Below are 93,907 nucleotides of genomic sequence, written 5' to 3'. Positions count from 1 at the left end.
CTCGATGCACACACTCTCGGCAGCCGTGGAGCACCCGGCAATCAGCTGTCGTGCTCATTGCCTTCTGGGGCGAATCGGCCGATTGTGGGAACGGCGTGCATAGCCCGCACCAGATCCGGGCTAGCGAAGCGGGGAAGCCGTCAGATTCCAATCCATGCCGAGCAAGGTGCTCGCCACCAATCCCCTGTGGAGTTGGACCAAGCTTGAAGTGAGCACACAAAACCACATGCTCTGTAATCGCAGCAAAGAGTTCTGACTGATACACCTTGACCAGATTTGGGCCAAGCCATGGGCGACCTGACCAAGGAGCAGGAACAAGCCATCGCGCGGTCAACGATGTATCTGGTCGCAGCACTACTCACCATCCTGATGGTGTTCATCGCCGGACTGTTCCTTTCTGCGGAACTCGACCAGCAAGCCCTGCAGAAAGCCGCAACAGCACAGCAGCTCGCACATCAACCGGAGATCGCTCCTCAAGCCCAGCGGCCATGGACTCCGTGGAGAAGGCACGCTGATCAGCAAACCTAGAGATTCAGCGGTAAAAACCAACCCTCACCGCTAAGTCGAGCCCCGGCCCGCTTCGAGGACCTCTGTTGGGCCGAATGACCAGTGAGGATGGGACTCCAGTCGTCTGGGACTGCCGTTGTCTTGCGTCTCATCCCTGCCGCCCCTGCGTTTGGCTGTGGTCGGCCATGTCGAGTGGGTGGAATTTCTGGCGGTGGATCAGTTGCCCCATCCCGGGACCATTGGCCACGCCCTGCGAACCTTGCAGGAACCTGCTGGTGGTGGTGCCGTCGTTGCTGTGCAGATGGCACGGTTGCAGCAGCAACCTGTCCATTTCTTTACGGCCTTAGGCCGCGATTCGGTCGGCGAAGCCTGCGTCAAGCGGCTTGAAGACCTGGGCCTTGTGGTTCATGTCGCCTGGAGACAGGCGCCAACCCGGCGTGGCATCAGCTTGGTTGATGGGGAGGGGGACCGAGCAATCACCGTGATCGGCGAGCGGCTGACGCCATCACTGGACGATGCGTTGCCCTGGGAGGCCCTCGGCGACTGCGACGGTCTCTTCGTTACTGCAGCTGATGTTCCTTTATTGAAAGCCTGTCGCGCTGCTGCAGTCCTGGCCGCGACTCCGCGGGTGCGTTTGCCTGTGCTTCAAGAGGCCAAGGTTTCCCTCGATGCCCTGATTGGCAGTGGCCTTGATCCCGGTGAGCGGGTGGAGCCGGAGCAGTTGAACCCAGCTCCCCACATGCTGATTCGCACGGAAGGTGCCGCAGGTGGTCTCAGTCTTCCGGGCGGGCGCTATGACCCTTCACCCCTCCCGGGACCATTGGTAGAGAGCTATGGCTGCGGTGACAGCTTTGCGGCGGGGGTGCTCACCGGCCTAGCTGCGCGTTGGACCTTGGCGAAAGCCATCGCCTTGGGTGCCCAGTGTGGTGCCGCCTGTGCGACGCGCTTTGGACCCTATGGCTAGATCATTAGAAAACTGACGGGTTTGAACGTCAAATTCCAGGAGGCCCTGGCGCACGGCAGGAGTTCCAGCCCGCTGAGATGCTTGGAACCATCTACGTCTATGGCGTTTATCTGGCAGAAGAAGATGGGTTGGACTCCTGAAGCTGGCCAGGGGGGCAGATGTTCCTGGCGAACAAGGATGCTCTCTCTTAAAACCGGTGGGCTAACCCAGCAACGTGCATGAATTCCAAAATTGAAAAGGGCCTGATCGGAGCCGCTGTACTTGGAGCTCTTTTTTTGCTGGCGCCTATGGCCAAGCAATCCAAGGAGTTTGTGAACTGCGTCAAGAACTCTGAGGAAGCGATCGTCAAGCTGACTGGAGTTGAGTTCCTCGACAAAGATGGCAAGCCCGGCTTCCTAGAGCGCCCTGTTGCTGTCCATTACTGCAACGGTGGCGACATCACCAACTTCCTGACCTTGTCACACATGACCCATGGCGTTCCGGCAGAGTGAAGAACGCATAATTCTTTTGCTCTAACCAATTGGGTAGTTCAGAACAGATATGGCCTCCGACTACCAAGCGGGGGCTTTTTGAATGCAACTAACCCACCCGAAAGGGCTGGCTATTTTGTTCCCGCAGGCTTCTGATCCTTGCGGACCATTTTGGGGATGCCGCTGATGAAATACTCCAAAACTCTCAGAGAAGCCTCAGAACAAATCCGATGAATGCCATTTAACTGGCTGGGCTGCGAGGCAACACACAGCACCAGACCCAGGAGCCCTTCTCTTCCCTCCTGGGTTTTTTATTGCTTGAGCAATGGGAGGAACACTCAAGCCAATCACGTCTGACCCATGATCCGCTCCACCCGAGTGGATGAAGGAGATGGGCTGGGCTTCTGGGGATGGCTAAGCCGCTATGTCCTGATCGACATAGTCCAGAAAATGAATCACTTTTCTCTCCTTCTTCTCTTGCAAAGCTTCTTTGGCAAGAGTCAGGAGCTGGTTCTCTCTCGCTTTGATGGCAGTTCTCCACCTTTTGGGTTTGGGATTAGTCACATGGAAGGGGGCTGAGAGAGGAGAAGTCCTGAACGGCACATGTCTTTTCAAGCCGCAAGACGCTACTGGGCACATCTAAAAACCTCCCAGATGCGTGATAGTTGTTGATGCAGGTTCGCTAGGATACCGTTTATGTGTATCAATCTGAACTCGTCATTGGCCTGCGCGAGCTAGAAAATTGCCTCAAATGAGAAAAAATTTGTCGGCCATTGATGAATAAACCTTGTCTGCTGTCTTCCAACTGTCAGGGGGACAGAGAAGTCGTGCGCAAAAAGGATTGCGGTTAGGTGGCTATAGGCACGTTTTGCGCGCAAGAGCTCATCAGCAATAAAAAACCGCCCCTTGAGGGACGGCTCTAATACCAGCTGGGGACTGGTTTCTGATCGCATCGGGGAGACAGGATTCGAACCTGCGGCATCTTGCTCCCAAAGCAGCATGGTCCTGTAGTGGTGGACTGAGTTTTTCCAGTCGTAGCCTCAGTTCTAGCAGTGTTTTTGCGTCATGTGCTGTCAGCAGATGTCAGTAGATGCTTGACGCTCACCACACGCTCACCACACAATATTGATAGCAACATGCCTCCAGTCGATTGGCGGTACTTCGCCATACAGAGCCCTGGGTTAAGCCCTTCCGCGACCAAGTACGTGCCTCAACCGCACCTGACTGGTGGGTGCTGAATAACCGTGGACGGATGCGCCTTCAGGTCAAAGGACTGGGCAGCGTTTCCCTGCCTTACTCCTGGACCCTTGAGGGTTCCACGCAAGCCCTGCCCCGTATCCAGCAGATCTTCAAGCGTTGGGCTGGTGGTCAAGTCACCCTTGCCGCTGCTGCACAAAACGCTGACACCAGCAGCAGTCACCAAAAGCTGGACTTCAACGCGTTGTTCGAGAAATATCGGGCGTTTGTTCCCAATGCTGGTGACACCACCTGGAAGACGTTTTATCTGCCAGTCCTGCGCAACTGCGCCAAGGCATTCGACAACCGACCACCAGTTGACGGTGAAGCGTTGGCGATGGTCTGCCTTGCGCAATGGGAACAGGGCTCACGAATGCGCCAGACCTCGCGTCAGAAGCTCTACGGCTTCCTCAACTGGGCGGTGCAACGTGGACACCTCAAGCCCATCTACAGCCCCCCTGCAGCGCTTCCTGAGGTGCTGAAGGCCAAGCGCATTGGATACCCCCTCAGCGACACGCAAATCCTCCAGCTTCTGGACAACCTGCCCGAAGGTGAAACGCATGACCGCTGGCGCTTCGCCATTCAGTTGTGCAGCGTTTACGGGTTAAGACCTGAAGAATTGCGCTACCTCGTCATCAAAGATGGTGTGAGCGGGACAGAACTCTGGACCACCTACCAAAAATCAATGGGTGGCACCAAAGGTCTGAAGACTCCGCCCCGCAGGCTGCACCCGCTTCTGCTGCGTGATGCTGATGGCTCCGCCATCGATTGGAACTTGCAGGCACGGTTGCAGGTAGGCGAACAACTGCCACCGTTGAATCGTGATGGTGATGGCGGGCAAGCCCTCAACCAATACCTGCGCCGCCGTGCCGTGTGGATGGCATTACGGGACGACGCCAAGCAACAGGGCGAACAGCTCACCCCCTATTCCTTCAGGCATCGCTACGCCAAAGGGATGCACGCCGCCAATATCCCCATCGCCAACATCAGCGAGGCAATGGGTCACACCATCGAGGTGCACCTGAAGAGCTACGCCAGGTTCAAGCCCAATGCGACGGCAGACCTTGTGGCAGCCGTCAACGTCTGACTGATTAGCCAGACTCCAGCCCATGCCGAACAAGGACCGCGCCACCAATCCCCCGCCGGAAAAACCGGGTGGTGAGGGCTGGCTGGTGAGTCCTGAACAACAGCTGCTTTGTCAGTTCAAACCCGACTCAGCCACGGTTCATGCGCAGTGGGTTGCAGTGCGCACCTATCGCTGGGTGCCACCACGCCCACCAGTCCCGCAAGCCCGTAGGCGAATGCTTCGCCAAAACGCCATTAAGGCGTGGGACAAGATGCTCAGAACAGGCTAGAGGCGCTGCCCCCCGCCTGTGCGGTAACCAGCAAGCTCACCCAGATCAGAGCTGCTTCTCGTAGGTAACGCCTCGGTAGGTGAGGCTTACAACTTTGTTGATGGCCATTTGAGCTTGCAGTCGGTTGAGGATGTACTCCCCCCCCCCCCTGTACTGCATGAGGTGGATACGCTCAGAACTTTCCGCGACCAACGCACACCACCGGGGAAGCGTGATGAGAGCACTAATTTGCCCGATGAAATCTGTAGCTGGGCAGGAGCTTCAGCGAGGCAACGGAATCGTGCCGGCCTCGGCTGCGAAGTCGCGGGTTCTCATCCCAATGGTCATCGTCCGATAGCGGTGCAAGCTTTAGGCTCCAACATGGCAATGGATACCCGCTGCTTTGCTGGATCGCTCTAATTCCAAAAGAAGTATGAATGGCGCCGAACCAGGCGATAGGGGACCTTCAGCTAACTGAATGTGATCTATATTGGCGTTAACTTGTGAAATTAAGGTGAGCAAGACTAGGTCTAGTATTGTTACATATACCTGCAATGCTGGTCATTACGATCTACCCATGAATGGGGCTTATCAAGTTAAGAGCGCCTCGACGTTTGAAGACGAAAGGCTTAATGCTAGGGCTACAAAAATTCTAAGCCATCTTTATTTTCCAGATGCTGAATGGACTATATGGTGCGATTCAAACCTAAAGTTACTGATAGAACCCGAGGAGCTTTTGGAGTTCTTTGATTACCCTGAAGTAGGAGTTTATGGTCACTTCAAAAGAAATTCTATAAATGATGAAATTGATGCCTGTAAGGCCTCCAAAAAAGATCTTTCGCGCAAGCTTGAATTGCATCGAGATATGCCTGGTAGATTAGCGCTTACTTTTATCGTGATTCGGCGTAATTCTCCTAAAGTTGCAGCTGCTAATAATGCGTGGTGGGCTGAAGTTACAACCAAGAGCCGTAGGGACCAGCTCAGCTTCCCCTACACCTTGGGCCCACTGGCTACGTATCGGGACATTCCGTGCAAGTCGATTCATGCTGCGAGAAGATCTTTTTTAAGTAATCACTTTTTTCGAGTTCCTCACAAGCAGGAATTCGTGGAAGCAGTCAAGATTCATGGCTTAATTGATGGGCAAAGTATCGCAGACAATGAACTAGCGAAGATTCTAAACCGAATGCATGAAAAGCAAAAATTAGGCATACAAGGGATTGAAGTCCCTCAAGTCAATGGTAAATTATTCCAAGAATAGTTTCGCTCGATCATAAGGTCCTTGATAGCATTAAGGGAAAAGCCCAATGCAGTAGCATTCTCTTAAGTCATTCGATAAGAATCAATCCCAGAAAATCTGCATTGTCGCAAGAGCTAATTAAAATCCATGAAATAGTAAGTACTTCAGGTGTCTTTTTATTCGCTGGTAAGTTCACCTCTGTCAAGGCACTTCAGCTCAGTGGATTTACCGCCACCGATTAATCAAGAGCAACTAGCTCTTTGGTAGCCAGGGTCTCGCCTGAAGCGGGGAACACTCAAGGCAGTCACGTTTGACCCATGCCTCAAGACACCCTCATTGCCCTGTTCCTTATGGGGGAGCTAGTGGCAGCACTACGCGCCAATGACCCTGTTGCCTTCAGGCAATGGCTGTCTGGTGGGGTGCAAGAGCCAGTCCAGCAGCAGCTCCTCTACCTCTGACACTCCAAGCTCCTGCGTGCCGTCTGCCAACAAACCTCTGAAGGCATCAGGGTCATTGGCGCGTAGGGCTGCAACCTCAGGCAGAAGCAGCTGCAGCGATTCAGCACCTAAAGAAGCGCTGCAAGCTCTGGGCACCGACGTGGAAGAAGGAAGTGGGCAGTGCTCCCGAGGCTGGATAAAGGACTGTGTGACGAACTAAGCCAGATCGTGAGGACCCTCACAATTCTCTTGTTACGAGTAAAGCAGTATTTGAAAATAAAATTACTGACCAATATATTCACTCGCAAGAGCTGCCACTCTAGTGGGATCCTTTGACACAAAGCAAGTCACCCGAATATCATAGTGAGGATCAAAGAAAAGAGGCCGATTTTCCCCGAAAAACTTAAATTGACGATACCAAGATAAGACAACACTGTAGTCAGCACTATTGTCAACGGCTCTATCTCGGGGGTAAAAACTTAGGGTTTTGCTAGGCGCTGGAAATCGATAGTCACTTCTTTCTCTAAATCGAATTGCACTGTTTCGATGAGGCTGTAACTCATGCTTGGGATCCCGAATTAGATGGTCAAACCTATCGGCAATCATTCTTTCCTCAGCGGCTTTGCATTCTGTTACTGCATCATCTGCAAGTTGTCTATTCTTTTTGATCCAATCATTCTGCTTTGCTATTTCCCCAATAAGGCTTGAATAAATCCTTGCTCCAGATACCAAAATAATATTGAATCCAATCAAGCCGAGAACTGGCAGAAGGAAGATAAATATGAAGAGCATAAAGCAGCTTTTTAAGCAGCCAGGCTTCTGTTGCTCCATAAGAAATGCGTCAACTGTCTCAGTTCTTTTATGATGACAGTTTTTTCAAGTTTTGCTCATATAAGAGCGTTTTGAACTTGAGCAGAGGGGGAACACTCAAGGCAGTCACGCCTGACCTGTACCCGCGGCGCCGAATGACAGAAGCGGATGGAGTGGATTCCTAAGGCTTTATGGGAGTGAGCGATGGTGCGTAGGCAAAAAGCAGTTCTACGAGGTGAGGTTTGTGCTGGTGAGGTCAGTCATAGCCGTGAAAACAAGCATTTGTCAGACTGAAGCATGGAGACTGAGTTGGAACATGCGCTTTGCACGTTGGCAAAAAATTAGAAGTTGGTGCCGACCACTGTTGCGCTTAATGCGCTATGAGCTATGGCCACCCAATGCATGGAAAACCATGGGATTCACATGGCTTTGGCTTGCTTGGTGTGCAGTACCAGGAATTACAACCATCAACCACATGATGAAACCTGGAGACCATATAACTGCCTTGATGACTGGCGGTGGACTTCTTTTGTTTTATGGAGCAGTCCGTAGTCTCGTTGAAGCCAATAACCTCTGCCGTCAGGGAGCCTGGGAAGGCGGCGAATTCTTTTTACTCCTTTTCGTAGGTCTACCACCTTTATTGATTGGTGGCTTGTTTGGTTTTACAGGTAGTGCGGTGATGGTACAAAAACTATTTGGCTTGTCGCTATAAGCCTGGCAGGAGGGTTCACGTATGGTTAAAACCTGCAAAGGCAATGAGGTGGTCCCATGACCCGCGACACCCGCATTGCCCTGTTCCTGATGGGGGAGCTGGTTGCAGCGTTACGCGCCAATGACCCTGATGCCTAGTCTCAAGGGCTGAAAGCAATACAAGACCCGCAAGGGAAAAGCAGGGGGCGCTGATGTTGTCGCTATCCATCTCCCGACAAAACCACACAACTACTAATCCAAAAAAGAATGACTTACAAACTGATTGAAATGGATGGCGAACACGACAACGTCATTCTTGAAACCAACGACCTGGAGCAAGCAAAGGCAAAGTACACAGAAGTGACTACTGCCTGCAAAGCGGGAACCTACGACTTCTGGTGTGCCTTTGACGAACTTGAAGATGGCCTAACCATCGTTTTAGAAGATGAGGATGAAGAGGCAGTCATGGAAGAGACCTTCTACTGACACTCTCCCGACAAAACCTTACACAAAACACCCCGTCAGCAATGGCGGGTTTTTGTTGCGTGGCAACACCAATAAACCAAGCATTAACAGCCGGAGCACTCACAAACACGTGAGATGGTTGCTCAGCGGCTCCACAGCGTGCCTGTTGGGTGTGGGGGGTACTTTCAGTGTGTGCAGCAATTGCCATACCACGCATCGGAAGCTAGTAATGCATATGAACGCAGTAAGAGATGACAAGCCAAAACAATCAAGCAATCGAATTAGACCCAAGCTTTAGAGGGCCCTTGAATCTGCTGATTCAAAAATTTTTATCATTTAATTGGTGCAAAGAAAATCTGATCACTCCTTTTGGGTTTAAAAAAACAGTTCCAACAACGAGGCTTGCGTATTGATTGCGATATCAAGCTTTAGCGATCTTTCAAAGATAGGCAAAGATGTTAAATTTGCAATAGCGAAAGCTGGCTTTGATTGCCTTTTCATAGAGGAGAGTTCTTTAACAATATTGTCTATAATTGAAGAGTTAGAGGCAAATTTCTAAAGAACGGAGTCACAGCAGATCAAGAGGCAGGGCAAATTTACCGCAACGTGGACGCTCAACAAATAGCTGACTAGCATGAAGGCACTGCCTTCTGCTTAGTCGTCAGGTAATGAGTGGAATCAACGCTTCGGAAATTCGCGAACTGATAGACAAACATTTTTCTCTTCAGTGGTGTCGAGAGAATATAGTAACGCCTCTGAGGATTATAAATACGAGAGATACAGATGGCGAATGCATGCTGGTAGCAATCGGCAATTATTCATTTCTTGGGACGATAGGTGATTTCATTAAATTTAGACTTGCTAATGCAGGTCTTACTTGCCAGTTCATCGAGAAGCCGCCGGAGGAAATCCAGAGAATTCTTGATGACGCCTCTAATCAGAGATTAATGGCAGAAAGCAACAGAGATGTGACAATCTCCGATGAGTCAATTCTTGACGCCCTTAAAGACGCAGATGAATCTGGATATGTTGATGAATACGAGTTTGACTTTGACGATAATGATGAGGAGCTTATCGAAGACAATGCAACAGACTTATCGATTGAACTGGAAGGAACAAAAATTCAGGAGGCTGCAGCTAAATTGCTAATTCAAGCAGCAAGATCTGGTGCATCAGATATTCATTTAGAGCCGCGAAAGGATGACTATAAGATTCGAGTTCGCCGTGATGGAGTAATGCAGAACTATGTGACCATGCCTCGCTCTGCAGGCATAAAAATTACTGCTTGCTTTAAAAATATGGCCAGCATGGATATAGCCGAAAGGCGTGAAGGTCAAGACGGGAAGATCCGTAGATTGTTTGAAGGGAATACTATGGAATTCCGTTGTGCAACAGCTCCAGGGAAATATGGTGAAATGATGGTCATGAGACTCTTGAATAGTGATACAAATATGCTTGACCTAGATATACTAATTAGCAATGATAATATTAGGCAAGATTTCCGAGATTTAATTCATTTAGCAAATGGAATTATTGTTTTGTCAGGTCCAACAGGCTCTGGTAAATCCACCACGCTAGCCTCAGCACTTCGCGAAATAGATAGTGGTGAGTTAAAAATCGTCACGGCAGAAGATCCAATCGAGTATGACCTTGGGGGCAATATTCAACAGTTCCCCGTTATCAGAGCAAAAGGACAAACATTTACAAAACTCTTGAGGATTTTCCTACGCCAAGACCCTGATGTGGTTTTGATTGGTGAAACACGTGATCCAGTTACTGCAGAAGCATCAATGGATGCTGCTGAAACAGGTCACCTTATTTTCACCACACTTCACGCCAATAGCGCAGCTAGGTCCGTAAGCCGTTTGATGGATATGGGTATACCCAGCTACAAGCTCAATGGCTCCTTAAGAGGCGTGCTGGCACAGCGGCTTTTGCGCCGAGTCTGCCCAGAATGCAGTATTGAACGATCAATTAATGAAGCAGAAAGCTATTTCACTGGTTTACCCCCAGGAACACCAGTTCGTTTCGCAAGCGTCCTGAGTGCTGAAGAAAGGCAGCAAGGCAAGAAAGAAGGAACTCTTTGCGCTAATTGCGGTGGCAGCGGCTACAAGGGACGTGTCGGTGCCTATGAGCTAATGACTATCAACAGCAGTATCCGTGAATCAATCAAGAAAAACAAAACAACCCTTGAAATAGAGCAAGAAGCCGTTAACTCAGGCATGCTAACGCTGAAGCGCTATGGAGTAGAACTCATTAGACAAAAGCTGACAACTACTTCTGAATTGCAAAAAATGTGCAATTCAGAAAATTAGCCATAACAGAAAAAGTTTTTAGAATGGAAACCTGATAACAAGTGTTGGAGTCTGTGAAAATTTGAGAGGGGCCTCCCGACAAAATAATTCACGCCGTCAGCAATGGCAGGTTTTTCATTGCCATCTAACTGCCTTCCAGCAGCCTGGTCAGCTGTGCCTGAAGCTTCAAGGCACCCACCGCATTTGAATGCTGCTTGGAGTCGATGCTGGCCTGAATGATTTTGTCGAGCAGAGCAAGGCGTGTGCCAAGAAAGTCAGAGCGTTCGACTGAGTAGTCAGCCTTGATGATCTCCCTTGCGCGCTGCACATAGGTCTCGGCTTGTCGTTTCTGTACCCCCCATTCCTCCGTGCAAAATCGCAGGATGTAGCTGTTTGTTTTTGCCGAAGACAGCAGTTTGACGACGATATGAATGCGCCGATCAATTTCCGCGCTGGCTGACTTCTTCCCCATACCATTCATTCTGCCAGAAAGTAATTAAACGGCCAGATGTGAATTAGATGATCTCGTCATCGTGGCTACACCATTAGCGGTGATTGGAAGGGGCCGCCAAAGGATCTGAATCAAGCCCACGCGCGCGTATAAACACAACAATCGTCTTTATCGTCTTTATCGTTTTTTTGACTGGTTGTCTTGGAAAAGGACGAAATGGACGGAATAGACGATTCCAGTTGGTGAAGACCAAAAAACTGGAGAGCTGAAGCGGTTGGCCGCCAAAGCGCTTTCCGTCTGCCGGTTCCTTTCCGTTCTTTCTCGCCGTCCTGTTCCACCAAACGGACCTTGCGGAGCTTGTCGATGGTCTCCCTGGCGCGAGCTTCGGGGTTGGAACCGTCAATGCCGAGAGCATCAGCAACCGCACTGGCGGTCATCCCTGCACCAGTGTGTTGCCAGTGTTCGACCAAGTCCTCCAGGGCATCTCGCTGACGTGGTTCCAGCCCATCGATCAAGTCTTCGATGATCCGTTGCTTAGCGACGTCTTCGGCATCGCCGTGGCTGATCCAGTTGTAACCATCGTCAACCTGTTCAATCAGCAGCTCCAGCGGGCTGCCACCCCGCCCTTCGGATTTGAGTGTGATGCGCTTCTCCTGAGGCGCTAGGGGGTTGGTTGACAGCCGACGAGACAGGCCCACGTTCCAGCTGGATTGCGATGGCAGTGCGGTGGTGCCTCGTGATGCCAGAGAAGCCTCTTCATTGGCTGCAGCTTTGCCGCTGTGGTGAATCACCACCAACGTCGCCTTATGTGGCGCGATGGCTTCCTGCAGGTCGACCAAGGGACCAGCAAAGTCAGCATCCCGTTCTTTCAGACCCAGCTGGCTGGTGCAGGAGAAATAGGAATCAACCAGGATCAATACCCCAGGCTGTTTGGCTGCCAGATCAGCAATGGTCTCGATCCCCTGGTCATCGAGGTGCAACGGGCACCCCTTGTCGTACAGGGCAACGATGCGCGAATTCAACGTGTCGTTGTTGTCGAGCAAGCCCGCGAGGTGAAGGCATTCAGCCCAGTCACCTTCGTCTTGGTCGCTGCCGATGATTGCAACAGGCGGGCAAGGCCCAGTCAGCTTGCGACCGAGGAATTCAGAGTCGCCACGTATCAACCGTGCGATGAACTGACAGAGCAACCTCGTCTTGCCGACCTTTGGCAGTGAGATGAAAAGGGTGGTTGCTTCCTTCATCACGACGCCTTCCCAGAAAAAAGGAGCCTTGCGACGAGAGAGCTTGCTGCCACCTTTGTGCGGGGTGCTTGTGCCGTGTATTGCGCGACGGGCAGACCAAAGCGCTTGTTTTAGCTCCAGGTAGGTGAAGCCAGTGTCGAGTTTTTCTGCGAATGAGCGCAGATGAATCAACCGGTGCATTGATTCGATCTGTTGGTCCTGAAGGATCCTTTTGGCTTCGGTCTTCAGTGAATTGAGGTCTTTGGTTGCTGAACAGAAGCCCTTAGTTCCGCCGTTGGGCTCAGTTTCGGACTTCCATGTTGTTGAAACGATGCCAGCAGCGATTGTCTGGGCGTCAGGTTTGGATCGCTCCAGCCAGTCCTCAACACCAAGACCGCCCTCCTTCGGCGGGTTCCGCCAGTTCATCCCTTTCAAGGGAGGCATCAAATGACTTGCCTGAGGCAGCTGGTTGCTTAGTTCGCGATACCAGTGATCAAGATCAGCTAGGTCGCAATCGGGAGCCAGCACAACCTGCGACTGCATTCGTCGCAGTTCAAAGACCAACCGCTCAGTTGGATCAAGGATGCTGATGGAGGCAAAGCCTGCAGCGGCTAGTTGTTCCGCCTTCAGCTCTCCCTTGACGACGAAGAGCAGCTCACCAGCAGCACGTTTTTGTTCGGTCTCGTGCCAATGAAAAGGGGCGATCTCCGCCTGACGGCGACCTTCGGGAAACGTGGTTTCCCAGCCAACCCATTTCTCTTTTCCGGGGGTGTCAGTCCTCTTGCGACGAACAGGGAAGTCGGTGCCATCCCAGCAGCGATAAACCCAGAATCGTTCCCGGGGCTTTCGCGGAGCTTTCTTGGACGGATCGTCGAGGTGCTCAGGCAACCACTTGCCGAAACCCTGTGCCTCATCAGATTCACCGCAATAGATGAAGGGTCGGTCAGGGTGTTGAAGCCCTTTGGGGACCACGCCATCACGGACGGTGTGGCACAGAACCATCCCGTTGTCCGCGATACGGCAATCACCGTCTTTCGTCCTGCCGCAAATTGGGCAGGGGTTGTTTCTTCGAGAGGAACGCATGACTCATTCCTCCTCTTTTTTGAGGTGGTCTTCTTCGCTATAGGTTTCGATCAGCTCTAGGCGTCGCTCCAGTTCATCTTTCCGTCGAGAGTCCTTTCCCTTCACTGCCGCGATGGTTCGCTCGGCAAGTGTTTTTCTGATGGCGTCAATGCGATATACCACCGGGCCACCCGCGGTGCCAGTGGCAAAGATGTAGTGATCGCCAGGCGTCAGCCTGCCGTCACGCCGCATTGTGCGGATGGTGCTGTTTTTAATCGCCAGAAGCTTTGCCGCCTCTGACTCAGGCACCCATACGGGCGAATCCATTTAGGGGGTTCAGATAAGCCCCTTTGCTCTCAGCACGTCACCAAGCAACCCGCTGTGGTTTTTGAATTGATGCCAGCCCTCGCCAGGTGCATATTCACCTGCACGAATCGCGGCGTCATATTCATCGACCATCTTTGAGATCCGTTGGACCTCATCGGCACCAGTCAGCTGCCCATTTTTCCCGCCACGATTTTTCTTCGGGCGGATTGTCTGACCGTTGACCATGAAGGCGTGGTTGTTCCTTGATTTCCGTGCCACTGCACAAAGGGGAAGGACAAAGAACCGCCGTCATGTCGTTAGAGACCTAGAGGGTCAATCGATCAGGAGCCGCCAGAAATAGTTGGCGTTACAGGTCGGGGTCTGGACGTCTTACGCCTGCGGGAAAACCCGCACCTGCGCCAGCCGCAACCTGATTTCGGAATGAATTCATTGTTGATAGTGCGCGTGTACCTGTCAACAGGTGGCAGGAAAGTTGTGTGGTGAGCGCTGCGTGGCTCTGCCTTCTCACCACACCGTGACCACACACACTTGAGCAAGCAATAAAAAATCGCCCCTTGCGGAGCGGTGAAGATGTCAGCTGGGGACTGGCTTTTTGAGGCATCGGGGAGACAGGATTCGAACCTGCGGCATCTTGCTCCCAAAGCAAGCGCGCTACCAAACTGCGCCACTCCCCGGCGCACTTAGAGATTAGCGGTCAGCGTGCAGCTGTTCAGCGAGGTTGACGCCGCTGAGGATCGCTCCCTCTGCTCTGCCAAAGCCAGGCCCTTCGATCCAGTCACCACAGAACCCCACTGCGCTGGTGGGGCACCACTGCAGCTCCTTCGGCAGAGGGTGGTCGAGGGGCCGAGAAGCGCCCCAGCGCATCACCCCCAACGGCGTCGCTTGGTCCAACGCAGCTGAAACAACCGGCAGGCCTTGCAGCAACTCGGGCAACAGCTCCACCAGACGTTGGTGCTCCTGAGCCAGCAGGCGACCCTGGCTTTCGGGCGTGATCGCTTCCCCGGTATCCAAGCCATGCACCACCAGCCCCCAGCGAGCATCGCTTTGCGGCTGCAGCACGAGGCGTTCCACCTTCCAGCGCTCTTTGGCAGCGTCTTTCAACCAGATCTGAGCCGGAAGCTGTTCACCGTTGAGCGCGAGCACGCCCAGGTCCACCATCAAGTTCCAGCGCACCTCGGCTTGGCTGTGTTGCAGCAGGCTCAGTGCCGCATCGAGGCCGACGTCTTCCCCCTCTTCAACGGCTGAGCGCAGGGGGACGTCGTTCCAGGCCAGCATCTTCAGCGAGCGGGGATGGGCCAGCAAGGTTCCACTGAGCACAAGGCGCTTGGCCTTGAGGCACCAGCTTCGATCCTCGTTTTTCAGCAGCCAATGATCCTGGCGTCGCTCCAACCAGCGCACGCGGGTCTCGAATTGACGACTCAGTTGCATGGAGCCAGGAGCATCGAGCAGCACCTCGCAGATGCTGGCCATGCAGGGAATCCCATGCCACCAGCCCCCGTCTGGACAGGCTTCAGGGCAGTTGGCTGGCGATAAACCTGCTTGGGCGTCGAGCGCAAGCACAGCTCGCTCGTCACGCTGAAGAACACCCGCGGAGCGCAACGGCACTAGCAGTGCCTCCATGCTCTCCGGAATGGAATCACTGAGGGCAAAGCCCGGTGCTCCATGGTTAAGCAGCCAGCCGCCTTGTTCGCGTCTTCTGCGGGTGGCCGCACGGCCACCTGGTCCCCGGCCGGCCTCTATCAAGGCGATGTTGAGATCAGATCCCAGCTGCTGGAGTCGGCCAATCAGGCTGCAACCAGACAGCCCCGCACCAATAACGGCGAGATCAACCTCAGTCACAAGCGCTGAAGTCTCCGCCGTCGATCACATCCAGTAGCGCTCTGCGGCGACTCGAGAAAACAAACCACCCAGCAATGCCAGAAGAATCGTGACGCCAAAGAACGCGAAATACGCCATCTGAACTGTTGGCTTGATCAGAGATTCACGGCTTTCTAACAGCCGCAGGGGTGTCGGCTCGCTTGAGTTACGAGACGAAATCAAAGCGCTGGTATGGGTCGCCTGAGATTCGAACTCAGGACCAGCCGGTTAAAAGCCGGATGCTCTACCGCTGAGCTAGCGACCCGTGCCCGCTTGGGCATGCCATTTCGGCACCAAATGAGGTTATCACTCAGGTCGCCGGGGAGACTGGTGGCTTCTGAACCATGGCCATGACTGGCTCTAAGCCCTGGCCCGATCCCCAAATCGATGCTGCCGCCTGGGTTGCTGAATCCGCCGTCGTGATCGGCAATGTGCGGATGGCAGCAGGCAGCAGCCTCTGGCCCACAGCTGTTGCGCGCGGCGATCTCGAGCAGATCAGCATCGGAGCGGGCAGCAATGTTCAAGACGGTGCCGTGCTCCATGGCGATCCGGAGCAGCCGGTGCGACTCGGTGCCGACGTCACCGTTGGCCATCGGGCCGTGATCCACGGCGCCACGCTCGAGGATGGATGCCTGGTGGGGATTGGCGCCATCGTTCTCAATGGCGTCACCGTCGGTGCCGGCGCCTTGGTGGCTGCTGGTTCTGTTGTCACCAAGGATGTGCCTCCCGGAACCTTGGTGATGGGCACGCCTGCGGTGGTGAAGCGGGAGTTGTCTCCTGAGGCGATTGCTGAACAGCGCTGTCATGCCCAGCGCTACGCGCAATTGGCGGCATCCCACGCCCAGATCAGGCCTTGAACGCAACCGCCTGATTGCTGCGAATTCGATCAGCTTTCAGAGAAGGTCGTGGGATCAACGGAGAAGTCCGTAAGATCGGCGACACAGATTTCCGTTTTCAAGAATGGTCCGAGTTGCCATCGGTCTGGTCCTCATCCTTGTGATCGTCGGTTACTCGGCCTTCAGCGTGATTACCACAGGCCAAGTTCTGGGTATTGACGCCCGCCTGTTCCTGGTGGTTGCCCCGATCCTGGCCGCTGTCAGCTGGGCTGCTTTCAACATCGGCCGTGCGGCTGTGGGCCAGCTTCAGCTGATGCTCAAGCGCAGCCGCGCCTGATCCAGGCAAGCGAGATTCGTAGGCTGAAGGCTGCTTGATGCAGCCGGTTGTCTCAATCCCCCCATGTCACCGTTCTTGGTGCCGGTCTGGCCGGCACTGAGGCTGCTTGGCAGATCGCCCGTGCAGGGGTTGCGGTCACCCTGGTGGAGATGCGTCCGATTCGACGCTCCCCGGCTCACCACAGCAGTGATTTTGCTGAACTGGTGTGCAGTAATAGTTTCGGTGCCCTGAGCAGTGACCGTGCTGCGGGCTTGCTGCAGGAGGAGCTACGCCGGCTCGGCTCGTTGGTGATCGGCACGGCTGACACCCATGCTGTTCCAGCAGGTGGTGCATTGGCGGTTGATCGCGGTCGCTACAGCGCTGCCCTCACCGAAGCCCTCGACCAGCATCCTCTGGTCACGATTGAACGGCGCGAGCAGCAGGCCCTGCCACCGCAGGATGCGATCACCGTTCTGGCGACGGGGCCGCTCACGAGTGAACCGTTGGCAGAGGATCTACGCCAGTTCACCGGTCGTGCCGACTGCCATTTCTTCGATGCGGCCAGCCCGATTGTGCATGGCGAGAGCATCGATCTTTCGGTGGCCTTCCGCGCCAGCCGTTACGACAAGGGCGATGCGGACTACATCAATTGTCCGATGGACAAGGAGCAGTACCTGGCGTTCCGTCAGGCCCTGGTGGAGGCTGAACAGGCTGAACTCAAAGACTTCGACAAGAACGACGCCACCTTCTTTGAAGGCTGTCTGCCGATCGAGGAGTTGGCGCGTCGTGGCGAAGACACCATGCGTTACGGCCCCCTGAAGCCGATCGGGCTCTGGGATCCCCGTTGGGGTGATGTGAATGATCGCGATGTGCGCCGGGCCAAGCGCGCTTATGCCGTGGTGCAGCTGCGGCAGGAAGACAAGGACGGTCGCCTCTGGAATCTGGTGGGTTTCCAGACGAACCTCAAATGGGGTGAGCAGAAGCGAGTTCTGCAGATGATTCCAGGGCTGGGTCAGGCGGAATTCGTGCGCTTTGGGGTGATGCACCGCAACACCTTTCTCGAATCGCCACAGCTGCTGCAGCCCACCCTGCAGTTCCGCCAGCGCCCAAACCTCCTGGCGGCAGGCCAGATCACCGGCACCGAGGGCTATGCCGCCGCCGTGGCCGGTGGCTGGTTGGCCGGCACCAATGCGGCCCGTTTGGCCCGTGGCCTGGAGCCCATTGATCTGCCGGCCACCTGCATGAGTGGAGCCCTCACCCATTTCGTCAGCGAGGCACCAACGGCCAAGTTCCAGCCGATGCCCCCTAATTTCGGTCTCTTGCCAAATTTGCCGGAACGCATTCGCGACAAACGGGCCCGCTATGGCGCCTACCGCGATCGTGCACTCCAAGATCTGGAGCCGATGCGCGCCCTCCAACCCGAGACCGTGACGGCATGAACACCCCTGCGGAGGCTCGCCGGATCGAACAGCGCTCCTTGCGCTTCGGGGTCGGAGCCAACGCAGTGATGGCATTGGCTGGTTTTTCCGCCCATGTGCTCACCGGATCTTCGGCCCTTCTCTTGGATGGCCTTTATTCCGCCGTGTTAGTGGGCTCGTCTTTGATTGCCAGTCGCATCAGCTGCAATGTGGTGCGGCCGCCGGATCGAGCCTGGCCCTACGGCTACGAAGGCCAGGAAACTTTGTATGTGCTGTTTCGCTCCCTGGTGCTGCTCGGGGTGATCGGCTTTGGCGTCGGCAGCGCCTGCTCCACCTTGATCGACTGGTGGCGGGGGAACAGCATCGCGGCGCTGCATCTGGAGCCGGTGGCGCTCTACACCGCTTTGATGACAGCGCTCTGCGGCCTGCTGGCCTGGCGGCACCGCCGCGATTGGCGCCGCACGGGGCGGGTGTCGCTGCTGCTGCTCACAGAGGCCCGCAATGCCCGGATTGATGCCGTGATCACCCTGGCTACTGGCCTGGCCCTGTTGGCGTCTCCCCTATTGCTGGCAACGCCTTTGTCTGCCCTGGCGCCGATCACCGATGCCCTGCTGGTGCTGGCGGTGAGCCTGGCCTTGCTGCGCGAACCGCTGGCGGCCCTGCGGGATGCCATGGCCCAGGCCGCCGGTTGTGCTGCCGACCCGGATGTGCTGCAGCGCACACGGCTGGTGTTGATGCAGGAGCTGGTGGGGCTTCAGCTGCAGATGATGGACTTCACGGTGCAGCAGCTGGGCCGCACGGCCTTTGTCGTGGTTTACATCAATCCGCTGCAGCCTTTGGAAAGTCGGGTGATTGATGGGCTGCGCCATCACATCGATGCCCGCTGCAGTGCCGAACTTGCACGTCCCGTGCGCTCTGAGGTGATCCTCACGGTGATGCCCCCGATTCACCGCCAGGATCAAAGGCCGCAGACGGCCCCTTAGCGTCACCCCCAAAGAAGCGATGCCATGAGCGAGAACCAGCAGTGGGATGCCGTTGTGATCGGTTCCGGCATCGGTGGTTTGGTCACCGCCAGCCAGTTGGCGGCCAAGGGAGCCAAGACCCTCGTCTTGGAGCGGTATCTGATCCCTGGCGGTAGTGGCGGTGCCTTCAAGCGCGAGGGCTACACCTTCGATGTGGGGGCCTCGATGATCTTTGGCTTCGGCAAGAAGGGTTTCACCAACCTGCTCACCAGGGCCTTGGCCGATGTGGGGGAGCACTGCGACACCATCCCCGACCGAGCCCAGCTTGAGTACCACATGCCCGGTGGGCTGCGCATCGCGGTGGATCGTGACTACGAGCAGTTCATCGCCGACCTCACGGCGCGGTTTCCCCATGAGGCTGAGGGGATCCGCCGCTTCTACGACACCTGCTGGCAGGTGTTCAATTGCCTCGATGCCATGCCGCTTCTCTCGCTGGAGGATCCGGCCTACCTCACCAAGGTGTTCTTCAAAGCACCTCTGGCCTGCCTGGGGCTGGCGCGCTGGTTGCCCTTCAATGTCGGTGCGGTTGCCCGCCAGCACATCAAGGATGAGCAGCTGCTCAAGTTCATTGACATCGAGTGCTTCTGCTGGTCGGTGATGCCGGCGGATCGAACCCCGATGATCAACGCAGGCATGGTGTTTTCCGATCGGCATGCGGGAGGGATCAACTACCCCAAGGGAGGCGTCGGCGTGATTGCCGAAAAACTGGTGCAGGGATTGGAACGCCATGGCGGCGCCATTCGCTACAAGGCCCGGGTCACCGAGGTGTTGATCGAGAACGATCAGGCGGTTGGTGTGAAGCTGGCCGATGGCGAGGTCATCCGTGCCAAGCGTGTGATCTCCAATGCCACCCGCTGGGACACCTTTTCGGGAGTGGCTGACGAGCAGCACCGCTCTGGCCAAGCCCTGGTGGATGCCGCCCACACCCCTGGCAAGGAGCAGTTCTGGCGAAAGCGTTATGTGCCGTCCCCCTCCTTCCTGTCGCTGCATCTGGGGGTTCGAGCTGATTTGATCCCGGCCGGCACCCACTGCCATCACCTCCTGCTCGAAGACTGGAACCGGATGGAGGACGAGCAGGGGGTGATCTTCGTGTCGATGCCCTCTCTGCTGGATCCGGATCTGGCGCCGGCTGGGCATCACATCGTCCACACCTTCACGCCGTCATCGATGGAGGCGTGGCAAGGACTGACCCCCAGCCAGTACCGCGAGAAAAAGGAGGCGGATGCGGCACGGTTGATCCAGCGCCTGGAGGCGATCCTGCCGGGCCTCGCCGATGCCATCACCCACAAGGAGATCGGCACGCCACGCAGCCACCGGCGTTTTCTGGGTCGCTTTCAGGGCAGCTACGGCCCCATCCCTGCGATGCAGCTCCCGGGTCTGCTGCCGATGCCGTTCAACCGCACCGGTCTGAAGAACCTGTACTGCGTGGGTGACTCCTGTTTCCCCGGCCAGGGCCTCAACGCCGTTGCCTTCAGTGGGTTTGCCTGTGCCCATCGGGTTGGTGCTGACCTCGGCCTGAACCCTTGGGCACTGCCAGCCTGATCTTCTGCCTAGCGTGATTTGAAGTAGGAGTTGGGATGCCGCCTGAGTTTCAGCCGTCTTCGGAAGATCTGGCCCGCTACCTCGAGCAGAGGGGTGAGCTGACCAAGCCTTGGAATCTGCAGATGCTCCGGCTTAAAAAGCTCAAGGAAGCCAAGGACTCGATGGATCCTCAGCTGTATCTCGAGAAGGTGCAGGAGGCCCATGCCGATCTGATGCGTCTCGGCCAGTTCTGGAAAGGCCGTGAACAGCAGGTGTTTGGTGGCACTTACCAACCGTCTGAACTGATTGAACCGTTGCCGGGTTCTCCGGACGACCGATGACCGGCATCGAACGCTTCGGCCTTTCTCCGTTGATCCGCTTCACCCTGCTCAGCCTGTACGGGGCCTTGGTGTTGCCCTTGCCGTTATTGGCTCCTGCGGAGTCGCGTTGGCTGATGGTGGCCGGGCTGCTGCTGGGCCTGGTGTTGGTGATCGGTCTGTTGAGTGAACGGGTGGAGACCGATGCCGAGGGAATTCAGGTGCGTTACCCCGCCTGGATCCGTTGGTTGCTGCGGCGCGGCTGGACCATGCGTTGGCAGGACATTCGGGCCTTGGTTCCCGTTGGCACCAGTCAGGGCGGAACGGTGTACTACGTGAAGGCGGCCGATCTACGCCACCAGCTCTTGCCGCAACGCATTGAGCGCTTCGATCGATTTCTGGAGCTTCTTGCGGCGAACACAAGTGTCTCGACCAAGGGCATCGGGCGTCTGACGCCTCCCTGGACCTATCAACTGTTGGCAGGATTGGCTGTTGTGATGATTGCCGGCGAGTTGCTGATGTCGCTGGCGCTGGCTCAGGGATGGATCAGTTTGCCAGCGGGTTATCCAGGCTGAAGAAAGCTGATCTACCGGTTTAGCGAAGACTTTTAGTCAAAGCATCCTGGGTTTGCTCGCTTTACGGTTGAGATCACGCCTGGTGCGACATCAATATTCAGGAACTCGTCTGCATCGTATTGATTAAACATCTTCTAATACTTGTCTTTTGTCTCCTCCGATATTTCGTTGTTCGCCCTTAAAAAGCGAATGAGAGATAAGTTTGTTGTCTGACTGATGACGGCGCTCAGCAAGTCACATGCCATTTCCTGTTTGACGCTGGATCGGCAGAAGCTCATCACATCTTTAACGGAGTCGAATGGCTTTTCAGCAGTTGCTGATGCTTTCAAAGGGTGTCTTGAGTTGGTCTCTTGTGCTTTTGATAAAAGCGGAGTCATGGCAATGGCCGAAGCCATTAGCCGATGGTGACTTAGGGAAGCATGAATCAAGTATCAATGTTTTGATGATGCCCGCTGCTGCACCAATGTGCTCTTGGCTGATGCATGAATGTGTGGGGTTCGCTCGAGAGATAGATGACAAGAACCATGACTATTTGAGGCTTGTTTGCGATCGATCTTGTCGTGCTCTCGCCCAAAAACAATTTTGCTAGCCAATGGCAAGATCAACCGCCCTGGAAAGGGTGAGACCAAAAACGTCTAGAACAACAAATCCATTCAAAAGTCTTACCGCTTTGGATGGTCCAGTCTTGCATGAATCTTGCGAGTAATCAAAACAAACTTCGGCAGCAAAAAAGAAATATTCTATGGCACCAGGCGCGTCATGGACAATAATGGCAGGAGGTAGAGTTCTGATCGAACGCCCTTCGTTGATGCGCCAATACCACCACGAAAAACAAATCAAAATTATGGGTATAAATAGAAGAAGTTCTACAATTAAAAGGACTGGGCTTTTGATCGGGGCAACAAGAAGTAAATTCATTATAATAAGCTCTACAAACCAGCATATTGATAGAAATATTGCCAATATGTCGACGCCTTTTCTTGTGCCTTTGTTCGTCCAGTTCAAGGCGATAAGGATAAATGTGTAGCCAAAAAATATGGCACCAATTGGCTGCATATGGTTGGTAAGTGCGTCTAGAAAAGTATGTGCTACTTCAAGGAAGTTTTTTATTGCTCCTTCTTCTACTGCTTCGAGGTTCAGGTTTCGATCGAATTGTTCAGTAAAAATAAATGTAGCGAGTAGTACGTAGATTTCTGCTGGTTTTTTGATTCGCTGAAGAAATGTCATTTCTCTAAAGCCGTCTTCAGGATCTTACTAACAAATTCTGAAGTGTCTCCAGTTGCCTTGGAGAATGCTGTGCCCAACAGCAGGTGTTTGTACGGAGAGGGCTCACCCAGCAGATGGAAGTGCTGTCTCACGGCCATGAATCGTTCGTCCCCAACTCCCCTGCCATCAGGCAGCTGTTTCCCGATTCAGACCGGTATTGCTGCCTCGATCTCCCAGCCTTCGTTCGCCAGCTCTTCGCTCTTTTGGGGGGCGTCTTCAGACGCAACATCGATGAGGAGAAATCTCTCTCCTTGGTTGCAATACAGCCTGGTTAATCCGATCACGGCGGGGGCTCCCGGGTGTCGACAGTGCCATCTTGACCGGCTTGCGCTGATCAAGCAATGAAGATGGTCCTTCGAACAACTCTTGATTTTGTCCAGATGTTTGGCGTTGCCATCTGTCGTTCAGGCGTTGGAATCGTTCCAGTTGCTCCGATGGGATGACAACCGAACTCACCAACCTCCCCTGCGGGACGGTTCAGCTCAAAGTCTGCTCGAATCACCTTTGTGAATTGGGTTGGGTGTCTTCACACCATCTGGTCCCGCCCAAAGAAGAGCAACTGAAGAAGGCCCTTCGTCACCACAAGACCAATTAAGGCCTCTTCAAAGGGCTCGAGGCAATGGGTTGGTTCGGGGTGGAGTTGATTGGCACCAACCCCAAAATTCCAGTCTCTGACTGGAATTAATTCACTTGCCTTAACTGGCTGGCAGGTTGTCGAGGCTGAAGCGGTAGCCCCGCTGACGCACGGTGGTGATACCACCGCCCTCGCCAAGACCGGCCTGCTCCAACTTGCGGCGCAGAGTCAGCACCTGGGTGTCCACGGAACGGGGCCCACCGCTGAAGGGAGGCCAGGCCATCCGCAGCAGTTCCTGACGGCTGCGGACAAGCCCGGGCGGCATCAACAAGGCACAAAGCAGTGCAAATTCTCGGGGGCTGAGCTCCACCGGCTGATCCCGCAGCGTCACCTGGCGCAGCAGCAGATGAACCTCCAGCGGACCAACGGTGACCCGTTCCTGCAGGCCGCTGTGGCCCCGCTTCAGCAGGGTGCGGCATCGAGCGGCCAATTCCTCCAGGCCAAAGGGCTTGCGCAGTACATCGTCGGCACCGTCATCCAGTAGGCCCACCACCGGCTCTGCACCGGCACGTGCGGTGAGCACAATCACGGGGCAACGCAGCTGCTCAGCCAATCGCAGGGCAGAGCTGCGCTCCAGCAGTTCTGCACTCACCAGCAGATCCGGTGACTGTTCTTGACAGACCTCCAATGCTTCGGCGGCACTGGCCACTGCAGCGGTGAGATGACCGTCCTGCCGCAGCCGTTGCACCAGCACCGTGCGAAGGGTGGGGTGTGGCTCGACCACCAGCACCCGCGAAGGTTCCTGACCGGTGTTTGCGCTTGGCATCACCACCGGATCGCTGCTGGCTGCAGATGCTTCCGCCTTGAGGTCGTGGGGAGTGGAGGTCACTGGATCGGCCGAGGCGCGCCTACGCTAAGCCGAAATTCCTGGCAGGCTGGTAGCAGGGGCTGCTGTTGCATCTCATGACATCACTCGACGACCCTGAATCCATCCGTCATTTCCAGTCGCTCTGCGATGCCTGCCAGGAGCTGACCACGAGATATCACACCCCTTCGGAGTTGCGGTTGTATTCCGACGGTTACCTTCATGCGTTACGAAAGTCAGGATCGCTTGATCCCCGCTCTCAGCATCGCCTCGAGCAATTGATCGATCGCTGGATCATGGATCCCTCCAGCTTCATTGGCCCTGACGGGGATGTGAGCACTTTGTACATGCGTCATCCCCAGGGTTATTGAGTTAGCTGGCGAGTGCGATTTCCAGCTTTTCGCGAAGTTCTCCGGAGTTGTACATCTCGATCAGGATGTCTGATCCGCCCATGAATTCACCTTTGACATACACCTGCGGAATGGTGGGCCAGCTGGAAAACTCTTTGATTCCCTGACGGATTTCAGGATCGGAAAGCACGTCGAATGTCTCGAATGCCACACCGAGGGAGTGCAGGATTTGCACCACATTGTTTGAGAATCCGCACTGGGGCATCAGCTTGGAGCCCTTCATGAACACGAAGATTGGGCTGGAAGCGACCAGCGTTTCGATGCGAGCTTTGGTGGAGGTATCCATCGTTGAGCGTGGGTAAAGCGTTAAGCGGACGCAGCGTCCGAGGGGGTTGAGGTGTTGAGGGCGAGGGCATGAATCGCCTCGCTGGCCAATTGCTGCTGCAGCGCGCCGTACACCATTTGATGTTGACGGATGCGTGAAAGGCCAGCAAAGGCGGCCGACACCACTGTCACCTGGAGGTGATCACCGCCACCGGTGAGGTCTTCAACGGTGACGTTGGCGTCGGGAATGACCTGTTGGATCGCTGCTTCAACGGCATCCGGCTGCACCATGGCGGTGGTTGCGCGAGGGGGTACTGGCTCAGATGTTGACAGACCGGCTCATTGGCCGACTGCTGATGCGCCCCGGAATTCAGTTTCAACGAAGCCCAGTTCCAGCAGGCTCTGATAGGCCTTTTGTCCCTGGGGTTTGGCGGGTGTCATCAGCTTGACCACCTCGACAAGCACTGGAACAGCCACTTCGGGCTGGTTCTGACGGCGGAACAGGGCGGCCAGTCGGAGGTTGGTTTCCGCCAACAGTTCCAGAGCTTCACGGCCCTTGGTGTCCATCTCACGAGGAATCCGAGCATCCAGCCCGCGGAAGGCACCACTCAGGTCGCGGTAGAAGGCCAGCAGTTGCTTGGAGGCTTTGCGGGCTTTGTCGTAATCGGCCCGTGCCTCGGCCAGATCTCCCCGGCTGGCGGCTGCATCTCCTGCGGCAAGCATCGAACGGACGGCCGCTGGATTGAATCCACCCTGGGTCTGAGCCAGAACACGGTTCTCGGCTGATGTTTGGGCGATGCCAGGAGCGGCGGTGACGCCCAGGGTTGCCACCAGTGCAGCAGTCGTCAGCAATGCGCGACAACCCATGAGACCAGAAGAAAACGTGGGCGGACTTTAGAAGCTTTGTAGGGGTCGGCCAACGGCAGCACGGGCCGCTTGTTCAGCCGTATGCATCGCAGCAGCAAGTTGGCTGTTGAACTGCCGCGTCGCCTCGCGATCTCCCTTGGCTGGCACGGTGAGCGGTGCTCCGAAACAGAGGGCTGCCCGGCTGAAAGGCCGTGGTGGGGCCTGGCTGTAGCCCAAGCCAACGGGAACCACAGGAACGGAAACGCCGCGGCTCTGGGCCAGTTGGGCCAGACGCACCAGGCCGGGCCGCAGCGCAATCGCTTCGTCCTGCCGGTGGATCCTGCCTTCGGGGAACATCACCACCTGTTGTCCGCCGGCTAACAGGTCGATGGCAAGACGAAGAGTGGTCATCGAGGGTCGTCCCTGGTCCACAGGGAAGCAGCCCAGCCGTTGCAGAAACCAGCCCTGCAGTCCCCGCATTTCGGTGGTGGTCACCATGAAGCGGCAGTCGCGACCACTGACCCGCCGGCCGGCGGCCATCGGCAGCATCAGGGCATCCCAGCGGGCGCGGTGCGTCGGTGCCAACAGCACCGGTCCCTGATGGGGGAGATGCTCCGGATTCAGCACCAGCCGCTCACGAAATTGAAACCGCAGCGCCAGATCCTGGGTGGTGAACATCGCCAGGGGGGCCCAGAAGCTGTCGATTCCGACTCGCAGGCTGTTTTCTCGTGTCGCCAGGGCCGCTTGCAACGGGCTGATCGAATTCGGTGCCTGAGAACCTAAATCCCCCAGGCAAAGCTGCATAGGATCCGGCCAACGACTGCCCCGTCATGGCCAGCCTCGGCGTCAATATCGACCACATCGCCAACATCCGTGAAGCTCGGCGAACCGTTGAGCCGGACCCGGTGTCGATGGCACTCCTGGCTGAACTCGGTGGGGCCGATGGGATCACCGTGCACCTGAGGGAAGACCGGCGTCACATCCAGGATCGGGATGTGGAGTTGCTGCGCCAAACCGTGCGCTCCCGCCTAAACCTTGAAATGGCGGCCACCGAGGAGATGGTGGCGATTGCGCTGCGGATCAAGCCCGACATGGTCACCCTGGTGCCGGAACGGCGCGAGGAGGTCACCACGGAGGGGGGCCTGGATGTGGCTGCACAAGAAGCCTCCCTGGAGTCCATGGTGCAAACCCTTCAGGCCGCCAAGATTCCGGTGAGCCTGTTTGTGGATCCGGAGGCCACCCAGCTCCAGGCCTGCAAAAACACGGGGGCCTGCTGGGTGGAATTGCACACGGGTCGCTACGCCGATGCCGACTGGAGCACCCAGCCGCAGGAGCTGGCGCGGTTGCAGGAGGGCACAGCCATCGCCCGTCAGCTCGGTCTGCGGGTCAATGCCGGCCATGGCCTCACCTATCAGAACGTCGAGCCCATCGCGGCCATTCCTGGGATGGAGGAACTCAACATCGGTCACACGATCGTGGCCCGCTCTGTCGCCGTCGGACTGCAACAGGCTGTGCGGGATATGAAGGTCTTGGTTCAGAATCCCCGCCTTGATCCCCTTTTCGGACAGGCGCCCGGATGACCAAATATCACTTCGTTGCAGCCAGCGAGCGCTTCCTCACCGTGGAGGAGCCGCTGGAGGAAGTGCTGCGGGAGCGCCAACGCAACTACGCCGAAACCGGCAAGACCATTGATTTCTGGTTGGTGAAGCAACCAACTTTCCTGTCTTCTCCTGAGCTGGCTGAGCTGAAGGAGAGCATTCCCCAGCCAGCTGCCGCTGTGGTGTCCACCGATCCCACCTTCATCACCTTCCTCAAACTGCGTCTTGAGTACGTGGTTGTGGGGTCCTTTGAAGCACCGTCCGCGGGGATTCCCGATGCTCTTGCCGGTGCCGTCTGATGAATCCCAGTTCCCTACCCGTTCAGCAGCGCATCGCACTTCTGGTGCAGGCTCTCGATGGTGCGCAGAAAACCAACAAGGCGTTGGCTACCTGTGCCGACGGGGACGCGATGGTGGACATCCTTCTGGGGGCTTCGGCCAAACTTGGGCTGGGGCTGACTCGTCGGGATCTCACAGAAACGCCGCCGATTCGCGATTGGATCTGGTTCAAGAACAACGATCCCCTGGTCACCGTCGGTGATGCCAAGGCCCGCTATCGCCGCGAAACCCCCGATAAGCCCAAGCCAGACCCGAGCCAACCCAAGGAACGCAAACGCTTTCTCGGTTTGTTCTGATCTGCATTACGGAGTATTGGCGGTGCCTGGCTGAGCATCAGAATTGATGCATCTCCAGGTTGTTGCTTTGAACCTGCGCAGCCGCCGGCATTGGGTGATTGGAGATGTGCATGGCTGTTACCAGCCCCTATGCCATCTGCTCGCCAGCCTGCCGCCGAACGACCATCTGGTCTTCTGCGGGGATGTGATCAACCGTGGCGAGGCCATCCCCGCCACGCTGAATCTGGTCTGGGATCTGATCCAGACCGGTCGTGCCACGTGGCTGCGCGGGAACCATGAGCAAGACCTCATTGAGGCTCTTGAATCCCAGGACGGCTTGAGTGAACACGCCACCTACGGCCAGTTGGGCGACAGCCGCGCACACCAGTGGCTGCCGCGCCTGCAACAGCTTCCGCTCATCTATCGCGGTGACGGTTGGTGCGCCACCCATGCCGGGTTCAACACCGAGGGCCAGCCGGATCTGTCGATTCGCGATCCGTTCTGGGAGGCCTATGACGGTCGTTTTGGCCTGGTTGTTGTGGGGCACACGCCCCGTCCCCAGGTGGAACGGCTTGGCTCCATCGTTTTGATTGACACCGGGGCGGTTTATGGGGGCTATCTGTCGGCTTACTGCCCTGAAACAGATGCGGTCGTGCAGGTGCAGGGGGCCGCAACCGACACCAGTTTTCCCTGTCCTTCGGACCTCAATCGGCGGCTGTCGGTGCTGGCTGGAGAGGTAGGCCCTTGCTGAGGGTTTACCGAAGCAACAGGGCTGAATTTCTGGCTCGCTTGCTCTCCCGTCAGTTGATCGAGCAGCAGCCGGGGCCCCTGGAGACGGTGGAGGTGATGGTTAACACCTGGCCCACCAGCCGATGGTTGGGGGAACAGCTGGCCACAGCCAATGGCATCAGTTCCCTGGTGCGGTTCCCCTTCCCGGGCAGTCGCCTGCGGCAGCTCGTGCGGCAGGTGCTGCATCTCCCCGCGCAGGAAGACGATCCATGGCGGGCGGGCCAGCTGGTGTGGGCTGTGCTCGAGCTGCTGCCGGAGCTGTTGGATCAGCCCGTCGCCCAGCCGCTTCAGGCCTGGCTGGCCCAGCGTGAAGGAACCTCCTCGGGGTTGACACGGGATCGCTGGCAGTTGGCGCGCTCCATCGCCGATGCCATGGACGATTACGCCCTCTACCGCCCCGATCAACTGGAGCAGTGGAAACGGACGCGACCTGAAGACGACTGGCAGCCCGTGCTCTGGCGACTGCTGGCCCAACGGCTGCCCCGAGCTCCCTTCGGTCTGCAGGTGCGTGAGGCCGTCGATCGTCTCCGGCGAGGAGACGTTGATCCGGACCTGCTGCCGCAGCGGCTGCGGCTGTTCGGCATCAGTGCTCTGGCGCCGGTGCAGGTGGATCTAATTCAGGCCTTGTCAGGCCTGTTGGAGGTGGAGATCTACCTGCTGACCCCGTGTCCGGATCTCTGGCAGCGCTGCGGCAGTCGGCGCGCTTCGCTCGGGGATGACTGGCTGGTCCCGCCCGATGGGGGCTGGTTGGCGGAGGCACCGCGTTTGGAGGCTGTCCTTGGCCGGATGGGCGCTGAATTTCAGCAGTTGCTGGAGGGCTCCGGTGAAGCGCAGCTGGGGGAGCGACGTGAGGGTGATCTGTTTGCAGGTTCACTGCAGATCGCCGCGGCGGAAGAGCGCCAGCCCACCCTGCTCGATCAGCTTCAGCAGCAGCTGGTGGATGCGGAGAGCATCTCTGAGCTGAATCGTTCCTCAGGCGATCAGTCGCTGCTGTTTCAGGCGGCACCGGGGCCTTGGAGGGAGGTGCAATTGGTGCGTGATCGCATCCTGCAGTGGCTTGCGGCCGATCCCGATCTCGCGCCACGCGACGTGCTGGTGATGACACCGCAGATTGAGCGCTATGCACCGTTGCTCAGCTCCGTGTTCAACGACACGGCGGCCATCGGTGTTGATTTGCCCTGGCGTCTAACCGACCGCAGTCAGCAGAGCAGTCCGGGGTTGTCGATGGCGATGTTCACGCTGCTGGAGCTGGCTGCTACACGCTTCACCGCCACGGGGCTGGAGCGTCTCCTGGCCAACCCGGCTCTGCAGGGTCAGCAGGGACTGACGGCGGAGGAGGCGGTGCTGATCACCCAAACGCTGCAACGCAGCGGTTTTCGCTGGGGGTTGGATGCCCGTGAGCGGGGCGGCGACGAGGTGCACAGCCTGCGTTGGTGTCTCGACCGTTGGCTGGTGGGGCTGGTGCTGCCGGTGGAGCAGGGCCTGGCTCCGGCAGGGGCGGCACCGTTCCAACAGGAGCTGGACCCTGATCGTCTGGTGCGTTGGTGGACGCTGCTGGATCGTCTGGCCTGCATGCTTGATCGCCTGCGACAGCCCCGGCCGTGCCATGGCTGGGTGCAGGTGCTGCAGTCTCTGTTGCAGGAGCTGTTTGCTGGGGGCGGGGCCTGGGCCGATGAGGCGCAGAGCTGGTCGGCGGCGCTGGAGGAGTGGCGGCTGCGGGCCCATGTCTGCCCACTGGATCTCGACGCTGCCGTGGCCTTGGAGGTGCTGCAGGAGGCCTTGTCTGTGGACAGCGGCCGCTTCGGGCACCGCAGTGGCGCACTCACCATCAGTGCCCTGGAGCCGATGCGGGCGATTCCCCACAAGGTGGTGGTCTTGATGGGCCTCGACAGCGCCGACTTCCCGCGCCCAAGCCGCCGCCCTGGCTTTCATCTGCTCGAGCAGCAACGGCGACTGGGGGATCCCCGCAGCAGCGATCAGGACCGCTACGTGCTGCTGGAGGCCTTGATGTCGGCACGCCGTCATCTGCTGATCAGCTGGTGCGGGCGGCTGGAGCGCACCGGTGAGCCCCAGCCACCTGCTGCGCCGGTTGAACAGTGGCTTGCCGTGCTGCAGGAGCAGTTGCAACGGGCCGGCGCGTCCATGGAGGGGTTGTTGATCACGCCGGCGGCCAACCCTCTCTCCCGTGAGAATTTCCAGCCCGACGCACCGCTCAGCTGTGATCGGCGCCAGCTGGACGCCCGGCGCTGCCTGGATCGTGCTCCGGCATCGGCCCAGGATGCCCAAGGGCTGGCCTGGGCATCGCTCTGGCAGGAGGACACGATCGATGAGGAGGCCGAGGGACGTGATGGAGACGATCTAGCCCTGGATCCTGAAGCGTTGCTGGCCTGGATGCAGCAGCCCCAGAAGGCCTGGTTGCAGGCGCGGGGGTTGCGGCCTGGGGAAGGCATTGAGCCAGTGGAGGATCTCGAGACGCTCGAGTTGGATGGTCTGCAGCGCTATCTGCTGCTCAACCACGAGCTTGAGGAGCAATTCATTGTTGGATCGGCGCCTGATTGGACGGCGTCGCTGGCGGGCCAGGGTGTGTTGCCGGCGGGGGCTGGCGCGGCCCTTGAGCAGGAGGAACTGCAGCGGCGTTGGCAGGCCCTGCAACGGCAGCTGGCATCGCTCGGTCCCTGCCGGCGGGAAGTGCCTGTGCTCGGCGGCCTGCCGATGCCCCTGCTTTACGCCGGTGACACCCAGGTGGTGGTGCAGCCCGGCATGCTCACGGCCGCGGCGGTGATGCGCGGCTGGTTGCAGCACCTGTTGCTGTGTGCCGAAGGATTGGCTCCAGGCGCCGGTTCAGCGGTGGTGGCGCGCAGCAGCCGGGTGGCCGGCGCCGAGGTGCACTTGCGCTGGACGGCCTTGCCGAGGGTTGAAGCCGAAGACCAGTTGCAGCAGCTGGTGCGGCTGGCGCAACAGGGGCTGGAGCGCTGCTGGCCGGTCCCCCCGAAGAGCGGCTGGCAGATGGTGGTCAAAGACCGGCGCAAACCGGGGACCGGGGAGCAGGACTTCCGCAAGACCTGGCAAGACGAAGGGGCAACACCGGTGATGCAGCTCTGCTTCGGTGCGGAGATCGCTGCGGAGCAACTGATGGATCAGGCCGGATTCCAGGAGGCGTGTCAGCTGCTGTACGGCCCCCTTCTGGCGCAGCTGCGTTAGTCGAACAACTCGTCCAGCATTTCGCGCATGCGTTCGTTGGAAATCACCGCGGGCTCGCCTGCCTGACGGCGAAAGAAGTAGGCCCGATGTTCTTGGTTGATGCTTTCAACAGCGGCTGCCTTTCGCACCAGCAGCTGGGCCAATTTCTGACGACGTTCGTGGGACACAACAGGCCGGTGGCTTCCCACAACGTGTTGGCCTGATGGCACGGCAACATCGCAAGCCCCTGTTCTCTCAAGGGTTGGGTTGCATCCGTTCACAAGCCCACAAAAAAGCGAGGGTTCTTCAGGCCCTCGCTCAGCTCGTCTTCTGTTCTGGGGTGTGACTGCACCCAGTCCAGTTCGCAGCTTTCTCCGGCTGCTTCATGGAAGTTAACACTGGTTTTGAGGGCGGAGTTGAGCAGACTCCATCCATGGCCCAGCGCTTCGATGCCAACACCTACCCCCTCGGCCCTGGGGTCCGCCTGCTTGAGGCCAGCGCTGGCACCGGCAAAACCTTCGCCCTGGCGCATCTCTGCCTGCGGCTGATCACGGAGGCCGACCACGCCCTCGAGGCCTTGTTGGTGGTGACCTTCACCGATGCAGCGGCCGAAGAGCTGCGCTCCCGCATCGGCCAGCGGCTGCAACAGGCGTTGCAGGGACTCGAACAGCTGGAGGAGGGTATGGAGGCTGTTGCCCCGGACCCCGTCCTGGCGGAGTGGCTGGCGGGTTCCGAGCCAGGGGAGGAGCGTCAGCGGTGGATTCGGCGCTTGCTGGTGGCCCTGGAGCAGTTGGACCGGGCCGACATCACCACCATCCACGGATTTTGCCGCCGGAGTCTTCGACGTCTGGCCCTCAGCAACGCTGCGGCGATGGAGCCTCAGCTGGACACTGACGCCACCGCGCTCCAATCCGAGGTGGTGCAGGACCTCTGGCTACAGGAGCTGCATAGCCTGCCGCCGGATCAGTTCAAGGCGTTGCGTCAACGTGGCCTCTCGCCCCAGACCTTGCGCAGAGGGCTGGCGCAACTCGATGGCGAACAGCAGCCGCGGTTCCGGGCCGGTGATGGGGCGATCGATCTGGACCAGTCCCTCGCCCCACAGCTGGAGCACTGGCTGGCGCAGCTCTGGGACGACTTCGTGCCGCTCTGGCAGCGGGACCATGTCGCCCTGGATGCCGGGTTCCGTCAGGCGGCCGAGCAGTGGAAAGCCCAGGGTTGTGCAGCCACAACCCCTTACTCCGCCAAGCCCAAAAGTGATCGTTGCGCGCAGATCAACCAGTGGCTGAATGGGCAGACCGCAGTGCCATCGCTGCTGGAGATTGCAGCCCATGAGAAGCCGCTGAAGGAGTACTTCCACCCCGGCAGTTGGTGCAAGGTCGCGCGCAAGTGCGGTGAGACCGACCCCAGCCTGGTGACGCCGGCCCTGCAGGCCGCTGTTGCGGCGCTCTGGGATGCACCGATCGAGCGCACCTGGCAGTACCTGCTGGAACGGGGCTTGCGGGAGCTGGACCTCCGCCGCCGCCGCCGCGGTGTGATCACCTTTGGCGGCTTGTTGGCCGCTATGGACCCCTGCGATGGCGACGTTGCCTGGCTTGCCCCCCTGCAACAGCGCTACCGGGCTGTGATGGTGGATGAGTTTCAGGACACAGACCCCGTGCAGTGGCGCCTGTTGCAGCGTGCCTTTGGTGGTGGTGAACGCCACCTGCTGCTGATGGTCGGTGATCCCAAGCAGGCGATCTACCGCTTCCGTGGTGGTGATCTGGCCACCTACATGGCAGCGCGGGATCGGGTGGAGCGGATCGATCACCTCCTCGACAACTTCCGCACAACGGCTCCGCTGATGGAGGGGTTGAACCGGTTGATGGCTCCGGGTCTCCCCCGATCTGAACTGCCGGTGCCCGCGGTGCAGTCCTGCAGCTCCGCCACCCCACCTCAGGACGCCCCGGCATTGCAACTGCTGCTGTTGTCCACCGAGGCGCCCTCCAGCCGCAGTGCCCTGGAGGAAGAGCTGCCCCAGCGGCTCGCCGCGATGGTGCTGGATCAACTGCAGCAACGGGAGGGTCTCACCCCAGCAGATCTTTGTGTCCTGGTGAGTCGCCATCAACAGGCGGAAGACCTGCGGCGCGCCCTTGGGGGCTGCGGGATCCCCACCCGCCTGGTGACCCAGGGGGATGTGCTCGACAGTGAAGCTGCGTTGCTGTTGCAGTGGTTCCTGGATGCCCTGGCGGAACCGGGTGATGACGCTCGCCTGCGTTTGCTGGCTTGCTCGGGATTGATGAACATCGCGCCCGATGCCCTGGAGCCGGCCCTGCTGGATCAGCTGGCGCTGCAGTTGCGCGGTTTGGCTGAGGTGATGCCGCGGCTGGGCCTGCTCGGGGCCCTGGCCGATCTGCTGAAGGGTGAACAGATGGCGGGGCTGTCGGAACGGGGCCGGATGTTGGGGGATCTGCAGCAGGCGGCGCGGCTGGTGCAGGAGGCGATGCACCGCCAGGGGTTGGATGTGGCCACTGCGGCGGATTGGTTGCGGCGGGAGCGGTTGCACCCCAGCCAGCCGGTGCCGGAGGCCCGCCAGCCCCACAGCGATCAGGCCGATAGCGCCATCGCCGTGGTCACCATCCACCGCAGCAAGGGTCTGGAATATCCGGTGGTGATCTGCCCCTACCTCTGGCAGTCCCCCCCAGCTGTGTCCGGTCCGCTCTGGCGTGACCCCCGCTCCGGGGAGTGCCTGGTGCGGGTGGATGTTCACTGGGGGGAGGGCTGGCAGGCGGCGCAACAGGCGCAGCAGGAGATTGCGGCCGAGGCCGAGCGGCTGGCCTATGTCGCGGTGACCCGAGCCCAATCCCAGTTGATTCTGATCTGGGCCAGGGCCAACGGCCAGGAGGATTCCCCCTTACCCGCCTGGTTGTTCGGTGCTGAGGCCGCTGGGGCTGCGATCGACAGCCTCACCGATGAGCGGCTGAGCGATGCCTTGGCATCGCGAAAGGTTCCGATCAGCATCGATGGCCTGGTCGAGAGCCTGCCCAGCGGAAAGCGCTGGCGGCCTCCGCTGGTGGCGGAGCCATTGGCCCTTGGTTCGGTTCCCAAGCGCATTGATCGGAGTTGGGGCAGGGCCAGCTACTCGGCCTGGATTGCCTCATCCGACGACGTTCAGCTCCATGAGCAAGGTCGCGATCGCGATCCTGGTGCCGAGGAATCGATCTTGGCCGGGGCAGAACCGGCATGGGCTGAGACGGGACCGCTGGCGGCCTTCCCGCGCGGGGCCGGGGCGGGGGACTGCCTGCACCGGATCCTCGAACAGTTCCCCTTTTCTGCGGCGGAGGCCTCTGAGCCCGGCCAACGGCTTGATCTGATCGCCGCAGAGTTGCGGCGGGCTGGGCTTGATCCCGATCTTCAGAACGATGTGTTGATGGGTTTGGAGCAGGTGTTGCAGACCCCCCTGGGGGGACCGCTGGGTGCCTTGTCTCTGGATCGGCTGGGGCCGCATCAGCGCCTGCCTGAACTCAGTTTTGATCTGCCGGTTCAGCACGTGCGCACGGCCGATTTGGTGGCCGCCTTCGGCTGTGATGCCCAGGCCCGTTTTGGCCGCTCCTACAGCCCGGCGTTGGCGTCGCTCTCGATCAACAGCCGCGGTTTTCTCACCGGTTCAATCGATCTGGTATTCCAGGACCCCCAGCAGAAGCGCTGGTGGGTTCTCGACTGGAAGAGCAATTGGATCGGTGAACGGCGCACCGGTGCTGAGCCGGGACGGTGCGGTCCGCATCACTACTCCCAGGAGGCGATGGAAGAGCAGATGCTGCATCACCACTACCCTCTTCAGGCTCACCTCTACCTGGTGGCTTTGCATCGCCATCTGCGTTGGCGGCTGCCGGATTACGACCCGGAGCAGCATCTGGGCGGCTACGTCTACTGCTTCCTGCGGGGGATGCCCGGATCGGTAGCTGCCTCTCCAGATGATGCTGTCGGGCCTGGGCGCATTGTCGAACCCGTGTCGCTCAATCGCATCGCAGCCCTGGATCGAGCCCTGGGGGAGGTGCCGGTGTGACAGAGCTTCTGCCCCCGGGAATCAGCTCTTGGCCCTCCAGCTTCTCGGCTGGCCTCCATGCCGCTCTGCGGCGACGGATTCCGCCCCAGGCGGATGGCCCCGCATTGGAGGAGCTCAGCCGCGACTTGGTGCTGGCCTTGGAGCAGGGGGAGTTGACGGTGGCGCTGACGCCGGAACGGCTGGCCGTTGCCCAAGCCAGTGGCTGGCTGGAGGGGGATGCCTCCCCCCTGCTGCTTCAGGGTGATCGGCTGGGCTGGCGCCGCTGGTTGCAGGCCATGGAGCAGGTGGTGGCCGAGCTGGTAGAGCGGGCCCAAGCTCCCGTTCCAAAGTCCGTCAAGGTTGTCGATCCCCAGCTGTCGGATCGTCTCAACGCTGAACAGTGCGCCGCCGTGCGCGCCCTGGATCAGGCCTCGGTTGTGCTGCTCAGCGGTGGCCCGGGCACGGGCAAAACCAGCACGGTGGTGGAGATTCTGGCCCGGGCGGAAGCCCGCCATCCAGGCCTACGCATTGGTTTGGCGGCCCCCACGGGCAAGGCGGCTCGGCGCCTGGGGGAGGCAGTGCTGGCACAGCGGGCTCCGTTGCCCTGCAGCACCCTTCACCGCTGGTTGGAGGCCGGCAGCCGTGGCTTCGGCAGGCATCGACAGCGTCCCTTGGAGCTGGATCTGCTGGTGATCGACGAGATGTCGATGCTGGATCTGGCCTTGACCCAGGCCTTGCTGGAGGCGTTGCCCAGCAGTTGCCGGCTGCTGTTGGTGGGGGATCCAGCCCAGCTGCCGCCGGTGGGGAGTGGAGCGGTCTGGCATCGGCTTCAGCAGCCGGACGTGCGCGACCGTTTCGCTGCCGGCGCCGTGCATCTCGAGCGCACCTACCGCAACCGCGGAGCCCTTGCGCAGGTGGCTCAACAGCTTCGCCAGGGGGATCTGCGGGCTTTTGCAGTGGATCTGGCCGCCTTGCCTGAGCAGGCCAATCTTCAAGTGCACCCCAGCCCCCTGCGTCGTTTTCCGGCCTTGGTGCGGCAGCGCTGGATCCAGCGCCTCCAGCAGCTTCAGGAGCTGACTGTTGATCTCGACCGCTGCCCCGAGCAGGGTTTGATGTCGGAGTCGCGGGCCTTGTTCGCGTTTCTGGAGCAGGACCTGTTGCTCTGTCCACGCCGCCGGGGGCCGTGGAGTCTTGATGATGTGCATCGCACGTTGCTGGGGGCCAATTCCGCGGGGAAGGTCGAGCGTTGGCCGATCGGCTTGCCGGTGATCTGCGGCAGCAATCAACCGGAACTCGGCTTGGCCAATGGCGACCTCGGGGTGGTGATCGGGGCCGGCTCTGAACGACGCCTGTTGTTTCAGGTGGTGGATCCGGAAGGCCAGCCGCAGGTGCGCCGTTTGCATCCAGCCCGTTTGCGGCGTTTGGAGCCCGCAGTTGCTCTCACCATCCATCGGGCCCAGGGCAGTGAGGCGGATCGGGTGATCGTGCTCTGGCCCGATCCCCTCGAGGATGGTCCTGCTGCAGAGCATCAACGCCGTTTGCTCTACACAGCGATCACGCGTGCCCGTGCCAGCCTTGACCTGGTGACGCTGATCTGAAGCGGGTGATCTGATGCGGGTTGAGCGTCCCTGGGGCTGGTACGAAACGTTGATTCAGGGGGACAACTATTTGGTGAAACGGCTGCTCGTTCGTGCCGGGCAGCAGTTGTCTCTGCAGCGGCATCGTCATCGCAGCGAAAGTTGGACCGTGGTGTCAGGTTCGGGGGCTCTGCTCTGCGGTGAGACATGGCATGTCGCAGGCCAGGGCGTCATGCTCTCCATCCCCTGCGGCGCTGTGCATCGCGCCCGTGCAGATGGCTTGGATCTGCTGATTCTCGAAGTTCAGCACGGTGATGATCTGCGGGAAGACGACATCGAACGTCTGCAGGATGATTACGGCCGGGTGATAACTTGAGATCCAACCTTTGAAGCGTAGGCAACACAACCAGAGCGCAACTCTTTCGTTGCAGGGAGGTTGTGAGCCTGATTTCAAGGATCAATCAGGCGAAGCCACCTTCTATGACTGAACAGCAACAGCAGCGCGACGATTCCGCCTGCGCAGTGGATCTTTCTGCATCCGCGCTGCCGGAATCCAATTCCAATGCTGAGGTGTTCACCACGACGATCACATCGGCTGAGCCGGAATCCGGTTTTGCCGGTTTTGGTTTCAGTGAGGCCCTGCTCCGCACCCTGGCGGACAAGGGATATACCGATCCGTCCCCCATCCAGAAGGCCGCATTCCCCGAGCTGATGCTCGGCCGCGACCTGGTGGGTCAGGCCCAGACCGGTACCGGCAAAACAGCAGCGTTTGCGTTGCCGTTGCTCGAGCGTCTTGAGAGTGGCCAGAAAACACCCCAGGCCTTGGTGCTCGCCCCCACACGGGAGCTGGCGATGCAGGTGGCCGAGTCGTTCAAGGCTTATTCCGCTGGCCATCCCCACCTGAAGGTGCTGGCGGTGTATGGCGGCACGGACTTTCGCTCCCAGATCAGTGCCCTCCGGCGCGGGGTTGATGTGGTGGTGGGCACCCCGGGTCGGGTGATGGACCATATGCGTCAGGGCACGCTCGACACGAGCGGTCTGCGCAGCCTGGTGCTTGATGAAGCGGACGAAATGCTCCGCATGGGCTTCATCGACGATGTCGAGTGGATCCTCGATCAATTGCCTGAGCAGCGCCAGGTGGTGCTGTTCTCCGCGACGATGCCCCCCGAGATCCGTCGCCTGTCCAAGCGTTATCTGAAGGACCCTGCTGAGGTCACGATTCGCACCAAGGATCAGGAAGGCAAGCGGATCCGCCAGCGTGCGATCACGGTGCCGATGCCGCACAAGCTCGAAGCCCTGCAACGGGTCCTCGACGCCTGTGGTGGTGAGGGTGTGATCATCTTTGCCCGCACCAAGGCGATCACCTTGACCGTGGCTGAAACCCTTGATGCCGGCGGCCATCAGGTGGCGGTCCTCAATGGCGACGTTCCTCAGAACCAACGGGAACGCACCGTGGAGCGCCTGCGCAGTGGATCGGTCGACATCCTTGTGGCCACCGACGTTGCGGCGCGGGGTCTTGATGTGGAGCGCATCGGCCTGGTGATCAACTACGACATGCCGTTCGACAGCGAGGCCTACGTGCACCGCATCGGCCGGACGGGCCGCGCTGGACGTACCGGAGAAGCGGTTCTGTTCGTGACCCCACGGGAACGGCGTTTCATCCGCAACCTCGAGCGGGCTACGGGTCAGCCGATTGAAGCGATGGAGGTGCCTGGCAACACGGCTATCAACCAGGGGCGGTTGGACCGTTTGCGCAAGCGTTTAAGTGAGGCAGCCCAGGCGCAACGCCCTGAAGCCGATGAAGCGGCCCTGCTTCAGGAGTTGATGCAGCGGGTGGCCACGGAGCTCGAGCTCAGCCCCGAGCAACTGGCTATGGCGGCGCTCAATCTGGCGATCGGACCCGATGCGCTGCTGCGCAAGGGAGACGATGACTGGATCCAGAACACCCGTCGCAACGACCGTGACCGCGATCGCGACCGCAATTCGGGCGAGCGCCGTGAGCGGCGCGAGCGTCCGGCACGGGCCCCTGAGGAGAACATGCAGCGCTACCGGGTTGAGGTGGGTCACCGCGATCGGGTCAAGCCGGGCAACTTGGTGGGCGCCATCGCTGGCGAGACCGGTCTGCAGGGCCGAATGATTGGTCGCATCCAGATTTTCGACAATCACAGCCTGGTGGATCTGCCCAAGGGCATGCCCGAGGACGTGTTCAACAGCTTGCGTTGCTTGAAAGTGATGAACCGCGAACTGCAGATCAGCCAGGCCTCTTGATGCGTGCGCTTCTGGCTGTTGGCCTGATTGCGGCTCCCCTGGCTGCTTCAGCTTCGGACAACAGCCTGATCACCCAGTTCTGCAGAACGGCCGTCAAGGCCGAGCTGCAGAGGGCTGGGACTGTTCCTCCTGAGGGAATGGTGGACGACACCTGCCGTTGTTTTCTGGCGGAGGTGCAGAACGGGGCAGGGATCCAGACGGCCCAGGCCACCTGCAAGGCCAAGGCAGCCGAGACCTACGGCCTCTGATCCCCGGGGATCAAGAAGGGTCAGAGATGGCTCACCTGCACGGTGGCCTCGGGCTGAAGCAGGGCCAACTTCTCCACCACTTGAATCAACTCGATCTGCTCGCTCGGCGTGGACTGCCGGATCAAGTTGTTGAGCAGCACAAGCTTGTCCACCGGATCCAGCTCTCCATCGGCGGTCCAGGCCAGGGCTTGGAAACAAAGGCTGTCGAATGTCATCTCTCTCCTATGTCAGGGTCTTCTGACAATGGAGTGGATGGCTTGGTTGTGGGCGGGTCTTCGGAATTGCTTCTTTTTTTTGTGTTGATTCGTGCGACTGCCCTGTAACGTCATCGGGTTCACGCCTGAGCATTGGCCCTCTCCGAGCTTTCGGAACCGGCTCAAGCGATCGATCAAGTTCAACGGTTCCACGGTCCATGACCATCTACATCGGCAATCTTTCATTCCAGGCGGAGCAAGAGCATCTTGTTGATCTCTTCAATGAGTACGGCGAGGTCAAGAACTGCAGCCTGCCCCTGGATCGTGAGACGGGCCGCAAACGCGGTTTCGCCTTCGTCGAGATGGTCAATGATGCCGACGAGCAAAAAGCCATCGACGATCTTCAGGACGTGGAGTGGATGGGCCGCATGATCCGCGTCAGCAAAGCCACCCCTCGGGAGCGCTCAGGCGGCCCCCGTGGTGGTGGTGGCGGCGGTTACCGCGGCTGAGGCTCAGGCCTCCGCCTCCATTAGGTCTGATTCCATTTCACGCAAGCTCAGCCGACGCAGCACGTCATCACTGCTGTCTGCTGGGCTTTGTTGATGCTCAAGGGCGTCCTGGAACTGGGGCAAGACATCCCGCAGTCCGCGGCGTTTCTGTCGCGCGAGGTAACGGTGAAAGCGGTTGAAAGACCTTGATCGGCTCATGGCACCTCCTTCAGTTGTGGTTCCGTTGTAGTGCGTCTTCAAGGGTGAAAACCGTGTCGGAACGAACCCTCAGGAAAGCTTCAGCAAATCGCTCCCCCTTGATGCGGCTGATGCGCCATTTGGCGCCGCAGCGCCGCCTGGTGCTCGCAGCGGTTAGCTGCTCCCTGCTCAACAAGCTGTTCGATCTGGCCCCACCCGCCTTGATCGGTCTGGCCCTGGACGTGGTCCTGCGCGGTGAGCAGTCTGTGCTGGCGGGTTTCGGTCTGAGGACCGCCGGCCTACAACTGTGGTTTCTGGCCCTGCTCACCTTTGTGATCTGGGCGGCGGAGTCGCTGTTCGAGTACCTCTACGACGTGCTCTGGCGCAACCTGGCGCAAACCACCCAGCACAGCCTGCGGCTCGAGGCTTACGACCATTTGCAAAAGCTGGAGCTGGCCTTTTTCGAGCAGGACAGTACCGGTCGCCTGATGGCGGTGCTTAATGACGACATCAATCAGCTCGAACGCTTTCTGGATCGCGGTGCCAATCAGATCCTGCAATTGATCACCACCGTGCTGGTGGTGGGCATCGGCATGGCGATGGTGGCGCCGGAGGTGGCCCTGTTCGCCTACCTGCCGATTCCGGTGATTCTTTGGGGATCGCTGCATTTCCAGCGCCAGCTGGCGCCGCGTTACCGGGAGGTGCGGGCCCGGGCGGGCGACCTCGCCTCCAGGCTTGCCAACAATCTGGGTGGAATGCTCACGATCAAGAGCTTCACCGCTGAAGCTCTGGAATTGGAGCGTCTGCGGGCGGAGAGCCTGGCCTACCGCCAGAGCAATGCCAGGGCGATTCGTCTCTCGGCGGCCTTTATCCCCTTGATTCGCTTCGCGATTCTGTTCGCCTTCCTGGCGATCCTGTTGATCGGTGGCTTCAAGGCCTTGGCAGGGGAACTGCCGGTAGCCACCTACAGCGTTCTGGTGTTCATCACCCAGCGCCTGCTCTGGCCGTTAACCGCCATTGGCCGAACCCTGGATGAATACCAGCGCTCGATGGCCTCCACGCAACGGGTGCTCGATCTGATCGACACGCCGGTGCTGATCCAGGGAGGAACGGTGCCTGTGGATCCGCAGCGGCTGCGGGGTGAGATTCGCTTTGAAGCGGTGGATTTCGCCTATGCCGGCCGATCAGCACTGCTGCAGGGCTTCGACCTGACCGTGCAAGCGGGATCGACCCTCGGCATCGTCGGGGCGACGGGGTCCGGCAAGAGCACGGTGGTGAAGCTGCTGTTGCGGCTGTATGAGCGCGATGGCGGAATCATCTGCCTGGATGGTGTCCCCATCGACACCCTGCAGCTTCAAGACCTGCGTCGCTGCATCGCCCTGGTGAGTCAGGACGTTTACCTCTTCCACGGCACCGTGGCCGAGAACATCGCCTATGGGGTCGCAGATCCCGATCCGGTGGCGATTGAGCAGGCCGCTCGCTTGGCGGAAGCCTCTGGATTCATCGATGCCTTGCCCCAGGGTTACGAGACCCTGGTGGGGGAGCGGGGGCAGCGCCTCTCGGGCGGACAGCGCCAACGCATCGCCCTGGCCCGCGCCATCCTCAAAGATGCCCCGGTGCTGGTGCTCGATGAAGCCACCGCAGCGGTGGACAACGACACCGAAGCCGCCATTCAGCGCTCCTTGGTGCAGATCACCCAGCACCGCACAACCGTGGTGATCGCCCACCGGCTCAGCACGGTTCGCCTTGCCGATTGGATTGTGGTGATGGACCAGGGCCGGATTGTGGAGCAGGGCAGCCATGACAGCCTGGTGGCCCAGGGCGGGATCTACACCAACCTCTGGCAGGTGCAGGCCGGCGAAGGGGTTATCGCTTCCTGAAGCAGCTGTTGTTGCCGGCAGATCCGGCGACCATGCTGGGTCCGCAAGCCGGCGGTGCAGCCATGGCCATGCAGGCCTCGATCAGCCATGTGATGCATCACCCCCTTGGGGTGTTCTCGCTGTTGGTGGCGATCAGTGCGGCGGTGCCGCCGTTGATCCGGCGGCTGGGTCTGCCCGATCTGGTGGGGTTGCTGGCAGCTGGCGTGCTGGTGGGTCCCCACGCTTTGAACTGGGTCGACAGCAGCAGCGAAACGGTACGGCTGCTCTCCGATCTCGGGGCGGTGTATCTGCTGTTCACGATGGGTCTGGAGATTGACCTCGAGGAGTTCAACCGGGTCAAGCGCCGCTCGTTCATCTATGGCCTATTGATCCTGTTGATCGGTGTGGGTACGGGTGTGTCGATCGGCCTGATGGCGGGCTTCGCCTCGGTGTCGTGCCTGTTGCTCGGCGCCCTGATGGCCACTCACACCCCCCTGGGCTATCCGATTGTGCGCAGTTACGGCGCCCAGAAGGACGAGGCGGTGGTGGTGAGCGTTGGCAGCACGATCTTCACCGACATCGTGGCCCTGCTGCTCCTGGCGGTGGGGCTGGGGCTGGGCCAGGGCAGCCTCAGCGGTCTTGGCCTGGGCCTGTTGCTGCTCAAGATCGGTGGCTTCGCTCTGGTGGTGGTGATCGGCATCCGCTGGCTGGGCCGGCGCCTGGTGCTGCGGGGCATCAGCGATGAAAACCGGATGGTGCTCGCTGTTTTGGTGGCACTGTTCCTGGCCTCCCTTGGGGCTGAGCTGGCCGGCGTCGAGAAGATTGTCGGCGCCTTCCTGGCTGGTCTGGCGGTGAATTCCGTGCTGCCCGAGGGCCGGGTGAAGGAACAGGTGATTTTTGTGGGTGGCGTGCTGTTCATCCCGATCTTCTTCATCGACCTTGGATTGCTGCTGGATCTGGGCAGCCTCGGCCAAAGCCTGGCCAACTTTCAGTTCACCGCGCTGATGCTGGTAGGCGCTATCGGCGGCAAGGGTCTGGCGTCCTGGCTGAGCGGACGGCTGTTCGGTTATCGCCGCGCCCAGATCCTGATGATGTGGTCGCTGACGATGCCCAAGGTGGCGGCGACCCTGGCCACGGCCTTCATCGGCTACCAGGCGGGTCTGCTCAATCAGACCGTGCTGAACAGTGTGCTGGCGGTGATGGTGGTGACGGCCACCCTGGGGCCGATCCTCACGGAGCAGTCGGTGACACGGCTCAAGGATCCCAGTCCCGATGCGGTGCCGGTCAGCTTCGGTGAGGAGGCAGCGGTGCTGGACGGCGTCAATGAGGTGGTGCAGCGCCCCCTGCGCATCGTGGTGCCGGTGGCCAACCCCAGCACTGAGAAGGGGTTGTTGAGCATGGCGGCCCGATTGGTACGGGGATCGTCGGGGGCTGAAGGGTTGCTGCTCCCCCTGGCGATGGTGAATCCCAGCCTCGAAGAAATGCGCGGTGGTTTGAACCGGGCTGTTGCCGCAGCCCGTGGACGCCTCAGCACGGCGGAGAGCATTGGTGCCCAGTTGGCTGTGCCTACCCGCAGCCTGCTGAGGCTGGATGAAGACATTGCCGGTGGTATGAGCCGCACAGCTTTGGAACAGGCCGCGGATCTGTTGCTGATCGGTGCAGCCCGCACCGATCAACTTCGGGCCTGGCTAATGGGCGACATCGTTGATGGGGTCTGTCGCACGGCTCACTGTCCGGTGGTGGTGGTGAACCTGGGCCGTGAGACCGATAGCGGCCTGGGTCGAATCCTTGTTCCGATCAAAGACCTCTCCGCCAGCGCCCGCGAGCAGTTCGAACTGGCGCTGCGGGTGATCAACTCAGCCCCGGAGGATCAGCGCGTTCGGATCACCCTGCTGCATGTGCACGACCCCCGCTTCAGCGGCCAGGACCGTCACTGGATGGAACAGCAGCTGATTCGCTGGCGTCCGCCGGGGATTTCAGAGGAGCGGTTCCACATCGTGATCGTGAGGGGGCCCGGCATCGATGGGGCCATTCATCGCCTCAGCCGCGAACACGATCTGGTGATCCTGCGCACCCAGCGCAGGCGGGTGGCTGGTCTGCCGATTCCCGGCAGTGATCGCATCAGCAAACTGATCCGCCAGCTCCCCTGTGCCTCGATGGTGATCAGCGATCCCTTGGTTTAACAGAGGCCTGCGCACCTCTACCCGAGATGGGACGAGCGCGCCAAGATGCTGCATAGCGTGTATTCCATGCCACAAGCCCCCCCTGCTAAGGCGTTAACTGAGGCCATCACATGGCCGGTGGTTGCTGCTGTGGTTGTGGGTCTCAGCGGCGGCCTGATCTTGTCGGTGCCGCTGAGTCGGTTAGTCATGGCGCCGACCAGGACGGCAGATCAACCTTTCGCGCTGCCTCAGCCTGCGCCGCTTGCCAACCCATTTGTTGGTTGGACCGGCTTCGGGGCAAGAGAGGTGGTGGTGCTGGGGCGAGACCGCACTGGCAACAACACTGACGTGATTTTCACGGTGCGGGTGGATGGCAACACCACAACGATCACCCAGATCCCCCGCGACAGCTACATCGATGCCGAGGGCTTCGGTGGCATCAAGCTGAATGCACTGATGGCCTACGGCGGTGTGGAGGCGGTGGAGCGGGAGTTATCGCGGTTGATGAACCGCCCGATCCGCCATCACATCCTCGTGCGCCTGGATGCGATCGAAACCCTGGCCAACCTGGTGGGGGGCATCGAAGTGGATGTTCCCAAGCGCCTGTATTACGTCGATCGCAGTCAGAACCTGGTGATCGACCTGCAGCCAGGGCCTCAGCTGTTAAAGGGCAAGGATCTGGAGGGCTTTCTGCGTTGGCGCAACGACGGCCGCGGCGATTTCGGCCGGCTTGAACGGCAGCAGCTGGCGTTGAAGGGTCTGTTTGAGCAGATGAAACAACCGCAGAATCTGATCCGCCTGCCGGCTTTGATCACCGCTGCTGGTCAGGCCTTGGAGACGGATCTTGGGCCGATGGAACTGGGTGGACTGGTCACCGCCATGGGCACCACCGACCTCAATGCCTCCAGCCTGAAGGCGGTTCCGTTCAATGCCGATGGCATCAGCTATCTGGACACCGAGTGGCCGGCGAAGTCGAGCAGTGGGGCTGATGCGAGTGAGGCCAGCAGCCAGCGCTTCCGCTTCCTGTTCTGATCAGATCAGCAGGGTCAGTGAGTGCACCACCCGTCCGCAGAGGTCTCCAACCTTGGCCCAGCGGTCTTCGTTGACGCTGGTGGCCAGGGTGTAGAGGCGCCCTCGGTCCACCACCACGGTCGCCAGCTCGTGGCGGTCGCGGTCTTCCAGGTGCACGGCGTATTCGAGGTCGTAGAAGGTGTGGCCATTCACCTCGCGCTCCTGCGCTTCCACCAGCTCGGCGGTGCGGCCGCTGCCGGCGGTGGCGATCACCTCACGGCGCAGCCGCTCTCCCACGGCGACGGCGCTGCCCAGTTCACTCAGCTCGTTGTCTTCGCTCACCTTGTTGATCATCAGGCTCACGGTTTCATCGCTGTGGATCAGGTCGTGAAACACCACCCGGGGGCCGTTGCTCACCTGCACCTCGGTCCAACCGGTGGGATAGAGGAAGGCGAAACGGCCATCCGGGCTTTGGTACGACTGCAGCCCGGCCGTTGGTCCCGCTGCGCAGGCTCCCAGCACCAGTGCAAGGACGCTGCAAACGATCACGCGACTCAGAGATTGGAGGAGCTGCATCAGCGGGGCGATCAATCCACGGGCCATTCTGCCTTCGTGCCCTGATGGCCGTGACCACTGTTGCGGCAGATGATCTCCGCAACTCCTACATTTCCCGCATTGGCGGCAGACCACTGAGCGGCTTCACCAAACCGTTGGCCCGGCTGATTGATCAGTTCGAGCGTCTGCCCGGCATCGGCCCGCGCACGGCCCAGCGGCTTGCCCTGCATCTACTGAATCAACCAGAGGAGCAGATCCATCAGTTCGCTGATGCCCTGTTGGCGGCCCGCACCCAGGTGGGCCAGTGCCAAACCTGTTTCCACCTCTCCGCGGATCCCGAATGTGAAATTTGCCGCAACCCCGAGCGCCGCAACGGGGTGATTTGCGTGGTTGCCGATTCCCGGGATCTTCTGGCGCTGGAGCGCACCCGTGAATTCCAGGGGCGCTACCACGTGCTTGGGGGCCTGATTTCGCCCATGGACGGCATTGGACCGGAGCTGCTGCACGTCACCGAACTGGTGCAGCGGATCACCAATGAGGAGATCAGTGAGGTGATTCTGGCTCTCACCCCCAGCGTGGAGGGGGATACCACCAGCTTGTATCTGGGGCGGCTGCTCAAGCCCTTCTGTTCGGTGAGCCGGATCGCCTACGGCCTGCCGATGGGCAGTGAACTGGAATACGCCGATGAGGTCACCCTGAGCAGGGCCCTGGAGGGGCGCCGGCCGGTATGAGCAAGTACAGCGCGATCCCTCCCGCCGAGCGATTGCCGGAATGGCTGAGGCGGCCGATTGGCAACGCCTCCGAGTTGGAGCGGGTGCAGGGGCTGGTCAAACAGAACCGCCTGCACACCATCTGCGAGGAGGGGCGTTGCCCCAACCGCGGCGAGTGCTACGCCGCCGGAACGGCGACGTTCCTCTTGGGCGGATCGATCTGCACACGCAGTTGTGCCTTCTGCCAGGTGGACAAGGGCCAGGCCCCGATGCCGCTGGATGCGGCTGAAGCGGAGCGGGTGGCCGATGCGGTGGAGGCGATGCAACTCCGCTACGTGGTGCTCACGGCGGTGGCCCGTGACGATCTTGCCGACCACGGCGCCAACCTGTTCACCAGCACCATGGCGGCGATCCGGGCCCGCAATCCGCTCATCGCCCTTGAGGTGCTCACCCCCGATTTCTGGGGCGGTGTGGCGGACCCCGAGCGGGCAGTGATGGCCCAGCGGGAGCGGCTGGCGACGGTGCTGGCGGCCCAACCAGTGTGCTTTAACCACAACCTGGAAACGGTGCAGCGGTTGCAGGGGGAGGTGCGCCGGGGTGCCACCTATGAACGATCGCTTGGTTTACTGGCGGCGGCCCGAGAGCTGGCGCCCGAGATCCCGACAAAAAGTGGCCTGATGCTCGGCTTGGGGGAAACCCGCGATGAGGTGATCGCCACCCTCCAGGATCTCCGTGCCGTGGATTGCCAAAGGATCACCCTGGGGCAGTACCTGCGTCCCTCGCTGGAGCACATTCCAGTGGCCCGCTACTGGACGCCGCAGGAGTTCGACGCATTGGCGGAGGTGGCCCGTGAGCTGGGGTTTGCCCAGGTGCGCAGTGGCCCGCTGGTGCGCAGCAGCTATCACGCCGCCGATTGACGCCAGCCCTGCAGACTGCGATCCAGCACGGTGGCAACCTCACCGCTCATCAGGGCCCCGGCACCACCCCAGACCATGCGCAGGGGTAGATCCCCGAGGGCTGCTTCCACATCGCGAGATTTGCTGAAGCCGCGTTGGCGGAAGTAGCGCACCAGCCGGCGGTGCTGCTGCTCGTCGTCGCGGATGGCCAGCAACCGGGCCCGTGAACAGGGGGTGGCCTCCTGGGCCCAGGCCATGGTGGCCGCCCAGATCAGATTACCCACGCCCGCCGGTGCCTTCGGCATCACCCGCATCGTGTCGAGCTGCAGGCCCGTGGCAGCGGGGTAGGCCCATCCCTTCATTTCCCCCAGCAGCAAAAGACTGCCGCTGGCGGCTTGCCGGGCCACCACCAAGCGCAGGCTCCACAGCCCCAGGGGACGGCCCACCTGTAATCGCAGCAGCAGCTCCTGCTCGCGGGCCTCGGCTTCCAATTGCTCAAGCATCGATCGGGATCTGGCCGTGGTCATCGTCCTGCAGTCATGCTGCCTTTGGCATGAAGCCGACCGAGCACACCGCCTCCAGAGGCAGCGCCCCATAGAGATGGGGGAACAGGTCGCCGGTGGGAATGGCATCGGCCCGTAGGGGAGCATTCACTGCGGCGGGATCAATCTCCAGTAGCAGCACCTCGCCAGCATCGGCATAGAACCGTTCAAAGGTGGCCTTCACCTGCTCCTGCCAGGAGCAGTGGATGAAGCCCACCTGCTCCAACGTCATCCCCCGGGTTGAGATGCGGTAGCTGCCGCTGGCCTGGGCCGCTTGCCAGTCGGCCTTGAGGGCCAGGTGAAACAGGGGTTGATCCAGGGGCACCGCGATGGCATCGGCGGGGAAGTGGTGTTGCTGCCCACCGGCATTCCAGGGGTCGGCGCGCTGCATCAGCCGCTCGAAGCGGGGATCCTCGAGGAAGCGATGGAGCCAGTGGCGCAGGGCCTCCAGCGCTTTGTCGTTATCGAAGCCCTCCGGATCGGCGATGCGCCACTGCCGCACGAACGGCCAGAGGGCGGCATCCGCCAGTGAGCAGTGCTCGCCCAGCAGCCAGCCCTGAGCAGCGATCCTTTGGTTCCAGCTGGTCAGGATCGCCAGACCGGCGGCGCGTTGTTCCTCTTTGTTGGTACCGGGGTAGCGGTCGGTGTACTTGAACCGGTCCAGATGGTGCTTGAACGGGCCGTCGTTCTGCTCGATCAGTGCTGAGGCATCGCCGGTGTTGCGCAGCTCACGAGGGTCCGCCTGAGCAAGGGCCCAGTCCATCACGGCCAGGCTTTCCTCGATCACTGCGCCGTCCGGCAGCACCAACAAGGGCACCGTGCCCTTGGGGGAGACCGCCAACATCTCAGCCGGTTTGGCCTTCAGTGCGATCTCGCGCCACTGCACGAGAAGTCCGGCCTCCAGCAGGGCCCAGCGGGCACGCATGGCGTAGGGGCAACGGCGAAAGCTGTAAAGGATCGGCAGCACGGCATCCGGATGGTCCCTGGCAGGGATTGTCCGATGCGGCCTGATCTCTTCAGGCTTGCTGCTGGTCGATCTGGTGTTGCCGCATGGCGAAGCGTTCCCGATCGGCATCGGTGAAGCGATCCACGCAGTGCACGCATTGCACCCCCTTGATGTAGCTCGGCAGTTCGCGTTGCTGGGCTGACACCGGTAGGCCGCAGGCGTAGCAAAGGCTGTGCTCGCCGGGTTCCAGCTGGTGGTTCAACGCCACCCGTTGATCAAAAACAAAGCACTCCCCTCGCCAGCGGCTCTCGGTTTCCGGTACCTGCTCGAGGTACTTCAGGATGCCCCCACGCAGGTGATGCACCTCCCCGAAGCCTTGTTGCTGCAGGTAGCTGCTGGCTTTCTCGCAACGGATTCCGCCAGTGCAGAACATGGCGATGCGTTTGCTGCCCTTCTGTTCGATCAGGGGCCGCAGCGTGGACTCTGCCCATTGCGGAAAGTCGCGGAAGCTCTCGGTGCTGGGGTCGATGGCCCCCTCGAACGTCCCGATCGCTGTTTCGTAGCTGTTGCGGGTGTCGATCACCAGGGTCTCGGGATCATCCACCAGTGCATTCCAGTCGTTCGCTTCCACGTAGGTGCCCACGCTGGTGCGGGGGTCCACGCTGTTCACGCCGATGGTCACGATCTCCTTTTTGCGCCGGGCTTTGAAGCGGCGGAACACCGGCTTTTTGGCCCAGCTGCGCTTCACCTCCAGCCGTGCGTAGTGGTCGTTGCCGAGCACCAGGGAAGCGCGCAGATGATCCAGCACCGCATCAACCGCTGATTCCGGGCCACTGATCGTGCCGTTCACCCCTTCATGGGCCACCAACACCGAGCCGAACACGCTGCCATCGCGAGCCAGGGTCGGCAAGCTGCTTAGCAATGTCTCCCGGCGCTTGTCGTCCAGGGGCGTGAAGGCATAAAACGCCGCTACGAGGAGTCGGCTGTCTTTCGCCAGCACAGGCTCCAGGTTGCTCGGGTCCACGCTGTTACGGGTTCAACAGTCCTCCAGCCTGCATCAGGCCGGGGTGTCCTACCCGTGTTGTTGGTCGTCAGGCTTTCTTGCTGATGCGCACCGCCGCCGGTTTCAGGGGACAGGCCAGGGCATGGAAGGGCTTGTGTCCCCCTTCAAAGATCAGGCTTCCCATGGGTTGAGCGTTGGCGCTGTCGATCTTCATGGCTGTGCCACAGACCTACACGGTGTAGCTCAACAGGGACGCCACCAACAATGAGTCTTTTGTGCAGTGTTTCCGGTTGGTGACAGTCGGGATTGTCGGCGCAGGACCTGTCGGACGGATCTCAATAGCGGTGATGGTGATGACGCTGCTTGTCGTCTTTGATTGCCTCCAGGATCACGGACAGAACAAACAGGCCAAGCAGGGAGGGGATGACGATGGGATCAATCACGGCGCCTCATCGACGGGCTGTTTCTGGTCTAGCCCTGCACTGACACCCGCAATGTGCCAGTGGAGCAATCGTTACATGGGTCGGCTGATCAGTGGGGCGAGCGGCTGGCCGGAGCCGCCGCTTCCTCCAGCCAGTTGGCTGTCACCCCCGCATCGGCGAGCAGTTGGCGGTCGGCCTCAACATCCGGGTTGCCGGTCGTGAGCAGAACATCGCCGTAGAAGATTGAATCGGCCCCCGCCTGAAGGCAGAGAATCTGCGCTTCCCGGCTCATCGATTCACGGCCTGCGCTCAACCGCACCCGGGCGTGGGGCATCAGGATCCTCGCTGTCGCCACCATCCGCACCAGCTCCAGCGGTTCAAAGGGAGCCTGGTCTTCCAATGGGGTGCCCTCTACCGCCACCAGCCCGTTCACCGGAACGCTTTCGGGATGGGGGTTCATGCTGGCCAGCACCTGCAGCATGGAGGCACGGTCCCGCAGGGTTTCACCCATTCCGATGATGCCGCCGCAGCAGAGGGTGACGCCGGCATTGCGCACCCGTTCCAGGGTTTCCAGCCGTTCCTGGTAGGTGCGTGTGGAGATGATCCGCTCGTAGTGCTCGGGGCTGGTGTCGAGGTTGTGGTTGTAGGCCGTGAGGCCGGCTTCTGCCAACCGTTCCGCCTGTTGGTCGGTGAGCATCCCTGCGGTCACGCAGGCCTCCATCCCCATGCCGCGGACCCCCCGCACCATCTCGAGCATTGCCTCAAAGGGAGCGCCATCGCGGATCTCGCGCCAGGCCCAGCCCATGCAGAAGCGGTCAGCACCGGCCTCCTTGGCGGCCCGGGCACGCTGAAGCACCGGCTCCACCTGCATCTGGGCCTCAAAGGCCGTGACGTCACTGCTGTTGTGGATCGACTGTGAGCAGTAGGCGCAGTCTTCTTCGCAGCCCCCTGTTTTCACGCTGAGCAGCGAGGCCAGCTGGACCCGGTAGCCCGGGTTGGCTTCCCGATGCACGGTTTGGGCCTGCCAGAGCAGCTCCATCAAGGGAAGTTCCAGCAGGGTCTGGATCTCCTCGGTGGTCCAGTCGTGGCGGATGCTGAGGGTCATGGGCTGATCGGATCAAGACCGCCGAAGCGGCGGTTACGACGTTGGAAATCGAGCAGGGCGGCTTTCAAGGCATCGGCATTGAAGTCAGGCCAAAGCACATCGGTGACGTGAATTTCGGCATAGGCCAGCTGCCAGAGCAGGAAATTGCTGATGCGGTGTTCTCCGCTGGTGCGGATCAACAGATCGGGATCCTGTTCGCCAGCCGTGAATAGCTCGGCGGCGATGCTGTTCTCGTCGATGCTGTCGGGGTCTAGCTCCCCGGCAGCAGCGCGTTGGGCCAGACGCTGAGCGGCCTGCACCAGCTCCCGTCGTCCGCCGTAGTTGGTGCACACATTGAAGTGAATGCCATTGTTGCTCGCCGTTCGGGCTGTGGCGTCGGCAATCAGCTCCTGCAGTTTCGGGGGCAGGGCCTGCAGATCGCCGAGAAAGCGAATCCGCACTTGTTCGGCCTCCAGGGCCTGCAGTTCAGCCTGCAACACCCGCTCGAACAGGGTCATCAGGAAATTCACTTCCTCCCCAGGGCGCGACCAGTTCTCCGTTGAGAAGGCGTAGGCCGTGAGGGCTTGGATGCCCCAGTCGCTGCACAGCCTCAGGGTGGACTTCAGCGCTTCAACGCCGGCACGATGCCCCATCACGCGGGGCAAACCGCGGGATTTGGCCCAGCGACCGTTGCCATCCATGATCAGGGCCACATGCTGCGGGAGCCGACCTGGGTCGAGGTCCGCAGGCAGAAGCGAACGATCGGCCGTGTCAGTGCTGGTGGCCGGAGGGCGGCTCAAGACAGCGATTCGGGCGGAGCGCTACCCACCGTACGTCGTGCCGGCGGCATCGATTCGGCGGTGTTGAACAGCTCCCTGAGCAGTTCCTGAAGGCGAGAACTGGTGATCGGTCGTTCCAGCTTGCCCTGGTTCGCCAGAGACAGCGTTCCGGTTTCTTCTGACACCACAATGCAGATGCAGCGATCAAAGCGTTCAGTGATGCCGAGTGCCGCCAGATGACGGGTGCCGAATCGGCTCACGCTGTGCCTCGACAGGGGAAGAATCACGCCCGCCGATTCGATTCGATTGCCCCGCACCAGCACGGCACCGTCGTGGAGGGGGGTGTCGGCGGCGAACAAGTTGAGCATCAGCTCTCGACTCAGCACAGCACCAATGGGGATGCCGGGATTGAGAAAATCCTCGGGCCTCAGGTCGCTTCCCAGGTCCACCACGATTAAGGCACCACGCCGCAACTGAGACAGCCGGCCCGCGGCCTCAGTGATCTGGCTGACGGTGCCCGCCGAAGCGCTGAACTCTTTCTGAGGGTTGCCCAGCAACACGGCAAGACGACCGGTGCCCAGCAGCTCCATCAGGCGACGCAGCTCCCCTTGCCAAAGGATGGCCAGGGAAAGCGAACAGGCCATGACGAGCGCGTCAACCAGCTTTGTGGTGAGGGGCAGGTTGGCGAAGCGCTGGACAAACCAGGCCATCGCCACCAGAAACAACCAACCCCGAAGCAGCCAGAGGGTGCGCTGCTCGTTGACGCGGGAAAAAAGCAGAAAGCCGATGGAAGAGGCAAAAAGAACGTCGAGCACAAGGCGCGGATCCACCACCGCCAACACGTTCACTCCGCCCTTCTCACTGCTGACTTCAACGTAACGCGTTGAATCGTTCTGGCAAAACGTCGTAGCGCAGCAGGTCATCCGGCTGCTCCCGTTTCTGCACTAGTTCCGCTGAACCGTCGTGCACCAGAACGGCAGCGGGCCTCGGGATCCGGTTGTAGTTCGAACTCATTGAGGCGTTGTAAGCACCGGTGGCAAACACGGCGACGATGTCACCGCTCTCGGTGGTGGGTAGGGGGAGGTCCTTCAGCAACACATCGCCGGATTCGCAGTGCTTGCCCACCAAGTTCACACTTTCGTCTGGCTTGGCCAGCGGGCGATCGGCCAGGCAGCAGGTGTAAAGAGACTGGTAGGTGATCGGGCGAGGGTTGTCGCTCATGCCACCGTCGATGGCCACGTAGGTGCGCACGTTCGGGATCGTTTTGCGCGAGCCCACCGAATACAGGGTCACGCCCGCGGTCGCCACCAGGGAACGACCCGGTTCGCACATCAGCCGCGGCAGCTCGAGGCCCCGTTCCTGGCATGCGCTGGTGACGGCTTCGGCCACCACCTGGATCCACTGCTCAATGCTCGGGGGATCGTCCGACTCCACGTAGCGGATGCCCAGGCCACCGCCCACGTTGAGGTCGGTCACGGGATGGCCCAGCTCACGGGCCAGCTTCAGCTTGTCGGCCATCACCGCCGCCAGATCCCGGTGGGGCTCGAGTTCAAAAATCTGGGAGCCGATGTGGGCGTGAAGTCCGGTGAGTTGGGCCCAGGGTTGTCCCATAAGGCTGCGCAGCACGGGTTCCACCTGGTCGGGATCGAAGCCGAACTTGCTGTCCAGGTGACCCGTGCGGATGTATTCGTGCGTGTGGCACTCGATGCCGGGGGTGAAGCGCAGCATCAGACGAGCCGGTTCGGCTCCAGCGGGCACCAGTTCGGCGAGGCGATCCAGATCGTGCTGGTTGTCCACAACGATCGTCACTTTGTTGGCGTAGGCGAGCAGCAACTCCTCGTCGGATTTGTTGTTGCCGTGCAGCACCATGCGATCCCCGGGCATCCCCCCGCGCAGTGCCGTCAGCAATTCACCGGCTGACACGGCATCCAGACCCAGCCCCTCGGAGGCCGCCAGGCTGCTCATCACCAGAGAGCTGTTGGCTTTGGAGGCGTAGATCGGTAGGGATGGCCCGGCGTAATGCTTTTCCAGGGCCTGCCGGTAAGCCCGGCAGGTGGCCCGAACGGTCGCTTCATCCAGCACATACAACGGTGTGCCGTAACGCTCGGCCAGATCGCTGAGACGACACCCCCCAACAACAAGACGGTCGGTGCCGTCGAGTTCTGTGGTGATCGGGGTCAGGTTGCGATTGGGGCTCTCCGCATCCCGGTTGGCCTCGAAGGGCCGTTGACTGGTGATGGTTTGGGTCACGGAGTGGCGGCGTCGGAGGGCAATCTAAGAATCGACCCTGTAGAGGGCGGACAGACCCCGCAGATCCTGCGTCTTGATCCGTCCTGGCAGCAAGCCTGTCTGGCATTGGATCAACGGGCGCTCAACGGCCTCTGGACAGGAGAGCAATGGCGGCGGGAGCTGGACGACCCCCGGCGCCTCTGCATCGGTGTTGTGCAGATCGACGTCCTTTGGGGTGTGGCCTGTGGCTGGATGGTGGCCGATGAGCTGCACATCACTGCGGTGGCTGTGGATCCCGACAGGCGTCGCAGTGGCCATGGAGGTCTGCTTTTGCATGCACTGTTGCAACGGGCACGACAGCACGGTGCAGTGCACGCCACCCTCGAAGTGGCCAGCGACAACGTTGCCGCTCTGGCGCTTTACGCCAAAGCCGGTTTTCGCACCGCAGGCACCCGTTCCGGGTACTACTCCGATGGTCGCGACGCCCTCATTCTGTGGTGTCGCATCCCGTCACCTCCGTCGCCCACGTCGGCGGCTTGAAGTTGTTCGGTTTCCCGTCCCTGGGAGACAAAAAAGCGGTGAATCTTGTGGGATTCATTGATATTTTTTGTGCGCTTCAGGCCAGTCTCAGACTGGAAAGTGACCGAACAGACCGAACACTCGCAGCGATCCCTCAATCCTGATAGCTTGGTCACATCACTGCACTGGCCCAGCGATGTTTGAACGCTTTACCGAGAAGGCCATCAAGGTGATCATGCTGGCCCAGGAAGAGGCCCGCAGACTTGGTCACAACTTCGTTGGTACCGAACAAATCCTCCTCGGCCTGATCGGCGAGGGAACGGGCGTTGCCGCCAAGGTTCTCAAATCCATGGGGGTCAACCTCAAGGATGCTCGGGTTGAAGTTGAGAAAATCATCGGCCGTGGTTCCGGCTTCGTTGCCGTCGAGATCCCCTTTACGCCCCGCGCCAAGCGGGTGTTGGAGCTGTCTCTGGAAGAGGCTCGCCAGCTTGGTCATAACTACATCGGCACTGAGCACCTGCTGCTCGGTCTGATCCGTGAAGGCGAAGGTGTTGCTGCCCGCGTGTTGGAGAACCTCGGTGTCGACCTGGCCAAGGTGCGCACCCAAGTGATTCGCATGCTGGGTGAAACCGCTGAAGTCTCTGCCGGTGGCGGTGGCGGCGGTGGAAAGGGATCCACCAAAACTCCCACCCTCGACGAATTCGGCAACAACCTCACCCAGCTCGCCACCGAAGCGAAGCTTGACCCCGTAGTGGGTCGTCACAACGAGATTGACCGCGTCATCCAGATTCTGGGTCGCCGCACCAAGAACAACCCTGTTTTGATCGGCGAGCCGGGTGTCGGTAAGACCGCCATCGCTGAGGGTTTGGCCCAGCGCATTCAGCAGGGTGACATTCCTGACATCCTCGAAGACAAACGTGTTCTGACCCTTGATATCGGCCTGCTGGTGGCCGGCACCAAGTACCGAGGTGAGTTCGAAGAGCGCCTCAAAAAGATCATGGAGGAGATCAAGTCGGCGGGGAACGTGATTCTCGTGATCGACGAGGTGCACACCCTGATCGGTGCCGGTGCTGCTGAGGGGGCGATCGACGCCGCCAACATCCTCAAACCGGCCCTCGCCCGCGGCGAGCTCCAGTGCATCGGCGCCACCACCTTGGATGAGTACCGCAAGCACATCGAACGGGATGCTGCCCTGGAGCGCCGTTTCCAGCCGGTGAATGTGGGCGAGCCGTCCATCGACGACACCATCGAAATCCTGCGGGGCCTTCGCGAGCGTTACGAGCAGCACCACCGCCTCAAGATCACCGATGACGCCCTTATTGCGGCTGCAACCCTCGGCGATCGCTATATCTCGGATCGCTTCCTGCCCGACAAGGCCATCGACCTGATCGACGAAGCCGGTTCCCGGGTGCGTCTGCTCAATTCGAAGCTGCCCCCCGCGGCCAAGGAAGTGGACAAAGAACTGCGTTTGGTGCAGAAGGAGAAGGAGGATGCCGTCCGCGATCAGGACTTCACCAAGGCCGGTGAACTGCGCGAGAAGGAAGTGGAACTGCGTGAGCAGATCCGTTCTCTGCTTCAGACCAACAAGGATGAGGCCAAAGCCGACGCCAGCTCTGAAACCGGTGAAACGGCTTTTACCGAGGCGGCTGCCTCAGACAGCTCACCGATGGTGAACGAGGAGGACATCGCCCAGATCGTGGCTTCCTGGACCGGTGTTCCGGTGCAGAAACTCACCGAGAGCGAGTCGGTCAAGCTTCTCAACATGGAGGAAACTCTCCACCAGCGTCTGATCGGCCAGGACGAAGCCGTCAAGGCGGTGTCTAAGGCCATTCGCCGTGCCCGGGTCGGCTTAAAGAATCCCAACCGCCCGATCGCCAGCTTCATCTTTTCTGGCCCCACCGGTGTCGGTAAAACCGAGCTCACCAAAGCTCTGGCCACCTACTTCTTCGGCAGCGAGGAGGCGATGATCCGCCTCGACATGTCGGAATTCATGGAGCGCCACACGGTCAGCAAGCTGATCGGCTCGCCTCCGGGCTATGTGGGCTTCAACGAAGGCGGTCAGCTCACTGAGGCCGTGCGTCGCAGGCCTTACACCGTTGTGCTCTTCGACGAAATCGAAAAGGCGCACCCCGATGTGTTCAACCTGCTGCTGCAACTCCTGGAAGACGGTCGTCTGACCGACTCCAAAGGCCGCACAGTCGACTTCAAGAACACCCTGATCATCATGACCTCGAACATCGGTTCGAAGGTGATCGAGAAGGGTGGCGGCGGCCTCGGTTTCGAGTTCTCCGGTGAAAGCGCTGAGGAGTCTCAATACACCCGGATCCGTTCCCTGGTGAATGAGGAGCTCAAGCAGTACTTCCGGCCTGAATTCCTTAACCGTCTCGACGAAATCATCGTCTTCCGTCAGCTCAACCGCGACGAGGTCAAGGAGATTGCCGAGATCATGCTCAAGGAGGTCTTTGGCCGCATGGGCGAGAAGGGCATCACCCTTACGGTGTCCGATGCGTTCAAGGAGCGCCTGGTGGAGGAGGGCTACAACCCCGCCTATGGCGCACGTCCGCTGCGTCGGGCTGTCATGCGTCTTCTCGAGGATTCCCTCGCCGAAGAGGTGCTGTCTGGTCGGATCAAGGACGGCGACCATGCCGAAGTTGATGTCGATGAGAACAAGAAGGTGGTGGTCCGCCATAAGGGTCAGGTGGATACGGCACCGCAACTTGCCGGCGCCAGCGTCTGATGGTTCGATCCATCTCGTCCCACTCCATTGCCCCCGCCAGCGTTTTGCGGGGGGATGGGGCCTGGGATGAGGCCTTGCCTCAGATCAAATCCCTCTGCTCACGTCCGTTGGTGCTGGGTCGCAGTTCCTCCACGGCTGACCAGCGTCAGCGTTTGGTGGTGGATCTTCAGGCCCAAGGGCTACTCCCCGTTCAGGCTCAGCTTCAGTTCGACTGCTGTGAGCAGGATCTCCACAAAGTGGCTTTGGAAGCCCAGGGCTGCGACGCCGTTCTGGCAGCCGGGGGCGGAAAAGTGCTGGATGCCGGCAAGCTGCTGGCCCACCGCCTTTCCCTCCCCTGCATCACTGTTCCGCTGAGCGCCTCCACCTGTGCCGGTTGGACGGCTCTGTCCAACATCTATTCCCCTCAGGGTGCTTTCAAAGGGGATGTGGCCCTGGATCGTTGCCCTGATCTTCTTGTCTTCGATCACGGCTTGGTGCGCCAGGCCCCACCCCGCACCCTTGCCAGTGGTGTCGCTGATGCCCTGGCCAAGTGGTACGAAGCCTCAGTGAGCAGCGGCGACAGCTGCGATGGTCTGGTGCAGCAGGCCGTGCAGATGGCTCGGGTGCTGCGGGATCAACTGCTGATCGACAGCCTCACGGCTCTGGAAGATCCAGACAGTGCGGCCTGGGTGCGCACCGCCGAAGCCTGTGCTCTCACCGCCGGGGTGATGGGGGGACTGGGCGGCGCCCGTTGCCGCACTGTCGCGGCCCATGCCGTTCACAACGGCCTCACCCAGCTGGAGGCTTGTCACCACGTTCTCCATGGCGAGAAGGTGGGTTTCGGAATTCTTGTGCAGCTTCGCTTGGAGGAACGTCTGGGCGGCAACCGCCTTGCAGGTCAGGCGCATCGCCAGCTGCTGCCGTTGCTGCGGCAGCTGGGTTTGCCTGTCAGCCTTGATGATCTGGGTCTGGCGCAGGCCAGCCTCAGTGAGTTGCAGGAGGTGTGTCGCTTCGCCTGCCGCGAGGGTTCCGATCTGCATCATTTGCCCTTCGCTGTAACGCCTGGTGCTTTGCTGGAGGCCCTTGTGGGTGCTGCGGAACTCAGCCCCATCAACCTTTGAAGACGCTTCTGGATCAACTGCGGCCGGCTCTGCTTGACCCGCAGGCCGAGTCCCTGGCTGCTGAGGTGCAGTGGTGGAATTTGCCTGGCCTGGGAGTCGATGATCCCTTCCCGGTTGCGGTGCTCGGCCAAGGCTCTCCGTTGTTGCTGCTGCATGGTTTCGACAGCAGTTTTCTCGAATACCGGCGCCTGGCTCCACTCCTGGCTGATCGCTTTCAGCTGTTTATCCCCGACCTGTTCGGCTTTGGCTTTTCGCCACGTCCCTTGGGTCTGACCTATGGGCCGCAGGCTGTTTTGCGACATCTCGATGCCCTGTTGGAGCGGCTTCCTACAGAGGCTCCAGTGGGCCTGATCGGTGCTTCGATGGGTGGCTCAGTGGCCGTGGAGTTGGCCCGGCGTCATCACGAGCGCGTGGCTTCTCTGCTGCTGCTTGCTCCAGCCGGTCTCACGGGGCGTCCGATGCCCGTGCCGCCCCTGCTGGATCGTGTTGGTGCCTGGTTCCTGGGTCGTCCCGGCGTGCGGCGGGGGCTTTGTCGCCAGGCCTTTGCCGATCCCGATACGGATGTGGGAGCTCCAGAAGAACAAATTGCCTCCTTGCACCTGCAATGCCCCGGCTGGGCTGAGGCGTTGGCAGCCTTCGCCCGCAGTGGTGGTTTCGCCGGATGTGGAGATCCCCTGCCCTCCCAATCACTGCATGTGATCTGGGGTGACAATGATCGGATTCTGCGTGCTCCGCAGAAACAGGCGCTTCAGGCCTTGCTGGATCAGCCTGTGGAGACCTTCCCCTCCTGCGGCCACCTCCCCCATATCGATCAGCCCCGCAAGGTGGCTGAGCGTTGTCATGCGCTGCTGACCAATGGCTGATCCCGTTCTCAATGTGCTGGCAGGGGCCCTGCGCCTTTGGATTCGCAGCCAATGCGAGAGCCTCGGCAGCCTCGAGCTGGCCCTGAACGGTTCCACCTGGTCTTTGCTGCGGGGGCGTCTGGATGGCGTGACTCTCAAGGCGAGGGATGCCTGTTTTCAGGGGCTGCCCTTGCAGAGCGTGGAGTTGTGCAGCGGTCCGATTGCGGTGGACATGAAGCTGCTGAGTCCCGGTCAGATGTTGGCCCTGCAGCAGCCGTTCCAGGTGGAGGGAGAGGTGAGCTTCAACGGCCGTCAGCTCAACAGCGCTCTGCTGGCCGAACCCTGGCGCTGGCTCGGGGATTGGATGGCTGAGCAACTGATGGGCCTCAGCCCGTTGGGGGCTCTGCGTATTGAAGCGGATCTGCTCGAGTTGCAGGTGCCCGTCGCTGCTCATCAAGATCCTGCTCGCCGTCGCTTCCGCCTCAATGCTGAGCAGGGAACGTTGTGCTTCCGGCCGGAGACCGCCGATGAACCGTGCACCTTGCTTCCGATGGATCCCGCCATTCGGATCGTGCACGTGCAGCTGGCGAGTGGTCAGTTGGCCCTCAAAGGTCAGGCCAGCGTCACCCCATAGCGCTTGTTATGGGGCCAACAGCGGTTGGCACAGCGCGATGGCGTAAAAGACCACTGCTGGGGTGAACAGATAGCTGTCGATCCGGTCAAGGATTCCGCCATGGCCGGGCAGCACGTCACCGGAATCCTTCACGCCTGCATCGCGTTTCATCATCGATTCGGTCAGGTCTCCCACCAGGGCGAACAGAGCGATCAGTGCGCCCAGCAGCAGCCCCGGTAGGCCATGCAGGGGCCAACCCATCAGCTGGCCGCAGACCAGGCCGATCAGCATGGCTGAGATGAATCCACCGATCGCCCCTTCGATGGTTTTCCCGGGGGAGATCGGAGAGAGGGGCCGTCGCCCGTAGTGCCGTCCCACGGCCCAGGAGCCGATGTCGGTGGCGACGATCATCAAGCAGGCCGACAGCGTGATCTCCAGACCGTTGTCCAAACCGCGAAGACTCAGCCAGTGGCTGGGCAAAAAACCGAGGTAGAACAACCCGAAGATCGATGCCGCAATGTCGGCGATGGAACCCGTGACCGGTTGCAGCAGCAGCCAACCGCAGATGGCGGCTCCAGAGAGGGGCAAAACAGCATGGGCTACATCAGCCGGGAGTCCGCCCTGAATCGCCCACTGGGTGGTGAACAGCAGCAGTTGGCAAGCCACAAGGGTGGTTTTGGTGGCGGGGCGAATTCCCTTGAATTGCGCCATCCGGAAGAACTCGAGCAGGCCGAGGTGCACCATTCCCCCCAGCGCTGCGGTGAACCACCATCCCCCCAGGCTCACCACCAGCAGGCCGAAACCGCCTACACCCAGGCCACTGATTAACCGTTTTCGCAGCGCTGCTCGGGCCGTTGGGACTTGGCTCTGATCGAGGACAACCTCACGAATCACGCTGATTGGAGGCATCCTCAAGTCACCCTATCAATCGCCCTTGGAGAGGATCTCGAGCTTTACCGGCACTTCCCCCGCCTGCATCATTTTGAGCTGGGATGCTGCTCCATGGGCCAGATCGATCACCCGGTGGTATCTGAACGGGCCACGGTCATTGATTCTCACCACCACACTGCGGCCATTGCTCAGATTGGTGACGCGCACCTTGGTGCCAAAGGGGAGTGTGCGATGGGCCGCCGTCAGCGTGCCCTTGCGGAAGCGCTCACCATTGGCAGTTTTGCGGCCGTAAAACCCCGGCCCATACCAACTTGCGGCCCCCTGAACCACCTCGATCAGCTTGCTTGGCATGGCTGAGTCGGTTGCTATCGGTTTCGGAGGAGGGGCTGGCAGGGGCCTCACCGGGACGGCCTCCAGGATTCCTGTGATCTCTTCGCTCTCCTGGATGGCCTTGATCACGAACTCTTCGCTATGGGGGCTGGCCCCAACGGAGGGGCCCAGCATCAGCGCAATCAGTAGCGATGTCAGAGGTTTCATCCACCGCAGCCGAATGCGTGGATTGAAGCGGCTGTGGGGTTGGATTTCACCCCCCGTTCACCACAGACAGCGTGTCGGGCATTTGGTCTCCCCAGAACAGCTGCTGGCGCTCGAGCCAGCTCTGCCGCTGACGATCCAGCCGTTCGCCGGGAATCAGCAGGGGGATACCAGGGGGGTAAGGGCACAGCAATTCAGCCGCAATGCATCCCTCCGCGTCCTTCAACGCCACCTGGTGATGCACAGCCGTCCAGGCCTGGCTGGGTGACTGCGCTGTGGTGGTGACCAGTGGCAGCGGTGGGGCTTCGAACGCCGGCAAGGGAGCGCGATCGGGAAAGTGCCGCAGCAGGTTCTGCCAGTGGTGTCGCATTTGGCGCCCCAGCCCTCTGTGGCGTGCCAGCCCCAGGCAGAAGGTGAGGGTGGCTGGTTCCGGTAATTCGCCTACCAGCCCGCGGGCCAGTAACCATTCGTCGGCATCCAGGCCAGTGATTCCGGCCTGGCCTGTGTGCAGGATCAGGCGCAGCGGATCCTGGTTGTGCAGCAGAGGTATGCCCCTGTTGCGTAGGCCCTCGCCGAGCTCTTCAGCCTCCTGCAGACGCCGCAGCAATTGCCGGCGTCCCTTGAGGCGTTGCCAGTGTTGAAGGGCTTCTTCGCAGGAGGCCAGCAGCAGCGCACTGGGGCTGGTGGTCTGCAGCAAGCCCAGGCTGCGTTCCACCCGCACGGGATCCAGACGCTCCCCCTGCAGCCAGAGCACCGCTGTTTGCGCCAGAGCAGCCGCTGATTTCTGCAGGGAATGCACCACCAGATCAGCGCCGCAATGCAGGGCGCTGGGGGGGAGGGGGTGATCCACTCCTGCAGCGAAATGACAGCCGTGGGCTTCATCCACCAGAACGCAACAGCCCTGTTGCTGCAGCCGCTGAATCACCGCCGTCGGGTCATTGGCATAGCCCTGGTAGGTGGGATGCACCAGAACCGCAGCACGGATGGGTGCTCCGTCGGAGGGCAGAGCCTCCAGCACCCGTTCGATCCAAGCTGCATCTGCCGGTGCCGGCTGGCCGCAATCGCTTTGGAAGGGGAGATCGAACAGCACCGGCCGTAGGTCCCCAAGAACGCAGGCCTGAATCAGGCTGCGATGGACATTGCGGGGCAGCAGGACCCGCTCTCCCGGCCGGACCATGGCCAGCAGTGCGGCCTGCAGCAACCCCGTGGCCCCGTTCACCCCGTACCAGCAGCGCTCCACACCCATCTGTGCCGCGGCGAAGCGTTGGCTTTCTGCGATGGCGCCGTCTGCTTCCAGCGGACCGCCAAGGGCTGGCAGTTCCGGCAGATCCCAGATGCCAGCGCGGCGGCGCAGCAATTGACGCAGTCCATCCGGGAGGGCAGCCCCCCGTCCATGGGCCGGCAGAAACAGGGGCTGACCGATTCGACGGGTGAGCTGGGGCAGAAGCGCCATCGAATCCGCCTGATCTCCTTAAAGTCTCTCTCTGTATTAATCGCGATGCGATGCGTTACGACCCCGGGCGGGATCTGGCCTGGTTGCTGCTGCGTCCCTGGGTCGCCATTCCGCGCCTAGTCCATGTGCTGTGGTCCTTGGCGGGGCTTGTGCTTGTGTTGCTGCTGCGTGGAGGCAGCAGTGACCCCGCCGTTCAGCAGGGGCTGGCGCGTCGCATTCTCAACACCCTGACGGGGCTGGGGCCCTGCTTCATCAAGCTGGGGCAGGCCCTCTCCACCCGCCCAGATCTGGTGCGTCGGGACTGGCTGGAGGAACTGACACGCCTCCAGGACGATCTTCCAGCCTTTTCCCATGCCATCGCCCTGGCCTGCATCCGCGAGGAACTCGGTGCTCCGGCCGAGGAGTTGTTTGAGGAGTTCCCCGACACGCCGATCGCCGCAGCCAGCCTTGGCCAGGTTTACAAAGCCCGTCTGCAGGGCCAGCACTGGGTTGCGGTGAAAGTGCAGCGCCCCAATCTCAGCTTCATTCTGCGGCGGGATCTGGTGTTGATCCGGGCCTTGGGGGTGATGGCGGCGCCGCTGCTGCCGCTCAACCTGGGTTTCGGCCTGGGCGGAATCATTGATGAGTTTGGCCGCAGCCTGTTTGAGGAGATCGATTACGGCCTGGAAGCGGCCAATGCCGAGCGGTTTTCGGCTCTCTTCGCGGACAACGATGCGGTCTACATCCCGAAGGTGGAGCGGATGCTCAGCTCCACTCGGGTGTTGACCACCACCTGGATCGATGGCGCCAAGATGCGCAACAGCGAAGAGCTGCGCTCTCAGAGTCTTGATCCAACGGCGTTGATCCGCACCGGCGTGATCTGTGGCCTACAGCAGCTGTTGGAGTTCGGCTATTTCCACGCCGACCCTCACCCCGGCAACCTCTTCGCCCTACCGGGTCGCACCGGCGATCTCGGCCATGTCGGGTATGTCGACTTCGGGATGATGGACTCCATAAGCGATAGCGACCGGCTCACCCTCACCGGTGCTGTGGTGCACCTGATCAACCGTGATTTCTCCGAGTTGGCCAAGGACTTCCAATCCCTCGGTTTCCTAAGCCCCACGGCCGATCTCGCACCGATCATTCCTGCTCTCGAGGAGGTGCTCGGCGGCAGTCTTGGCGACTCGGTTGGATCGTTCAACTTCAAGGCGATCACCGATCGTTTTTCGGAGCTGATGTTCGATTACCCCTTCCGGGTGCCGGCTCGCTTCGCCTTGATCATCCGTGCCGTCGTTAGCCAGGAAGGTCTTGCTCTGCGGCTCGATCCGAACTTCCGGATCATTGCTGTGGCCTATCCCTATGTGGCCCGTCGACTGTTGGCGGGAGACACCAGCGAGATGCGCGAGAAGCTGCTTGAGGTGATCTTTGATGAGTCAGGCCGCCTGCGCCTGGACCGGTTGGAAAGTTTGCTGGATGTGGTGGGTCAGGACGCTCCCGCTCCAGGGAAAGAACTGATCCCTGTGGCCGGGGCAGGCTTGCGGCTTCTGTTCAGCCGAGATGGTGCTGACCTGCGCAAGCGTTTGCTGATGACGCTGATCCGTGACGATCGTCTGCACACCGACGACGTGCGTGCCCTTGTCGGACTGCTCGGACGCACCTTCGGCCCTGGGCGTCTGGCCGGTGGGCTGCTGCAGCGTCTTAACCCCCTGGCGGCAGCGTGATCCAGCAGCCGAAGATGCTGATGGAACTGAAGATCACAACAGTGAGCGGCCAGATTTCATCCAGCTGCTGCAGCCGACGCAGCTGGCGGTTCTTGGCGTCACCCTCTGGCATTACCTCCAGCTCCCCATAACGCCGTCCGATGAAAATCACCAGGATGAAGGCCAGCAGGGTGACCATATAGGCGATGACGTAAACCTGATCCAGAAAGGTGAGGAAAGGCAGGTCGGGCAGTTCCTCCCGGTAGGTCTGCTGCAGGAACACCAGGGTCAAAAGCACGGTGACGGGAATTCCGGCACGAGCATCCTGTTCATCTGCACGCACCTTGAACACCAGCAGAACCATGGCCATCACCACCAGCAGAGGCAGCATCAGCCGCCAGAACGCTGACCAGGAGGAGGTGCCAAAGGAGATGTCGAAGATCACCAGGCTGTAATCATCGGCGCTGCCCCCGAGGCCGAAATTGGTGGCGTAGTTGTGCCGGTATTCGGCAATCGACCAGCCCCGGTTTAGCCAGCCGATGATTTCCGCGAACAGCCCCATCCCACTGTTCTGGATGTCAGGTTCGAAGCGGAAATGGGGATAGTCGAGGGCACCATTCACATCCTCCATTTCAAGAACAAGGGGCAGGCTTACGGTCACAAAGGGGAAATGCCTGAAGCTGGCCTTGTCGATGTAGAAGCGGCCGATGTAGCTGAATAGTTGGTAATACGATCCGTCGTCGTTGTGCACCGGAGCTGAGGACATCGGCGTCAGTACTGGATCGGCGTCAGAGAGCAATCCGTTCACCAGAGTGATGCCCTGTTCAATTGTTTGATCACGTTCGTTCAGGTAGCTCTGCAGCTCTTCGCCCCAGCGCATCCAGACGTAACCGTTGGAGGAGTAACTGGGAATGCTCAGGTCAAGGTCGTAGGTGCTGGTGGCGTAAATACCCACCTGCACGTGATATTGAGCTTCATCCAAACGCTGTTGATCCAGGACCATTTCTTGGTCCGACAGCTTGTCTCCCCGCAGGGAGGTCCAGCCGTCCCCCCTCATGCGGCGAGTGTCTGTTGTCAGGGCCCGCGATGCTGAGGACAACCGCAGCGCGTCACGGCTGGGGACACGACCGACATCCAGCATGTTGATGCCAGAGAAGGCCAGAAGACCGGCAAGCAGAATTGAAACAACGGCAAGAATGTTCCAGTGCTTCTGTTTCTTGGAGGCCATCTGCGGCGCAGTTCTGGCATCACTCTGACGTGCTGGGCGTTATTGAGCAGCGGACTGCTGACGCTGCTTCAACCTCGCCCTGTCACAGCCCAGCCCCCTCTGGGCGAGGAAGATCCAAGTGCTCTGGTGCTTGGGCAGTCGTTACCGCTTTCGGGCCCTTCGGCGCAACTCGGTTTGGATTACCGACGCGGGGCGTTGGCCTGGTTTGAGGCTGTCAACCGTGAGGGAGGCATCCACGGTCGAAAAATCAAGTTGATCAGTCTCGATGACAAATACGAACCGCCTCAGACGCTCATCAACACACGCCAGTTGTTGAAACGCAATGATTTGTTGGCGTTATTCGGTTATGTGGGCACGCCCACCACAAAGGTGGCTCTGCCGTTGATCGAAGCTGCCAAAGTTCCGCTGGTGGCGCCGATGACGGGAGCCAGTCTTCTGCGAAGGCCGGAGCTGCGCATGGTGTTCAACATGCGAACCAGCTACCGACAAGAGATTGCCGCAATGGTTGATGAGCTTGTGCGTGATGCGCACCATCGCATTGCCATCGTCTACCAAGACGATGCCTTCGGTCAGGATGGCCTTGACGGAGCTCTGGCCGCCCTCAATAGCCATGGTCTGAAACCGTTGGTGATCACCACGGTGCAGCGCAACTCAGACCAGGTGGGGAAAGCATTGGACGATCTAATGGCAGTCAATCCCAATGGAATCGTGCTGGTCTCTGCCTATGTGAGTTCGGCGGCCCTTTCCACCGCGCTGCGGGATCGGGGCAGCAAAGCTCAGATCATGAATGTGTCGTTCGTCGGAACTCAGGCATTGCAGAAGGCGATGCCGGTGGGCGAAGCCAACGGCATCGGCGTGGCCCAGGTGGTGCCGTTCCCCTGGAATCGCTGGATTCCTGTCGTGGCTGATTATCAACGCTGTTTGAGATTGAGCGATAAGGCATCGGGTTTTGGCTTTACCAGTTTTGAGGGATATCTCGCGGCGCGGATGATCACCGAGGGGCTTGAGCGCGCCGGGAATAATCCGACGCGTCAATCCCTGGTCCAAGCTCTGGAGTCGATCCGTGATCTTGATCTGGGGGGCTTCCGCCTCCAGCTGGGCCGGAACGATCACGACGCCAGTGACTTTGTCGAACTCACCTTTCTCGGCTCACAAAGCTGGGAACCTTGAGCTGAGGTGGCTAAGGTCTCAGCTCTTTGTGATCGGCGTCGATGCCTGAGGAGATCAGCGCCCAGGAGCTTGAGCAGCTGCTCCAGATGATGACTCTGCCCCAGCCCCCCTACCTACTGGCTGGCATTGGTCTGTTGATGGGTGTGCTCTGCGGCCTGACCTTCGGCCGGCAGGTGCAGAACAAGTTGGATGGATGGAAGCAAGACCGGCTCCCCCTGTTGCCACTGGGGACAGCAGAGATCAACCTCAGCTATGCCGGCACCCTCATCGGGGTGACGCTGTTCATTGGGTGTTGTCTTCAGATCTTCGGGTTTGCCTCAGGCGCTGCCCTGCTGGTGGCCCTGCTGCTCTCGCTGCTGACCGGTGGAGCTTTGTTTTCTCAGCTCGAGCGCCTGATGCAGCAGGTTGAAGCGGGCAAGTTCAAAGCGGTTGACTTCGACAACTTCGACGAATTCTTCTGAGCTTCGTCTGACCTGTTCGTTTCTCGTTCGTGATCTGAGCCCTTAAGCGAAGCCGCTGTTCTGCTTGAAAGAGAGTGGCCGCGAAGCAGAATGGTTATCAACCACTCCTTTTGGAGATGACAACCCTTTCTGCGGCTGTCTCCACAAGTCGTCTCCTCGTTGTGGAAGACGATGACAGTATTCGGGAAACAGTCGGAGAGGCCTTGCGTGCGGAGGGTTTCGAGGTTCACACCTGCGCCGATGGCGCCTCAGCCCTCAACCTGATCACGGCTGACAGTTCAGACCCATTGGATCTGATTGTGCTCGATCTGATGCTCCCGGGTTTGGGGGGGCTTGATCTTTGCCGTGAGCTCCGTCGCATTAACAACACCACCCCGATCCTGGTGATCAGCGCCCGTGACAGCGAGACCGATCGGGTGCTTGGGCTGGAGGTGGGCGCCGACGATTACCTGGTCAAACCCTTTGGGCTGCGCGAGCTGGTGGCACGCTGCAGGGCCTTGCTGCGGCGATCCCGTCAGACGGAGACGTCGTCGTCCGAACCGAAATCCCTCAGTCACGCCAACCTTTGCCTGTTTCCCAGTGAATGCAGGGTCACCCGGGATGGCACTGACCTCACTCTCTCCCCCAAGGAATACAAGATTCTCGAGCTGTTCATTCAGAACCCCAAGCGCGTCTGGAGTCGCGATCAGCTGCTGGAGAAAATCTGGGGTGTCGACTTCATCGGTGACACCAAAACCGTGGATGTTCACATCCGCTGGCTGCGGGAAAAGGTTGAGCAGGAGCCCTCATCTCCTCAATTGATCCGTACGGTCCGCGGCTTCGGGTATCGCTTCGGCTGAGGGTCCTGTGGTGACCTCTGCCGCACTCGGCTTTGCAGCTGGTATCGGGATCACGCTTCTGTTGCAGCGTCGACGCCGTGCCCTGGCGTCCAAGCGTGCGCCCAAGCAGCGCTCCATCGTCTTGAACGCTCCCCAGCTGCTGGCCTGGATTGATGCGGCCACCCAGGGCTGGGTGATTTTGGCCCCGGATCACTCCATTGCCTACATCAACGATCGGGCCGAACGGCTGCTGCACATCCCCTCCAATCGCCTGGTTCGTGGCATGAAGCTCCGGGATGTCCTCGATATTCCTGCCTTGGAGGAGTTGATCTTCAGCAGCCGCTATCAACTGCGTCCCCAGCGTTGTGAATGGGATCAACAGGGGACCCCGCTGGAGGCCGTTGTTCTGCCGGGCAGTGATGAATGCTGGCTGGTGCTGATCCAGAGCCGTCAGTCCCTCGAAGCCCAGCAACAGCAGCAGGAACGCTGGGTGAGTGATGTGGCCCATGAGCTCAAGACTCCCCTCACCGCCCTGATGCTGGTGAGCGATCGGCTGGAACTTGCCGTCAAGGAAGAAGACACGGCTCTGGTGCAACGGCTGCAGAAGGAACTCCGGCGTCTTCAGCTGCTGGTGGAAGACCTGCTGGAGCTGTCGCGGTTGGAGAACAGCCTGCCCCAGGACGACAGCGACCATGTGCCCCTCACCCTGGAGGATCTGGTGGACAGTGCCTGGGGATCCATTGGCCCGATTGCGGAGGAACGGCGGGTGACGCTGCAGCTGGACCGCAGCGAATCCGGGCCCCTGCTTGGTGATCAGCGCCGTTTACACCGTGCGGTGCTCAACCTTCTCGACAATGCACTGCGCTACTCCCCGGAGGACAGCAGCGTTGATGTGAGCGTGCGCCAGAGCGGCGGTTGGTGGTCGCTCAGCATTCGTGACCATGGCCCTGGATTGAGTGAGACCGATCTCACGCGCATGTTTCAACGCTTCTATCGGGGGGATCCTTCCCGCGCCCGCTCCAACCGCAGCGGCAGTGGCCTTGGACTGGCGATCGTTCAGCAGATCGCCGTGAACCATGGCGGCCGCATCGAAGCTCGTAATCATCCCGTCGGCGGAGCCTGCATGGAGCTGCTGCTGCCCCGAGATCCCCTGGGATGACGCGCCAGCGCCTGCAGAAACTGATCGCTGCTGCCGGTCTCTGCTCCAGACGCCGGGCTGAGGAATGGCTGCAGGCCGGCCGTGTGACGGTGGACGGCCAGGTTGCCCGCGTTGGCGACCAGGCCGATCCGCAGCAGCAAACGATTTGTGTGGATGGTCAGCCCTTGCCGTGCCGTGGTGTGGCAAGGGTGCTGCTGATGAACAAGCCGGTGGGTGTGATCTGCAGCTGTGATGACCCCCAGGGTCGCCGCACGGTTCTTGACCTGCTGCCTCCGGAGCATCGGGCTGGTCTTCACCCCGTTGGTCGTCTGGATGCCGACAGCCATGGCGTGCTTCTGCTCACCGATCTGGGTGAGCTCACCTTGAAACTCACTCACCCGCGTTACAGCCACGCCAAGACCTACCGGGTGTGGGTGAAGGGTGTGCCACCGGAGCCGGTTCTGGACCGCTGGCGTCGGGGTTTGCCCCTGGATGGGCGCTTGACCCGCCCCGCCAGGGTGCGCCGGTTGCGGGCTTGGGGCGACCGTTCACTTCTGGAGATTGAGCTGCGGGAAGGTCGCAACCGACAGATCCGCCGGATCGCGGAAGCCCTGGGCCATCCGGTGCTGGACCTCCAGCGCACGGCGATTGCCGGGTTGCGGCTCGGTGATCTGGCTGAGGGGTGCTGGATCTGGTTGAGCGAGGGAGAATGGAAGCCCCTGCTCGAGCGGGCTGATTCGATGAATCTGCCCAACAGCCCATGCGACTGAAGCGTCCAGGACTTTGGTGGCGACGTCCCCGCAAGGGGGCCAGCCCTGATGCCGGCACGGTTGAGGCCCAGGAGCAGCAGCGTCTGGATCTGGGGCTGATGCTGCGGCGACGCCGTGAGGAACTTGGCCTCTCGCTTCGTGATCTGGCCAATGAAACCCGGATCACCACCCCCGTGATCGAGGCCCTGGAGCGGGGCTGGCGTGATCGTCTGCCAGAGCGGGCCTATCTCGCCTCGATGCTCCCTCAGATCGAGCGTCGCCTGGCCCTGCCCGGTGGATGCCTCGATCCCCTGCTCCCCCCGCCGGTGTTGCTCCGCCGCGGACCCGCTAAAGCGGGTTTGGGCCGCTTCACCCTGGGCAACATCGATGTGTTCACCACCTGGCAGGGAACGGTCGTTTACGCGGCGGTGATCGCCTTCAGCCTGCTGGCCATCAACCGTCAACAACAGGACCTGGCCCTGCGCAACAGCCTCAGCCTCGAGCCCGTGCGTGCCGACGTTGAGGCGATCACACGAGGCCCGAACCTGGCGAGTTCAGACGAAGGCATCGCGGCCCTGCGACCCCTGGAACAGGTCCAGAAACGCACGCCTCAGCAGTGGCTTGAGCTGGTGCGGGGCGCCCTGCCGCAGTCCCAGGGGGTGCTGGAGGTGGTTGTGGCTGAGCCCAGAGAGCTGCGGCTTTCCAGCGGTGGGGGAGATCGGGTTCAGTTCACGACGAGTGCCGGCAGGTTGACGCTGCAGTTGCTTGCCCCGATTGAGGTCCGCCTGGATCCCCCGGCTGGTGCCGTGGATCAGGTGCTCTGGAACGGAGAGCCTCTGCCTGTGGATCAAGAGCGGCCGGGGATCTACCGGGTCAACAAATTGCCGGCTCCCGAAAGCGACCGTCCCCAGACCGCTCCCCTGCTCCCGTAGCCGCCAAGGGCATTCCCCAGCGCGGCGTCAAAGCTGCGGAGCCTCCAGCTCCAGTTGCCTGTGCTGGTACCTGGGGTGTTGAACCTGGCCCGGTCGTCCAGGTGCATCAGGTCCTGCAGTGGGGCGATCACCAGGCCTGCGGTCGTAGCAAAGGCCATATCGAGCAGATGCCAGGCCGGAGCCGTGATCTCACCATTCACCCGAGCAGCGATGCGACCACGGCTGTCGGCATCCAAAGCGTTCCACCAGCCCAGGGTTGTGGGGTTGTCATGGGTGCCGGTGTAAACGACCCATCGATGCCCATCAGTGTTTTCCGGCAGATAGGGGTTGTCGCGCTCGCCGTCGAACGCGAATTGCAGCACTTTCATTCCCGGCAACCGGAAGGCATCGCGGAGTTCCTCCACATCCGGTGTGATCACGCCGAGATCCTCGGCAATCAAGGGGAGGGCACCACCGGCATCCCTGCGCAGTTTGCGCAGCAGGGCATGACCTGGGGAGGGCTGCCACTGACCATTCTCAGCGGTGCTGTCACCACCGGGGACGGCCCAGAAGGCCGCGAGGGCCCGGAAGTGATCCAGGCGCAGCAGATCCACAAACTCCCGCTGGCGCGCAATTCTTTGACGCCACCAGCGGAACCGCGTGATCCGATGCTGTCCCCAGCGGTACACCGGTGAGCCCCACAGCTGTCCGGTTTCCGAGAAGTAATCGGGTGGCACACCGCTTTGGGTGGTGAGTTGTCCGTTCTCTTTGACGGTGAATAAAGAACGGTTGCTCCAGACATCGGCGCTGTCACTGCTCACATAGAAGGGCAGATCGCCAAACAGCTGGATGCCCAGGTTGGCCGCTTGATGGCGGATCGCCTGCCACTGCCGATCGAGGTGCCACTGGATCAGTTTTTCGCGCAGCAGCGCGTCATGGTGTTGCTCCGCCCAAGCCCGTAGGGCCTTGTTGTCATGCCGGGCCAGGGGGAGCGGCCACTCCCACCAAGCGGTTCCGTGTTGATCGTGCAGGACCTGGAAACGGGAATGGTCGACCAGCCAGGAGCGTTGCTGGTGCGTCCAGCGCATGAAGTCGGCATGTCGCTCTGGGGCTTGATCAGGCCAGGCTGCAAGCAGTGCATCCCCCAGGGCATCGGCCCGTTGCTGGGCGAGGCTGAAGTCCACACTCTCCGCTCCCTCCAGCGGTGCATCAGCTCCTGGAGCAGCCCTGAGGGCTTCATCGCTGATGTATCCCCCCTTGGCCAGGTCCTGGCCGTCGAGAAACCAGGGGTTCAGGGCATTGCAAGAGGGAGAGCTGTAGGGCGAGCCGGTGGGATCCGGCGGGGCCAAGGGCAGCATCTGCCAGACGCCGATGTCATGGTCGGCCAGCAGCTGGAGCCAACGGCGACAGGGCTCTCCAAAGCTGCCGCAGATGGGGCTGCCCGGCAGGGCGGTGGGATGCAGCAACACCCCGGTACTGCGCCCAGGTTCAGCCTTGGCCTGGTCAACAGTGGACTGATCCATGGGGGCCTCTTCGTCTCCCAAGGATGGCTGCTTCAGAAAAGTGCGGCATCCCCCAGGTCCTGCCCGGCCATGCCCTCCCGTGCCACACGCTCGAAGAACTGCTCCAGCGTGTCGGTTCCATAGGACGGAGTGGCGTCCGCGTCGTAGCACTGCTTCTTCTCGTCCCAGACGAGCATCGATTCGCTGGCGTAGTAACGGCCGATTCGTCCAAACTCCGCCGTGTCGTTGATGCCCGGGAACAGCCGAGCCAGGGCATCCAGAAGGGCGATCGGTGCATCCATCAAGGCAATTGGCACCGACAGCATCCGCTCGGGCTTGTTCAGCGCACGGAAGAGCATCTCTCCCTGCTCCCGGGCGCTCAGCGCCGGACCCGGCCCCCCGATGGGCAGCACCTGGTTGCGTTTGGACTCGTCATGGATGCAGTCCGCCATGAAACGGGCCAGATCGCCTTCGCTGATCGGCTTGCAGCTGGCCATGGTTCCGCCTCCGAACATCACATAGGGGCCACCCTTGCGGCAGCTTTCCACCTGACCGCCCAGGCTTTTGAAGAAGGCGGTGGGGCGAACGATGGAGTGGGTCATGTCCTCGTCCGCCTGCAACACGGCTTCGAAGGCCAGCTTCGCCTTCTGAAATTCCAGCAGTGGTTTCTGCACACAGATGGCTGAGAGCAGCACGAAATGGGCCACCCCGGCCGCTCGTCCCTGCTCATAGGTGTTGAGGGTTGCTGCATGGTCAATCGCCCAGGAATCCTTGCGGCCGCCGGTGCGGGAGGCCAGGCAACTCACCACCACATCCGTGGGTTGATCGAAGGCCTCGGCCGCGATCGAGGCTGGATCGGTGACATCCCCGAAGCGCACCTCAGCTCCGGGGAAATCGGCGATGACCTCGTCCTTGCTTTGGCGACCACCGATGCCGCTGCGGTCGCGGGCGAAGGCCATCACCTGGTAGCCCCGTTCCACCAGCTCCTTCACCACAAAGCGGCCGATGTAGCCCGTGGCTCCGAACACGACTACGCGCACCTGTTCGGGTGGTCGGCTGCGGTAGTCGTGGCGGAGGGACATCGATGACGGCTTCACGGGGGCCAGGCTAGGAACTGGAGATCTGGGCGAAACTAAGCGCCATTGCGGTTGGTCCAGCGAAATGAACTGGTTCTCGCCACCCCGAGTTCGCGGTGCGCTGCGTGTCGGTTCCGCCGTGCTGGGAATTGGTGTCACCGGGTGGTTGCTGGCGACGCTTTGGCCTGAACCCGATCGTGTTGCCGCGGGCGCTCCGCTGAGTGCGGATCAACCTGAAACTCTGGCCCCCTTCCCCGAGGTCCCCGTCACGGTGTTGGTGATTGGTGTTGATGCGGATCGGCTGGGCGCGGCCTCCAATCAGGCTGCACCCAAAGGGCCTGCCAATGCTGATGCGCTGCTGTTGCTTCGCATTGCGGCTCAGGAGCCGCTTCAGGTGCTCCAGATCCCCACGGAGCTCGGGGTTCAGCTTCCTGACGAGAAGGATCCGGGCAGCCTTGCCCAGTTGTGGCGACGGGGTGGCGTCGGCCTTCTCAGCGATGTCATCCGCGACATTGTTGGCCTCCAGGAGGGTGATCCCAAGCGCTATGTGCTGATGCCCAGAGCCGCCCTACGCCGCCTTGTGGATGGACTGGGAGAGGTAGAGGTGGTGTTGAGCGACTCCTACAAGCGCCAGGACAAGACGCAGGGCTACACCGTCCTGCTCCAGGCCGGGCGACAGCGTCTCAATGGCGCCCAGGCGGAACAGCTGGTGCGCCACCTGCCCGACCCCAAGGCTGTCTCCCAGCGTCGCCAGCGCCAGGACATCCTGGTGGAGGGGCTGATCGAACAGGTCAAGGACCCCAGTGGCATCGCGGTGATTCCTGTCTTGGTGAACCAACTGAACACCGAGGTTGAGACCAACCTCAGTCGTTCGGAACAGCTGAGCCTGGCCGCGGCGATCATTGCCAGCCCTGAACCTGCACGGATCAGCCGCCTTCCCTTGGCCGACAGGGCCGGTGAGCAGACTTTGCGCCAGATCAAAGCCGGTGCCCGCCGTCCCCTCTGGCCCCAGCCTTAAGCGGGGTTCCGCAGCTGCAGTCTCCGGGCCAGGGCGTCGACGCATTCGGCCTGATCCGGATGCTTCTCATCGGGAATCCAGCCCAGCCAGCTGAGACCGTCCCGGCGCCGCGCTGGGCCGTTCCAGCGCCCTTGGAGCTGCACGAGACCGAGCAGCGGCACTTGCAGTTCCCGGCAGAGGGCGGCGTAGGCCGCGGCTGCACCAGGGATGGCGCCGTCGGGTTCTGCACTGGTTAACAGCAGCACCGGTTGGCGCCAGTCTGCAAGCGCCTGCAGCCAGCTGGCATCACCCTTTGCGGACGTTCTGGCTGCGTCACCGCTGAGCCGCACCAGCCCTGTGGCCGCCGGGTTGGTCTGCAGGATTTCAGCGGGTGATGCACCACTGGCCACTGTGGAGAGAGGGCATCGGCAAGCCCGGGCAAGGGCTTCGCAGGCCTGACGCATTTTGAGTTCTGGAAGGGGGCCCGCACCCACCAACAGTGGGAAACCTGTGGACATGGGGGCACTGCTCACCTCTACCATCGGATTACAGCAGAATTCGTTCCGCGGGCGCCGTGACCAGTTTCCTGACAGCAGCCCGTTCCGATCAGGAGCAGTTGGCCCCTGACAGTCGCCGCCTGCGTCTTTTCAGCGGCACTTCGAACCCTGCTCTGGCCAAGGAGATCTCCGCCTATCTCGGGGTGCCTGATGGTCCCCGCGTCTGCAAGCGTTTTGCGGACGGTGAGCTCTATGTGCAGATCCAGGAGTCGATCCGGGGTTGTGATGTGTTCCTGATCCAGCCCACCTGCGCGCCGGTGAACGACCACCTGATGGAGCTGCTGATCATGGTGGATGCCTGCAGACGGGCCTCCGCACGGCAGATCACCGCTGTGGTGCCCTATTACGGCTACGCCAGAGCTGATCGCAAGACCGCCGGTCGTGAATCCATCACCGCCAAACTCACGGCCAACCTGCTGGTGAAGTCCGGTGTTGACCGCGTGCTGGCGATGGACCTGCACTCCGCCCAGATTCAGGGCTACTTCGATATCCCCTGCGATCACATCTACGGATCTCCCGTGCTGGTGGACTACCTCTCGACGCAGGACCTTGGAGATGTGGTGGTGGTGTCTCCGGACGTGGGGGGTGTGGCGCGGGCCCGGGCGTTTGCCAAGCAGATGAACGATGCTCCTCTGGCCATCATCGACAAGCGCCGCACCGGTCACAACATGGCCGAAAGCCTCACGGTGATTGGTGATGTGGCGGGGCGGACGGCGATCCTGATCGACGACATGATCGACACCGGCGGCACGATCTGTGCGGGTGCACGGTTGCTGCGGGAGCAAGGGGCCAAACGGGTTCTGGCCTGCGCCACCCATGCCGTTTTCTCTCCCCCCGCCAGCGAACGTCTGTCCTCCGAGGGGCTGTTTGAGCAGGTGGTGGTGACCAACAGCATTCCAATCCCGCAGGATCGGGTCTTCCCTCAGCTGAAGGTGCTCTCCGTGGCCAACATGCTGGGGGAAGCCATTTGGCGCATCCATGAAGAGAGCTCCGTGAGCTCGATGTTCCGCTGATCGTTGCCTTGGGACCATGGACTGTTGAATGAGCGGGCTTGGTTCGGCTTGATCACGGTTAATCCAAGCCATCCTTGAGGCCCGGTGCTTCAACGGCGTTGGTTCAGCGGTGGAGGCCTCTAGTTGGTGTTGCTCTGGCCAGCCTGATGGCGGGGCTTCCGGCCCCTCTGATGGCCGAGTCTCGATTGGATCGTCTGCTCCGCAACCGCAGCACCATGGGGGTGTGGCTGACCAACAGCCCCAGTCCGCTCTATTACGACCGGAAGCGCATCAGCGCTGCGATGCAGCAGCTGCAGGATGCGGGGTTCAATCGCGTGGTGCCCAACGTCTGGAGCCGAGGTACCACGTTTCATCGCAGCCGTTTTGCTCCAGTGGAGCCACCGCTGCAGAAGGCTGGGATCGGTCTTGACCCCATCTGCACCTTTGCCGCGGAAGGTCGGCGCCGCGGAATCAAGGTGATGCCCTGGTTTGAGTACGGCCTGATGGAGCCGGCCGATTCATCCGCTGTGCGCGATAACCCCAGCTGGGTGTTGGCCAAAGCCAATGGCCAGCGTTGGATGAAGATGCACGGCAACCATCGAATGGCTTGGCTCAATCCGGCCCATCCGGAGGTTCGTGCCCGCTTCATCGGGTTGGTGGTGGAAACCTTGAAGCGCTGTCCAATGGACGGTCTGCAACTGGACGATCACTTCGCCTGGCCGGTTCAGTTCGGTTATGACCCCACCACCGTGGCGCTGTACCAGCAGGAGATGGGAGTGGCCCCCCCAAGGGATCACAGCAATCGACAGTGGATGAAATGGCGCCGTAATCAACTCACCTCTCTCTTGCGTGAGTTGCGGCAACGTCTCAAGCAGGAGCGCCTCTCCACCAGAATTAGTCTTTCTCCAGGTCCGTTCCGTTCGGCCTACAACCTCTGGCTGCAGGACTGGGAGCTCTGGGCTTTGGGCGGGCTGATCGAAGAGTTGGTGGTGCAGAACTACGCCTATTCCGTTCGAGGATTCGCCAAGGACTTGGATCAGCCGGCGCTGCGCAAAGCCCGCAGCTGGGGCATCCCTTCGCAGATTGGCGTGTTGGCGGGATTCGGCAAACGCACCACCTCGATGGCCGTTCTGGAGCAAAAAGTCCGCCTGGCCCGCCAGCGCGGTCATGGCGTGATCTTCTTTTACTGGGAAGGGCTATGGGGCAAGCATGTGGCGGAGCGGTATCGAGATCCTCGTCGCGCGGCATTCACCAGATTTGGATCTGACTGACCAGAAGATCCTGCTTGACATGAGCGTTGTTCGGGTCGAGGTCGACTGCGATCAAAAATTTCCTTCGATAAAATATTTTCTTGACTCTCTGAAAAGCGATGCTCCGAAGTCCTGTTTAGCTGCATGAAACAGTTCACCGAAACCAGTTCCGAACCCTATGACCGTCACCACTACCGCGTGTGGTTGTGTGATGGGTCGTTCAAGGATGTTGAGAGCTACGACGAAGCGCAACGCATTTGGTATTCCAGTAAGACAAGGCCAAGGACGATAGAAGTGATGCAACCGAAGGGACGCAAGAGTGCAAAAGGTTTTTAGGGATTTTGGTGAACTTGCTAGTAATTAATCAAGTTTCGATCGATTCACTTGGCTGCAGTGAGCTGTTTTACCCAAGATGATCCGCGTTAAAACTGCAATCTCGCTACGATGTTTATTGTGTAATTTTTGCTTGACTCTTTTGGCTCGTAATTGATGTGTTCCACATTGATTTTTTGGAACAGCTCTTCGGAGTTCAATAGCCGTGAAGCTTTGGGATTTATGAATGATGAATCAGTTTGAACTCAACCAGATTCGCTCCAAGCTTCGCAGGCTCGACCTCGATGATCAGTTCGTCGAGAAATACATCGATAAGCTAATCAGGAACAAAGAACCGTTTGTTACGGCATCGAAGTCCATTGACCGTTGGGATAAGAAGGATTCAGGTCAATTTGTTCTCCAAGTACTCGCCTGCGGATTGATTGCAGCCCTGGCTGGTGGTTGGTTGGCCGTTGTTCAGTAGCGGAGTGTATGGAGCCATGAGCGACGCAAGCTTGATCGCCCTGTTCAGCGTGGGGATGGCGTCGACATCAACAGTTTTGTTCCTGGGCTTTCGGCGTACCTACCGCCTAGAGCAAGAGCGCACATTGATGCGGAGAATGAGGCGACGCCTTGATCGGATGTTCTTAAAGCAAAAGCCATAAATCGGCCTCTCAATCACTTTTGCTCTGCGGTATTGGCTTTGTAGGTGAACAGAAGTGCCAAGCACAGCGTTCCGATCAGTGGACCCGGGGGTAGGTCAACAGCAATCGCCAGCATCATCCCGCCGCCACACAGAAGCAGCCCGGTGCTCGCGCTGCGCAGCATGAGCTCTTTCAGGCTTCGGCTGCGCTCCACGTGCATCAGCACCGGAGCGCAAAGCAGGCCGATCACCAGAATTACGCCCACGGCAGTGATGGCGCTGATCACCACGAGGGCAGTGATCAGGCTGCAGATCAGCCGAATCAAGAGAACCGGTCGTTTGGCAATGGCTGCTCCCTCGGGGTCGATGCCAACGAACACCAGGTCTCGGTAGCCCCACAGCAACATCGCCAACAGGGCACCGGCTGAGATGGTTGTCCGCAGCAGATCTGTTGTGGTGGCAGCCAGTAGATCGCCGAACAGAATTGTCTCCAGGTCCACCCGTGCCTCCAGCAGGGGCACCAACAGCACGCCCAGGGCGGTGAAGCCGGCCAGAACGGTGTTCATTGCGCCCTCTTCCCTGCCCTTGAAGCGTCGGTTCAAGCGTTCAGCCACAAGGGCGCCCAGCAGGCCACTGATCAGGCCACCGATGCTTGGGTCGATGCCGATCGCCAGAGCGATCACCAAACCGGGCAGAACGGAATGGGCCATCAGGTTGGCCAGCAGCACCCGGCGTTGGGTGATCAGCAACGCTCCAGTTGCTGGACAGATGGCTCCGATCAACAGCGAGATCGTCAGAGGCAGAAGCCACCAGATGTCGGGTTCAACCACAGCAGTGGCTCCCCATCATGCAAGTCAGGTCGCTCAGTTTTTCTCGAACCATGTTGGGTGATCCGTTGGCCAGGATTTGGCCGTCCATCACAACAACCTGGTCGTAACTGTCGAGGGCGCTGCCCCAATCGTGGCTGCTCACCAGCAGCGTCTGACCGGCTTCCGCCTGATCCCGCATCACCTTGAGTAGATGGTCTCGCGTCGGCGGATCGATGGCGCTGCAGGGTTCGTCCAGCAGCAGGATGTCGGTTTGCTGCATCAATCCTCTGGCCAGCAGGACGCGTTGTTGCTGTCCGCCGGAGAGCTGGTTGAGGCGTCGTGATCCCATGGCTCCCATGCCGACGCGTTCCAGCAGCTGTTCGCAGTGGTCCGCTGCAGCGGCTTCGCCTTTTTTGGGCGTCCCCAGCTGCACCATGTCGCGGGCGGTGATCGGAAACGACCAATCAATGGCTGCCCGTTGAGGCATTAGGCCGATTGGCTTGCTGGTGTTGACCGTTCCTTGGCTGGGTTTCAATCGCCCTTCGATCAGATGCAACAGCGTTGACTTGCCGGCTCCGTTGGGCCCCACCAGCGCCGTCAGTGTTCCTGCTTGGAGTTGCAGGTTGACGCGGTCGACGGTGTTGCGACCTCCGTAGCTGAAGCACAGCTCTGTTGTGCTCAGCACGCACGACGAATGGCTCATCAACTCTTCGGTGGCCGGACTTGGGCCTCTTGATGTTTTGCACACCCCATGTTGGCGAGGGATCAGGCACTGGGCAAAATGATAATCATTCTCACTGGGTCGTCCATGCGTCCTGTTTTGGCTCGATCGGCGGGGGTCAGTCTTGCTCTGGCCATTGGAGCTGCACTTGTTCCGGCCCATGCGGCTCAACCTGTGGTGGTGGCCGTCGATGGCACGCTGTGCGATCTCACCAAGACCCTTGCTGCCGGTGCCGCCTCGGTCACGTGCCTGATCCCTCCTGGTGGTGACCCCCATTCCTATCGCTTGAAGCCCAGTGATCGCAGCCAGATCGCCAAGAGTGATCTGGTTCTGCACATCGGTTTCGGACTGACTCCTTCCGCCAAAAAACTCAACTCACCGGGAGCAGTTGTGGCCGTCGGTGAAGTCGCCCTGCCGTCCTATGGCGGTAGCGACCCCCACGTTTGGCATGATCCGGCCAATTCCGCTGCGATGGTGCGGGTCATCTCCCGCTCTCTGGCCCCCGCTCTGCTGGCCAGTGATCGTGCGGCCTTGCAGCAACGCACCGCCCAGGCTGTGGCTGTCTTTCAGGCTCTGCAGAGCTGGGAGGCCAATCAGTTTGGTTCTTTGCCCTCAGCGCAGAGGGTCATGGTGACCGATCACAAGACCTACAGCCATCTTGCGGATCGCTTTGGACTGGTTGAGATCGCGATGTTGGACAGCCACACCACCGGTGGCGTGTTGCGGCCCTCCAGTCTCAAAAGAATCACCCAAGAGGTGAAGGCTTCTGGTGCCAAAACCATCTTTTCCCCTGCGGCTACCCCGAACAAAACCCTGAGGCGCATCAGCAAGAGCACCGGCTTGCCAATTGCGGCAACACCGCTCTACGGGGAAGGCATTGCTGCCGGTCGCAATGCTGTTTCGACGGCGACCCTCAACGTCTGCACGATCGTCAATGGCCAAGGCGGTTCCTGCGACACCGCTGGAGCCAATGCATTGAATGCGCAGTGGTCATCGATCCGGTGACATAACGCCGCTTTCCTCTCTGATCTTTTTCTCTTCCGTCTCTTCTCGTCTCATGTTCCGTTCACGTCTTGCTCTTCTGGCTCTTCTGTTGAGCCCGTTCGCCTCGATGTCACCTGCCGAGGCCCATGGCTCCCATGGTGGTGGTGGAGAGTCTCTTGAGGCCGGTGAATTCGACTTCACTCCCATCATCACCATCGAAGGGCATGGTGGTTTTGATATCAACCTTGAGGGAGATCCCAAGCATTACGCCATTGATGGCATGTTTGGTGGCGTTTTTGAGTGGGGCCTCGATAATGGCGGCTCTTTCGCGATCGAAGCTGCCATTGGGCCTGCTTTGGTTTGGGGAGAGGCTGAACACTTTTACGGCAAGGTTCATATCGATGATCACGACGATGATCATGAAGAAGATCATGATGACCATGAAGAAGATCATGATGACCATGAAGAGGATCATGATGACCATGAAGAAGATCATGATGACCATGAAGAAGATCATGATGACCATGAAGAGGATCATGGCGATCACGATGATCACGAAGGTCATGATCATGGTCATGACCACAGCCATGACACCGACTTCAAACGTACCGATATCAAGGGCTTTCTTCAGGCCCGTTATGCACCCAATGACCGCTTAAGCATTGCTCTTTCTTGGAATCCTTATTACGTCACTAAGGATCAAGGTGAGGATATTCAGGGCTTGAAGAATGAGCTTGGGGCAAAAGTGACTTGGGCTCTTGGTGATGGAGATGTGAACTTTGCCCTCGGCGATGGTATCGAGGATCTGGTGAATGGTGTTTACCTATCAGTTGATCACCGTCAGGGTTGGGAGTCTGATGGAATGTATGTGGGCAACTACACCGATCCTCGTGTGGGCTTGGGATTCACATTCGGCGGTGATGAAATCTCCTTGATGATTGAGGCTGGCCCTCGTTTCTATGTCCCCGGCAGCTACGCAGGATTGGATCCGCGCACAGACTTGGCTGGTGAAATCGAACTTTCGGTTCCCGTCGGTGATGCAACGCTGTTTGTCCACTGGCAGCAGACCTACAGCTGGGAAGATGCGCCGGGCTGGGGTGAAGGCTGGCAGCACCATGTCGGCACTGGCGTGACATTCACCTTCTAAGTCTCAACAGTCGGTTGAAATTTGTTTGATCAGGAGGGCAGTTTTGCCCTCTTTTTTTATTGCTCAGCCTGCATGCAGCCACTGGGCTTCGCTGATGGGCGTGTTGATCACCTTGATGAGCTTCAAGCTGTCGCTATCGATCAGGCCGGCACGGGCATGGCTTTGGTTCGGTCGCGTCAGCGTCATCAACAGCTGGTTCGTCACCGGGTTCCACTGGATGGGGCTGCCCGCCTTGAGCGTCCATGGCGCCAGGACCCTGCGTTGTGTCATCTCTCCCGCGTCGCTGATCAGCACCAGTTCGTGATTGCCCCGTTGCTGTTCCCATCGCCCCAGAACAGCCCAGATCCGTTTGCCGCGGTTGTCGCAGGCCACCCCCAGCACCGCTTGATCACCGAGGTGCAGTTGCTTCGGCGCTTGCCCTGGAACCACCAGCTCAATCGAGCGCCTGTAATCCGGCCAGTGCCGGACCAGCACGGCCCGTCCTGAGGCACCGCAGAAGGCCCCCAGCTCCCGGCTCCCCGGCAGCATCTGCGGCTTTTGCTCGGTTGCTTGCAGGGGCCGAAGGCTCAGACCGTCATAGGTGGGCATCACTACGCCCCCTCCAGCCGGCAGCAACTGCATCGGCCCGGAGGGTTTCAGTGCCAGAGCCTTCCGTTTGCCATCGGCCTGCAGCAACAGGGCTTGGTCGCTGCCCGGCTGGAACCCACCGCTCTGCACCAGCAGATCGCCATTGAGATTGCTGCTGAGATGGGCGAAGAGCACCTCCCCTTTCAACAGCGGTTCCGTGCGGCTGAGCGTCGGCGGCCCCAAGGCCGCCAGACGGTTGGCCGTGCTGCGGGGCTTTAGCTGGTCCCACCACACCTGTTCGGTGCCGTTCTGATCGCGTCCCACCAGCGCAATACCCCGGCCATTCCCAAGGGGGACGACGCTGGGGATGGCGGGCCAGACCCGACTGATCGGCATCCACTCTCCCGATCGCGTCTGCAGTTGAACCTGCTCGCCTCCCGGCACAGGCCGCGTCGCGATCAGCCAGGGTCTCGGGTCCCACCACCATTGCTGTTCTCCCAGCGGCAGTCCGCGTTGGTCCGCCCCTGCGATCGATAGCTCGAGCGGAGCCGTGAGCACGACCTCCGCATCGATCACCATCCGCAGCGGTGTCGTCTCCCCGAGCCATTGATGGGGCACGGTTGGAGTGATTCGGGTGGCCTCGTTGACACGGGGCCGATTCATCGGGCGACTGAACTGCAGATCCAGAGCTGCGCTGCCGCTTTGCACCTGTTGCGGCACCAGGCGCAGCAGCCGGGGAGGCTGTCGCAAGAGCAGCTGTTGCTGCGCCAGAACCGCAGCACAGGCCATGAGCATCAGCAGCAAGGGCCGCCGCGTCATGGTTCCAGGGGCCGCTCGGGCCTCGCAATCAGCGTGATGTTTTGGGGAATCACGACGGGGAGGCGCCGTTCGCTTCGGGTTTGCACGCTCATCGTTCCCTCGATGGCCAACCACTGGTTGGTTTTTGGTGTGAACGACTCCGGCCATTCCACCGCCAGACCAGCGGGCGTGGCGTCAGCCAGGCAACAGCGCACCGTGAGCCTGGCGATCAGCGGTGGGCCCTCGGGCTGCCTCCAGACAAAACCGCTGATGCGCACAGGATTGCCCGCCACAAGATCCGGGTCGGGCTGGCTGCGCAGCAAGCGCACCCATTCCGTGAGGCTGCGTTGTTCGGGGGGCAGAACGAAGGCCAACTCCGGTGGATCGGGCAGGCCCTGGGGGCGGTTGCTGGCCAGATCGCTGAAGGAGGGACTCGGCGGAAGGATCAGCACCAGCGCAGCCATCACGCCGCTGAGCAGCCAAGGCAAGCGCCAGCGTTCGTTTTGCTTCTCTCTTTTCAGCAGAAGGGCCACGCCCAGCATCAGCAAGATCAGGCCGGTGCCCCCCACCAGGCCATGGAAGACCCCCCGCAGCAGCAGATCGAGCCGACCGCTGTGGAAGCTCCACAACAGCGTCAGGCTCCAGAGCAGCAGCAGGGTTCCGCGCTTCAACACAACCGGCCCCTCACAGCAGCCACAGGTTGATCCACTGACCGATCAGCAGCACCCCAAGACTGGCACTGATCGCCGTGATCAGGATCGCCTTTGGCCGCATCAGTACGGTGAACAGGCCTGCGAGTTTGAGATCCACAACGGGGCCCAGCAAGAGGAAGGCCAGCAGGGCTCCTGGGGTGATCTGAGCCGCAAACCCCAGGGCAAGAAAGGCATCCACGCTGGAGCAGACCGACACCACCACCGCCAGCAGCATCAAGGCCAGGATCGATGCCGTCGGCGCGCCCCCTACGGCCAACAGCCAACTGCGTGGCAGCCAGGTCTGCACCAGGGCCGCAATCACGCAACCCAGCACCAGTAGTGCCAAAAGATCGAGAAATTCGCGGCAGCTCTGGTCCAGCACCTGCCAGGCCTGGAGGCGCCGGCCGCTCATGGATCGGGGGGGGCTGGGTGATCCGCCGATCACACCACTGCTGCGCTGGAGCAGCCCCAGATTGCTGAGGGGTTGGCTCATGCGGCGTTCCTCCAGAAGTGCGGTTGCCAGGAGCTGCGTCTCGGGCAGTTGCACCAGCAACAGACTCAGCAGGATCGCCAGCAGAAAGGCCCCCAATGGCCGGGCCACCAGCAGCCAGGGCTGATCAGGAAACGCGGCCCAGGTGCTGGCCAGCACGATGGGATTCAGCACCGGGGCTGCAAACAGAAAGCCGAAGGCCGTGCCCATCGGTGCCCCGCTGGCCAGCAGACGGCGGGCGACGGGAACGTTGCCGCATTCGCAGGCCGGGAGGGCAAAACCCATCAGGGCCCCGATGATCGGAGCCAGCACAGGGTTCTTGGGGAGCCGTTCGATCCAGGCACCCGGGGGCACCGCCCATCGGGCCAGCCCTGCGATGGCAACGCCGAGCAGCAGAAACGGAACGGCTTCCAGCAGCAACCCCTGAAAGATCGCCCAGGCCGTGGCGAGCTTGTCCAAGCGTTCGGGCGGCAGTTGCTACTCAACGTTCTCAGGTTGTGTCCTGAAAGGAAAGACAGGAGACGCTTTGTTGAGCAGATGTTGAGACGCGCGAGATCAGTGCTTGGATCCTTAAGGGATGTTTAAGGAGGTGCAGGATGTGGGACCTCGGTTTATCTGTCTTTCTCGCGCTGTCCGGTGTGAGTGTTGTCGAAAGTCCCCGTGACTGCCGTGATCAACCGGGCCTAATGGGTGGCTACATCACTGGCACGAATCTGATTGAGCTTTGTCATGCCAACGTTCATCGTGCTGATCAGGACCTTGAACGGGTGCTGCGCCACGAGATGGTGCATGCCATTCAGGAAAATTTCGATCTTCGGGAGTCGCTGATCCCTGAGCCACTACTCACCTGGCTGGTCCGCTGGACCATGGATGACCGCGAGGTGATGACGGTGCTGCTTTACGACGAGCACGAGACGGACCAGGAGTTCGAGGCTCGGCTCCTGGCCAACCTCCCCAACTGGGTTGTGGGCTCTCTGCTTTGGATCAGTGAGCACCGGCACCGTGCGGTTCATGCTGGCCTTCAGCTTCCTCAGCCCTGGGATGTGGTCCCTCTGGAGGCGATTCTGTGGAGGGATCAGTACGCCGTAGCCCGTCGTTGAGTCGGCGCGGCAAGGTGGATTCCAGTTGTCAGTCGCCTTGCGATGGGGTGGTGCTTCTGGATTGATCGCGGTGGCACCTTCACCGATCTGATCGGTCGCGATCCAGAAGGGCAGCTGCACGTGCGCAAGCTGCTCTCGGAGCAGGCCGGTGCTGGAGACCCTGCGGTGTCGGCCATGGAAGCAATGTTGGCGTCGGCTTCTTCCACGATTGCGCTGAGGGACGTCGACGACGTGCGTCTCGGCACCACCGTGGCCACCAATGCGCTGCTGGAGGGGGCTGGTGCATCGTTGCTGTTGCTCACCAATGCCGGGCTGAGGGATCAGCTTTGGATCGGCGATCAACATCGCGACGATTTGTTCGCGCTTGAGCAGCCCCAGCGCCCCTTCCTGGCGCAAACGGTGCTGGAGCTGGCCGGTCGGCTCGATGCCCGGGGTGAGGAGGTGGAGCCCCTGGTGCTGGATCAACTGTTGCGGCGGCGTCTTGAGGAGTTGCGCCGTTCCGGCCTGGACGTCGCCGTGGTGGCGTTACTGCATGCCCAACGCAACCCAGTCCATGAGCAGCGCTGCGCCGCATTGCTGCGGGAGCTTGGCTTTCGCACCGTGGTTTGTTCCCACCAGGTGAGCGTGATGCCCCGCCTGGTGCCGCGGGGGCAGACGGCGTTGGTGGAGGGGGCGGTGCATCCGGTGCTGGATGGCTACCTGCAGCAGGTGCAAGGGGCGTTGGGCGCCGCCACACCACTGCGGGTGATGACCTCCAGCGGAGCGTTGCAGGCTCCAGACAAGCTGAAGGCCAAAGACACCATCCTTTCGGGGCCGGCGGCCGGGATGGTCGGGGCGATCGCCGCGGCACGGATGGCCGGCTTTGACGGGGTGCCGGTGCTGGGCTTCGACATGGGCGGCACCTCGACGGATGTGTTCTGCGTGGCTTCCGCCGATGCGCAGGCCTTGCGGCAAGTGAAAGAACAGACCGAGATCGCTGGCCTGCAGTTGCTGGCCCCACGTCTCCCGATTGAAACCGTGGCGGCCGGAGGTGGATCGGTGCTGGAGCTACAAGGGGAGCGGCTGCGGGTTGGGCCCCGCTCCGCTGGAGCCCAACCGGGCCCGGCCTGTTATCGCGCCGGCGGACCGCTCACCATCACCGACGCCAACCTGCTGCTGGGGAGGCTTCAGGTGGACCGCTTCCCGGCGGTGTTCGGCCCGTCCGGGGATCTGCCACCGGATGTGGAGGTGGTGCGGCATCACTTCGCGGAGCTCGCGGCAGCGCTGGGGCAGACCTCGGAGCGGGTGGCATCTGGGGCGTTGCAACTGGCGGTGGAAACCATGGCCGCTGCGATCCGCAGGGTGTCGCTGCATCGCGGTGAGGACATTCGCGGCGGGGTGTTGGTGGCCTACGGAGGCGCTGGTGGTCAGCACGCCTGTCGCCTGGCGGATGAACTGGGGTTGAACACGGTGCTGTTGCATCCCATGGCCGGTGTTCTCTCCGCCTTCGGTATGGGTCAGGCCCGCCAGCGCTGCCGGCGGCAGGTGCATCTCGGCGTTGCCCTTTCCTCTGATCTGTTGGCGGCCCTGCCGGATCAGGTGGAGCGGCTGATGGGTGAAGCGCAGGAGACCTTGAGTCGCCAGGGGGATCGCGCTGATGCCGATGCGGGCGAGCCAGAGGTCTGGGTCAACCTGGCCCTGCGTTATCCCTCTGCCGAGCAGACCCTGGTGCTCACCTGGTACGCCGAGCAAGGCGTTGATGCCGTGATCTCGGCTTTCCAGGCGAGCCATCAGCAACGCTACGGCTACTGCATTGATGCCGATCAGGCCCTAATCGTCGAACAGCTCAATGTTGAGGTCACAGCACCCCAACAGTTCGATGCCACAGCCACAGCTGAGATGGCCGAACCAAGACCAGGGGTGGAGACATCCCCGCAGGTGTCGATGCACCTGGAGCTGAGCGGCTGGACGCAGGCTCCGTTGCTGAACCGCAGTGCTCTGACACTGAATCAGCGGATTGAAGGCCCGGCCTTGATCGCCGAAGCCACTGGCTGCACGGTGCTGGAGCCAGGCTGGCAGGCCCGGGTGGCGGAGGGGGGCACGCTGTTGCTGGAGCGCTCGTATCCCGCAGACGGATCACCGGTGCTGGCACAGGCCGATGGCCACGACCCGTTGCAGGCGGAACTGTTTCGCCACCGTTTCATGGCGATCGCTGAACAGATGGGGGAACAGCTGCGGCAAAGCAGTCGCTCCGTGAACATCCGCGAGCGTCTGGATTTTTCCTGTGCGTTGTTCGATGCCACGGGTGCTCTGGTGGCCAATGCCCCCCACATTCCGGTGCACCTTGGATCGATGGGCGACAGCGTTCGCGACCTGCTGGCCCAGGTGGCGACCGGTGATGTCGCACCGCTGCAGCCCGGCGACACGCTGCTCAGCAACGATCCTTTCCATGGCGGAACCCACTTGCCCGACATCACCGCCATCTCGCCGGTGTTCTGCAACGGGGATCAACCCAGCTTCTTTGTGGCCAGCCGTGGCCATCACGCCGATGTGGGTGGCATCGCTCCCGGGTCGATGCCGTCCTTCAGTCGCACCATTACCGATGAGGGCCTGCTGCTCCGCAACCAGCTGTTCGTGCGTCAGGGCCGGGTTCTCGCCGGTGATTTGGAAGCGGTGTGGAGCGGCATGGCGACGCCGCCCCGCAACCCTCCGGAACTGTTGGCCGATCTGCAGGCGCAGGTGGCGGCCAATCAGGCGGGGATTGTGGCGCTGCAATCCCTCGTTGAGCGGGAGGGTAAGACCCTGGTGCAACGGCAGATGACCCTGCTGCAGCAGGAGGCAGCCCGCAGTGTTCAGCGGTTGCTCTTGCGCCTAACGGACGCCCGGCATCAGTTGGCCCTCGATGACGGCTCCTCTCTGGTGGTGCAGGTGAGCCTTGATCCCAAACGGCAACGGTTGCGTTTGGATTTCAGCGGAACATCGCACCAACGGCCGGGCAATTTCAATGCCCCTCTGGCGGTGACGCGGGCGGCCGTGCTGTACGTGATCCGTTGTCTCCTCGACAGCGATATCCCCTTGAACGAGGGCTGTTTCGCACCGCTCGATCTGGTGGTGCCGGCGGGCTGTCTGTTGAATCCCTGCTCCCCTGCAGCTGTAGTGGCCGGCAACGTCGAGGTGTCTCAGGCCCTCTGCAATCTGTTGTTTGCGGCCTTCGGTGCCCAGGCTGCCGGCCAGGGAACGATGAACAACTTCAGCTTCGGCAATGGCCGCTGCCAGTACTACGAAACGGTGGCTGGTGGTGGCGGCGCTGGTGAGGGCTTTGCCGGATCGGTGGGCCTGCAGTCGCACATGACCAACTCGAGGCTGACGGATCCCGAGGTGCTCGAGAGCCGTTATCCGGTGCGCTTGGAATCCTTCGCGGTGCGCTCCGGCAGTGGCGGTCAGGGCCGTTGGCCCGGGGGCGCCGGGTTGGAGCGCACGATCCGTTTCCTTGAGCCGATGAATGTGTCGCTGATCAGTGGCTCGCGGCAGGTGCCCCCGTTCGGGCTCAATGGTGGGGCCAGTGGTGCCTGTGGCGAGAACCTGCGGCTGGACCGCGACGGTGTCGCCCACCCTCTGCCCGGTGCCGTGCAGCTGGAGCTCCAGGCGGGTGAGGCCATCCGCTTGCTTACCCCAGGGGGAGGCGGCATGGGACGTTGAGGGGGGATGCCTTCTGGTGGTGTGATGCCGATGCGATCACAGGGTTGGTGGTTCGGAGTGCTGCTGGGCTGCAGCCTCAGCGGTGCTGCCCATGCCAAAAGCCTCGATCAGCAGGTGTTCCAGTTGCAGCTGGTGATGGATCAGATCCGTCTGGCGCGGTCTATGGGGGATCGTGTTGGCGTTTGCGTTGAATCCCGCCGGGCCAACAACCTTGTGCTCGATCTTCTTCCGGCCCTGCAGTTACATCGTCCGGGCCTCAATCACGCTGCCTTGCAAGACAGGATCCTGTTGGGATTCGACGACTGTTAAGGCTCTTTGACCGTTGTTTGGTTTGGATCAACCTGACCCCAAGGTTCAAGTTTCCCTGTTGCGGAGATCAAAAGCCTGATTCAGATCATTGCTCCACTGGGCTTTTGCAGAAGTTTCAGGGCTGATGAGAACAGGGTGATGCCGAAGAGTGTCCCCAGAGCCCAGACGCTGTCACTGGGCCACTCGAGCACCAAGAGCAGGCCGATGCCTGCTGAGAGCAAGCCATCGAGCAGCACAAGCCCGGCCATCGGCGCTTTTGAACTTGCCCCCGCCGCCAGTTCCATAATCCCCTCCACCAACACCACAACCCCGGCGAAGAGGGTCAGGCTGATTTCTCCTTCGATGGGGTCAATCAGGATGAACAGTGCCCCACCGATGTAAAGCAGGGCGGAAAGCAGACGGAACAACTTGCCGCTGGCCTGGTCTTGGCCGAGCCGCAGCAGTTGACTCACCCCTGCGGAGAAGGCAATTCCACCAAGCGCAAGGGTGAGCAGCGTCGCCGAAATGAACGGCAGAAGGATCGCAGCCACGGCACCCAAAATCAGCAGGGCTGCTGCAACTTGCCTCTGACGCTCAGGGGACATAACGGCAAGTCATCTAAATCGAATTTAGGCCCGTTTTTTTAGAATCAGCATGACGACCCATTGTCGATCGGCCTCTGCGGATTCAATCTGAATGCAGCAAAGCTGATGGCATGGGTTTGCTTCAAACAATCCAGGGACGGTTGCTTCAGTACGACTCACCGTCGCGGCAGTTGCAACAGGACCATTTCGACGCAGCCCGACGCCTGGCGCAGGCTCAATTTCAGCTGGCTGATGCCGAATTAAGCCAACGCCTTTGGCAGGACGTGGCTGATCGTGATCTCGATGTTGATCGGATCCTGAATCTTCTCTATGGCTGCTGGTTCCAGGATGATCCCGCGGCGCTGCGTGCTGCCGACGCTGCGTTTCAGTCGCGCCGCGAGCGGGAGTTGATCCCAGGGGTGTTCGAACACTGCTGAGGATTTTGGGCCTGGGAAATTGTTGTGCTGAACTGACGGATCCATTGGTGGCGGCGTGCTGTTGATCCCAGAGATCCAGCCATGAACATCGTTGTCTTCAACCGTTCGGATTGGCTGGATGAACGGAATGTTCGTCTTGTGGATCGGCGGGCGGATCACATCCGTTCGGTGCTTCGGGCCGCAGTGGGCGACAGCATCCGGGTTGGTGAGCTGAATGGCGATCTGGGCCAGGGCCGAATCTGTGCGCTGGATGCAGATGCAGTGGTGCTGGAGGTGGACCTCAACAAGCCACCGCCGCCCCGCCATCGGTTCGACATTGTTCTGGCCCTGCCGAGGCCCAAGGTGCTGCGCCGCCTGTTCCGCACTGTGGCCGAATACGGGGTGGCCAACCTGCATCTGATCAACAGTGCCCGGGTTGAAAAGAGCTATTGGCAGTCGCCTTTGCTTGCACCCGAGAAGATTCACGATGCCCTGCTTGCTGGGATGGAGCGCGCCAGCGACACGGTGGCGCCCCGGGTGCATCAGCACAGGCGCTATCGCCCCTTTGTTGAAGACCAGCTCAAGGAGCTTTGTGCCGGACGCCCCTGCTGGATGGCCCAGATGGGGGCCTCTCTTCCGTTACGCGACACCCCACCGGGGGCTGCCGTGGTGATGGTGGGGCCGGAGGGTGGTTTTGTGCCGTTTGAACTGGAGTTGGCTCAGGCGGTGATCGCGCAGCCTGTGCATCTGGGATCGCGCACCTTGAGCGTGGACACGGCCCTCACCACCGCGCTGGCCCAGGGATGATGGTGATGCGTGTGTTGCTTCAACGGCGACGGCAATGAACGATCTGGCTGGATTGCAAGCTCTTGTGGAGGACGTCGGGTCCGGCAACGTCATCGATGCCGAACTGCTCGATGGGTGTCCGGTGGAAGCCCACGAACTGGATGAAATGGATGCGTCCCAGGCCGCGCAGGTCGCCGCCCATTGCTTCGGCCTGCTCTTCGATCACAAGGTGGAGCAGCTGGAGGGAATCGAGGCGGATCTTGATGCAGGCCTGTGGACCGGAACCGTTGATGGCTTCGGATTTCGGATCAGTCGTGATGACGTCGGCGATCTGGTGCTCGATTTCACGAGCCAGCAGGCGTGACAGTTGATGATTTGCGGAACGACCTGACGGCCCGGCTTGGTGAGCAGGTCGAGCAGGTGTTCAGCCGGGATGGAGCCCCTGTTGATGACATCACCGAGCTCTATCAGCCGTCTCCCGCTGGGTTTGGCGGCCAGCTGCGATTGAAACGGAGCGGCCGCCGCCTGGCCTGGGAGCTCTGGCTGGAAGACGGTGATCGCTGGAATTTCCACACCACCGATCTTGCCGATGCATCGTCACAGACCGAATAAACGTTGATCAGGCGCGAAGGCCAGGCGCCGGTAGGGTGGGGTGCTGGTTTCAGCGGGGAACAGCCGCTGGAGGAAACGGGGAAAGAGCAGTGAAAATCTGCCGCTGTCCCGCAGCTGTGAAACGTCGGCTCTCCGCCCACGTCAGTCAGAACGCCCGCCAGATCAAACCGACGAGGATCGACTTTTGAATTCTTTGCCACTGGCCCTGCGCAGGCCGCTGCAGATCGCCGGCCCTTCGCTTCTGGCGGTTCTTCTCCTGGCCAGTCCGGCGTTTGCCCACCACCCCTTTGGCATGGGCGACAGCACTGCTCTCACCCCCCTGCAGGGATTGCTCAGTGGCATTGGTCACCCGCTTCTGGGTCCTGACCATCTCCTGTTTCTGCTGGCCATCGCCTTCATCGGCCTGCAACGTCCCCGCGCCTGGGTGATTCCTCTGCTGGCTGCTGGCCTGGGCGGCAGTGTTCTGTCGCAGTTCATCCCCCTGCCGGATGCCGTGGCTCCCTGGGCGGAGGCCATGGTTTCCCTCAGCCTGGTGGCGGAGGGTTTGATGGCTCTCACCGTGGCCTCCACCCGTTGGTTGCTGCCGCTGGTGGCCCTGCATGGTTTTCTGCTGGGCAGCACCATCGTTGGAGCAGAACCCACTCCCCTGTTCACCTATTTCTTGGGCCTTCTGATCGGCCAAGGCGCACTGCTGCTGGTGGTGAGCAACTGGTCCAAGAACCTGTTGGAGCGCCTCGGCTCCCAGGGGCAACGGCTTGGTGCTGGTATCTGGATGGGCATCGGCATGGCCTTTGCCTGGGTGGCTCTGATCGACTGAAACCCCTTGTTGCGTCCTGCCCAGATGGCTTGACGCCAAGAGAGGGATGTTGCATCATGGGCACATCGCCCATGACCCATGACGCTTGTTCGGCAACTGCTGATGGCTCCTGCTGCCCTTGGCCTTCTGGCCACCGGCGCTAATGCCGCCGAGCTGAACATCAACGGCGTTTCTGATTACGCGGCCACATCCAGTGGCAACAGCCTTGATCAGGTCACCAGCGTCACCCAATTCTCCGACGTCTACCCCACCGACTGGGCCTATCAGGCTCTGGCCAACCTGG

The 93,907-nt window shown here is 60.6% G+C and carries 99 protein-coding genes, 2 tRNA genes, 1 pseudogene and 1 riboswitch; of the genes and pseudogenes, 63 read left to right on the top strand and 39 right to left on the bottom strand.

Annotated elements, in window-relative coordinates:
- Positions 1-288 precede the first annotated feature (288 nt).
- The 8 genes from Q3Y53_RS12050 (at position 289) to Q3Y53_RS12015 (ending at position 6,206) form a co-directional block, all read left to right on the top strand.
- Positions 289-528 (top strand): hypothetical protein, encoded by a 240-nt coding sequence (locus Q3Y53_RS12050; protein WP_303536403.1) that lies wholly within the window; start codon positions 289-291, stop codon positions 526-528.
- 115 nt (positions 529-643) lie between these two features.
- Positions 644-1,471, top strand: a complete 828-nt coding sequence (locus Q3Y53_RS12045; RefSeq protein ID WP_303536400.1) for a PfkB family carbohydrate kinase — start codon at positions 644-646, stop codon at positions 1,469-1,471.
- Positions 1,472-1,689: 218 nt separating this feature from the next.
- Positions 1,690-1,962, top strand: coding sequence for a hypothetical protein (locus Q3Y53_RS12040; RefSeq protein ID WP_303536396.1), 273 nt, complete (start codon positions 1,690-1,692; stop codon positions 1,960-1,962).
- Between the two features lie 339 nt (positions 1,963-2,301).
- Positions 2,302-2,520, top strand: a complete 219-nt coding sequence (locus Q3Y53_RS12035) for a hypothetical protein (protein ID WP_226424214.1) — start codon at positions 2,302-2,304, stop codon at positions 2,518-2,520.
- Between the two features lie 652 nt (positions 2,521-3,172).
- Positions 3,173-4,264: a tyrosine-type recombinase/integrase gene (locus Q3Y53_RS12030; protein ID WP_303536393.1), complete on the top strand. Its 1,092-nt coding sequence runs from the start codon at positions 3,173-3,175 to the stop codon at positions 4,262-4,264.
- Positions 4,265-4,286: 22 nt separating this feature from the next.
- Entirely contained in the window at positions 4,287-4,532 is a 246-nt protein-coding gene (locus Q3Y53_RS12025; protein ID WP_303536392.1) for a DUF1651 domain-containing protein, read from the top strand.
- Between the two features lie 493 nt (positions 4,533-5,025).
- The gene (locus tag Q3Y53_RS12020; RefSeq protein ID WP_303536391.1) at positions 5,026-5,769 is read left to right on the top strand and encodes a glycosyltransferase domain-containing protein; all 744 of its coding nucleotides are present in this window, start codon (positions 5,026-5,028) and stop codon (positions 5,767-5,769) included.
- A 296-nt stretch (positions 5,770-6,065) separates the two neighbouring features.
- Positions 6,066-6,206, top strand: coding sequence for a hypothetical protein (locus Q3Y53_RS12015; protein ID WP_303536387.1), 141 nt, complete (start codon positions 6,066-6,068; stop codon positions 6,204-6,206).
- 261 nt (positions 6,207-6,467) lie between these two features.
- On the opposite strand, the gene Q3Y53_RS12010 is transcribed toward Q3Y53_RS12015, so the two are convergent.
- On the bottom strand, positions 6,468-7,016 hold the full coding sequence (locus Q3Y53_RS12010; protein ID WP_303536385.1) for a hypothetical protein: 549 nt from the start codon (positions 7,014-7,016) through the stop codon (positions 6,468-6,470).
- Between the two features lie 295 nt (positions 7,017-7,311).
- Here Q3Y53_RS12010 and Q3Y53_RS12005 point away from each other — a divergent pair, with 295 nt between their 5' ends.
- The 3 genes from Q3Y53_RS12005 to Q3Y53_RS11995 all read left to right on the top strand — a co-directional run bounded on the left by Q3Y53_RS12005 (position 7,312) and on the right by Q3Y53_RS11995 (position 10,465).
- Entirely contained in the window at positions 7,312-7,707 is a 396-nt protein-coding gene (locus Q3Y53_RS12005; RefSeq protein ID WP_303536382.1) for a hypothetical protein, read from the top strand.
- A 245-nt stretch (positions 7,708-7,952) separates the two neighbouring features.
- Positions 7,953-8,171: a hypothetical protein gene (locus tag Q3Y53_RS12000; RefSeq protein ID WP_303536379.1), complete on the top strand. Its 219-nt coding sequence runs from the start codon at positions 7,953-7,955 to the stop codon at positions 8,169-8,171.
- A 647-nt stretch (positions 8,172-8,818) separates the two neighbouring features.
- On the top strand, positions 8,819-10,465 hold the full coding sequence (locus Q3Y53_RS11995) for a GspE/PulE family protein (RefSeq protein ID WP_303536377.1): 1,647 nt from the start codon (positions 8,819-8,821) through the stop codon (positions 10,463-10,465).
- 124 nt (positions 10,466-10,589) lie between these two features.
- On the opposite strand, the gene Q3Y53_RS11990 is transcribed toward Q3Y53_RS11995, so the two are convergent.
- The 7 genes from Q3Y53_RS11990 to Q3Y53_RS11960 all read right to left on the bottom strand — a co-directional run bounded on the left by Q3Y53_RS11990 (position 10,590) and on the right by Q3Y53_RS11960 (position 15,626).
- Positions 10,590-10,925, bottom strand: a complete 336-nt coding sequence (locus Q3Y53_RS11990) for a hypothetical protein (RefSeq protein ID WP_303536375.1) — start codon at positions 10,923-10,925, stop codon at positions 10,590-10,592.
- A gap of 101 nt (positions 10,926-11,026) precedes the next feature.
- The gene (locus tag Q3Y53_RS11985) at positions 11,027-13,117 is read right to left on the bottom strand and encodes an AAA family ATPase (protein WP_303536373.1); all 2,091 of its coding nucleotides are present in this window, start codon (positions 13,115-13,117) and stop codon (positions 11,027-11,029) included.
- Positions 13,118-13,201: 84 nt separating this feature from the next.
- Positions 13,202-13,504: a DNA-binding protein gene (locus Q3Y53_RS11980; protein ID WP_303536370.1), complete on the bottom strand. Its 303-nt coding sequence runs from the start codon at positions 13,502-13,504 to the stop codon at positions 13,202-13,204.
- Positions 13,505-13,513: 9 nt separating this feature from the next.
- On the bottom strand, positions 13,514-13,729 hold the full coding sequence (locus Q3Y53_RS11975) for a hypothetical protein (protein ID WP_303536367.1): 216 nt from the start codon (positions 13,727-13,729) through the stop codon (positions 13,514-13,516).
- 375 nt (positions 13,730-14,104) lie between these two features.
- Positions 14,105-14,178: transfer RNA gene (locus tag Q3Y53_RS11970), tRNA-Pro, on the bottom strand.
- A 13-nt stretch (positions 14,179-14,191) separates the two neighbouring features.
- Positions 14,192-15,343: an NAD(P)-binding protein gene (locus tag Q3Y53_RS11965; RefSeq protein ID WP_303536365.1), complete on the bottom strand. Its 1,152-nt coding sequence runs from the start codon at positions 15,341-15,343 to the stop codon at positions 14,192-14,194.
- 211 nt (positions 15,344-15,554) lie between these two features.
- Positions 15,555-15,626: transfer RNA gene (locus tag Q3Y53_RS11960), tRNA-Lys, on the bottom strand.
- A 79-nt stretch (positions 15,627-15,705) separates the two neighbouring features.
- Here Q3Y53_RS11960 and Q3Y53_RS11955 point away from each other — a divergent pair.
- The 8 genes from Q3Y53_RS11955 (at position 15,706) to Q3Y53_RS11920 (ending at position 21,774) form a co-directional block, all read left to right on the top strand.
- Positions 15,706-16,218: a gamma carbonic anhydrase family protein gene (locus Q3Y53_RS11955; protein ID WP_303536363.1), complete on the top strand. Its 513-nt coding sequence runs from the start codon at positions 15,706-15,708 to the stop codon at positions 16,216-16,218.
- A gap of 193 nt (positions 16,219-16,411) precedes the next feature.
- Positions 16,412-16,534 carry a photosystem II protein Y gene (locus Q3Y53_RS11950; RefSeq protein WP_025362202.1) on the top strand — a complete coding sequence of 41 codons (123 nt, stop codon included), beginning with the start codon at positions 16,412-16,414 and terminating at the stop codon, positions 16,532-16,534.
- A 47-nt stretch (positions 16,535-16,581) separates the two neighbouring features.
- Positions 16,582-17,952 carry an FADH(2)-oxidizing methylenetetrahydrofolate--tRNA-(uracil(54)-C(5))-methyltransferase TrmFO gene (gene trmFO, locus Q3Y53_RS11945; protein ID WP_303536360.1) on the top strand — a complete coding sequence of 457 codons (1,371 nt, stop codon included), beginning with the start codon at positions 16,582-16,584 and terminating at the stop codon, positions 17,950-17,952.
- A complete protein-coding gene (locus tag Q3Y53_RS11940; protein WP_303536359.1) occupies positions 17,949-18,914 on the top strand; it encodes a cation transporter in 966 nt (321 codons plus the stop codon). The genes trmFO and Q3Y53_RS11940 overlap by 4 nt, the downstream gene beginning before the upstream one ends.
- Before the next feature lie 24 nt (positions 18,915-18,938).
- Positions 18,939-20,495 carry a carotenoid isomerase gene (gene crtH / locus Q3Y53_RS11935; RefSeq protein ID WP_303536357.1) on the top strand — a complete coding sequence of 519 codons (1,557 nt, stop codon included), beginning with the start codon at positions 18,939-18,941 and terminating at the stop codon, positions 20,493-20,495.
- 35 nt (positions 20,496-20,530) lie between these two features.
- Positions 20,531-20,815 carry a hypothetical protein gene (locus Q3Y53_RS11930; RefSeq protein WP_226424208.1) on the top strand — a complete coding sequence of 95 codons (285 nt, stop codon included), beginning with the start codon at positions 20,531-20,533 and terminating at the stop codon, positions 20,813-20,815.
- Complete coding sequence (locus Q3Y53_RS11925) at positions 20,812-21,366, top strand: hypothetical protein (RefSeq protein WP_303536355.1); 555 nt, start codon at positions 20,812-20,814, stop codon at positions 21,364-21,366. The genes Q3Y53_RS11930 and Q3Y53_RS11925 overlap by 4 nt, the downstream gene beginning before the upstream one ends.
- 216 nt (positions 21,367-21,582) lie before the next feature.
- On the top strand, positions 21,583-21,774 hold the full coding sequence (locus Q3Y53_RS11920) for a hypothetical protein (protein WP_303536351.1): 192 nt from the start codon (positions 21,583-21,585) through the stop codon (positions 21,772-21,774).
- 177 nt (positions 21,775-21,951) lie between these two features.
- Here the strand turns inward: Q3Y53_RS11920 and Q3Y53_RS11915 are convergent, their stop codons facing one another.
- Complete coding sequence (locus Q3Y53_RS11915) at positions 21,952-22,593, bottom strand: hypothetical protein (protein ID WP_303536349.1); 642 nt, start codon at positions 22,591-22,593, stop codon at positions 21,952-21,954.
- A gap of 734 nt (positions 22,594-23,327) precedes the next feature.
- A complete protein-coding gene (locus Q3Y53_RS11910; RefSeq protein ID WP_226424206.1) occupies positions 23,328-24,095 on the bottom strand; it encodes a response regulator transcription factor in 768 nt (255 codons plus the stop codon).
- A gap of 74 nt (positions 24,096-24,169) precedes the next feature.
- On the opposite strand from Q3Y53_RS11910, the gene Q3Y53_RS11905 reads away from it, so the two are divergent.
- Positions 24,170-24,442: a DUF6761 family protein gene (locus Q3Y53_RS11905; protein ID WP_226424205.1), complete on the top strand. Its 273-nt coding sequence runs from the start codon at positions 24,170-24,172 to the stop codon at positions 24,440-24,442.
- A 1-nt stretch (position 24,443) separates the two neighbouring features.
- Here the strand turns inward: Q3Y53_RS11905 and grxD are convergent, their stop codons facing one another.
- The 4 genes from grxD to Q3Y53_RS11885 are packed head-to-tail and all read right to left on the bottom strand — an operon-like array spanning position 24,444 to position 26,395.
- The gene (gene grxD, locus Q3Y53_RS11900) at positions 24,444-24,767 is read right to left on the bottom strand and encodes a Grx4 family monothiol glutaredoxin (protein WP_303536344.1); all 324 of its coding nucleotides are present in this window, start codon (positions 24,765-24,767) and stop codon (positions 24,444-24,446) included.
- A 20-nt stretch (positions 24,768-24,787) separates the two neighbouring features.
- On the bottom strand, positions 24,788-25,036 hold the full coding sequence (locus Q3Y53_RS11895; protein ID WP_303536341.1) for a BolA family protein: 249 nt from the start codon (positions 25,034-25,036) through the stop codon (positions 24,788-24,790).
- 48 nt (positions 25,037-25,084) lie between these two features.
- On the bottom strand, positions 25,085-25,612 hold the full coding sequence (locus Q3Y53_RS11890) for a hypothetical protein (protein ID WP_226424202.1): 528 nt from the start codon (positions 25,610-25,612) through the stop codon (positions 25,085-25,087).
- A 27-nt stretch (positions 25,613-25,639) separates the two neighbouring features.
- The gene (locus Q3Y53_RS11885; RefSeq protein WP_226424201.1) at positions 25,640-26,395 is read right to left on the bottom strand and encodes a 1-acyl-sn-glycerol-3-phosphate acyltransferase; all 756 of its coding nucleotides are present in this window, start codon (positions 26,393-26,395) and stop codon (positions 25,640-25,642) included.
- 26 nt (positions 26,396-26,421) lie between these two features.
- Here Q3Y53_RS11885 and Q3Y53_RS11880 point away from each other — a divergent pair, with 26 nt between their 5' ends.
- Genes Q3Y53_RS11880 through Q3Y53_RS11860 form a run of 5 tightly spaced genes read left to right on the top strand, consistent with a single transcriptional unit; the run spans position 26,422 to position 31,792 of the window.
- Positions 26,422-27,171: a pyridoxine 5'-phosphate synthase gene (locus tag Q3Y53_RS11880; RefSeq protein ID WP_226424200.1), complete on the top strand. Its 750-nt coding sequence runs from the start codon at positions 26,422-26,424 to the stop codon at positions 27,169-27,171.
- Positions 27,168-27,488: an MgPME-cyclase complex family protein gene (locus tag Q3Y53_RS11875; protein ID WP_303536335.1), complete on the top strand. Its 321-nt coding sequence runs from the start codon at positions 27,168-27,170 to the stop codon at positions 27,486-27,488. Before Q3Y53_RS11880 ends, Q3Y53_RS11875 begins: the two co-directional genes overlap by 4 nt.
- A complete protein-coding gene (locus Q3Y53_RS11870; protein WP_226424198.1) occupies positions 27,488-27,823 on the top strand; it encodes a hypothetical protein in 336 nt (111 codons plus the stop codon). Before Q3Y53_RS11875 ends, Q3Y53_RS11870 begins: the two co-directional genes overlap by 1 nt.
- A gap of 46 nt (positions 27,824-27,869) precedes the next feature.
- Positions 27,870-28,553, top strand: coding sequence for a metallophosphoesterase (locus Q3Y53_RS11865; protein WP_303536331.1), 684 nt, complete (start codon positions 27,870-27,872; stop codon positions 28,551-28,553).
- Complete coding sequence (locus tag Q3Y53_RS11860; protein WP_303536329.1) at positions 28,547-31,792, top strand: exodeoxyribonuclease V subunit gamma; 3,246 nt, start codon at positions 28,547-28,549, stop codon at positions 31,790-31,792. The genes Q3Y53_RS11865 and Q3Y53_RS11860 overlap by 7 nt, the downstream gene beginning before the upstream one ends.
- On the opposite strand, the gene Q3Y53_RS11855 is transcribed toward Q3Y53_RS11860, so the two are convergent.
- Positions 31,789-31,959 (bottom strand): hypothetical protein, encoded by a 171-nt coding sequence (locus tag Q3Y53_RS11855; RefSeq protein ID WP_303536327.1) that lies wholly within the window; start codon positions 31,957-31,959, stop codon positions 31,789-31,791. The two genes, Q3Y53_RS11860 and Q3Y53_RS11855, sit on opposite strands and share 4 nt — an antisense overlap.
- A gap of 197 nt (positions 31,960-32,156) precedes the next feature.
- Between Q3Y53_RS11855 and Q3Y53_RS11850 the strand changes: the two genes are divergently transcribed.
- From Q3Y53_RS11850 to Q3Y53_RS11830, 5 genes are all read left to right on the top strand, one after another.
- Positions 32,157-35,813: a UvrD-helicase domain-containing protein gene (locus tag Q3Y53_RS11850; protein ID WP_303536324.1), complete on the top strand. Its 3,657-nt coding sequence runs from the start codon at positions 32,157-32,159 to the stop codon at positions 35,811-35,813.
- Entirely contained in the window at positions 35,810-37,390 is a 1,581-nt protein-coding gene (locus tag Q3Y53_RS11845) for an ATP-dependent RecD-like DNA helicase (RefSeq protein WP_303536321.1), read from the top strand. Before Q3Y53_RS11850 ends, Q3Y53_RS11845 begins: the two co-directional genes overlap by 4 nt.
- Before the next feature lie 13 nt (positions 37,391-37,403).
- Positions 37,404-37,745 carry a phosphomannose isomerase type II C-terminal cupin domain gene (locus tag Q3Y53_RS11840; protein ID WP_303536318.1) on the top strand — a complete coding sequence of 114 codons (342 nt, stop codon included), beginning with the start codon at positions 37,404-37,406 and terminating at the stop codon, positions 37,743-37,745.
- Positions 37,746-37,849: 104 nt separating this feature from the next.
- Entirely contained in the window at positions 37,850-39,637 is a 1,788-nt protein-coding gene (locus Q3Y53_RS11835) for a DEAD/DEAH box helicase (protein WP_303536315.1), read from the top strand.
- Positions 39,637-39,885, top strand: a complete 249-nt coding sequence (locus Q3Y53_RS11830; protein ID WP_226424190.1) for a hypothetical protein — start codon at positions 39,637-39,639, stop codon at positions 39,883-39,885. The genes Q3Y53_RS11835 and Q3Y53_RS11830 overlap by 1 nt, the downstream gene beginning before the upstream one ends.
- 20 nt (positions 39,886-39,905) lie before the next feature.
- Here Q3Y53_RS11830 and Q3Y53_RS11825 read toward each other — a convergent pair whose 3' ends face one another.
- Positions 39,906-40,100, bottom strand: a complete 195-nt coding sequence (locus tag Q3Y53_RS11825) for a hypothetical protein (RefSeq protein ID WP_226424189.1) — start codon at positions 40,098-40,100, stop codon at positions 39,906-39,908.
- A gap of 197 nt (positions 40,101-40,297) precedes the next feature.
- Between Q3Y53_RS11825 and Q3Y53_RS11820 the strand changes: the two genes are divergently transcribed.
- Positions 40,298-40,588 carry an RNA-binding protein gene (locus Q3Y53_RS11820; protein ID WP_226424188.1) on the top strand — a complete coding sequence of 97 codons (291 nt, stop codon included), beginning with the start codon at positions 40,298-40,300 and terminating at the stop codon, positions 40,586-40,588.
- Positions 40,589-40,591: 3 nt separating this feature from the next.
- Here the strand turns inward: Q3Y53_RS11820 and Q3Y53_RS11815 are convergent, their stop codons facing one another.
- On the bottom strand, positions 40,592-40,786 hold the full coding sequence (locus Q3Y53_RS11815) for a hypothetical protein (protein WP_303536311.1): 195 nt from the start codon (positions 40,784-40,786) through the stop codon (positions 40,592-40,594).
- Positions 40,787-40,887: 101 nt separating this feature from the next.
- On the opposite strand from Q3Y53_RS11815, the gene Q3Y53_RS11810 reads away from it, so the two are divergent.
- The 3 genes from Q3Y53_RS11810 to Q3Y53_RS11800 all read left to right on the top strand — a co-directional run bounded on the left by Q3Y53_RS11810 (position 40,888) and on the right by Q3Y53_RS11800 (position 45,818).
- Positions 40,888-42,645: an ABC transporter ATP-binding protein gene (locus Q3Y53_RS11810; RefSeq protein WP_303536309.1), complete on the top strand. Its 1,758-nt coding sequence runs from the start codon at positions 40,888-40,890 to the stop codon at positions 42,643-42,645.
- Positions 42,646-42,707: 62 nt separating this feature from the next.
- Positions 42,708-44,807, top strand: a complete 2,100-nt coding sequence (locus Q3Y53_RS11805; protein WP_303536409.1) for a cation:proton antiporter — start codon at positions 42,708-42,710, stop codon at positions 44,805-44,807.
- A 66-nt stretch (positions 44,808-44,873) separates the two neighbouring features.
- Positions 44,874-45,818, top strand: a complete 945-nt coding sequence (locus Q3Y53_RS11800) for an LCP family protein (RefSeq protein WP_303536307.1) — start codon at positions 44,874-44,876, stop codon at positions 45,816-45,818.
- Here the strand turns inward: Q3Y53_RS11800 and psbP are convergent, their stop codons facing one another.
- Positions 45,819-46,373, bottom strand: a complete 555-nt coding sequence (gene psbP / locus Q3Y53_RS11795; RefSeq protein ID WP_226424185.1) for a photosystem II reaction center PsbP — start codon at positions 46,371-46,373, stop codon at positions 45,819-45,821.
- Between the two features lie 134 nt (positions 46,374-46,507).
- On the opposite strand from psbP, the gene recR reads away from it, so the two are divergent.
- A complete protein-coding gene (gene recR, locus Q3Y53_RS11790) occupies positions 46,508-47,083 on the top strand; it encodes a recombination mediator RecR (protein ID WP_226424442.1) in 576 nt (191 codons plus the stop codon).
- The gene (gene lipA, locus Q3Y53_RS11785; protein ID WP_226424184.1) at positions 47,080-47,979 is read left to right on the top strand and encodes a lipoyl synthase; all 900 of its coding nucleotides are present in this window, start codon (positions 47,080-47,082) and stop codon (positions 47,977-47,979) included. The genes recR and lipA overlap by 4 nt, the downstream gene beginning before the upstream one ends.
- Here the strand turns inward: lipA and Q3Y53_RS11780 are convergent.
- The 8 genes from Q3Y53_RS11780 to lysA all read right to left on the bottom strand — a co-directional run bounded on the left by Q3Y53_RS11780 (position 47,964) and on the right by lysA (position 54,984).
- Positions 47,964-48,461 (bottom strand): hypothetical protein, encoded by a 498-nt coding sequence (locus Q3Y53_RS11780; RefSeq protein ID WP_303536405.1) that lies wholly within the window; start codon positions 48,459-48,461, stop codon positions 47,964-47,966. The two genes, lipA and Q3Y53_RS11780, sit on opposite strands and share 16 nt — an antisense overlap.
- A 34-nt stretch (positions 48,462-48,495) precedes the next feature.
- The gene (locus Q3Y53_RS11775) at positions 48,496-49,467 is read right to left on the bottom strand and encodes a DUF952 domain-containing protein (RefSeq protein WP_303536304.1); all 972 of its coding nucleotides are present in this window, start codon (positions 49,465-49,467) and stop codon (positions 48,496-48,498) included.
- A gap of 49 nt (positions 49,468-49,516) precedes the next feature.
- Positions 49,517-50,470 (bottom strand): rhodanese-related sulfurtransferase, encoded by a 954-nt coding sequence (locus Q3Y53_RS11770; protein ID WP_303536302.1) that lies wholly within the window; start codon positions 50,468-50,470, stop codon positions 49,517-49,519.
- Between the two features lie 67 nt (positions 50,471-50,537).
- Complete coding sequence (locus Q3Y53_RS11765) at positions 50,538-50,663, bottom strand: hypothetical protein (RefSeq protein WP_255613467.1); 126 nt, start codon at positions 50,661-50,663, stop codon at positions 50,538-50,540.
- Between the two features lie 317 nt (positions 50,664-50,980).
- A complete protein-coding gene (gene bioB / locus Q3Y53_RS11760; RefSeq protein ID WP_303536300.1) occupies positions 50,981-51,976 on the bottom strand; it encodes a biotin synthase BioB in 996 nt (331 codons plus the stop codon).
- Complete coding sequence (locus Q3Y53_RS11755) at positions 51,973-52,755, bottom strand: isoprenyl transferase (RefSeq protein WP_303536298.1); 783 nt, start codon at positions 52,753-52,755, stop codon at positions 51,973-51,975. The genes bioB and Q3Y53_RS11755 overlap by 4 nt, the downstream gene beginning before the upstream one ends.
- Complete coding sequence (cdaA, locus tag Q3Y53_RS11750; RefSeq protein ID WP_226424178.1) at positions 52,752-53,582, bottom strand: diadenylate cyclase CdaA; 831 nt, start codon at positions 53,580-53,582, stop codon at positions 52,752-52,754. Before cdaA ends, Q3Y53_RS11755 begins: the two co-directional genes overlap by 4 nt.
- Before the next feature lie 22 nt (positions 53,583-53,604).
- Complete coding sequence (gene lysA / locus Q3Y53_RS11745; RefSeq protein WP_226424177.1) at positions 53,605-54,984, bottom strand: diaminopimelate decarboxylase; 1,380 nt, start codon at positions 54,982-54,984, stop codon at positions 53,605-53,607.
- 3 nt (positions 54,985-54,987) lie between these two features.
- Here lysA and Q3Y53_RS11740 point away from each other — a divergent pair, with 3 nt between their 5' ends.
- The 5 genes from Q3Y53_RS11740 to Q3Y53_RS11720 all read left to right on the top strand — a co-directional run bounded on the left by Q3Y53_RS11740 (position 54,988) and on the right by Q3Y53_RS11720 (position 60,795).
- Positions 54,988-55,503, top strand: a complete 516-nt coding sequence (locus Q3Y53_RS11740) for a GNAT family N-acetyltransferase (protein ID WP_303536296.1) — start codon at positions 54,988-54,990, stop codon at positions 55,501-55,503.
- 175 nt (positions 55,504-55,678) lie between these two features.
- Positions 55,679-58,219, top strand: coding sequence for an ATP-dependent Clp protease ATP-binding subunit (locus Q3Y53_RS11735; protein WP_303536293.1), 2,541 nt, complete (start codon positions 55,679-55,681; stop codon positions 58,217-58,219).
- Complete coding sequence (locus tag Q3Y53_RS11730) at positions 58,219-59,319, top strand: iron-containing alcohol dehydrogenase family protein (protein ID WP_303536290.1); 1,101 nt, start codon at positions 58,219-58,221, stop codon at positions 59,317-59,319. The genes Q3Y53_RS11735 and Q3Y53_RS11730 overlap by 1 nt, the downstream gene beginning before the upstream one ends.
- On the top strand, positions 59,316-60,182 hold the full coding sequence (locus tag Q3Y53_RS11725; RefSeq protein WP_303536287.1) for an alpha/beta fold hydrolase: 867 nt from the start codon (positions 59,316-59,318) through the stop codon (positions 60,180-60,182). The genes Q3Y53_RS11730 and Q3Y53_RS11725 overlap by 4 nt, the downstream gene beginning before the upstream one ends.
- On the top strand, positions 60,175-60,795 hold the full coding sequence (locus tag Q3Y53_RS11720) for an LmeA family phospholipid-binding protein (protein ID WP_226424172.1): 621 nt from the start codon (positions 60,175-60,177) through the stop codon (positions 60,793-60,795). The genes Q3Y53_RS11725 and Q3Y53_RS11720 overlap by 8 nt, the downstream gene beginning before the upstream one ends.
- A gap of 6 nt (positions 60,796-60,801) precedes the next feature.
- Here Q3Y53_RS11720 and Q3Y53_RS11715 read toward each other — a convergent pair whose 3' ends face one another.
- Genes Q3Y53_RS11715 through Q3Y53_RS11705 form a run of 3 tightly spaced genes read right to left on the bottom strand, consistent with a single transcriptional unit; the run spans position 60,802 to position 63,652 of the window.
- A complete protein-coding gene (locus Q3Y53_RS11715) occupies positions 60,802-61,683 on the bottom strand; it encodes a phosphatidate cytidylyltransferase (protein WP_226424171.1) in 882 nt (293 codons plus the stop codon).
- Between the two features lie 15 nt (positions 61,684-61,698).
- Positions 61,699-62,202: a septal ring lytic transglycosylase RlpA family protein gene (locus tag Q3Y53_RS11710; protein WP_303536284.1), complete on the bottom strand. Its 504-nt coding sequence runs from the start codon at positions 62,200-62,202 to the stop codon at positions 61,699-61,701.
- Between the two features lie 46 nt (positions 62,203-62,248).
- On the bottom strand, positions 62,249-63,652 hold the full coding sequence (locus Q3Y53_RS11705; protein ID WP_303536281.1) for an aminotransferase class I/II-fold pyridoxal phosphate-dependent enzyme: 1,404 nt from the start codon (positions 63,650-63,652) through the stop codon (positions 62,249-62,251).
- Positions 63,653-63,702: 50 nt separating this feature from the next.
- On the opposite strand from Q3Y53_RS11705, the gene Q3Y53_RS11700 reads away from it, so the two are divergent.
- The gene (locus Q3Y53_RS11700; protein WP_303536279.1) at positions 63,703-65,352 is read left to right on the top strand and encodes an AarF/ABC1/UbiB kinase family protein; all 1,650 of its coding nucleotides are present in this window, start codon (positions 63,703-63,705) and stop codon (positions 65,350-65,352) included.
- Here the strand turns inward: Q3Y53_RS11700 and Q3Y53_RS11695 are convergent.
- Entirely contained in the window at positions 65,330-66,559 is a 1,230-nt protein-coding gene (locus Q3Y53_RS11695; protein WP_303536277.1) for a hypothetical protein, read from the bottom strand. The genes Q3Y53_RS11700 and Q3Y53_RS11695 overlap by 23 nt on opposite strands.
- On the opposite strand from Q3Y53_RS11695, the gene Q3Y53_RS11690 reads away from it, so the two are divergent.
- The 6 genes from Q3Y53_RS11690 to Q3Y53_RS11665 all read left to right on the top strand — a co-directional run bounded on the left by Q3Y53_RS11690 (position 66,536) and on the right by Q3Y53_RS11665 (position 71,827).
- Positions 66,536-67,729 (top strand): ABC transporter substrate-binding protein, encoded by a 1,194-nt coding sequence (locus Q3Y53_RS11690; RefSeq protein WP_303536274.1) that lies wholly within the window; start codon positions 66,536-66,538, stop codon positions 67,727-67,729. The two genes, Q3Y53_RS11695 and Q3Y53_RS11690, sit on opposite strands and share 24 nt — an antisense overlap.
- Positions 67,730-67,770: 41 nt before the next feature.
- Positions 67,771-68,190 (top strand): hypothetical protein, encoded by a 420-nt coding sequence (locus Q3Y53_RS11685; RefSeq protein ID WP_186497386.1) that lies wholly within the window; start codon positions 67,771-67,773, stop codon positions 68,188-68,190.
- Positions 68,191-68,306: 116 nt separating this feature from the next.
- The gene (locus tag Q3Y53_RS11680; RefSeq protein ID WP_226424167.1) at positions 68,307-69,029 is read left to right on the top strand and encodes a response regulator transcription factor; all 723 of its coding nucleotides are present in this window, start codon (positions 68,307-68,309) and stop codon (positions 69,027-69,029) included.
- 7 nt (positions 69,030-69,036) lie between these two features.
- Positions 69,037-70,167, top strand: coding sequence for a cell wall metabolism sensor histidine kinase WalK (locus Q3Y53_RS11675; RefSeq protein WP_303536270.1), 1,131 nt, complete (start codon positions 69,037-69,039; stop codon positions 70,165-70,167).
- A complete protein-coding gene (locus Q3Y53_RS11670; RefSeq protein ID WP_303536268.1) occupies positions 70,164-70,916 on the top strand; it encodes a pseudouridine synthase in 753 nt (250 codons plus the stop codon). Before Q3Y53_RS11675 ends, Q3Y53_RS11670 begins: the two co-directional genes overlap by 4 nt.
- Positions 70,907-71,827: a RodZ family helix-turn-helix domain-containing protein gene (locus Q3Y53_RS11665; RefSeq protein ID WP_303536266.1), complete on the top strand. Its 921-nt coding sequence runs from the start codon at positions 70,907-70,909 to the stop codon at positions 71,825-71,827. Before Q3Y53_RS11670 ends, Q3Y53_RS11665 begins: the two co-directional genes overlap by 10 nt.
- Here the strand turns inward: Q3Y53_RS11665 and malQ are convergent.
- Positions 71,761-73,329: a 4-alpha-glucanotransferase gene (gene malQ / locus Q3Y53_RS11660; protein ID WP_303536263.1), complete on the bottom strand. Its 1,569-nt coding sequence runs from the start codon at positions 73,327-73,329 to the stop codon at positions 71,761-71,763. The two genes, Q3Y53_RS11665 and malQ, sit on opposite strands and share 67 nt — an antisense overlap.
- 32 nt (positions 73,330-73,361) lie before the next feature.
- Entirely contained in the window at positions 73,362-74,390 is a 1,029-nt protein-coding gene (locus tag Q3Y53_RS11655) for an NAD(P)-dependent oxidoreductase (protein ID WP_303536261.1), read from the bottom strand.
- A 79-nt stretch (positions 74,391-74,469) separates the two neighbouring features.
- Here Q3Y53_RS11655 and Q3Y53_RS11650 point away from each other — a divergent pair, with 79 nt between their 5' ends.
- Complete coding sequence (locus Q3Y53_RS11650) at positions 74,470-75,402, top strand: LCP family protein (protein ID WP_303536258.1); 933 nt, start codon at positions 74,470-74,472, stop codon at positions 75,400-75,402.
- Here Q3Y53_RS11650 and Q3Y53_RS11645 read toward each other — a convergent pair.
- A complete protein-coding gene (locus tag Q3Y53_RS11645) occupies positions 75,399-75,899 on the bottom strand; it encodes a hypothetical protein (protein ID WP_303536255.1) in 501 nt (166 codons plus the stop codon). The genes Q3Y53_RS11650 and Q3Y53_RS11645 overlap by 4 nt on opposite strands.
- Before the next feature lie 56 nt (positions 75,900-75,955).
- Between Q3Y53_RS11645 and Q3Y53_RS11640 the strand changes: the two genes are divergently transcribed.
- The 3 genes from Q3Y53_RS11640 (at position 75,956) to Q3Y53_RS11630 (ending at position 78,976) form a co-directional block, all read left to right on the top strand.
- Positions 75,956-76,951 (top strand): ribose-phosphate pyrophosphokinase, encoded by a 996-nt coding sequence (locus Q3Y53_RS11640; protein WP_226411493.1) that lies wholly within the window; start codon positions 75,956-75,958, stop codon positions 76,949-76,951.
- A gap of 146 nt (positions 76,952-77,097) precedes the next feature.
- Entirely contained in the window at positions 77,098-78,201 is a 1,104-nt protein-coding gene (locus Q3Y53_RS11635; protein WP_303536250.1) for a glycoside hydrolase family 10 protein, read from the top strand.
- A 541-nt stretch (positions 78,202-78,742) separates the two neighbouring features.
- A complete protein-coding gene (locus Q3Y53_RS11630) occupies positions 78,743-78,976 on the top strand; it encodes a hypothetical protein (protein WP_226424157.1) in 234 nt (77 codons plus the stop codon).
- A 194-nt stretch (positions 78,977-79,170) separates the two neighbouring features.
- On the opposite strand, the gene Q3Y53_RS11625 is transcribed toward Q3Y53_RS11630, so the two are convergent.
- Together Q3Y53_RS11625 and Q3Y53_RS11620 are read right to left on the bottom strand one after the other, a co-directional pair.
- Positions 79,171-79,965 (bottom strand): metal ABC transporter permease, encoded by a 795-nt coding sequence (locus Q3Y53_RS11625; protein WP_226424156.1) that lies wholly within the window; start codon positions 79,963-79,965, stop codon positions 79,171-79,173.
- Positions 79,958-80,647, bottom strand: coding sequence for a metal ABC transporter ATP-binding protein (locus Q3Y53_RS11620; RefSeq protein ID WP_303536242.1), 690 nt, complete (start codon positions 80,645-80,647; stop codon positions 79,958-79,960). The genes Q3Y53_RS11625 and Q3Y53_RS11620 overlap by 8 nt, the downstream gene beginning before the upstream one ends.
- Before the next feature lie 105 nt (positions 80,648-80,752).
- On the opposite strand from Q3Y53_RS11620, the gene Q3Y53_RS11615 reads away from it, so the two are divergent.
- Positions 80,753-81,670, top strand: a complete 918-nt coding sequence (locus tag Q3Y53_RS11615; RefSeq protein WP_303536240.1) for a metal ABC transporter substrate-binding protein — start codon at positions 80,753-80,755, stop codon at positions 81,668-81,670.
- Between the two features lie 52 nt (positions 81,671-81,722).
- Positions 81,723-82,796 (top strand): hypothetical protein, encoded by a 1,074-nt coding sequence (locus tag Q3Y53_RS11610; RefSeq protein WP_303536237.1) that lies wholly within the window; start codon positions 81,723-81,725, stop codon positions 82,794-82,796.
- Positions 82,797-82,859: 63 nt separating this feature from the next.
- Here the strand turns inward: Q3Y53_RS11610 and Q3Y53_RS11605 are convergent, their stop codons facing one another.
- From Q3Y53_RS11605 to Q3Y53_RS11595, 3 genes are read right to left on the bottom strand one after another with little or no spacing between them, the layout of a single operon-like run.
- A complete protein-coding gene (locus Q3Y53_RS11605; protein ID WP_303536234.1) occupies positions 82,860-84,182 on the bottom strand; it encodes a hypothetical protein in 1,323 nt (440 codons plus the stop codon).
- A complete protein-coding gene (locus Q3Y53_RS11600) occupies positions 84,179-84,832 on the bottom strand; it encodes a TIGR03943 family protein (RefSeq protein ID WP_303536232.1) in 654 nt (217 codons plus the stop codon). The genes Q3Y53_RS11605 and Q3Y53_RS11600 overlap by 4 nt, the downstream gene beginning before the upstream one ends.
- Before the next feature lie 13 nt (positions 84,833-84,845).
- Positions 84,846-85,802 carry a permease gene (locus Q3Y53_RS11595; RefSeq protein WP_226424151.1) on the bottom strand — a complete coding sequence of 319 codons (957 nt, stop codon included), beginning with the start codon at positions 85,800-85,802 and terminating at the stop codon, positions 84,846-84,848.
- 179 nt (positions 85,803-85,981) lie between these two features.
- Between Q3Y53_RS11595 and Q3Y53_RS11590 the strand changes: the two genes are divergently transcribed.
- From Q3Y53_RS11590 to Q3Y53_RS11580, 3 genes are read left to right on the top strand one after another with little or no spacing between them, the layout of a single operon-like run.
- Complete coding sequence (locus Q3Y53_RS11590; protein WP_303536230.1) at positions 85,982-86,443, top strand: hypothetical protein; 462 nt, start codon at positions 85,982-85,984, stop codon at positions 86,441-86,443.
- Positions 86,444-86,485: 42 nt separating this feature from the next.
- Entirely contained in the window at positions 86,486-90,121 is a 3,636-nt protein-coding gene (locus Q3Y53_RS11585; protein WP_303536228.1) for a hydantoinase B/oxoprolinase family protein, read from the top strand.
- A gap of 24 nt (positions 90,122-90,145) precedes the next feature.
- On the top strand, positions 90,146-90,430 hold the full coding sequence (locus Q3Y53_RS11580; RefSeq protein ID WP_303536225.1) for a hypothetical protein: 285 nt from the start codon (positions 90,146-90,148) through the stop codon (positions 90,428-90,430).
- 80 nt (positions 90,431-90,510) lie between these two features.
- Here the strand turns inward: Q3Y53_RS11580 and Q3Y53_RS11575 are convergent, their stop codons facing one another.
- Positions 90,511-91,014, bottom strand: a complete 504-nt coding sequence (locus Q3Y53_RS11575; protein ID WP_303536222.1) for an HdeD family acid-resistance protein — start codon at positions 91,012-91,014, stop codon at positions 90,511-90,513.
- Positions 91,015-91,124: 110 nt separating this feature from the next.
- On the opposite strand from Q3Y53_RS11575, the gene Q3Y53_RS11570 reads away from it, so the two are divergent.
- The 6 genes and pseudogenes from Q3Y53_RS11570 to Q3Y53_RS11545 form a co-directional block, all read left to right on the top strand.
- Positions 91,125-91,430 (top strand): hypothetical protein, encoded by a 306-nt coding sequence (locus Q3Y53_RS11570; protein ID WP_226424146.1) that lies wholly within the window; start codon positions 91,125-91,127, stop codon positions 91,428-91,430.
- Positions 91,431-91,511: 81 nt separating this feature from the next.
- Positions 91,512-92,216, top strand: a complete 705-nt coding sequence (locus Q3Y53_RS11565; protein ID WP_303536217.1) for a 16S rRNA (uracil(1498)-N(3))-methyltransferase — start codon at positions 91,512-91,514, stop codon at positions 92,214-92,216.
- A gap of 34 nt (positions 92,217-92,250) precedes the next feature.
- Complete coding sequence (locus Q3Y53_RS11560; RefSeq protein ID WP_303536212.1) at positions 92,251-92,559, top strand: hypothetical protein; 309 nt, start codon at positions 92,251-92,253, stop codon at positions 92,557-92,559.
- Positions 92,556-92,807 carry a hypothetical protein gene (locus tag Q3Y53_RS11555; protein ID WP_303536209.1) on the top strand — a complete coding sequence of 84 codons (252 nt, stop codon included), beginning with the start codon at positions 92,556-92,558 and terminating at the stop codon, positions 92,805-92,807. Before Q3Y53_RS11560 ends, Q3Y53_RS11555 begins: the two co-directional genes overlap by 4 nt.
- A gap of 27 nt (positions 92,808-92,834) precedes the next feature.
- Positions 92,835-92,984: riboswitch (cobalamin riboswitch) on the top strand.
- 7 nt (positions 92,985-92,991) lie between these two features.
- Positions 92,992-93,624 (top strand): HupE/UreJ family protein, encoded by a 633-nt coding sequence (locus tag Q3Y53_RS11550; RefSeq protein ID WP_303536207.1) that lies wholly within the window; start codon positions 92,992-92,994, stop codon positions 93,622-93,624.
- A 78-nt stretch (positions 93,625-93,702) separates the two neighbouring features.
- Positions 93,703-93,907 (top strand): annotated as a pseudogene (locus Q3Y53_RS11545) (porin); the annotation flags it as partial.

Origin of the sequence: Synechococcus sp. YX-04-1 (assembly GCF_030546365.1) — a bacterium.
In the GTDB taxonomy this organism is placed as follows: Bacteria; Cyanobacteriota; Cyanobacteriia; order PCC-6307; family Cyanobiaceae; genus Parasynechococcus.
The sequence above is the reverse complement of the archived record's forward strand: the minus strand, read 5'-3'. Positions and strand labels throughout refer to the sequence as shown.

Excerpts from the sequence above, each read along its gene's own strand:
- Q3Y53_RS12050 (WP_303536403.1), top strand. The coding sequence starts at position 289 with ATGGGCGACCTGACCAAGGAGCAGGAACAAGCCATCGCGCGGTCAACG.
- Q3Y53_RS12040 (WP_303536396.1), top strand. The coding sequence starts at position 1,690 with ATGAATTCCAAAATTGAAAAGGGCCTGATCGGAGCCGCTGTACTTGGA.
- Q3Y53_RS12035 (WP_226424214.1), top strand. The coding sequence starts at position 2,302 with ATGATCCGCTCCACCCGAGTGGATGAAGGAGATGGGCTGGGCTTCTGG.
- Q3Y53_RS12025 (WP_303536392.1), top strand. The coding sequence starts at position 4,287 with ATGCCGAACAAGGACCGCGCCACCAATCCCCCGCCGGAAAAACCGGGT.
- Q3Y53_RS12015 (WP_303536387.1), top strand. The coding sequence starts at position 6,066 with ATGCCTCAAGACACCCTCATTGCCCTGTTCCTTATGGGGGAGCTAGTG.
- Q3Y53_RS12010 (WP_303536385.1), bottom strand. The coding sequence starts at position 7,016 with ATGGAGCAACAGAAGCCTGGCTGCTTAAAAAGCTGCTTTATGCTCTTC.
- Q3Y53_RS12005 (WP_303536382.1), top strand. The coding sequence starts at position 7,312 with ATGCGCTTTGCACGTTGGCAAAAAATTAGAAGTTGGTGCCGACCACTG.
- Q3Y53_RS12000 (WP_303536379.1), top strand. The coding sequence starts at position 7,953 with ATGACTTACAAACTGATTGAAATGGATGGCGAACACGACAACGTCATT.
- Q3Y53_RS11995 (WP_303536377.1), top strand. The coding sequence starts at position 8,819 with ATGAGTGGAATCAACGCTTCGGAAATTCGCGAACTGATAGACAAACAT.
- Q3Y53_RS11990 (WP_303536375.1), bottom strand. The coding sequence starts at position 10,925 with ATGAATGGTATGGGGAAGAAGTCAGCCAGCGCGGAAATTGATCGGCGC.
- Q3Y53_RS11985 (WP_303536373.1), bottom strand. The coding sequence starts at position 13,117 with ATGGTTCTGTGCCACACCGTCCGTGATGGCGTGGTCCCCAAAGGGCTT.
- Q3Y53_RS11980 (WP_303536370.1), bottom strand. The coding sequence starts at position 13,504 with ATGGATTCGCCCGTATGGGTGCCTGAGTCAGAGGCGGCAAAGCTTCTG.
- Q3Y53_RS11975 (WP_303536367.1), bottom strand. The coding sequence starts at position 13,729 with ATGGTCAACGGTCAGACAATCCGCCCGAAGAAAAATCGTGGCGGGAAA.
- Q3Y53_RS11955 (WP_303536363.1), top strand. The coding sequence starts at position 15,706 with ATGGCCATGACTGGCTCTAAGCCCTGGCCCGATCCCCAAATCGATGCT.
- Q3Y53_RS11940 (WP_303536359.1), top strand. The coding sequence starts at position 17,949 with ATGAACACCCCTGCGGAGGCTCGCCGGATCGAACAGCGCTCCTTGCGC.
- crtH (WP_303536357.1), top strand. The coding sequence starts at position 18,939 with ATGAGCGAGAACCAGCAGTGGGATGCCGTTGTGATCGGTTCCGGCATC.
- Q3Y53_RS11930 (WP_226424208.1), top strand. The coding sequence starts at position 20,531 with ATGCCGCCTGAGTTTCAGCCGTCTTCGGAAGATCTGGCCCGCTACCTC.
- Q3Y53_RS11925 (WP_303536355.1), top strand. The coding sequence starts at position 20,812 with ATGACCGGCATCGAACGCTTCGGCCTTTCTCCGTTGATCCGCTTCACC.
- Q3Y53_RS11920 (WP_303536351.1), top strand. The coding sequence starts at position 21,583 with ATGACGGCGCTCAGCAAGTCACATGCCATTTCCTGTTTGACGCTGGAT.
- Q3Y53_RS11915 (WP_303536349.1), bottom strand. The coding sequence starts at position 22,593 with ATGACATTTCTTCAGCGAATCAAAAAACCAGCAGAAATCTACGTACTA.
- Q3Y53_RS11905 (WP_226424205.1), top strand. The coding sequence starts at position 24,170 with ATGACATCACTCGACGACCCTGAATCCATCCGTCATTTCCAGTCGCTC.
- grxD (WP_303536344.1), bottom strand. The coding sequence starts at position 24,767 with ATGGATACCTCCACCAAAGCTCGCATCGAAACGCTGGTCGCTTCCAGC.
- Q3Y53_RS11895 (WP_303536341.1), bottom strand. The coding sequence starts at position 25,036 with ATGGTGCAGCCGGATGCCGTTGAAGCAGCGATCCAACAGGTCATTCCC.
- Q3Y53_RS11890 (WP_226424202.1), bottom strand. The coding sequence starts at position 25,612 with ATGGGTTGTCGCGCATTGCTGACGACTGCTGCACTGGTGGCAACCCTG.
- Q3Y53_RS11885 (WP_226424201.1), bottom strand. The coding sequence starts at position 26,395 with ATGCAGCTTTGCCTGGGGGATTTAGGTTCTCAGGCACCGAATTCGATC.
- Q3Y53_RS11880 (WP_226424200.1), top strand. The coding sequence starts at position 26,422 with ATGGCCAGCCTCGGCGTCAATATCGACCACATCGCCAACATCCGTGAA.
- Q3Y53_RS11875 (WP_303536335.1), top strand. The coding sequence starts at position 27,168 with ATGACCAAATATCACTTCGTTGCAGCCAGCGAGCGCTTCCTCACCGTG.
- Q3Y53_RS11870 (WP_226424198.1), top strand. The coding sequence starts at position 27,488 with ATGAATCCCAGTTCCCTACCCGTTCAGCAGCGCATCGCACTTCTGGTG.
- Q3Y53_RS11865 (WP_303536331.1), top strand. The coding sequence starts at position 27,870 with ATGCATCTCCAGGTTGTTGCTTTGAACCTGCGCAGCCGCCGGCATTGG.
- Q3Y53_RS11850 (WP_303536324.1), top strand. The coding sequence starts at position 32,157 with ATGGAAGTTAACACTGGTTTTGAGGGCGGAGTTGAGCAGACTCCATCC.
- Q3Y53_RS11840 (WP_303536318.1), top strand. The coding sequence starts at position 37,404 with ATGCGGGTTGAGCGTCCCTGGGGCTGGTACGAAACGTTGATTCAGGGG.
- Q3Y53_RS11835 (WP_303536315.1), top strand. The coding sequence starts at position 37,850 with ATGACTGAACAGCAACAGCAGCGCGACGATTCCGCCTGCGCAGTGGAT.
- Q3Y53_RS11830 (WP_226424190.1), top strand. The coding sequence starts at position 39,637 with ATGCGTGCGCTTCTGGCTGTTGGCCTGATTGCGGCTCCCCTGGCTGCT.
- Q3Y53_RS11825 (WP_226424189.1), bottom strand. The coding sequence starts at position 40,100 with ATGACATTCGACAGCCTTTGTTTCCAAGCCCTGGCCTGGACCGCCGAT.
- Q3Y53_RS11820 (WP_226424188.1), top strand. The coding sequence starts at position 40,298 with ATGACCATCTACATCGGCAATCTTTCATTCCAGGCGGAGCAAGAGCAT.
- Q3Y53_RS11815 (WP_303536311.1), bottom strand. The coding sequence starts at position 40,786 with ATGAGCCGATCAAGGTCTTTCAACCGCTTTCACCGTTACCTCGCGCGA.
- Q3Y53_RS11810 (WP_303536309.1), top strand. The coding sequence starts at position 40,888 with ATGCGGCTGATGCGCCATTTGGCGCCGCAGCGCCGCCTGGTGCTCGCA.
- Q3Y53_RS11805 (WP_303536409.1), top strand. The coding sequence starts at position 42,708 with ATGGCCATGCAGGCCTCGATCAGCCATGTGATGCATCACCCCCTTGGG.
- Q3Y53_RS11800 (WP_303536307.1), top strand. The coding sequence starts at position 44,874 with ATGCCACAAGCCCCCCCTGCTAAGGCGTTAACTGAGGCCATCACATGG.
- psbP (WP_226424185.1), bottom strand. The coding sequence starts at position 46,373 with ATGCAGCTCCTCCAATCTCTGAGTCGCGTGATCGTTTGCAGCGTCCTT.
- lipA (WP_226424184.1), top strand. The coding sequence starts at position 47,080 with ATGAGCAAGTACAGCGCGATCCCTCCCGCCGAGCGATTGCCGGAATGG.
- Q3Y53_RS11780 (WP_303536405.1), bottom strand. The coding sequence starts at position 48,461 with ATGCTTGAGCAATTGGAAGCCGAGGCCCGCGAGCAGGAGCTGCTGCTG.
- Q3Y53_RS11765 (WP_255613467.1), bottom strand. The coding sequence starts at position 50,663 with ATGAAGATCGACAGCGCCAACGCTCAACCCATGGGAAGCCTGATCTTT.
- bioB (WP_303536300.1), bottom strand. The coding sequence starts at position 51,976 with ATGACCCTCAGCATCCGCCACGACTGGACCACCGAGGAGATCCAGACC.
- Q3Y53_RS11735 (WP_303536293.1), top strand. The coding sequence starts at position 55,679 with ATGTTTGAACGCTTTACCGAGAAGGCCATCAAGGTGATCATGCTGGCC.
- Q3Y53_RS11730 (WP_303536290.1), top strand. The coding sequence starts at position 58,219 with ATGGTTCGATCCATCTCGTCCCACTCCATTGCCCCCGCCAGCGTTTTG.
- Q3Y53_RS11720 (WP_226424172.1), top strand. The coding sequence starts at position 60,175 with ATGGCTGATCCCGTTCTCAATGTGCTGGCAGGGGCCCTGCGCCTTTGG.
- Q3Y53_RS11715 (WP_226424171.1), bottom strand. The coding sequence starts at position 61,683 with ATGCCTCCAATCAGCGTGATTCGTGAGGTTGTCCTCGATCAGAGCCAA.
- Q3Y53_RS11710 (WP_303536284.1), bottom strand. The coding sequence starts at position 62,202 with ATGAAACCTCTGACATCGCTACTGATTGCGCTGATGCTGGGCCCCTCC.
- Q3Y53_RS11705 (WP_303536281.1), bottom strand. The coding sequence starts at position 63,652 with ATGGCGCTTCTGCCCCAGCTCACCCGTCGAATCGGTCAGCCCCTGTTT.
- Q3Y53_RS11700 (WP_303536279.1), top strand. The coding sequence starts at position 63,703 with ATGCGTTACGACCCCGGGCGGGATCTGGCCTGGTTGCTGCTGCGTCCC.
- Q3Y53_RS11695 (WP_303536277.1), bottom strand. The coding sequence starts at position 66,559 with ATGGCCTCCAAGAAACAGAAGCACTGGAACATTCTTGCCGTTGTTTCA.
- Q3Y53_RS11685 (WP_186497386.1), top strand. The coding sequence starts at position 67,771 with ATGCCTGAGGAGATCAGCGCCCAGGAGCTTGAGCAGCTGCTCCAGATG.
- Q3Y53_RS11680 (WP_226424167.1), top strand. The coding sequence starts at position 68,307 with ATGACAACCCTTTCTGCGGCTGTCTCCACAAGTCGTCTCCTCGTTGTG.
- Q3Y53_RS11670 (WP_303536268.1), top strand. The coding sequence starts at position 70,164 with ATGACGCGCCAGCGCCTGCAGAAACTGATCGCTGCTGCCGGTCTCTGC.
- Q3Y53_RS11665 (WP_303536266.1), top strand. The coding sequence starts at position 70,907 with ATGCGACTGAAGCGTCCAGGACTTTGGTGGCGACGTCCCCGCAAGGGG.
- malQ (WP_303536263.1), bottom strand. The coding sequence starts at position 73,329 with ATGGATCAGTCCACTGTTGACCAGGCCAAGGCTGAACCTGGGCGCAGT.
- Q3Y53_RS11655 (WP_303536261.1), bottom strand. The coding sequence starts at position 74,390 with ATGTCCCTCCGCCACGACTACCGCAGCCGACCACCCGAACAGGTGCGC.
- Q3Y53_RS11650 (WP_303536258.1), top strand. The coding sequence starts at position 74,470 with ATGAACTGGTTCTCGCCACCCCGAGTTCGCGGTGCGCTGCGTGTCGGT.
- Q3Y53_RS11645 (WP_303536255.1), bottom strand. The coding sequence starts at position 75,899 with ATGTCCACAGGTTTCCCACTGTTGGTGGGTGCGGGCCCCCTTCCAGAA.
- Q3Y53_RS11635 (WP_303536250.1), top strand. The coding sequence starts at position 77,098 with ATGGCGGGGCTTCCGGCCCCTCTGATGGCCGAGTCTCGATTGGATCGT.
- Q3Y53_RS11630 (WP_226424157.1), top strand. The coding sequence starts at position 78,743 with ATGAATCAGTTTGAACTCAACCAGATTCGCTCCAAGCTTCGCAGGCTC.
- Q3Y53_RS11620 (WP_303536242.1), bottom strand. The coding sequence starts at position 80,647 with ATGAGCCATTCGTCGTGCGTGCTGAGCACAACAGAGCTGTGCTTCAGC.
- Q3Y53_RS11615 (WP_303536240.1), top strand. The coding sequence starts at position 80,753 with ATGCGTCCTGTTTTGGCTCGATCGGCGGGGGTCAGTCTTGCTCTGGCC.
- Q3Y53_RS11610 (WP_303536237.1), top strand. The coding sequence starts at position 81,723 with ATGTTCCGTTCACGTCTTGCTCTTCTGGCTCTTCTGTTGAGCCCGTTC.
- Q3Y53_RS11605 (WP_303536234.1), bottom strand. The coding sequence starts at position 84,182 with ATGACGCGGCGGCCCTTGCTGCTGATGCTCATGGCCTGTGCTGCGGTT.
- Q3Y53_RS11585 (WP_303536228.1), top strand. The coding sequence starts at position 86,486 with ATGGGGTGGTGCTTCTGGATTGATCGCGGTGGCACCTTCACCGATCTG.
- Q3Y53_RS11580 (WP_303536225.1), top strand. The coding sequence starts at position 90,146 with ATGCCGATGCGATCACAGGGTTGGTGGTTCGGAGTGCTGCTGGGCTGC.
- Q3Y53_RS11575 (WP_303536222.1), bottom strand. The coding sequence starts at position 91,014 with ATGTCCCCTGAGCGTCAGAGGCAAGTTGCAGCAGCCCTGCTGATTTTG.
- Q3Y53_RS11570 (WP_226424146.1), top strand. The coding sequence starts at position 91,125 with ATGGGTTTGCTTCAAACAATCCAGGGACGGTTGCTTCAGTACGACTCA.
- Q3Y53_RS11565 (WP_303536217.1), top strand. The coding sequence starts at position 91,512 with ATGAACATCGTTGTCTTCAACCGTTCGGATTGGCTGGATGAACGGAAT.
- Q3Y53_RS11560 (WP_303536212.1), top strand. The coding sequence starts at position 92,251 with ATGAACGATCTGGCTGGATTGCAAGCTCTTGTGGAGGACGTCGGGTCC.